Here is an 88662-nt window from a genome sequence, read left to right as displayed (position 1 = left end):
CGGCGCGCCCGGCCGCCCGGCACCGCGGGCCCGTTGTGCGCTGAGGACCCGGAGGCCCCCCTCGGAGCCCTGGAACCGGCCGGGCGGGGGGCTCGGGGGCGGCAGGACCGCCGACGCCGGCGCCCCACCGCCGCGAGGCGGCGAGCAGGAGACCGAGGACCGCTGACGTGAGGAGCGTCGAGGTGACGGGCTGGAGCTGGACGTACGAAGGATACGTGCCCGCCGACGAACGGCTGCGCGAGTCGCTGTGCGCGCTGGGCAACGGCTATTTCGCCACCAGGGGAGCGCTGCCGGAGTGCGCCGCGGACGACGTCCACTACCCGGGTACCTACGTCGCCGGCTGCTACAACCGGCTGACCTCGCCGGTGGCCGGCCGGCAGGTCGAGAACGAGGACATGGTCAACGTCCCCAACTGGCTGCCACTGCGCTTCCGGCCGGCCGGGGGCGCCTGGCTGAGCCCCGACACCACCCCCGTGCTCGACCACCACGTCCGGCTCGTCCTGTGCTCCGGGCTGCTGGACCGACGCACCCGGTTCGACCTCGGCCAGGGCCGCACCCTGATCGTGCACCAGCAGCGCGTGGCACACATGGCCGACCCCCATCTCGCCGTCATGCGAACCGAGTTCACCCCCGAGGGCTGGTCCGGCACCCTGGAGGTGGAGGCGGCCCTGGAGGGCGGCGTCAGCAACGCGGGCGTGTCCCGCTACCGCGACCTGGACGGCCGCCATCTCACCCACGGGCACACCGGCGACGCCGCGCCCGACGTCGTCTGGCTGCGCTGCCGCACCCGCACCTCCGACATCCGCATCGGCATGGCCTCCCGACTCACCGCCGACGTGCCGATCGAGGTCCGGCACGAGGACCCGCGCGCGGTCCAGCTCGTCCGGCTGGAGCTGACGCCGGGCCGAACCGCCGTCGTCGACAAGACGGTCGCCCTGCACACCTCGCGCGATCCGGCGATCAGCGACCCCCTGTACGCGGCCGTGGCCCGCGTCCGGCGCGCCCCCGGCTACGACGACCTGCTGGAGGCGCACCTGACGGCCTGGGACCAGTTGTGGCGGCGCGCCGACCTCGACGTGCCCGGAGAGTCCGGCCGCATCCTGCGGCTGCACCTCTTCCACGTGCTGCAGACCCTCTCCCCGCACACCGCCGACCTCGACGTCGGCGTGCCCGCCCGTGGCCTGCACGGCGAGGCCTACCGCGGACATGTCTTCTGGGACGAGCTGTTCGTGCTGCCCTACCTCAACCTGCACTTCCCCGAGGTCTCCCGTGCCCTGCTGTACTACCGTCACCGGCGCCTGGAGCAGGCCTGCACCACCGCCCGCGACGCCGGCCGCCGGGGCGCCCTGTACCCCTGGCAGAGCGGCAGCGACGGCCGCGAGGAGACCCAGCAGCTGCACCTGAACCCGCGCTCGGGACGCTGGCTGGCCGACCACTCCCGGCTCCAGCACCACGTCGGCTCCGCCATCGCGTACAACGTGTGGCAGTACTGCCAGGCCTCCGACGACGCGGAGTTCCTGCACACCAAGGGCGCCGAGATGCTGCTCCAGATCGCCCGCTTCTGGGCCGACTCGGCCGTCTGGGACGAACAGCTCGGCCGGCACCGCATCAAGGGCGTCGTCGGCCCCGACGAGTACCACGAGGCCTATCCCGGCGCCACCGCACCCGGCCTCGACGACAACGCCTACACCAACGTCACCGCCGCCTGGGTGCTCACCCGCGCCCTGGAACTGCTGGACATCCTGCCCGAACCCCGCCGCCGCGAACTCGTCGAGCGCATCGGGCTGGACGGCGGCGAGCGCGAGCAGTGGGAGGACGTCTCCCGCACCCTGCACGTGCCCTTCCACGAGGGCGTCATCAGCCAGTTCGCCGGGTACGGCGACCTCGCCGAGCTGGACTGGGACGGCTACCGCGAGCGGTACGGAGACATCCGCCGTCTGGACCGGATCCTGGAGGCCGAGGGCGACACGGTCAACCGGTACCAGGCGTCCAAACAGGCCGACGTGCTCATGCTGGGCTACCTCTTCTCCCCGGCGGAGCTCCAAGGCGTCTTCCGCCGACTGGGGCTGCGCCTGGACGACGCCACCTGGCAGCGCACCGTCGACTACTACCTCCACCGCACCAGCCACGGCTCCACCCTCAGCGGTCTCGTCCACGGCTGGGTGCTCGCCCGGGCCCGGCGGGCCGAGGCGTGGAAGTTCTGCCAGGAGGCGCTCCAGGGCGACATCGCCGACATCCAGGGCGGCACCACCGCCGAGGGCATCCACCTCGGTGCCATGGCCGGCACGCTCGACCTCGTGCAGCGCGGCCTGCCCGGCCTGGAGACCCGCGAGGGCGCCCTCTGGCTGGACCCCGTGCCGCTGCCCGAACTGTCGTCGTACGGCTTCTCCCTGCGCTACCAGGGGCACTGGGGCGTCCGCTTGCGTCTGGAGCGGGGTCTGCTGGAGATCGCCGTGCCGTCCTCCGACGCGTCCCCGATCGACGTGCGCCTGCCCGACCGCGCGGTGTCCCTGGAACCGGGCGAGACCGGCAGGCTGCTCCTCCCCGACTGACGGGCCGACCCACCCCCCGCCACCACCCGGGTTGGGGCCGGACGGACCCCGCCGCCAGGACCCGCCGGCCCTACCCGGCGTCGTGCTGCGGGGGCAGGCTGAGCGGTACGGGCAGCCGGAGTCCTCGGACGCGTACCGCGCGCACGCAGGCGGTACGCGGGTCGGGAACACCGGCGCCGTCCGCCGTGCGCGGACGGTCGCTCCGTCCCGCACCGACCGCCACGTACCGCCCCCACCCCGAGGAGGTGCCGTCATGCCGGCCCCAGCACTCGACCGCGAGGCGGTGACGTCGCTGGTGCGCGCCGCCACGGCCGCGCCGTCCCTGCACAATGCCCAGCCCTGGCGGTTCCGCTGGCACTCCGGCACCGGCGCCCTGGACCTGAGGGCCGACCCCGAGCGGACCATGCCGCGCCTGGACCCCGGTCACCGAGCCCTGCACCTCGGCTGCGGAGCGGCTCTGTTCAACCTGCGCGTCGCCGCCGCGGACGCGGGCCGGCCCACGGACGTCCGCCTGCTGCCCGACCCGGCCGACCCCTGGCTGCTCGCCACCGTCGGCCTCTCCGGAACCGGCCGGCCGGACGACGAACTGGCCCGGCTGTACCCGGCGATCTCCCGCCGCCACACCAGCCGCCACCCCTTCGAGGAGAGGCCCGTCCCGCCCGACGTCCAGGAGGCGCTGGGCGAGGCCGCCCGTCAGGAGGGCGCCCAACTCGTCTTCCCCGGGCCGTGGCACACCGAGGCGCTGCTCGACCACGTCCGGGACGCCGAGGACCGCGACAGCCTGGAACCCGAGCGTCTTGCGGACGTCCGCCGGTGGGTCCGCGTGGGCGAACGGGACGGCGGCGCCGCCCTCGACGGGATCCCGGAGTACGCCTTCGGACCGCGCAAGCGCGGCGGTCGCGCCCCGGTGCGCGACTTCGCCGGCCGCGAGACGGTCCCGGGCCGCGCGGCGGCGGTCTTCGAGACCGTGCCGAACCTGGTCCTGCTGGGCACGGAGAACGACCGGTCGGCCGACTGGCTGCGCGCCGGGCAGGCCCTGGAGCGCGTGCTGCTCCGGGCGACCCTCGCCGGGCTGGCCACCGCCCTGACCTCGCACTCCCTGGAGCGCCCCGACCTGCGGGAGCTGGCCCGGGACCCGGAGTCCTCCCTCGGCTTCGTCCAGATGGTCCTCCGCCTCGGCTACGGCGCACCGGGGGCGGTCACTCCACGGCGACCGGTCGAGGACGTCCTGGACATGGGCTGAGGGGGGCGGCCGGGCCGACGGTCACCCCTGGGCAGGACAGGGCCGTACGGGTTGCGCCGGGGCCGTACGGCCCCGTGCTGCCGCGGTGCGTCGCACGGGACCCTGGGCACGCACGGGGCCGCCGTTCACCGACCGCCCCGTGGCCGTCCGCGCCGGTGGCCGTGCGCGGTCGGCCGCTGCGGCCGGCGGTGTCCGGTCAAGGGTCCGAGGAGGGGAGGCACGCCATGCTGGGTCCGGTCGTGGTGGGAGTGGACGGATCACCGTCGAGCCTGGCCGCGGTGGAGGTAGCGGCCCGGGAGGCGGAGCGGCGGGGGGTGGGCCTGCGACTCACCCACGCCATCGGCCGCGGTGCGGGCGGCACACCTCCCGGCGCCGCGCCCTGGGACCCGGACGGGGCCGCGGGACGCGCCCGCATGAACAGCGTGCTGCGCGCCGCCGAGGGCCGGGCCCGCCGCGAGGTGCCCGGGCTGACGATCAGCCGGGACGTGCTGGTGGGAGAACCCGCGGCCGTACTGGAATGCGCCGGACGGGACGCCGCGCTCACCGTGGTCGGCAGCGGCCCGTCCCGGCACCGGGGACTGCCGCGGCCTTCCGTGGGCCGCCTGCTCGGCGCCCGCGGTCGCGGCCCGGTGCTGGTGGTGCGCGGGCGCCCCGCCCGCGGCGGCCCGGTCGTCCTGGTAGACGGCGGTGCGCCGGCGGACCGCGCGGCGGCCGAGTTCGCCTTCGCCGAGGCCGCCGGGCGCGGCACCGAACTCGTCGTGCTGACCCCGCGCGGAGGCCACCCCCACAGCGGCCGGGCGATGGCACCTGACCTGCGCACCGCCTACCCGGACGTCGCGGTCCGCCCGCGACGGGTGCGCGGCGGCACGGGGAGGACCCTGGCCGAGGTGAGCGCCGGCGCCCAGCTCGTCGTCGTCCCGGCCCGGCCCCGGACCAGTGTGCTCGGCGCCGTCCCGCACGCCACAGCCGGCTGGTCGGCCCTGCGTCACGCCCACTGCCCCGTCGCTCTCGTCCCGACGACGGCCCGCTGAAGCACCCACGCCTCCGCTCGCGGGCCGCTGACCCGCGAGCGGTGCGGCGAGCGAGTCGTCGCAGGAGCCCACGCGACGGCGCGTCCGGTCGTCCGGTACCGGGACGGCCCCGCGACGCAGAAGGAGACCATCGTGAGAGAGTCCCGCGCCGGCGTCGGCCCGACGCTTCCTCCTGCTGCACGACCGCACGGGCCGTACCCCTCATCGACCCGTCCACCTGCGCCCCGGTACGGGCCTCCTGCGCCGGGACCGGACCACCTCGTGGGCCGGCCCGACCGCGGCCACACGGGGCCCGGGTGGCCGGGTGGCCGGGTGCGCTCGCAGGTGCGCGGGGGACGGCCTCGCCAACGGCATGCCGGCGGCCTCCTTCCCGCATGCCGGTCGGCCGGCACGAGGAAGGAGGCCGCCTGTGGGCCGTACGGGCACCGGAGCGGCGGGCCGTGCGACCACGGGCACCCTGTGGGTCAGCGCATGCCCCCGCTGCCGTAGGGCGCGTAGAGGTCCAGCAGGCGGGTGCGGGCCGCGCGCAGTCGCTCGGCCAGGACATCGCCCACCCACTGGGTGACGTTCAGACCGAACTCGGGATCTTCCTTGCACAGGGCTCGCACCTCGGCGGCGTCGAACTCGTAGGCCCTCAGAGGGGTCGCCGCCTCCGCACCCAGGTGCCAGATGTGCGGGGCGAACAACCAGGACCAGCCCACGAGTTCGTTGTGGCCGAGGGAGTCGATCACGGCGGGCCGGCGACCGGGCACCCGCATGTCCAGGTCGACCGTGCCGGTACGGATGACCCAGAACCGCTCAGCCTTGGCGCCCTCGTCGAACAGGCGCGTGCCCTGGGGGAAGGACACCTCGTGGGCCAGCGCCATCAGCCGCTGCCGGTGTTCGGCGGGCAGCGCCCGCGGCATGCTCGTGGTGACGGGTGCGTTCATGACGCGCCTCCAACAGCAGGTGCGGACCGATCACCTCCAGGGTGGGCGGGCGCCCGCCCACGGGCCAGGGGCCACTAGGCCCCCTCGAACAGGCCGACCGGCGCTGCCGCGGCGGCCCATGGGCACCCTGTGCGTGCCGCACCGCGGTTGTTCGATGGGAGTGCGGGGGCGCAGACGCCCGCCCCGGACCCCATGCGTGAAGGACCCGGCCATGCGCATCGTCATCGCTCTAGGAAACAATGCCCTCCTGCGTCGCGGGCAGCGGCCCGACGCCGGGCTCCAGCGTGCGAACGTCGTCAGAGTGGCCACGGCGATCGCCCCGCTCGCCCACGAGCACGACCTGGTCATCACCCACGGTGGCGAGCCCCGTCCCGGTGGGCCGGCCGGGCACGGGCTGTCCGCCGGTGCCCGCGTCGACCCGTTCGTCGCGCAGGCGCAGGGCCGGATCGGCTCCCTGCTCGTCTGCGCGTTCCACGACGTGCTGCCGGGCCGCCGCGTGGCGGCGGTGCTCACCCACACCCTGGTCCGTGCCGACGATCCCGCCTTCACGCGGCCCGCCGCGCCCGGCGGCCGGCACGCGGTGCCCGCGCCCGGCCCGGAACGCATCCTGGAGACGGACACCGTCCGCGCCCTGCTGGACTCGGGCACCGTGACCGTCTGCGCGGGCGACGGGGGCGTGCCCGTCCTGACGGACCGGACCGGCGCCCTGCGGAGCGTACCGGCGGTCGTCGACAAGGACCTCGCCGCCGCCCTGCTCGCCGAGGACCTCAAGGCCGACTTCCTGCTGCTGCTCACCGACGTGCCCAATCTCTACGCCGACCGCGGCACCGGCCGGCAGCGGGCCGTGCTGGACGCGACCCCGGCCGAGCTGCGGCGCGGGCAGTACCCGCCCGACACCATGGGCCCCAAGGTCGAGGCCGCCGCCCGGTTCGTCGAACGCACCGGCGGCCTCGCCGCCATCGGCCACCTCGACGCCGCCCACGAGATCGTCCACGGCCTCTCGGGCACGCTCGTCCGGCCCGCACTGCCCGGTGCCTGACGGACCCGGGACCCGATCGGAGCCCCGGCCCGCGGCGCAGGTTTCCCGGGCCGGGGGTGGAACAGCGCCCGGACGCCCCCGTCCGGGCCCGTGGACAGCGCCCGGCCGGCACCTCGTCCCGTCCGGCCCCTGCTCTGCCGTGCCCCTTTTCGCCGCCCTCGCCCCAAACCGCCTCTGCGGCCCCGCCGCCCGTCCTCCCGGCCGGCGCCCGCCGCCCGTCTCCGAGCGCCGCCCCTCTCCGCCGCCCGGCGGAGAGGGGCGGCGCTCCCTGCCCGGGCCCGCCTGCCGCTGGGGCCGGTCGGCCCCCGCCGGGGACCTGCGGCCCCTGCACCGGCCGCCGCCGGATCACGAGGCTGTAAGCAGATCCCCCGACCAGGAGGCACACACCATGGACCGCACCGTTGTCGCAGCTCTGGACGGCTCGCCGGAGAGCCGGGCCGCGGCGGAGTGGGCGGCCCGCGAGGCGAAGCTACGCGGCCTGCCCCTGAAGATCGTGCACGTGTGGGAGCCGGTTCCCGAACCGATGGCCCAGGCACCGATGCTCGGCGCGGAGACGCAGGCCCACTGGACCGAGCGGATCCCGCGCGAGACGGCCGAGGGCCTGCGGCTGCGCCACCCCGGCGTCGAGGTGACCGCCGAGCAGCTGAACGGCCGGCCCGCCGAGGTCCTGCCGAAGGCGGCCGAGGACGCCGAGCTGCTCGTGCTCGGCTCGCGCGGCATGAGCGGTATCGGCGGCTTCCTGGTCGGCTCCGTGGGCCAGTCCGTGATCGCGCACACGGAGGTCCCCGTCGTCCTCGTCAGGGCGGGCGAGCAGGCCGCCGACGAGCACGAGACCGATCCCGCCGGGATCCCCTCCGCCGGCACGGCGTTCCGCCCCGTGGTCCTCGGGTTCGACACCGACAGCCCGGACGACGCCGTCACCGCCTTCGCCTTCGAGGAGGCGGCCCGCCGGAACACCGCCCTGAGGGTCGTGCACGCCTGGAACCTGCCGCCGTACTACGTGTACGGCCTGTCCGCCGACGCCGGCTTCCACGACGAGGTCATCCGGGAGAAGACCGACCAGCTCACCGAGGCGCTGCGGCGCTGGCGCAAGGAGTACCCGTCCGTGGAGGTCGTCGAGGTGTCCCGGCCCGGCAGCGCCGCCCAGCAGCTGGTCGACGCGTCCCGCGGGGCGTCCCTGGTCGTCGTCGGCCGGAAGATCCGGCGGGGCTGGCTCGGCACCCACATCGGCTCCGTCGCGCACGCCGTCCTGCACCACGCCACCGCCCCCGTCGCCGTCGTCGCACACGGCTGACCCGTCCCGGTCCGCGAGGATCCGCGAGGAGTTGCACCATGAAGGCAGCGGTCGTACGAGCCTTCGGCGAACCCCTGGTCGTCGAGGAGCGGCCCGACCCCGAGCCCGGTCCCGGCCAGGTCCGCATCCGGGTCGAGGCCTGCGGACTGTGCCACACCGACATCCACGCCGCACACGGCGACTGGCCCGTCAAACCCACCCCGCCGTTCGTCCCCGGGCACGAGGGCGTCGGTGTCGTGGAGGAACTCGGCGACGGCGTCGATGGGCTGACGGTCGGTCAGCGGGTCGCGGTGCCGTGGCTCGGCCGGGCCTGCGGGCGCTGCGAGCACTGCCTGTCGGGCTGGGAGACGCTGTGCGAGCAGCAGATCAACACGGGGTACGGCTGCGACGGCGGCTACGCCGAGAAGATGCTCGCCTGGGGCGACTTCGCCCAGCCGGTGCCCGACGGCGTCTCCCCGTTCGAGGCCGCCCCCCTCACCTGCGCCGGCGTCACCACGTACAAGGCGCTCAAGGTGGCCGGCGTCGGGCCGGCGCAGCTGGTCGCGGTGTCCGGCATCGGCGGGCTCGGGCACCTCGCCGTCCAGTACGCCAAGATCGCAGGGGCCACCGTCGCCGCGATCGACGTGACCGACGACAAGCTCGGCCTCGCCGCCGAACTCGGCGCCGACCTCGTCATCGACGCCCGCCGCGAGGACGTCGGCGCGGTGCTGCGGCGACACGGAGGAGCGCACGCCGCGCTCGCCCTCGCGGTGAACGAGGCCGCGTTCACCGCCGTCAACTCCGGCCTGCGGCGCGGCGGGAAGCTCGTGATGGTGGCCCTGCCCGCCCACGGCACCGTACAACTGCCGATCTTCGACACGGTGCTGAACGGCACCTCCGTCATCGGCTCCATCGTCGGCACGCGGCAGGATCTCGCCGAGGTCTTCCAGCTGCACGCCGCGGGCCGTACCCGGGTCATCCACGAGACCCGCCCGCTGGCCGCGGTCAACGAGTGCATCGACGCCGTGCTGCGCGGCCAGGTCAAGGCCCGCATCGTCTTCGATCTCGGAGCGGAAGGGTGATGACCATGGAACTCCCCGTCGTGGTCGGCGCGGACGGCTCCGAGCCGAGCCTGCGCGCCGTGGACTGGGCGGCCGACGAGGCCGTGCTGCGCGGCCTGCCGCTGCGCGTGGTGTACGCCTCCCTGTGGGAGCGCTACGAGGGCACCTCCCTCGCCCGTGACCTGCACAAGCCCTCCGAGGAGGTGCGGGCCGCCGACATCGTCGACGGGGCCGTGCGCCGGGCCGAACGGCGGCAGCCGGACGTCAAGGTCTCCGGCGACGTACTGGCCGAGGAGGCGGAGTACGCACTCGTGCGGGAGGGCCGCAACGCCACCGCGCTGGTGCTCGGAACCCGGGGGCGCAGCGGGGTTGCGGAGGCGCTGCTGGGGTCGGTGAGCCTGACCGTGGCCGGTCACGCCGACTGCCCCGTGGTCGTGGTGCGCGGGAACCACGACAACCAGGCCGCCACGGCGGTCCACGGCCGGGTCGTCGTCGGCGTCGGGGAGGACCAGGGCGAGGGTGCCGTCGTCCGGTTCGCCGTGGAGGAGGCACGCCGCCGCGGGGTGCCCCTGGAGGCCGTACGGGCCTGGCGCTGCCCCGCGCACGAGAACGCCGACCACCCCCTCCTCGCGGGCGGCCCCGCCCGGGTGCACGAGGAACGGGCCGCCGAGGTGCTGGAGGCCGCCCTGGCGGACGTGCCCGAGGACGTGCGGGTGCGCCGGGTCACCGTCGAGGGAAACGCCCGCCGGGCCCTGGTGGACCTCTCCCACGACGCCGATCTGCTGGTCGTCGGCGCCCGGCGCCGCCACGGCAGCCACGGGCTCCAGCTCGGCCGGGTCGCCCACGCGGTGCTGCACCACTCGGCCTGCCCCGTGGCCGTGGTCCCGCACGCCTGAGGCCGGCCCCTCACAGGCCCGCCGCGTGATCGGGGACGTAGGTCTGCAGGTCGCGCGGCGGGCGCTGGTAGCCCGTCGACGGCGGGCGCTCGGGCAGTTCCAGCACCGGCGGGGGCACGTCGTGGTAGGGCACGGAGGTCAGCAGGTGGGCGATCATGTTCAGCCGCGCCCGCCGCTTGTCGTCGCTCTCCACGACGTACCACGGCGCCTCGCGGATGTCGGTGTGCACCATCATCTCGTCCTTGGCGCGTGAGTACGCCTCCCACCTGTTGATCGACTCCAGGTCCATCGCCGACAGCTTCCAGCGCCGCAACGGGTCCTCCAGGCGGCGCCGGAAGCGCTCCTGCTGCTCGGCGTCGCTGACGGAGAACCAGTACTTGCGCAGCAGGATGCCGTCCTCGATCAGCATCCGTTCGAAGATCGGGCACTGGCGCAGGAAGAGCTGGTACTCCTCCCGGGTGCAGAAGCCCATCACGCGCTCCACCCCGGCCCGGTTGTACCAGGACCGGTCGAACAGCACGATCTCCCCGGCGGCCGGAAGATGCTCGACATACCGCTGGAAGTACCACTGCGTGCGTTGCCGCTCCGTGGGCGTCGGCAGCGCGGCGATCCGGGCCACGCGCGGGTTGAGGTGCTCGGCGACCCGTTTGATCGTGCCCCCCTTCCCGGCGGCGTCCCGTCCCTCGAAGACCACGACCAGCCGGGCCCGCTCCGCCCGCACCCACTCCTGGAGTTTCACCAACTCCGCCTGGAGACGTAGCAGTTCGCTCTCGTACACCTTCCGCGGCAGCTTCGCCGCCTGCTTCTCGGCCATGCCGCCTCTTTCCCCTCGCCATGGTGCCGGACACACCCGAGCAGAACCGTAGTGACCAGCCGTGCCGCACGCACCTCGAATCGCTGCGGATCCCGGGCCCGGCGCACCCGGCCCGGGGTGTGGCCACCGGCCCCCGAGCGGCCCGCAAAAGGCGACAAACGGTGATCCATGAGAGAGGCTGCCGCTGGAGCCGCCCACCGGGCGGACGATCCCGAGCCCACGGTCCGTCAAGGAGCCCGCCATGGCCGTCCCGTCCTCCGCGCCGACCGGTGGCGCGTACCGCTTCGACGATCTCACCGCCCTGTTCGTCAACTGCACCCTCAAGCCGTCGCCGCAGCTCAGCCACACCCAAGGGCTGATCGACAAGAGCCGGGCGATCATGGACGCGTTCGGGGTGACCACGGGTGTCGTCCGCGCCGTGGACCACGACATCGCGACCGGGGTCTACCCGGACATGACCGAGCACGGCTTCGCCACCGACACCTGGCCGGCCCTGTACGAGCAGGTCATGGCCGCAGACATCCTGGTCCTCGCCGGCCCCGTCTGGCTGGGCGACAACAGCTCGGTCACGAAGAAGGTCATCGAGCGGCTCTACGGCTGCTCGGGCGAGCTGAACGAGCAGGGCCAGTACGCCTACTACGGCCGGGTGGGGGGCTGCCTGATCACCGGCAACGAGGACGGGGTCAAGCACTGCGCGATGAACATCCTCTACAGCCTCCAGCACCTCGGCTACACCATCCCGCCCCAGGCTGACGCGGGGTGGATCGGCGAGGCGGGACCGGGTCCGTCGTACCTGGACCCCGGCTCCGGCGGTCCGGAGAACGACTTCACCAACCGCAACACGGCGTTCATGACCTGGAACCTGATGCACGTGGCCGCGCTGCTGAAGCGCAACGGAGGCATCCCCGCCCACGGCAACCAGCGCTCCGAATGGGACGCCGGCTGCCGCTTCGACGCACCGAATCCCGACTACCGCTGACCCGGGCCACGGCGACCACCGTCGACCGGGCGCCGCGGCACGGCCCGCGCCCTCGGGTCAGCGGCCCGCGAACTCCAGGCGGACGTCCACGACGCCTTCCACGGCGCGGGCCGCCCGGGCGATGACCGGGACCAGGAGCCGGTCGGAGAGGCTGCCGCCGAGCGTGACCACACCCTCGTCGACCGCCACGGTCACCGCGGCGGCGGCCTCGACCGGCTCCAGGACCTCCCGGCGCACGTCCTCGGCGATCTCGGTGTCGGGCCGCAGGAACACCTTCAGCAGGTCGGCGCGGCTGACCACGCCCTGGAGCACGCCCACACCGTCCACCACGGGAAGCCGCTTGACGTGCCGGCGCGCCATGATGCGGGCCGCCTCGGCGAGCGGCGCGTCCGCGTGCACGGTCACGGCGGGGCTGCTCATCAGCTCGCCCGCGGTGATCGCGCCCGCCTTTACCCGGTGGCCGGGTTCGCCCTCGTCGACGTCGCGGAACTCCTCCTTCGCCAGCAGATCCGCCTCCGAGACCACGCCGATCACCCGTCCCTCGCCCGCCAGGACCGGCAGGGCGCTGACCTTCCACTGATCGAGCAGCTCGACGACCTCCTTGAACGGCGCCTCGCTGCCGACGGCGACGACGGTCTGCGTCATCACGTCGCTCACAGTGCGCGGAGATTCAGACATCTCGGCCTCCCAGGACGGGGACGGCCATCCCGGTGGTCGCGTCCCCTGATCCGACCCTGCCCCGCCCGCCCGGCGCCCGGCAGGGGCCGAACGGCCCGCCCCGCCGGCCGACCCGCCCCGCCTGCGGCCCGGCCCCGCCCGGCCCTACCCTGGTGGCCGTGCGCATCTCCTCCGACGGGTCCCCCACCGCGTCCCTTGACGGCGGCGGCGACGGCCCGGCCGAAGTGGCGGCCCGGTTCACCGGATCGGCGGCGACCGGCGTACGCCGCAGATCAGCGGCGCTCACCGAAGTCACCCTGGACGGCGGCCGTGCGGTGATGGTCAAACACGGCGACGCCGGCGCGGTACGGGCCGAGGCGGCCGGGTTGGGCTGGCTGGCCGAAGCGGGCGCGGTTCCCGTTCCCGCGGTCCACGGGCACGACGAACAGTGGCTGGTCACCGACCGCGTCCCACCGGGCCGGCCCGGCCCGGACGCCGCGGTCCGCTTCGGGCGCGCTCTGGCCGCCCTGCACGCCGCCGGCGCCCCCGCCTTCGGCGCCCCGCCCCCCGGAGGGCCCGAGGACGCGTGGATCGGGCTCGCCCCGCTGCGCAACACCGCCGTCGACGACGACTGGCCCCACTGGTATGCCGAGCACCGTGTGCTGCCCTATCTGCGCCGCGCGGTCGACGACGGCACCCTGCGGACCGCCGAGGCCTCCCTCGTCGAGCGGGTCTGCGCGCGCCTGCCGGACCTGGCGGGGCCGGTCGAGCCGCCGGCCCGGCTGCACGGCGACCTGTGGAACGGCAACGTGCTGTGGGGCGCCGACGGGCGGGTCTGGCTCATCGACCCCGCCGCGCACGGCGGCCACCGGGAGACCGACCTGGCGATGCTGCACCTGTTCGGCTGCCCGTACCTGGACCGGGTCCTCGACGGCTACGGCGAGACGAACCCGCCCGCGGCCGGCTGGCGTGACCGCATCGGACTGCACCAGCTCTTCCCGCTGCTCGTGCACGCCGCGCTGTTCGGCCGCGGCTATGCCGAGCAGGCCGTGTCGGCGGCCCGCGGCGCCCTGGCGCTGTGACCCTCCGTCATCGTCCGCGGGCCGGGACCAGGCACGACCGCGACCGGGCAGCGTGCTTCGCGCAGGACGAGGCGGGTGGTGAGTCCCGGCAGGTCCGCAGCGCCTCTCCGCCCCAGGACGAGCAGCCCGCTGCCGTCGGCGGCGTGCACCAGGGCGTCCGCGGGCGGTAGCAGCACGACGTCCGCCAGCACCTCCACGTCCGGGTACGCCCTCCGCCACGGCCGCAGCGCGTCTGACAGCACCTGCACCTGCTCGTCCTCCCAGGTGGCGCGGTCCACCTCGGGTACCGGCAGCGGGGACGCGGCGGCCTCGGCCGGCAGGGCCCAGGCGGAGAGCGCGTGCAGCCGTACGCCGTGCAGTCGTGCCTCCTCGAAGGCGAAACCGATCGCCGCGCCGGGCGGATCCCCGGCCGTCACGCCTACGGTCACCGCGTCCGACCCGTCCGACCTGAACGCCCGCTCGGGGACCAGTACCACCGGTCCCGCTGATGCGCCGGCCACGGCCGACGCGGTGCGGCCGGTGCCGAGCACCGTCAGTCCTGCCCGCGCGCCGAGGGCCCGCAGCGCCGGGACCACGGCGCCGGGGGGAGTGTCACGGCGCACCGTCAGGGCCGGATACCGGTTCGCCAGTTCGGAGGCGCTCAGCTCCGCCTCGACCTCAGCCGACGCCCCGCCCTCCGGAGCGACCCGGACCACGTGCAGCGGGACGCCGCGCCGCAGCGCCTCCCCGGCCGCCCAGTCGGCGGCGGCCCGGCCGCGTGCCGAGGCGCCGGCCCCGACGGCGATGACCTGTTCCTCCACGGCCGCTCCTCCGTCGACTCCGAAAGCCCCAGTCTCGCCGCCGCGGTCACCACGTGCACGGGTCCGGACGGGCCGGAGGGGGTCGTGAGGGCAGGACCCGGCCGTGGGGAGGGGCACACGGGACCGCTCCGCCGCCGCGGCGGTGCCGCCCGTTCTCCGCCTCCGTCGCCCCGCTGGCCCGGGCCGCCTTTCGGGGGACCGGGCCGGTGCTCAGTGGGCCCCCAGCCCCCCGCCGCCGAACGATCCGCTGCTGCCCTTGCTCCACCGCGGACGTTCCTTGGACTCGCTCGGCCGGGTGCCGAGGTTGCCGAACTCGTGCGGCAGCCTGCGGCGGCCGTCCTGCGGCACCTCTTCCGGTTCCCGGTTCTCCCTGGCCTCGTGCACCGCGCCCTCCGGCGGAAGGTGCGGCTGCTCCTCCGGACGTGGAGGGGCCGGCTCACGGCTCTTGAGGATGTCGCCCCGCCAGAACGCGCCGATCAGCAGGGCCACGAGCGCGACCCCGATGATGATCGGACCGATGACGAGGGCGCCGCTCCGCTCCGCCAGCTGCATCGCTACGGTACTCATATCCCATGAATACCCACCAAACGGGTGCTTTACCACCGTCGTGACGGGTGCGACCGACGCGTCCGGGAGCGATCGGCCCTGCGGGCCGTGAGACCGCCGGGCGGACCGGGCCGTGCGCTACCCGGCCGACGGCGGGGCCGACGTCCCGGGACCCAGGCGGAACACATGGCCAGGGGTGGCGACCGTGGTGACGGCCGTGCCGAACAGCGTGCTGGGATCCGTTCCCTTGTACGGCGTGTCGCTGTTGAGCAGCACGACCATGGTGGCCTTCTGCGACGGCAGGTACAGCGTCAGGCTCTGGTAGCCGGGGATCGAACCGTTGTGGCCCACCCAGCCGTCGGCGGTGAACAGGCCGAGCCCGTATCCCGCCCCGGGGAAGTCCGGACTGGTGGCCGTCTGCAGGCGCTGCCGCTGGGTCGCGGGAGCGATCAGTGGCGTGCCGGTGGCCACGACGGGTGCCCAGACGTGCAGATCGCCGAGCGTGGAGATCATCGCGCCGGCGGCGTTCGCGTCGGACGGACTCCAGTGCGTGGCGTCCGTCTCGGTCCCGTCCTTGGTCTGCGTGGTGTAGCCGTGCGCGTACGGTGCCGGGATCCGCGCGTTCACCGGGTACAGGGTCTGGTCCATGCCGAGGGGATCGAGCACGTGCTCGCGGAGGTAGTCGGCGATGTTCTGGCCGCTGACCTTCTCCAGCACCTGTCCCAGCAGCACCGTGTTGGTGTCGCAGTACACCAGTTGTGTTCCGGGAGTGAAGTCCAGCGGGTGCCTGAAGGAGTAGTCGAGGAGTTCCTGCGCGGTGAAGACCCGCTCGGGGTTCGCTTCCACGGCTGCGTCGAAGTCCGGGTCCTTGGTGTAGTCGAAGAGCCCGCTCTGCATCCGGGCCAGGTCCCGCAGCGTGATCTTGTCGCCCTCCGGCACGCCCGCCACGTAGCGTGAGACGGGGTCGTCGAGGCCGACCTCCCCCTGGTCGACGAGCTGGAGGATGCCGGTGACGGTGAACGTCTTCGTCTCGCTCCCGATACGCATGTGCATGTCCGTCGTCATGGGCGCGCCGGTCCCCTTGTCGGCCACCCCGAACGCGCGGGCATAGCCGGGCTGTCCCGGCATCCACAACCCCACGATCACACCGGGAACACCGGTCGTGCGCATCACCTGCCGGACCGCGGCGTCGAGCCGCGCGGCCGTGCCCGACCCGGTCGGGGACGACGTCGCTCGCTCGGAGGACAGCCGCGTTCCCGCGCTCTCGGTCACCGTGCCGCCCGAGCAGGACGTTCCCGCGAGCAGTACGACCGCGGTCGCCAGTGAGGCCACGACGTTGCGCCGCGGTCGCAGGGGGACGGTGCGGCGTGCGGTGGTGATCGGCATGCGGGCTCCAGGCGGCTCGGGCGATATCGGGCGGCGGGACACTGCGGCCCACTGGTCCCGCGCCACCGGCTGCTTCCCCGGCGAAGCGCAGCGCAGGCCGTCCTGCGCCGGACACCACCACTTCGGGCCACAGAGGTCCGCCACGCGGCGCACGCGCGCGGGCACCCGCACGCCCTCGGCCAGCGCCGGCCGCCACGCCCACCACCGGTGCAAGCAGCCGCGCCCCCGGTGCGGCGATGCTAGACAGACATGCGCTGCCGGCCTGCTGCGGAAGGCGGCCGACCAGGCATGCCGGCACGAGCGCAGGGACTTTTCGGTGAAGCTCTTCGACGACGCCCTGTTCCAGATGTTCCTTGAGCGCGCACTGACGACGATGACCGGCGGTGGCGCGGAGTACGGTGAGTGCGCGGTGACGGCCGCGCGGATCGCCGACGGCGACAACGACAGCTGGTACCGGGAGTGGACCGCCACCGCGGCCATGGTGCGGGGGTGGGCGGAGGAGAGCGACCGGGCCGGCCACCGGGTGAGCGCCCGGGAGGCCTATCTGCGGGCCGCCACCTATCTGCGCGTGTCGTACTATCCGCTCTTCGGCTTGCCGGTGGACCCCCGGCTCACCCAGGCTGCACGGAACGAGCGGGACTGCTTCGCCCGCTTCGCCGAACTGTGCGAGCCACCGCTGCGGCCGGTCCGCGTGCCGTTCGAGGGCGGCTTCCTCGACGGCTACCTCTGTCCGGCACGGGACTCCGCCCAGGGGAGCGGTCCCCGGCCCACCGTCATCGCGGTCAACGGCTACGACTCCGACGTGCACGAGATGTACTGGGGCCACGCCCAGCCGGCCGTACGGCGCGGCTACCACTGCCTGCTGGTCGACGGGCCGGGGCAGGGTCTGGCCCTGGTCCACCAGGGGCTGACCATGCGTCCGGACTGGGAGACGGTGCTCCGGGCCGTCGTCGACCACGCCCTGACGCTTCCGGGCGTGGACGGTACCCGGCTGGCGGTGACCGGGTGGAGCTTCGGTGGGTATCTCGCCCCGCGGGGTGTCAGCGGCGAACCACGGGTGGCCGCACTGGTGGCGGACCCCGGCCAGTGGGACCTGCTGGACAGTGTCAAGGACGTGCTGCCGCTTCCCCGGGATCTGCGGGACCGGCTGCCGGACGTGGACCCCGCTGAGCTGGACGCTCACCTCGCACCCGTGGTCGAGCACCCGGTCACGCGCTGGAAGCTGGTCCAGCGTGCCCTGTGGGTGCACGGCCTGGGAAGCCTGGGCGAGTACGTGGTCGAATCCGGCCGCTATCGGCTCTCCGATGTCGCCGACCGCATCGCCTGTCCCACGCTGGTGGCCATGGCCGAGGGCGATCAACTCGCCGACCAGGCGGAACAGCTGTACGAAGCGCTGCGGTGCCCCAGGACGCTGATGCGTTTCTCCGCCGCCGAGGGGGCGGCCGGCCACTGCGAGGGCTGGAACCGCTCACGTTTCAACCAGCGCGTCTTCGACTGGCTCGACGAGGTGCTCGCCCACCCCCACGCGCCCTGACCGGCAGGCTCCGGGCTGCCGGACGCGCTCCCGCCGACGCGCGCCGGGCACCACCGTGGACCGGCGGGGGCGAGGCCGCCGCGGCCGACGGACGCACGGGTGTTTGACGGCCCGGCCGGGGGGCTACCCGCGCAGGGTGACTTCCACATCGCAGCAGGATCTCGTCCGGTTCCTGGAGGACCGCTTCGCCTGCGCCCAGGCCTGCACGGAGTGTGCCCGCACCTGCGCCCTGCGCGCGAGCCTGGTGGACCCCGGTGGGACGGACGACCAGGAACTCCTGCGCCGCAAGGGCATCATGTGCGCCGAGGTCTGCGACGCGACCTGCCGGGTGCTGGCGGAGCAGAACACGCTGGACGAGGACGGTGTCCGCATCCAGCTGGACTGGTGCCGCACGGTCTGCCTGGACACCGCCCACGTCTTCGACGGGCAGCCGGGCGCACAGGAGGCGGCGGACCACTGCCGGGCGTGCGCCCGCGCGTGCACCGCCTTCCTGCACACGCTCGGCTGACGGCGTTTCCGGACGCCGCCCCCGGTACCCCGCCGCCTGCGCCCCGTGCCCGCCGCCGGACGCCGCCAGGGGTCAGCGCAGGCGGCGACGCGGCCGCCGGCCCTCGGCCAGCGACCGCATCCCCTCCCGGTACGCGGCGGCGCTGATGCGCCCGCGCAGCCGGCGGCCCACCAGCCTCCGTTCGGCGCTCTCCAGGGCGTCTGGACGCCTGCGTCCGGCCGGCCGCAGCAGGCGCGTCGAGTCGTACAGGGCGCCTGCCAGGATCAGCACGTCGAGGAGAGCGGCGGCGACGAGCACGGCGGTGCCGGTGTCAGTCGTGCGGTACGACCGCGACGGGGGCCTTGGCGTGGTGCAGCACCGCGTGGGCGACCGGACCGATGCGCGGACCGAGCGGGGTCCGCCGGATGCGCCGGCCGACGACGACGAGCGAGGCGTCCGCCGCCGCGTCCACCAGGTGGCCGGCCGCGCTGCCGACCGCGGTCTGCTCGACGACCTGGATGCCCGGGAACTTCTCGCGCCACGGAGCCAGCGCCTTGTCGACGGCGTTCGCCTCCTGCTGGGCGAGGTCGGCGTTGAGCTGCGGGTCCATGCCGAGCCCGTACGCGTAGTAGGGCGGCAGACCCCAGCCGTGCACCACCCGCAGCCGGGCCCCGCGCCGGGCGGCGGCGTCGAACGCGAAGGCGAGCACGGCGTCGTCGGGGTGTTCGTGGTCCAGACCCAGGACCACGTCGCGGTACGGTGTCGTCGCCGACGGGAGGCCGTCCGCGTCCGGCTGGTGTTCGTCCTCGATCGTGGCCCCGGCACGCACCAGCACGATGGGCCGTTCGGCCTGCGCGACGACGGAGAAGCCGACGGAGCCGATCAGGAAACCGGTGACGCCACCGAGCCCCCGGGAGCCGATGGCGAGCGGCTCGGCGTCGGTGGCAGCGGCGAGCAGCGCGGTGGCCGGAGGCTGCGTGACCTGCTCGGACGTGATGGTCAGGGCCGGGTGGCGGTACCGCAGGCGCTCGGTGGTCTCGCGCAGCACCCGCTCGGCCCAGTGGCGCGGCCCGTCCCCCTCCGGTACCGGCCATGCCTGCGGCTGCCACCCCCAGGCGTGGACCAGGTGCAGCGGCAGGTCCCGCAGATCCGCCTCGCGGGCTGCCCACTCGGCGGCTGCGAGGCTCTCGGGGGAGCCGTCCACTCCGACGGTGACGGTACGGGGCATGGCGATGGCCTCCTTGAGGTGTACGGGCCCGGTGCGGCCTGTTCCCACGCTGTCAGCGCGGGCCATCGCGGCAGCAGGGCCGTTCGGCCCCATGTCGCGGCGGCGGACGGCCTCAACGGGGGGGCGGTCCGGACCGGTGTGCGCGCCCGCCGAACCGGCCCCGCATCCGCCCCGGCCGGAGCGCTCCGGTGTTCCGCCCGGGGTACTCGACTCCGCCGCCGGCGGCGGGACGCCCCCGCGCGCCAGTGCCGCCTCCGGCACGCCGGGCCCGGCGCCGGTGGTCGGGTCCCCGCCGCCGTCGCCCAAGATGGATACCCGGAGGGCCCGCATCGCACATGCGCGCTGAGGGGCCTCCCACCGATTCCGAGGCACGACGGACAGGGTGGTGTGCGTGGACGTCAACGAGGTGCTCCTGCCGGGCGTGGGGCTGCGCTACGAGTTCGTCAACCGGGACGGCGACCGGATCGGCGTGGTGGTCCGCCGCTCGGGCGACTTCGAGCTCGTGGTCTACGAGGGTGCGGATCCGGACGAGGCGCGGGCCGTGCTGAGGCTGACCGAGGAGGAGGCCGACACCCTCGCCGAGATCCTGGGCGCCCCCCGCATCGCCGAGCGGTTCGCCGACCTCACCAAGGAGGTTCCGGGACTGAGCGCCGGCCAGATCGAGGTGCGCGCCGACACGCCGTTCGCCGGCCGCCCGCTCGGGGACACCCGAGCCAGAACACGCACCGGCGCGTCGATCGTGGCCGTCGTCCGCGGCGAGGAGGTGATCCCCTCGCCCGGGCCGGACCGGGTGCTGCTCCCCGGGGACGTGCTGGTGGTGATCGGAACCCACGACGGGATCGCCGCGGTGGAACAGATCGTCCGGGGCTGAGCCGGTGGAGATCTCGGTCGCCCTGCTGCTGGAGCTGGGCATCATCCTCACCGCGCTGAGCATGCTCGGGGCGATGGCGCGGCGCTACGCGCTCTCGCCCGTCCCGCTGTACCTCCTGGCGGGGCTGGTGCTCGGCGAAGGGGGGATCGCCCCGGTTCCGGCGGCCGGCGCGTTCGTGGAGACCGGGGCGGGCATCGGAGTGGTCCTGCTGCTCCTGGTGCTCGGGCTGGAGTTCACGGTGCCGGAGTTCACCGTCAGCATGCGCCGCCACCTGCCCTCCGCCGTGGTCGACCTGGTGCTGAACGCGACTCCGGGAGCGGTGGCGGGCTGGCTGTTCGGGCTGGACGGCGCCGGGATCCTGGCACTGGCGGGCGTCACGTACATCTCCTCCTCCGGCATCGTCGCCCGGCTGCTGAGCGATCTGCGCCGGATGGGCAACCGGGAGACTCCGGCGGTGCTGTCCGTGCTGGTGCTGGAGGACTTCGCGATGGCCGCGTACCTCCCGCTGCTCGCCGTCATCGCCGCCGGCGGCACCTGGCGGCAGGCGCTGCTCGGCGTGCTGCTGGCACTGGGCGCGGTCCTGGCCGCGTTCACCGTGTCGTACTGGTGGGGCCAGCACCTGGGACGGCTGCTGTCGCACCCGGAGGCGGAGCAGCTCCTGCTGCGCGTCCTCGGCGTGACGTTGATCGTCGCGGCCCTCGCCGAGGCCGTCCACGTGTCCGCGGCGGTCGGGGCGTTCCTCGTCGGGCTGTCGCTCACCGGCGAGACGGCACAGCGTGCCCGCAAGGTGCTGAGTCCGCTGCGGGATCTGTTCGCCGCGGTCTTCTTCCTCGCCATCGGCCTGGCCGTGAGCCCGGCCGCCCTGATTCCGGCCCTGCCGGTCGCGCTGCTGCTGGCCCTGGTCACCGCCCTGACCAAGGTGGCGTCCGGCTGGTACGCCGCGCGGAGGGACGGCGCGGGACGCCGGGGCCGTCTGCGGGCCGGTACCGCGCTCATCGCCCGGGGAGAGTTCTCCATCGTCATCATCGGCCTGGTGGGGGTGCGCCACGACCGGCTCGGCGCCCTGGTGGCCGCCTACGTGCTGTTGCTCGCCGTGACCGGGCCGGTGATCACCCGCTTCGCAGGCACCAGACCGCCCGGCGCGGCCCGCCGACGGCGCCGGCGCCGGGCCCGCACCGTGCCACGCGCTCCCCGGACAGCGGCCGGCCGGCCGTCCCCGGGCGGCACATCGGTGAGCGGTGCCCCGTGACCCGTCCTGAACGGGCACCGGCGGGCCGGGGCCGCCCGTGCCGCACAGGGTGCCTTCGACCGCCACCCGTCCTCGCGGTCACCGGGACGCAGCCGCCTTGACGGGAGCGGGTGCCGCGTGGATGCATGGCGGGGCAACCGCGCCCTCCGACCGCGCGGAGCTGTCCGCCTGCGTCGAGACCGTGCGGCCCGAACTCGCCGCCGGTGCCGACGCGCACGCCGTGGACGACTTCCTCCTCCGCCCTCCGACGCACCCGCTGCCGGTCCCGGCGCGCGAGGTGCTGTGGCGGCGCGTGGCCCGCCTGGCGTACGCCTCCCTTCCGCCGTACGCCCACGAGCTCCACGGCAGACCGGCGCGCAGCCCGCGGCCGTCACCCGCGGGCTGCGCGCCGCCGGGACCCTGCTGCGCCGCATCCCCGCACGTCTGCGCTGGCAACTGCCGCCCCGGCACGTCCTGGGCGCCATGGCCCGTCCGGGTCCGGACGCGCGCCCGGCCCCGTACAAAGCCGGTCGATTGCCCGCCATACTGGACGAGCCAGGGGAGGGCGGGACGAACGGTGACGGGGGCGAGCGCGGGAGATGGGGGACAGCAGACTGATCCAGGGCCGGTACCGGCTGCTCGACCTGATCGGGCGCGGCGGCATGGGCGAGGTGTGGCGGGCCCGCGACGAGTCCCTCGCCCGGCATGTCGCCGTCAAGTGCCTCAAGCCGCTGGGACCGCAGGAGGACCAGAGCGTCGCCCGCGTCGTCCGGGAACGCTTCCGGCGCGAGGCCCGGGTGGCCGCCGCCCTCCAGCACCGCGGCGTCACCGTCGTCCACGACTTCGGGGAGAGCGACGGCGTCCTGTTCCTGGTCATGGAACTGCTCCAGGGCCGCAACCTCAGCCAGCTGCTGGAGGACAACCAGCAGCATCCGCTCACCGTGCCCGACGTCCTTGACGTCGCCGAACAGGTCGCCGCCGCGCTGGCCTACACCCACCGGCAGGGGATCGTGCACCGGGACCTGAAGCCCGCGAACATCGTGCGGCTCACCGACGGCAGCGTGAAGATCTGCGACTTCGGCATAGCCCGCCTGGGACACGACATCGGCCTCACCTCCCGCCTGACCGGCACCGGCATCGCCATGGGCACCCCGCACTACATGTCCCCGGAGCAGATCGGCGGCGACGAGGTCGACCAGCGCAGTGACCTGTACTCGCTGGGCTGCGTGCTCTACGAGATCGCCACCGGCGTCCCGCCGTTCGACCTCGACGACCCCTGGGCGATCCTCATCGGCCACCGCGACACCCCGCCCCGCCCGCCGCGCAGCCGCCGGGCCGACCTGCCCGAGTACCTCGACCGGATCATCCTGGACCTCCTGGCCAAGCGGCCCGAGGAACGCCCGTACGACGCCCGCGAACTCGGCCGGCGCATCGACCTCGGCCGCACCACCCCCGCGTACGTGCCGACCGTGGTCACCCCCCGGCCCGAGACGGTCCCGCCGACCACCACCGCCCCGAGCGAGCGGCGGCTGCCGTCCTGGACCCGGGGCATGACCACCGGTCACAAGGCGACCGGGGCCGCCCTGCGCAGCACGCCCCCCGACCCCTCGGCGGGCCTGAGCGGTGAGTGGATCCCGCGCGAGCGGACCGGCCGTCCCGGCCCACCGCACCCCTCTCCCTCCCGCACCACGGACCCCGCACTGCTCACCGCGCTGGCCGGCCGGCACGACGCCGGCCTCAGCCTCGGCCGGCTGGGCCGCTGGGAGGAGGCCGGCGAGGTGCACCGCGCGGTCGCCGCCGAACGCGAGCACCTGCTGGGCCCGGACCACCCCGACACCCTCGCCAGCCGGTACGAGGTCGCCTTCAGCCTCAGCCGCACCGGCCGCGCCGCCGACGCGCTGCGCGCCTACAAGCACGTCGCCGCGGCCCGGACCCGGCTCCTGGGCGCCGACCACCCCGACACCCTCGCCACCCGTCAGGAGATGGCGTACGTACTCGGCCGGCTGGGCCGCCACCTCGACGCCCACCAGGTGTACCTGTCGGTGCTGGCCGACCGCGAGCGCACGACGGGCGCCGACCATCCCGACACCCTGCGCTGCCGTCACAACCTCGCCTTCAACCTCGGCCGGCTCGGCCGGCCGGAGGACTCCTACGACATGGCCCGCAAGGTGGCCGCCGCCCGGGCGCGGGTGCTCGGGCCGGGTCATCCCGACACGCTGGTCACCCGCTACGAAGTCGCCTACGCGCTCGGCCAGCTGGGCCGCTGGGCGGAAGCCCTGCAGACCTACCGCGAGGTCGCGGAGGCACGCGCCCGCGCTCTCGGCGCCGAGCATCCCGACACCCTCGCCGCCCGCTACGAGACCGGCATCAGCCTCGGCCGCCTGGGCCGCAGCGCGGAGGCGTACCAGCTGTACCGCGAACTCGTCGAGGACCGGACCCGGATCAGCGGACCCGCGCATCCGGAGACCCTTCGCGCCCGCCACGGCCTCGGGGTCAACCTCGGCCGCCTGGGCCGCTGGGAGGAGGCCCTCGCCGAGTCCCGCGACGTGTGTGCCATCCGCGAGCGCGTCCTCGGCCCCGACCATCCCGACACCCTGGTCAGCCGCCGGGAGGTCGCGGTGGGCCTCGGCTGGCTCGGCCGCTGGGCGGACGCCCTCACCGAGTACCGGCGGGTGGCGGCGGCCAGGGAGCACGTCCTGGGCGCCGGCCACCCCGACAGCCTCGCCAGCCGCAACGACGAGGCGCACTGCCTGGAACAGCTCGGCCGGGCCGCGGAGGCCGCCGCCCTGTACCGCAGGTCGGCGGTCCTGCGGCAGCAACGGGCCGCGGGAGGCCGCTGACCGGAACGCGCCGTCCCGCACTCCTGAGCCGGAAGCCGGAAGACGAGCCGTCAGGTCCCCCGGAGTCCCTCTGGTCGCCCCGGGGCATCCGTGTTACCAAGAACCATGTCCGCATCCCGCACGCACCGCAGCTACGGCGCCGTCATCGTCGGCGGAGGACACAACGGTCTCGTCGCCGCCGCCTATCTGGCCCGTGCCGGGAGGTCGGTGCTGCTGCTGGAGCGGCTGGCGGGCACCGGCGGCGCCGCGGTGTCCACGCGGCCGTTCGCCGGCGTCGACGCGCGGCTGTCCCGGTACTCCTACCTGGTGAGCCTGCTTCCGGCGAAGATCGTGCGGGACCTCGGCCTGGACTTCCGGGCGCGGAAGCGGACGGTGTCCTCGTACACGCCCGTCGAGCGGGCCGGACGGCCGACGGGGCTGCTGGTCGGCGGTGGTGAGAAGCGCACCCGGGACGCGTTCGCGCGACTGACCGGCAGCGAACGCGAGTACGAGTCCTGGCGCCGGTTCTACGGCATGACCCGCGGCGTCGCCGAGCGCGTCTTCCCCACGCTCACGCAGCCGCTGCCCACCCGGTCGGAACTGCGCCGCCGCGTCGGCGACGAGCGAGCCTGGCGGATGCTGTTCGAGGAGCCGATCGGCGTGGCGATCGAGGAGGGCTTCCATGACGACCTGGTGCGTGGCGTCGTCCTCACCGACGCCCTCATCGGCACCTTCGCCGACGCCCACGACCCCTCGCTGAAGCAGAACCGCTGCTTCCTCTACCACGTCATCGGCGGCGGCACGGGTGACTGGGACGTCCCGGTCGGCGGCATGGGCGCCCTCACCGACGCCCTCGCCGACGCGGCCCGCGGCGCGGGCGCGGTCCTCGCCACGGGACACGAGGCGCTACGGATCGACACCGACGGCCACCACGCCCAGGTGACGTACCGGACCGCCGACAGCGAGGTCACCGTCGCCGCACGGCACGTCCTGGTCGGCGCGTCGCCGCAGCAACTGGCCGAGCTGACCGGCGACACCCCACCCGAACCCGCCGAGGGCGCCCAGCTGAAGGTGAACATGCTGCTCGAACGGCTGCCGCGGCTGCGGGACACGTCCGTCGACCCGCGCGAGGCCTTCTCGGGGACCTTCCACATCGCCGAGGGCTACGAGCAACTGGCCGCCGCCCATGCCCGGGCCGCGGCCGGAGAGCTGCCGGCGGCGCCGCCCTCGGAGATCTACTGCCACTCGCTGACCGACCCCTCCATCCTCGCCCCCGACCTGGCCGAACGGGGGTTCCAGACGCTCACCCTCTTCGGTCTGCACACCCCCGCACGGCTCTTCGCCCGTGACAACGACGCCGTGCGCGGGGAACTGCTCAAAGCGACCCTCGCCCAGCTCGACGCCCACCTCGCCGAGCCGATCACCGACTGTCTGGCCACCGACGCCGACGGCCGCCCCTGCCTGGAGGCCAAGTCCCCGCTGGACCTGGAGCGCGATCTCGGGCTGCCCGGCGGCAACATCTTCCACCGGGACCTGGCCTGGCCCCACGCCCAGGACGGCACCGGACGGTGGGGCGTGGAGACCCGGCACGCCAACGTCCTCCTGTGCGGGGCGGGTGCCGTGCGCGGCGGAGGGGTCAGCGGGGTTCCGGGGCACAACGCGGCCATGGCGGTCCTGGAGGCCGGGGCAGCCTGAGCGGGGAGCCGCGCGCACCGGCGGGGTGGCCGGCATCGGACCCGTGCTGACCGGGCGCCTTCCGCCGCGCCGCGGTCCGCCGGGCTCGCCCCGTCGGACGGGAGGCGGCCCGGCTCCCGGCCCTTCTCGTCCACCGGGCAGCTGCACCGGGAGTGTGCTTTCCGGGACAACCAGGTCGAGCCGACCGCACAATGGCGTTCGGATGACGGCGAGGGGGAGGGGGCGGCGTGGCCGGGGACGCGTCAGGGGCGGCACGCCCGGTGAACCCGAACGCCCGCGGCCGTTCTCGATCGCGGTGTACGTGCCTTCCTGCCACCGGTGTGCGGCGTACCGCGTTCGGCGTCCGCCCGCGGTCTCCGGCAAGGGGCTGAACGACGCGCCCAGCGGGTACGGACGTCTGCGGAAGCCGACTCCGGCCCACGAAAGGCGCAGGACCCAGGCGCCGCTCGGCGACCTGGCGCAGGGAAACGGGGGAAGCGACGTGGCGCAGACCTGGTTACCGCTCCTGGTGGCGGTCGTCGGCGTGGTGGGCACCCTGAGCGCGGCGCTCGTGACCCAGGTCAGGGCTGACCGCGTCAAGCTGATGGAGATCGACTCGCTGCGCGGGCAGCGCGCGGAGGACCGGGCACACGACGAGCGGATGCGTGCGCTGGAGCTGGCGGACGCCCGCGAGCAGCGGGCCGCGTCGCACCGGGCTGAGGCCCGCGCCCGGTTGCGTGCCTGCTACGTCGCCTTCAACACCGCGGCCCGGCACTACCAGACCGCACAGATCAGCGTGCTGCACGGGCTGCGCGCCGGCGCTGGCATCGACGAGCACGCCGAGGCTCTGGAAGAGGCTCGCACGGCCTTCCGTGCGAGCTACGCCGAAGCGCAGATGCTACTGCCGGGTCCCGTCCTCGACGCGGCGTCGGCGGTGAGCCGCAGGCTGAACGACGACTACGGCGCGCTGAAACGGTCACTGGTCGACGCACCCTGCACCCCGGCCCCGTCCGAGTGCGAGGAGCGGGTCCAGGCCGCCTGGGCGGTGCTGGCCGAACTGCGCCGGACGATGCGCCGCGACCTCAGCATCGACGACGCGGCGCCCTGACTCCGCCCGGCACGGCTACTGCCCGTGGTGCGCGAAAGCGGACCACACCTCCAGCTCATCCAGACCGCGCCGGTCCGCTTCCCTGAACACATCGGCATACGCTTCGAGTTCGCCCGGCACGGTCCGATGTGGGTCCAGCATCCACAACTGGGCGGCCCGCAACGCCTCTCCGGCCGGGTCTCCGGCCCGCAGCCGGTGATGGAGGACGAGCATCAGCGCGGTGGTGCGCGGATCGTCGGCCACGTCCCAGCGTGACCCGACCACCGCGGTGGCGCCGGCGCCGAGGAAGGCCGTGGCCAGTGTGAGCGCCTCGTCGTGGTCGCTCACGGTCAGATCGCTGGTGCAGTTGGCGAGGACGACGATCCCCCCGGGCGTCCCGGGGTCGCGGTCGGCGGCCCCCGCGAGCACGTCCGCGACCGTGATGCGGTGCCCGGTTCCGAGCCGGAGTACCGAGTCCGCGGGCGAACGCCCGGTGTCCGCGTGACAGTTGACGTGAAGCAGGGCGGCTGGAACCCGGCTGCGGCCGGGCAGGAGCGCGCGCAGGGACTCGGGCACGGGAGGCAGCGGCGGAGGCGCGTCGGCGGGGGCGTGCCCGCCGAGGCCGCCGACGACCCGTGTTCCCTCGTACATCGAGCCGACCAGCGCCGCCTCCCGGTGCATCCGCCAGGAGCCCTGCGGGTCGGCGACCACGGCCACCGGCCCCGCGCCGAGCCGGGTGCGGGGCCGGTCGGCCACCTCCATGAGCTGGCGGGCGGTGGCACAGTACTGCAGCAGTGCCCGCTGGCAGGCGTATGCCGCACCGGTCGGGCCGTCCGAGCAGCGGGCCGCGTGCCACGGCACCGCACCGAGCGCCCCCACCGGCGCCAGCACCAGCCGGGGCGTGCGGCCGAGCCGACTGCGGGAGGCGGACAGCACGGGGCCCATCGCCACCTCGCCCGCCCAGGAGCACAGCGCGTCGAGCGCGTCCCGCCACTTCCGCTCCAGGCGCGCGAGCCGGCGTTCGTGATGGGCGTGCATGACCTCCGGATCGCCCGGAGCGGGCCGGTCGTCGGCGCGGGCTGTGCTGCGGAAGGCGTCGGCGGCACGGTCGTAGGCGCCGAGCGGACCGTCCGTGGAGACGACGAGGCCCGGCAGTGCGAGCGCTTCCACCACGCCGGTGGCACCGACGACCACCGCGTGCCCGGTGGCCGTCGTGCCGCCGGTGCCTCCGCCCGCTTCCGCGTACTCGCCGGGCACGAGGTAGACCAGTGCGTCGCGCGCGAGACGGCGCAGCGCCTGGCCGACCTGGCCCGGGTTCGGCGCGGACACCAGCCGCCTCTCGGCCGCGCTCCCGGCGAACGCCTCCAGGACCTGGCGGCGCAGCCCGTCGGGCACGACGTGCCGCCCGCCGCCGCCCGCCGCGTCCTCCCAGTGCCGGGCCAGGTCGCTGTGGCCGCCGTCGCGCAGCAGCTCGGGCACCGTGACGCTGACGGTGGCGGCGTTGAGGACCAGCCCGCGTCCGAGTTCCAGTGCCTCGTACGCCGTCCGGGGCTCCCCGTCCTCCAGACTCCAGCGCACCAGGCGGAGCATGTCGGACGCGACCGCGCGGGCGACCTCAAGAGCGTGTCCCGTGCCGGACTGGAGCAGGACCGCGCGGCCGTGCGCGTTCAGCAGCGACCGCGCCGTGTCCCGGGAATCCCGGCGGTGCCCGGCGTCAGCGGGGCCGTGGGCGCGGTGCGCCTCGGCGAGCGCCCGGAGGACCGCACGGGCGAGCGGGTCGCCCGGGGCGGTGTGCAGCACCGCCCACCGGTCGCGCAGCACCCGCAGCGCGCGGCGGAGGTCCGCGGCGTCACCGCCGCGCCCGTAGCGGGTCAGCAGCAGGACACCCAGGCCGTACGCGCAGCGGCTGCGGGAGCCGTGGTATCCGTGCGAGCCTTGCTCGGTTTCGGCGCCGAGCACGGTGACGGTGCGGTCCAGCAGAGCGTCGACGGCGTGGTCGTGTTCGTGGCGCGGATGGCCGGTGTCCGCCCCGTGGGCACCCTCCGCCCGGTACAGGTCGCAGAGCGTCGCCGCGGCCCTGAGGAGCAGGCTGGGCCGCTGCATGCCCTCCTCGGGGCAGGACGTGGCAACGTCGAGGAGTTCCCCGGCGGCGGCTCGCGCGGCCGCCAGGTCGCCCATGGCGACGGCCTGCTCCAGCTCGCGCCGGATCAGCTCACCACGCAGGGCCGGGCGCCGGGGGTGCCCCTCCGGAAGCAGGTGGAGCGCGTTCGCGGCGTCCTCGGCTGCGGACGCGGAGCCGCTCAGGGCGGCGTGCGCCGCCGGTCCCGCCCAGACGACGGCGAGCAGTTCGGCACGGAAGGGTGCCGTCCACTGCGAGGGCACCGGCCGGAAGAGGCGCGCGGGCACCCTGGGGTCGCCCGAGGCGGCGAGAAGCGCGCACAGCGGGGGCAGTACCACGTCCTCGGAAGTGCGTTCGAGCAGCGCTCCGTAGACGCGGGCGGCTGCGTCGAGGTCGGTGCGGTCACCGAGAATCAGGTGCCGGTCGAGGAGCAGCCGGGCCAGGAACTCGGAGCAGCGGTCCGCCAGGGCGCTCTTGGCGGAGACCGGGGTGTGGGCCCGGCCGACAGCGGCCACCGCGCTGCGCGCCAGGGCGACAGCCGTCTCCAGGTCCTGGCCGTCGCGGTCCCGCAACCAGCGGTGGTGGTGCAGCACGGCCAGGGTCGCGGTGGCGGGCGCGCTCATCGGCTCGTCGGTCCCGACCAGTTCGGCCACCCGGGTGGCCGGTACCGCGAAGGGGTCGGGCGTGCCGTCGCCGAGCAGAACGGCGGCGTCGAGGTCGAGCACCGGGGCTGTGCGAGGGGCCGCCGGACCGCTGGGCGGGCCCGGGCTGCCGTCGACGTGCGCCGGGGTTCTGCTCTGCGGCCCGGGCAGGACGGCCGCCACGGGCGAATCTCCGGTTGGGGGCCTGCCGTCCGGCGCCGGAGGCGCACCGCGGGCTCCCCGTGCGTCCTCTGCCGGTTCCCGTCCCGCCCCGTCCGGTTCCGCCCTCGTCGAAACACCCAGGAAGAGCCCGAGCAACCGCCTGACGTCGCCGGTGCCGAGCCGGTCCAGAGCAGCCACCACCGGTGGACGCAGTGGCGATTCTTGGGGGAGAAGGGAGAGCGCCTCCCTGAGCGCTGTCCGTGCGGCCTGCCGCTCGACGCCGGTGGCCTTGCCCTCCTCCTCGAGGCGGAGCCCGAGGACGCCTGCGACACCCAGCATGATCACCCGCAGTCCGGTCGCCTCGGCCCCCAGCCGGGGGACGGCCCGCCGAAGCCGTTCCGACCACGCCCGGGAATCCGCCACGGAGGGCGGAACGCCTGGGGAACGCAGCAGCCGCACCATGACGAAGAGGAAGGCGAGCAGGGGCTCCTCCTCCTCGTCGGACGCGCCCAGTACCGCATCGAGCAACTGCACGTCGTCCTCGACGGTCGGGAACCCGGACACGTCGGGCACCCCAGGGCCGTTCCGGTCGGTCCACGCGCGCAGGAAGGGCTCCGTGTACCAGACCCGGTACATCAGGGCGATGAGGAACGCACCCCTGAAGTCGGCGTCCCCCAGTCCGTCGCGCTCGGGCAGACGTTCCATCGCCACCCGCATGCAGCGCAGCCCCTCGCGCAGTACGGCGGGTTCGGCCACGGGCAGTCGGCACGCGAAGTCCAGCAACAGCGCGACGCCGAGGAACCCCTGTGCGTACAGGTGGAGTTCGTCGTCATGCGGATAGAGCCCCGTTCCGGTGCGCAGCAGGTCGACGGCTTCGCGGACATCCGCCACCACGTGCGGCGCGGTGTGTTCGAGGGCCATGGAGGGGTTCTGCCGCCCGTTCAGGACGGCCTGGTCGGCGAGACCGTGGGCCAGCGGCAGCCCGCGTCGTACGGCGCGCTGACCGAGCACGATCGCGGCCTTGAGCACGGCCGCTGCCCGGTCGTCGTCCTCGGGCCCGATCAGCGGTACGAGCTGCCGCACGCACACCGCGAGCCGGTCGTGCCCCCGGTCCCCCAGCACGCCTTCCGACAGGTCCAGCCAGAGCAGTTGGACGAGGCTGTCGAAGTACGCCACGAACTCGTCGTCCACCGGGGCTCCATGAGTCGTGGGGTCCTCGGCCGTACCGGCGGCGCGCTCCCCGGGACCGGACCGGTCCGCCGGCGGCATGGCGGGATGGGCCGCCAGCACCTCCTCCAGCAGCTCGACGGCGGCCGCGCGATCCTGCGCCGGGACGGGGTCGCCGGGCCGCTGCGCGTGCCGGTTCTCCTCGGAGCGCAGGCACAGGGCGTGAACCAGCCCCCGCTTCAGTTCGATCCTCGTCCCGTCCGGCAGGCCGGGACGAGCGAGCACCGCCCGGAACCAGTCGACGGCCCGCCCCTGATGCCGTTGCGCGGTGGAGAGTTCGAGCAGCAGGTCGCACAGGAGCACGCCCAGTTCCGCCGGATCCGCCGAGGTGCCGCCGTCGAGCAGCGCCAGCGTCAGGTCGAGGAGGACGATCGCTTCCTCGGCCCCGGCCGCCGCCGCGGAAGGGGACGGGCCGGTGCCGACGCGGTCATCGAGCTCCAGAGCGGAGAGCTGCACGAAGTCGAAGGTCACGTCGGGCCACAGCAGGGGATCGAGATCGTCGGCAGTCCTCGCGGCGTCGAGCAGGGCGAGGGCGTTCCGGCGGTCGGCGAGCCGTTCCGGGCTGCGGTGTTCCGCGCGCCGTGACCGGTCCGACAGGACGAGGCCGAGGACGGCCCGGCACCGCGTCGGTTCGGCGACGAGGTGCCCGTCCGGTCCGTCCAGAAGACCACCCAGCAGAGAGACGGTCAGGTCAGCGTCCGCCTCACGTGCCGCACCGGGCAGGGTACGGCTCCAGCGCTCGGCCACACGGAAGGCCCACTCGCAGGTCAGGTCGACCTTCGCGAGGAGCTCGGGTTCCGGTCCGTCGTCGCCGCACTGGTCAGCGGCGAGCGTGCACAGGGTGGCGAACCGCTCCCGAAGGCGGCCGAGCCGGTAACCGGCCGGTCCCAGCGTGCAGCGTATCGCCGCGGCCGCCAGGGACATCCCGTACAACGCGTCGCGCTGCCCGGCGTCCGTGACCGTGCCGCACAGCGCGGCAAGCAGTTCCTCGGCTTCCTCCAGTGCCACGGGGATCGGCCCCGCCGCCCCCCGGCCGTCGGCCGGCACCCACTCGCCCCCCTCCGCCGGAGGCTGCTCGGCGGTCTCCAGCAGGCGGGCCACCTGCTCCAGTGGATTCTCCCGGCTGATGCCGCCCATTCCGGTCTCGGTCATTCCCCACCCCGATTCGGCACTGCACATTACGCACCCGGCCGCTGCGCATGGACCGCGGCGTGTCCCACCGGATTCGAGTCGCGGTTCGGGGGCGTGCTTCCATAATTCCGCCCGCCGGGCCCGTCGAATGCTGTACACCCGCTCGATTCCCGCGACCGGCCAATTGCCAAAAATACGGTACCTCACTACCGTACGGATCCATCCTGATTCCAGAAGGGGGGCGCATGGACGAGTACGAGGCGCGACTCATCGAGGCGCTGACGCGGGACCGGCAGGCGATACGGGCTCAACTCACCCCGGAGGACCGGAACCAGCTCGACGCGCTGCTCGACCTGGCCGCCGAAGGAGGTGACGAGCGGCGTCGGAGGGCGGTCACCCGTGCAGTCGCGGCGCACCTGCGTGCCTCCCTGCCGGAACAAGAGGTCCGAGCCGTCGAGAGGCGGTTCGCCGGCGCGGCGTCGCCCCTGCCCCACGAACTGCTGGCCTCGTTCGCCTCGTCCGGCGGCCGGCCCGAGGGGATCCGGGGAACCGGCCGGGCCCCGGAGAGCGGTGAGGAGGCCCAACCCTCGCCGTACGAACGGCTGCTGGCCGTTCCAGCTCTCTCACCGGACGACCTGAGGGAGAACTTCGGTGTGGAGGTGACTGCTCCCGAGCTGATCCGTCTGCGCCGCGGCGACGGCTCGGAGGGGCTGCCGGCCTTCCAGTTCGACCGCGAGGGCCGGCCCCGGGACGTGGTCGTCGCCGTCAACCGCATGCTGGGCGCCGCGGAGGACCCCTGGGGGGTGGCCGACTGGTGGCTCGGCCCCAATCCTTGGCTGGCCACGGCCCCGGCGTTGCTGCTCGGCGCAGGTCTGGACGGACAACTGCTCGCTGCGGCAAGCGTGGTGGGGGAGGAGGACTGACATGGCACGAGGCGCACGACTGCCCGATGCCGGCATGGCCGAGCCGAGGCGGGTCGACTGGGAGGCCGGCCGGGTCCTGCACAGGGTGCACTCGCGCAAGCGCGAGGCGTTCGAGTTCAACCCGACGCCCCAGGACCACCACTTCGGCGGCGGCCGGTTCGACAGCACCCCCAATGACCTCTACTCCTACCTGTACGCGGCGCCCGCACCGACGACGGCGCTGGCCGAGAGGCTGCTGCGGGACATCGGCTTCGACGGCGACCATCCCACCCGCGTCCTGCCGCGCAGGGAGTTGGAGGGCAAGCGGCTCTCACAGGTTCGGCTGGCACGTGACGTGGCACTGCTGTCGCTGCGCACCCTGTTCGACCTCAACGCCGTCCAGCAGGAGGACGACTGGCTGGTGCGGTCCAAGCCCACGGACTACGCCTTCACCCGTCGCTGGGCGCACTGGCTGCGCGCCGAGGCCCCCTGGGCACAGGGCTTCCTCTACGAGTCGCGGCTCGCCTTCCCGGAGGTGTCGCTGGTGCTGTTCGACCGCTGCGCGCACAGCGATCTGCTGGAGGCCACCGAGGAACCCGCACGCGACCTCGACGAGCCGGAGAACGTGCGATGGGTCGGCGAACGGCTGAAGCGGTTCAGGGTCAGGGTGGGCCCCCCGGACGCCGGGGACGGCGCCCCGGCCTGACGCCGGCAGCCCCGGAGACCGGACCGCACTCGCGGCCTCCGGCAGGCGCACCCCGGAGCCCGGTGTGCGGAACCCGGGCGAAAGCGGGGCGCCTTCCGGGTTCTTTCCGGGTGTTTGGACGAAACCGCGGACCGGCTGTCTGCACACGTGCATACTTTTCTCTCAGTAGTCACCGGGCGGCCAGAGTCCTCCCTCCGGCGTTTTCCGTACGGACGCGCCGACATTCATTCGATTTCCATGCCGGCAACGCGTCCATGCGGGCAGCCGGACAATGAACAGAGGCCTGGGGAATCGCACCGCTTCCCGTTCGGCAATGCGTCGCCTCTTTCCCCGTCGATCACCGAACCCACGTCTGGACAGGCATGTCTGAATTCTCGAACGTCGAGCGCCCCCCAGTTTTTCCCGTCTGCCTCTGCATCGATGTCTCGTACTCGATGGCGGGCTCGCCGATGAAAGCCGTCAACGACGCCCTCCCCGAGATCAAGTCGGCGATCAAGGGTGACCCGGCCACCGGCGAGATCGCGCGGCTCGCCGTCGTGACCTTCTCCGACCGGGCCGAGACCCGTCTGCCACTGACCGACATCGCCTACGCCGACATGCCCTCGCTGACGCCGCAGGGCGGCACCAACTTCGACGTGGGGCTGCGTGCCTCCGGTGACGCGCTGCGCGACGGCATCAGAGCCCTCGGCAAGGGCAGCGCCTACCACCAACCGGTGATCTTCTTCATCAGCGACGGCGAACACAACGCGGCCGTCGACTGGACCCACGCCTGGGCACAGGTCACCTCCAAGGACGACAGGTACGGGGCGCAGATCGTGAGCTTCGGCTTCGGCCAGGCGAACCGGGACGCCATCCGGCAGGTATCGACGGGTTTCGCCTTCTTCACCGACGAGAGCGACCCCGGAGCGGCCGTGCGCGAGATCCTGCGCACGGTGGTCCGGAGCATCCGGACCACCTCCAGCAGCTTCTCCTCCGCCTCCGGTGGCGTGCTCTCGGTGCCGCTCGACGGTACGAAGCTCACGCAGCTCCCGCTCGACCAGCGCACGGTGAGCTGAGCGTGAGCATGTTCCGCCGGCGCCGGGGCAGGCACACGGATCCGGAGGCGGATCCCGGAGCCGTACCGGACACCGCCCCCGCTTCGGCGGGTGCCCGCCCGGCTTCGTCCGACGCGACGGAGCCGGGGGCGGGGACCGCCCCCGCAACTCCGGGCGCCGGGGGCGCTCGTCCCACCGTTTCCCGGCACGGCGACCTCGGCGAACCGACGACGGGGAACCGGGACTCCAGGGCCACAGCCGGGACTACGATGCTCACCGGCCCGTCCGGGGCCAGCCCATCGGCGGCGAGCCCACTCACGGCGGATGCCGGGCGGGCGGCGCCGACCGACGACCCGGGGCGAGCCGGGCAGGGGGCCGGGGCCGCCGTGGACGGCGTTCCCGCCTCCGACGGCGCTCCCACCCACAGTTCTCCCGGTGCCGCGACCGGCACCGACGACCAGCCTCGCAGAGGCGCCGACGGGTGCGCGGCGCCCACCGCCCTGCCGGCCGTCGATCCGCCCCGCACCCTGCCCACGACCGCACCGCACGTGGGAGACCGACTGCAGCCGCTTCCGCTCCCTCGCCTCGCCCTGCCGGCGACCTCGCTCCCGGGGCTGCGAGCTGACGGGGGATTACTGGGCGACCGGTGGCTGGGCGCCGCGAGCCTTGCCGGGCAGTCCCACCTCAACAGCGGTACCACGGCGCAGGACGCCTACCAGTTCACCCTCTCCGACGACCGGTCCCTGCTGGTCGCGGCGGTCTGCGACGGCCTCGGCTCACGTCCGCTGACCTCGCAGCTCGGCGCGTCCCTCTTCGCCGCGTTGTTGTGCGAGGAGGCCCGCACGGTCACCGCCGGAAGACTCACGGGCGACCCCCGCGCCGTACTGGGTGGCGTCCTCGACGCGGCATGCGCTCGCACGGCGCGGTTGCGTACGGCGGGAATGCCCGCCCTGACGGACCGGGACCTCTCCTGTACGGCCGCGTTGGTGCTGCTCCCGGTCGTGGGCACCGGCTGGGCCACCCGGGTCGGGGACTGCGCGGTGATGCGGCTGGCCGGGGAGGCGTGGGAGACCGTGTTCCACCGCGACGGCGGACCGGTCAACCGGGTCTCCGCCGCCCTGCCCCACCCCGCCCCCGCGGAGATCGCCGAGTACGCCCCGCTGACCGAGGAGAGCCCCGGCGGCTGTCTGATCCTGGCATCGGACGGGCTGGCGGAGGACGCCTTCGGCTCGCCCGCGGTGCGCGCCTGGCTCGCCGAGCGCTGGTCCCGGCCCTGCGACGCCGCCGCGATGGCGGACTCGCTGCGCTACCGGCGCCGCGGCTCGCACGACGACCGGACGGCCCTCGTGGTGTGGTCCCGGCAGACGCGGGGCGGATGATCGATGCGCACCCTCACCAGCAGGCTCGGCCGCAGGTACCAGGTCGACCGGCACCCCTTCAACGACAAAGGCAGTCAGGGGCTGCTCTATCACTGCCTGGACCGGGACCGAGTGCCACGTGTCTACAAGGAGTACAGGACCCCCGAGTCCACGTCGTCCGAGGTCGACCGGTTGCACAGGCTGGCCCGTTTCGGCCGGGACATCGTGGGCCGAGCCGAGAACGGTCAGGGACCCACGGGGCGCGGCGGGCTCGCCACGACCGCCGAGTCGTCCATCAACTGGCCCATCGACGTGATCCACGGCAGGAACGGCGGCGTGACGGGTGTCGTACTGCCGCTCATCCCGCGGTCGTTCATGTTCACCGACCCGGACGGCCGTCCGGCGGCCCGCACACTGGCCTTCCTCTACCTGGCCCGCTCCGAGCCGCCGCCGCCGACGGCGCGCGTCCGTGTGGGCGTACTGCTGCGTGTGTGCGACATCTTCAGGGAGCTGGAGGACCGAAGACTCACCCACGGGGACCTGTCCGCGAACAACCTGGTGTGGCGGGAGCGGGACGCACACGCGTATCTCATCGACTGCGACGGGCTGACCTCCTGGAACGACCCGCCTGTGCAGGGGGTGAACACGCCGGAGTGGACGGACCCGCGCCGTATCGCCGGGGCGATCACGGCGCACGACCGGTTCAGCGACCGGTTCGCCCTCGCTCTGGCACTCTACCGCGGGCTGTTCCTCAATCCGGGCGGCCCGCGTTGGCAGGGTGGACACCAGAACGGCCGGTGGATCACGCCCTCGGATTTCCCCGACCGACTGGACCCGGCGCTGCGAAGGATGTTCAGCCGCGCGCTCGACGACCCGCTGGCGACGGGCGCACGACCCGGCGCAGCCGAGTGGCACCACGCTCTGTACCAGGCCTTCCTCACCGGTGGCAGCCAGCCCTCCTACCGCGACGACGCACTGCGCGTCCTGGACGACTACGCCGCCCAGCGCCGGCGGGAGGTCCAGCGCCACCGCGCTGCCCAGCGACCGGGGCAGCCCCCCGCGACCGGTCTCCCGGTGCAGACGCCCCGGCCGCACCCGCAGCCGCAGCCCCATGGACGCGTGCGGACCACGCGGCCCCCTCAGCCTCGGCCGCAGGTGAGCCCCCGACCGCGTCCACAACCACGGCCCCGGCCGACGCCGGCGCCCTCCCGCCGTCGCCGACGAACGGCGTGGATCGTCGTCGCGGTGGCGGCCGTGGCCGTGGTACTCGCGGGGATCGCCGTCCGCATGTTCGCGCACGATGCCACCGGTCCGTCCACCGCGCTGCCTCCCCGGGCAGGGACGCTCTGCCCCACCTCGGTGGCCGCCCGCATTCCCGGCGGTACCGGAGCGACACTTCTGCACGCCTACACGACCGAGGTGCACCGCATCCTGCTGTGCCGCACCATGAGCGGGAAGATCTACTACGACGGCTCGTGGCTTCACCCGAGTGCCACGCACAAGAAGTCCGAGGAGATCACGATCCCCGCCGAGCGCACAACGGACGGCTACCGGGCGCGCAACAAGGGGTACCAGTACACCATCGGGAACGGGTACGTCACCGTCGACCTGCCCCAGGGCGAGACGAGGAAGTTCCGCCTCACCGAGGACGGTTGAGCCGGCCGCCCGGTCGTTGCGGCCCGTTGCCGCCCGGGCTCACCGGCGTCTCGCGGCGAGCGCGTCCAGTACGGCACCCGCGCTACCGGGATTGCGGGTCACCAGGTGTACCGACCAGTCGGGGTCGGCGGCGAGGGCGACCTCCAGCGCCCCGAGGATGGCCTCTGCGCTCCTCCTCGCGGAGAGGCCGCCGCGCCCCGCGCCGAACAGGGGCAGGGCCACGGACCGCAGCGGAACCTCGCCGGAATCCCGTTCCTCGCCCGCCAGATCGAAGATGCGCCGGACCGCCTCGGCGACCGCCTCCGGCGCCGTCTCGTAGCCGTTCCCGGTCGCGCACGGAGTGGTGACCGCGGCGTGGAAGATTCTGCGCACCCCGTGCGCCGCCAGTGCGCCTGCCGAGGTCACCGCCACCGTGCCGGGGGCCACGGGAAGCCCGGGAGGCGCCGAAAGTTCGCTCCACGCCCTCAGCTGCTGCGCGATCACGTCGTCCACGATCCGCCCGCCTGCGTCCTTCTTCGCCCCCGCCCGGCGCAGGCTCCCGGAGACCGTGCGACGGAACGTCTTGGACATCTCGAAGTAGACGTTCTCCGACGACACCAGCACGTCGACGCCCTCGATCAGCTCGATGGGCGCGACGTGCAGGGTGATCGTCACCTCGCCATGCGGAAAGGGCGTGTCCACCCGATGCCGCCCCGCCGGCACGGACACCGGCGAGCGTGACAGCCCGGGCGTCGTGGGCCCCTTCCCGGTTTCGGGTGACGGCCACGATGCCGGGGCGAGCGCCACGCTCCCCGGCCCGGTCGCGCTGCCGCGCGTCCCCGGCGCACCAGATGCGGCTGCCGCCAGGATCGCCGCCGCGACCTGACGGATGAGCAGCTTCTCCTGGTGCTTGCGGAAACGGTCGACGCTGATCCCGGCCAGGCCGGCAGCCCTGTTTCGGCGTTCCTTGGCCGGCAACGCGCGCGTGCCCGGCAGCAGGCCGAAGGTGATCCGGCCCACTTCGCGCTGTCCGGGGTCGAGCCCGTCGACCGCCCGGCGCAGTGCTTCCTCCACCGCGTGCGTGTCCACCTCGCCCGGTCCCGGGCGGCCGTCCACACCGGTGGACCGCGCGAGCACCCCGGGCAGCTCGACAAGGGCCGCCTCGTGCAGCCGCAGCAGTCCGAGCGCCCTGATTCCGTGCAGTTCCCGACTCAACATGTCCAGCATCGCCGGGTATTGCCCCGGCCCGTCCCCCAGATCCATGTCCGAAAGCATGGTGGTACACCTCGTGCCCGGCAACGGAATCCGCCGAACCCGCGCTCTCGGCCCCGAGAGCGGGTCGGCCACGCCGATGGGCCGGGTGAGGGACGAGGGGCCGGTGCCCACGACAGGACGGAACTCAAGCCCGCCGGGGAGGGCCGCGTTGATCGTCCCTGCCGCACTGCGCCACGACCAGCGCTCCGAGAGGCGGTCGCACCAGCCCCTTGACCGGCGACTTCACAGGGGCGGAGGCGTACCGCCCGCCCTCCCGCCCCGACCGCGCCACCCCGGGACGGGATGTCCCCCGGACCGCGCACACGACTTGACCACCGGGCGGCCGCAGGCCGAGGATCACACAGCATGATGCCCGGACACGGCAGCACCGTCGACGGGGTGCTGCGCCGCAGCGCCCGCCGGACCCCCGCGCGCGTCGCCGTCGAGTACGGCGACCGCACCTGGACCTACCAGGAACTCGACGACGCGGTCTCCCGCGCCGCGGCCGTCCTGCTCGGCGAGGGCCTCGCCCGGGGGGACCGGGTCGGGACCTACGGCCACAACTCCGACGCCTACCTCGTCGCCTTCCTCGCCTGCGCCCGCGCCGGCCTGGTGCACGTCCCCGTCAACCAGAACCTGACCGGCGACGACCTCGCGTACATCATCGGCCAGTCGGGCAGCTCGCTGGTGCTGGCGGACCCGGACCTCGCGGACCGCCTGCCGGACGGCGTACGCATCCTGCCGTTGCGCGACGCCGAGGGCTCACTGCTGGACGCACTGGCATCGGCGGCGCCGTACGACGGGCCCGAACCGCGCGGCGAGGACCTCGTGCAACTGCTGTACACCTCGGGCACGACCGCGCTGCCCAAGGGCGCGATGATGACCCACCGCGCCCTCGTCCACGCCTACCTCAGCGCCATCACCGCCCTGGACCTGAGCGCCGGGGACCGTCCGGTGCACGCGCTGCCGCTGTACCACTCGGCCCAGATGCACGTCTTCCTGCTGCCCGGCCTGGCGGTCGGCGCCACCCACATCATCCTGGACGCACCCGACGGCGACCGTCTGTTCGACCTGATCGAATCCGGCCGTGCGGACAGCCTGTTCGCCCCGCCCACGGTGTGGGTCGGCCTGGCCGGCCGTTCCGACTTCACCACCCGCGACCTGAGCGGACTGCGCAAGGCGTACTACGGCGCCTCCGTCATGCCGGTGCCGGTCCTTCAGCGGCTGCGTGCCCGACTGCCGCGGCTCGCCTTCTACAACTGCTTCGGCCAGAGCGAGATCGGCCCGCTCGCCACCGTCCTCGGCCCCGACGAGCACGAGGGCCGGTTGGGCTCCTGCGGGCGCCCGGTGCTGTTCGTGGACGCCCGGCTCGTCGACGAGGACGGCCGGGACGTGCCCGACGGCACCCCGGGTGAAGTCGTCTACCGCTCACCGCAGTTGTGCGAGGGCTACTGGGACAAGCCGCAGGAGACGGCCGAGGCGTTCCGCGGCGGCTGGTTCCACTCGGGCGATCTCGCGGTGCGTGACGCCGACGGCTGCTTCACGATCGTCGACCGGCTGAAGGACGTCATCAACTCCGGTGGTGTGCTGGTGGCCTCACGCCAGGTCGAGGACGCCCTGTACACACACCAGGGGGTCGCTGAGGCCGCGGTGATCGGGCTGCCCGACGAGAAGTGGATCGAGGCGGTGACCGCCGTCGTCGTTCCACGCGGCCAGGTCACCGAGGCGGAGCTCATGGCCCACGCCCGGGACAGGCTCGCCCCCTTCAAGACACCGAAACGGGTCGTGTTCGTCGACGCGCTGCCGCGCAACGCCAGCGGCAAGATCCTCAAGCGCGAGCTCCGGGAACGGCTCGGATCGGTGCCGCCGGCACCAGCGGCCTGAACCCCGGCCCCGCCCCCGCGGTCAGTCCCGGGGGCGCAGGTCGACGATGCGCCGGATCTTGCCCACCGAGCGCTCCAGCGACTCCGGTTCGACGATCTCCACGGCCACCGAGACGCCGACGCCGTCCTTCACGGCGGCCGCGATGGACCGGGCGGCCTCGTCGCGCACCCCGGGTGCGGCGTCGGGACGTGCCTCGGCGCGCACGGTGAGGGCGTCGAGGCGGCCCTCCCGGGTCAGGCGCAGCTGGAAATGCGGAGCCACACCCGCCGTGCGCAGGACGATCTCCTCGACCTGTGTCGGGAAGAGGTTCACCCCGCGCAGGATCACCATGTCGTCGCTGCGGCCGGTGATCTTCTGAATCCGCCGGAAGGAGCGGGCCGTGCCCGGCAGCAGCCTGGTCAAGTCCCGCGTCCGGTAGCGGATCACGGGCATGGCCTCCTTGGTCAGCGAGGTGAACACCAGCTCGCCCTCCTCGCCCTCGGGCAGCACCTCACCGGTGATCGGGTCGACGATCTCCGGGAAGAAGTGGTCCTCCCAGACATGGAGGCCGTCCTTGGTCTCGGCGCATTCCTGGGCGACCCCCGGCCCGATCACCTCCGACAGGCCGTAGATGTCCACCGCGTCGATGCCGAACCGCTCCTCGATCTCGCGGCGCATCTCCTCCGTCCAGGGCTCCGCGCCGAAGATCCCCACCTCCAGGGACGTGCCGCGCGGATCGACGCCCTGGCGTTCGAACTCGTCCAGGAGGGTCAGCATGTACGACGGCGTCACCATGATGATCCGCGGCCCGAGGTCCTGGATCAGCTGCACCTGCCGGGCGGTCATGCCGCCGGAGGCGGGGACGACCGTGCAGCCCAGGCGCTCGGCGCCGTAGTGCGCTCCGAGCCCCCCGGTGAACAGGCCGTATCCGTAGGCCACGTGCACCGTGTCACCGGGGCGGCCCCCCGCCGCCCGGATCGAGCGCGCCACCATGTCGGCCCACATCGACAGGTCGGCGTCGGTGTACCCCACGACGGTCGGGCGTCCCGTGGTGCCGCTGGAGGCGTGGATGCGCCGGATGCGCTCCCGCGGCACGGCGAACATGCCGTACGGGTAGTTCTCGCGCAGGTCCGCCTTCGTGGTGAACGGGAACCGGGCCAGGTCGTCCAGGGAACGGCAGTCCTCGGGGCGCACGCCGGCCTTGTCGAAGGACTCCCGGTAGAACGGGACATGCGTGTAGGCGTGCCGCAGCGACGCGCGCAGCCGCTCCAGCTGCAGCTCCCGCAGCGCCTTGACGCCCAGCCGTTCCCCCTCGTCCAGCACGTCCGTCGTCGCTTCCGTCATGGGGACGTCTCCCTCACCAACCACGCCAATCCGGGCGACCGATCATTCGGTCGAGTTCTCGGGATCAGTAATCCAGTCCGCCGGGACGATCGCAAGGGGTCCGCCTGCACTTTCTCGCCGTGTCCCACCACCGGCCGCGGGAAATCCGTTGTGACCTGCCGCCGGTTGCCATGATGATCGGCTCATGCCGCTCCTGACCGCACCCGACGGAACCGAGCTCGCCCACCACGTCCGCGGCGACGGCGCGCCCCTCGTCGTCCAGCCCGGCGCCGGGCACTGTCCGTGGCTCGACGACGCCGAGGGGTTCGTGCGGCGCGTGCTGGCCTTCCTCGGTGAGGGGAGCGGCGGCGGTCAGGGGCGCCGGGCGCCGGGGTCCGGCCACGGAGCGTCCACCTCATGTGGCCTGTCGGCGGTGGGACGCGATCGCTAGTCTGGCCGCGGACGACGGATTCGGGAGGAGCACGGACGTGGCCGAGAGCACCACCCAGCAGCAGTTGGTCATGGGCTGGGACAAGCCGGAACTGGATCTGAGCAACGCCGAATGGCAGTCCAGCAGCCGAGGGCTGGGGGATGTCCAGATCGCCTTTGTCGAGGGTTTCATCGCGATGCGCAACAGCGGCCGCCCGGAGGGCCCTTCCCTGATCTTCACGCCGGCCGAGTGGGGTGCGTTCGTGTCGGGTGCCCGTGAGGGCGAGTTCGACCTGACGTGACCCGCCGGGCCGGCCGGGCGCGCGGGGAGCCGTCACCGCAGGCGTGGGTCACCGGGACCGTCGGGGCGGCGCCCGCGCGGGTGCCGCCCCGGAGGAGCCGGGTTGCCGCCCCGCCGGGCCCCCGCTGCGTCCGCCGCTGCCTCAGGGAGCACCCGCGGCAGGAGCGGTGCGGCCCCTCCTGCGGCGATCGCGCCCGGGATGCCCGGTGTCACGCCCCGCACCACAACACGGCCCGAGCCTGCGCCGACGGACGCGAGGGGCGGTGATCACGGCCTCGCCCGCGCGGCACGGACGGGACCGGGACACGTACCATGGCGGCATGTCGTTCCTCCGCCGCCGCAGCGCCACTCCCGCAGGGCCCGACTTCGACGTACTGGCCATGGACCCGGGCGACTGGCCCGGCAATCTCGGCGCCGGACTGCTGCCCGCGCCCGACGGCAGCTGCCAGGGCGTCTTCCTGCGCTACGACCTCTTCGGCGGCCGCGGCCCCGCGATGATCATCGGCAACCTCCCCGAGGGCTCCCCCGCCCGCGAGATCGCCGACGGGGAGATCCCCTTCGAGGTGGCCCAGCTCCTGCTGGCGCTGGAGAACGACGAGGAGGTGACCGTGGTCGGCGCCGAGGACGTGCCGGTCATGCAGGGCGACAACCTCCTCATCGTGCGCCGGCTGAAGCTGTCGGAGTCCCGTATCTCCTGCGTCCAGTTCGACCGCAGCGACAACGTCCAGGTCACCATCGCCGCCTGGGACCGGCCCATCACCGACGACCTGTACGCCCTGCTGAAGCCGCTGCCCGCGGAACTGTTCCAGCAGGGCTGAGGCCCGCGCCCCGCCCTCGTCACCCGGCCGACGGCATCACCTGCACGTCGGCCGCGCGCACGAACGCGACGCGGCGTCCGAACTGGATCTCGTAGTAGAGGTCCTCGCCCACCACCACCCGGTGCGAGCCGGTGGTGAAGGTGACCGCGTAGTAGTACTCGCCGGGTACCTCGTCACCGACCGCGTACCTCTGCCCCGCGAGCAGCCTGTACGGCAGTGGGGACAGCGGCTGCGCGGGCACCCCCGCCGGGTATGCCGAGGCCTCCGGATAGGCCCGGCCGTACACCGGGACGCTCGCGGTGCCTGCCTTCGGCGTCACGATCCGGCCCGTCGAGGGCACCGCCGTCGGCTGCTCCGCGGGGTTGCGGAACCAGGCCTCCTGCCCCAGGTACCAGATCGCCGTCCAGTCGCCCCAGCGGTCCGCCACCGCGAATCGCTGGCCCGTCGAGACCCGCGAGGACAGGTCGTTCACGCCCGTCGTCGGCGTGGTGCCGAGACCGATGTCCTCGATCAGGGCGGAGTGTTCGTCGTGGTCCGAGTACAGGCGCACCTCGCTCGAACCGTGCGCGGGGCAGGTCCCCCCGCCCGCGGTGCAGCCCGTGTACACCGGCCGGTTCGCCGCGTACTCGGGGAGGATCGTCACCAGGCCGGCGCCGTCGCGTGCCCCCGTGCGCTGCAGCGGGTGACCCAGCAGCTCGAAGTAGTGCCGCCAGTCCCAGTACGGGCCCGGATCGGTGTGCATGCCCGGGACCGTGCCGGCGGTCGGGCCGGGCACGGTGTCGTGGCCCAGGATGTGCTGCCGGTCGAGCGGGATGCCGTACCGCGCCGCGAGGTACGTCACCAGCCGCGCCGACGAGCGGTACATCGCCTCCGTGTACCAGGAGTCCGGATCCGCGAGGAATCCCTCGTGCTCCAGGCCGATCGACTTGGCGTTGACGTACCAGTTGCCCGCGTGCCAGGCCACGTCCTTCGCCCTCACGTGCTGGGCCACGTGCCCGTCGGTGGAGCGCAGCGTGTAGTTCCAGGAGACGTACGTCGGGTCCTGCACCAGACCGAGGACGCCGTCCCAGCGACCCTCCGTGTCGTGGACGACGATGTACCTGATGCTCTGCGAGGCCGGACGGTCGCCGAGGTCGTGGTTGCCGTAGTCGTCGCCCCCGAACTCCTCGTACGGAGCCGGAACCCACTCGCACGCCACCGACGCCGGGCACTCGGTGCCCGCCGACGAGGAGGCCCCCAGGCCCGTGCGTCCCAGCTGGGCCGTGTCGGGCACCAGGTCCGGCCTGGCGGCCAGGACCACCCGCTGCCCCTCGTCCGTGACACGCGCCTCACCGGTGCGCACCACCTCGAACACGTCGTTCGCGTACACGGCGGCCGTGGCACTGTCGTCGGCGCCGGAGAAACGTGCCACCGCCCCGTACCACTGCGCCGGGTCGTCGCTCAGCGGTTCGCCCAGTGCGCGCTGCGCCGCGGCCAGCAGGGCCGCCCCGCCCGCGATGTTCGCGGCCTCGTCCGTGCGGAGCTCGGCGGCCGCGATCCCGGTCAGCCTGGCGGCTCTCGGCAGGGTCCGCAGCCGGGCCGGGAGGCCGGCCGGCCCGGGGACCCGGGCCGCCGGGGCCGGTGCGGGGCGTGCCGCGTCGCCCCGCGCGTCCTCGGTGCCCTCGCCGTGGTGCGACGCCGAGCGGAGCGCGGTGCGGGCGTCCGTCAGGTGCATCGGGCCGTACCCGCCGGTGACGCTCGGCGCGCCCCCGTGCCCGTCCCACCGGGACTGGAGGTAGGCGACGCCGAGCAGGACGCTCTGCGGCACGTGGTACTCGGTGGCGGCGGCGGCGAACGCACGCTGGAGACGGCCCGCGGCGGATGTGGCGGGGGCCGGTGCGGCGCCCAGCAGGGGCAGCAGCAGAGCTGTCGACGCGAGCGTGCCGACGGCTCTGCGCGTGCGTCTGCGACGGGGCGCGGACAGGGGGGCGGTGGCGGATCCTCGCAATGCTGCCTCCTGGGACGGTGGGGCGTGACGGGGGCCGCGGGGCCGAACCCGGTCAGCGGTACCGGCTCTCCGACGTTCCGTCAATCACGCCCACGACAGGCCGATTTCCCATGGCAGCAGGGGATGGGGCGAGTTTCGCGACGCCACCCCGTTGCCCGGTGGCGCATCACCGGACTACACCAAAGACGCTCCCCGCAGGACGCGGCCGGCCCGACCCGTGGCGACAGTGCCCGGCCCCGTGCCCCGTGCCCCGTGATCCGTGGCGCGGACACGCGAAGGCCCGCGGTGCCGCTCCACAGCGGCACCGCGGGCCTCCTTCTCCCTCAGCTCTCCCTCAGCTCTCCCTCAGCGGGTTCCGACCGCCGCCCGCACGGCCCGGCGGGCCAGCTGGCAGTCGTCGTGCAGCCGCCGCAGCAGCAGCCGCTGCTCCTCGCCGGACGGCGCGGCACCCTGGGGGCCCGCTCCGGGGGCCGCCGGAGGCGTGTCGTTCATCGAACGCTGCACGGCCGTCTCGTACGTGCGGATCTCACGCGTGAGGACGAGCATCAGGTTCACCAGGAAGGCGTCCCGCGCCGCCGGGCCGGCCCCCTGCGCGAGCTGGCTGATCTGCCGGCGGGCGACGGGTGCGTCGCCGAGCACCGACCACAGCGTCGCGAGGTCGTAGCCCGGCAGGTACCAGCCCGCGTGCTCCCAGTCCACCAGCACGGGACCGGCCGGTGACAGGAGCATGTTCGACAACAGGGCGTCACCGTGGCAGAACTGGCCCGTGCCGCCGCGGCCCGCCGCGTGCGCGATGCCGTGCAGCAGCTTCTGAAGGTCGCCCAGGTCCCGGTCGGTGAGCAGCCCCAGTTCGTGGTAGCGGGAGATGCGCGCCGCGTAGTCCAGCGGGGCGTCGAACGTGCCCACCGGGGGCCGCCAGGCGTTGAGACGGCAGACGGCGGACAGCGCCGCACGGATGTCCGCCCGCGGCGGTGCGTCCACCGGGTGCCGTTGCAGAGCTGCCACCCGTCCCGGCATCCGCTCCACCACGAGGACGCAGTTGTCCGGGTCCGCCGCGACCAGCCGCGGTGCCCGCACCGGGGGTCGGTGCCGCACGAACGTGCGATAAGCCGCTATCTCGTGCCGGTAGCGCTCCGCCCACACGGGGGAGTGGTCCAGTAAGCACTTCGCCACAGCCGTGCTGCGACCGGTCGTTCCGACCAGGAGTACGGACCGTCCACTGCGGCGCAGTACCTGCACCGGGGTGAACTCGGGGCAGATGCGGTGCACGGAGGCGATCGCCGCGCGCAGCTGGGACCCCTGAGGGCCGGACAGGTCGAGCCTCCCGCTGAGCGGTTGGGCACCGAGCCCGGCGGGACGCCGGCCGAGAGCGGCACCGAGGACCGGGGCCGCGGGACGCCCGGGTTCGAGGTAGGGGCCGGTGGCCGCGGGACGCGGTCGCAGCGGACGAGGCGGGGCGGACACGGAGGACGATGCTGCGTACATGGGCGAGACAGATCCCTTCGTGTGCCGGACGTCGAAACGCTGCCCCGGCCCGGCCGCCGGGTGCACCCTGGGGAGTGCGCCCGTCGGATCGGGCGGCGGCCGGGTCGGGGTGGCGCACTCCTACCTGACACCCGGTGCCCGGTGGCACACCATCTGGCGCACCCTGGCGAACCCTGGCGAATAGTCGCCCGGCAACTTACCCCGGGCTAGTGTCAACTCAGCCGAGAACCTGGGGGCTTGACGTGAGCGGACAACCCAACACCCGCCTTGCGGACCTGTTCGGCCTGGCCGGCTGGTCCAAGGGAGAACTCGCGAGACTGGTCAACAAGCAGGCGGCGGCCATGGGCCACCCCCAGCTGTCGACCGACACCTCACGGGTGCGGCGGTGGATCGACATGGGAGAGATCCCGCGCGATCCGGTGCCGCGGGTGCTGGCGGCCCTGTTCACCGAGCGTCTCGGCCGTGTCGTGACCATCGAGGACCTCGGTCTGGTGCGGCGCGGGCGTGCGGGGAAACGGCAGGGCGGCGGGAGCATGGAGCATCCCGACGGCATGCCGTGGGCGCCCGAGCGGACTGCCGCGGTCCTCACCGAATTCACGGGAATGGACCTCATGCTCAACCGACGCGGCTTGGTGGGCGCGGGTGCCGCGCTCGCCGCGGGCTCCGCACTCAGCAGCGCCATGTACGACTGGCTCCACACCGATCCTGCCCTGACCGCCGACGCCCCCGTCACCGACCGTCCCCTCCATGCCGACCCCGCCGGGTTCGACCGCTACGAGGCCGCCCCCATCGGGTACGAGGAGATCGAGGAACTGGAGCGCTCCGTCGAGGTGTTCCGCGCCTGGGACGCGGCCCGCGGCGGCGGGCTGCAGCGCAAGGCGGTGGTGGGACAGCTCAACGAGGTGGGCGGCATGCTCGCCTACCGGCACCCTCCCCATCTCCAGCGGCGCCTGTGGGGCGTCGCCGCCAACCTCGCCGTCCTCGCGGGCTGGATGTCCCACGACGTCGGTCTCGAACCCACGGCCCAGAAGTACTTCGTCATCGCCGCCCACGCCGCGCGGGAGGGCGGTGACCGGCCCCGCGCCGGCGAGGCCCTCTCCCGCGCAGCCCGCCAGATGGTGCATCTGGGCCGGCCCGACGAGGCGTTGGACCTGATGAAGCTCGCCCACTCCGGCTCGGGCGAGCAGGTGCTGCCGCGCACCCGGGCGATGTTCCACACCATCGAGGCCTGGGCGCAGGCGTCGATGGGCAAGGGCCAGGCGATGCGCCGCACCCTGGGACAGGCGGAGGACCTCTTCGTCTCCGACCGCAACGACCTCGAACCGCCGGACTGGATGCAGACCTTCAAGGACGAGGATCTGTACGGCATGCAGGCCCTGGCCTACCGCACCCTGGCGGAGTTCGAACCGGGCGCCGCCGCACACGCGCAGTACTACGCGGAGAAGGCGCTGGCGCTGCGCATCGACGGGCGGGAGCGGTCGAAGATCTTCGACCATCTCTCCATGGCCTCCGCCTGTTTCATCGCCGACGACCCCGAACAGGCGGACCGGTACGCTCGGTTGGCGCTGATGTCGATGGGGGCGAACTCCTCCCGCCGCACCTGGGACCGGCTCCGCCAGATGTACCGCCTCACCGTCGAGTACGCCGGCTACCCGAGGATCCAGCAGTTGCGTGAGGAGATCATGCAGGCGCTGCCCAAGGGGAGGGGAGGCCGCGGCGGCACCGCGAGCACGCAGGCATAGGAACGCACCGGCGGACGCACAGACGGAGAAGAGCACCGCTACCGCATCGGCGGCGGAGGCACGGCACCGCGAGTACACAGCCGAGGTACGCACGGCACAGCGAGCGCACGGGCGACGAGGCCCGCGCACTCGGCAGATCACCGCGCGCACTCAGTAGATCACGGTGTCACCCTCGCCGCCAGCACGCAGGCGTCGTCCTCCCGTTCACCCGTGCCGAACTCCTCGACCACCACGCGGACGCAGTCCTGCGCGGTGCGTGCCCCGGCCAGCCGGGGCGCCAGGTCCAGGAGACGGGGCCCCGCGGTCGCAGGGCCGTGGCGCGGCACCAGCCCGTCGGTGTGCAGGAGAAGCAGATCGCCGGGCCGAAGCAGCACCTCGGCCTGGCCGTAGGAGGCGCCGGGCGTCGCGCCGAGCAGGACGCCGTCCGGCGCCTCCAGCCGGCGCCCCGTCCCGCCGCGGAAGAGCAGCGGACCGGGGTGTCCGGCCTGCGCCCACACCAGCGTGCGGGTGGCCGGCCGGTAGCGACAGCACAGCGCGCTGCCCAGGGTCGGCTGCGCGGTGGCGTCCAGTAACTGGTTGAGCAGGGCCATCAGCGGGCCCGGCTGGGTGCCGGTCATCGCCATACCGCGGACCGCACCCAGCAGCGACGCCGTGTTCGAGGTCGCGGCAGGGCCGTGACCGGCCAGGTCACCGACGCTGAGCAGGGTCTCGCCGCCGGTCACCTCCAGCGCGTCGTACCAGTCCCCGCCGGTCGGCGTGTCCGTGGAGGCGGGCAGGTAGTGGGCGGCGAGATCGAGGGCGCCCGGGCCCGGGCGCGGGATCCGCAGGGAGCCGTGCCGGGGGGGCGGTACCGCCTCCTGGAACTCGGCCGCCACGCCCTGCTCCGTCCGCGTGCGGTGCCGGTGGCCCCGGAGCGAGTCGCACATCTCGGTCACCGCCCGCCGGCTGCGCCGCAGTTCGCTGACGTCGCGCAGCACGGCCCACATGGAGGTGGTGCCGCCGTCGGCGTCCAGCACGGGCTCGCCCATCATGTGCACGGTGCGAGTCCCACCGTCCGGACGGACGATACGGAACTCCCCGTCGATCGGCTTGGCGTCGATCAGGCAGTCGGTGACCATCGCGGCCAGCTTCGGCCGGTCCTCGTCGAGCACCAGCGACGGCAGCTCGTCCAGGGTGAGCGGGGGTGTCGCCGGTGAGCGGCCGAGGATGCGGTACAACTCGCCGGACCAGGTGGCCTCGTCGGTGAGCAGGTTCCACTCGGCACTGCCGACCCGGCTCAGCAGTCCCTCGGGCGGCGGTGCCGCGGGGCCCGGATCGAGGCCGGGGGCGGCATCGGGCGGTGGCCCCTCCTGCAGTTGCGCCAAGTGCGTGTCGAGATCCTGCAGTTGGTGCAGGGCCAGGTCGTAGAGTGCGCGCTGCCACCGTTCGCGCGGGTCCGAGCCGTCACTGCGCGCGTCCCGCCGTACGGCGTCGACGTCGCCTTTGAGCCGTCGTGTCTGCGATATCAGCGCGTCCACCGAGCCGCGACCGGGCGGCTGGGCGGCTGGGCGGTCCGCAGAGAGATGGGACGGCATGACGCACTCCGATGCGGGGACGGTACGGCCAGGGCCGACGAGTGGACCGTTACGACTGTTGCACAGCCCGCGATGCCGTGTAAGGGATTTGGCGACACACGATCCGGTGATGCGTCTGGCATATGTCAGAGTCTTCGTGGACCGGGTGCGCCGGGCTTCCGGCTGGGGCTGTCGTGGGCCTCAAGTCATATCCTACGTAAGGAATATGACGGGTCGTCGGATGCCTCGCGAACACACTCGATCGAGCGTTCGTCGGTCGCGTGTTCAGGTGGCATGGAGCTGTGGGCGCGGGGCCAGGACGACCGGTGTCCGCCCGCCGCCCTCCAGTGACCGCACCCCGGCCTCGGCGACCGCCGCGGCGGCGTAGCCGTCCCAGGCCGAGGGCCCGGTGACGCCGCCGGACCGGGTGGCGTCGACCCAGGCCCGGACCTGGCGGTCGTAGGCGTCGGCGAAGCGGACGAGGTAGTCCTGCGGGACCTCCAGGCGGGTGTCGCCGCCACCGGTCACCTGCATGCCCCGGTCCTCGCCGATGCGTGCGGAGCCGGACTCGCCCACCGCCTCGCAGCGCACCTGGTAGCCGAAGCCGCAGTTGACGAACACCTCGACGTCGACCAGGGCGCCCTGCTCGGACTCGAGCAGCACGAACTGCGGGTCGACCAGTCCCTGCGGGGCGGTTGCCGAGGGGCGCGGGCGCAGCACCGTCACCGCGGTCAGCTCCTGGTCGAGCAGCCAGCGGGCCGCGTCGATCTCGTGCGAGAGGGAGCTGTCGACCAGCATCGAGCTGGTGAACCCGGGTGGCGAGGAGACGTTGCGGTGCGTGCAGTGCAGCATCAGCGGGCGTCCCAGCCGACCGCTGTCCAGCAGGGCCTTCAGCCGCAGGTACTCGGCGTCGTACCGGCGCATGAAACCGACCTGTGCCAGCCGCCGCCCGAGCCGTGCCTCCGCCTCCACCACCCGCCAGGCGCCCGCGGAGTCCGGCACCATCGGCTTCTCGCAGAGCACCGGCAGCCCGCGCGCGAAGGACGCGAGCAGCGCCTCCTCGTGCTCCGGGCCGGGCGAGGCGACGAGGACGGCGTCCACGCCCGGGGCGTCGAGCGCGGCCTCCGCCTCTTCGTGTACCCGGACCCCCTCGATCCCGGCCACCGCCTCCTCGGCGCGGCGGGTGTCGGGGTCGGCGACCGCGGCGACCCGCGCCCCGCTCACACCGCGGTCCAGACGGCGTATGTGATCGGCGCCCATGTGGCCGGCGCCCAGCACGGCCACCCCCAGCAGTTCGGACACGCTCCGTCGGCCCCTTCCCCGGTCTCGCGCGCACCCCCGGCCGCGCCCCGCCCGGCTGCTGCCGGGTCGGGACGGGGAGGTGCGGCTCGCACGACTGTACGACCACCGGGTTCCGGGGGCGCCGGGAGGGGAGCGTCGCACCCCCTCGTTCAGTAGCGCAGGACGCCCGCGATGCCCGTCGCGTCGCCCAGGGTGCCGTCCGGTACGAACCGGACCTGCGCACCCGTCTCCAGGCACTGCTCGACGATCTCGTCGACGATGTCCTCGCGCGCGTCCGGGTCCCCGCTCGTCGCCGGTTCGAGGTGGTCCCCGACACCGCGGACGATCATGCTGAAGTTCTCCTCCACCGCGAGCAGCCGGATGCGGCCCTCTCTGGCGTTCTGCCACACCTCGTCGACGCCGGCCGCGAACGTGCGGTGCCCGCGGGCGGAGGTGAGCTCGCCTGCCACCTCGGCGGCCTGTCTGCGCTGCTCGGCCTCGTGCACGGGGTGCACCGCCTGCCACACCGCCTCCGGCGTGCCGTGGGCGAGGCCGCCGTGCGGGAGCTGCACCGCGTACCCGGCCACGCTGCCCACCTCGTCGAGCAGGGACAGCGCCGCCTGCTCGCCGGTGACGTACACCGGGCGGGGGTCGTCGCGCAGGATGCCGTTCATCGCCGCGTCGGCCTCCCGCAGGAACTGCCGGGTGTTCTCGTCGCGGAAGATGCTCGGCTGGTCGCCGATCCGCTCCTGGCGCTCGGCGTCGAAGTTCTGCCGGCTGCGGGTCAGCGGGAAGCCGCCGACGTGCTCCTCCGTGACCCGGTCGACGCCGCCGCTCCACAGCGTGACGCGGTCGGGGGAGACCGACAGGGCCCAGAAGGGCCGCTCGGAGACCTGTGCGGAGACCAGGTTGCGGGTGAGGAAGGTGTCCGAGAGCACCACACGCTCCGGCACGCTCCGGGTGAGCGACCAGACCTGGTGCTCGCCCGGGGCGGCGAAGATCACCAGACCGTCCTCGGCATGGGCCAGATCGACCTCGGCCAGAGCACGGTCCAGTTCCTGGACGACGTCCGCCCGGCGTTCCCGGGTGACCGCGGGATCGGACTCCAGCTGCCGCTTGGCCTGGGCCACGGCATTGCGCAGCCGGACGCGGTCCTGGCTGTTCAAGGGGGCCCGGCGGTGTGTCGGCGTCAGCACGGAGACCGCCGGATAGGGCCGCGGACGGCGCAGCTCGGCGAGGGTCGCGGGACTGAGTGCGTGCTCCATAACAGCACCATAGGACCGATCGGACCGTTCCGCCGTTCGGGGGTTCGGGGCAGTCGCGCACAGCCGCCGCGCCCGCCCGCCGCCGGCCCGCGACCCGTCTTCCGGCAGCCCCGGCCGGCCGTGAGCGGTGGGCGTGCAGCCGGTCAACTCGCTTGGACACACAGGGTTTACCTGCCCTCGACGCGTCGTACCCAGGGACTTGCTAGGGTTCTACTCGTTGGTAGCAAGCCGAGCGGGGCGGGGAACAGGCATGCGTGCCACCACAGTTCCCCGGGCGGTTCGCCGAGACGGGCGGTCCGGCAAGGGGGCCGGGCGCGGAGGGGGTGCACGCTCCCACGCGACATGAATGTCGAACTCCAGTTCCCTCGCTGACTCATTCAGACAGGTGAGACTCGTCCTATGGCTCGATCCCTGATCGATCTGCTGACCGCACATGCCTCGGAGCATCCCGATCGCATCGCCTACCGCTACCTCGTCACGGGCGACAGCGACGGAGAGATCCAGCACATGTCCTACGCGCGACTGGCGCTGCGGTCCCGCGCCGTCGCCGCCTGGCTCCAGGACCGACTGCCGGCCGGGGCACGGGCCCTGCTGCTCCACCCGCCGGGCCTGGAGTTCGTCTGCGGCTATCTCGGCTGCCTCGCGGCCGGCGTCGTCGCCGTACCGGGTGTGCCCCCGCAGGGCCGCGCACACAACCACCGTGCACTGACCAGGATGCGGCGCCTGATCGCCGACTCCGACGCGAAGGTGATCCTCGGCGGGCGGGAGGTGATCGCCTCCCTCGCCGCCATGGCGGAGCAACTGCCCGAGACCGCCGGCCTCACCTGGATCGCCACCGAGGACATACCCGACGACGCGGCCGGCGCCTGGCGTGAGCCCGACCTCACCGCCGACACGGTCGCCTTCCTCCAGTACACCTCCGGCTCCACCTCGGCTCCCAAGGGCGTCGCCGTCACCCACGGCAACCTCCTGGACAACCAGCACGTCATCACCGACCGCATGGGCCACACGCCGGAGGCGATCGCCGAGCACGACGGTGAGATGTTCGTCAGCTGGCTGCCGATGTACCACGACATGGGCCTCATCGGCCCGGTCCTGAACACGGTCCACCTCGGCGTCACCGCCACCCTCTTCTCCCCACTCCACTTCCTCCAGCAGCCGCAGCGCTGGCTCACGGCCGTCCACCGCTACCGCCCACACACCAGCGGCGGTCCCAACTTCGCCTACGAACTCGCCCTCAGGCACGCCACCCCCGAATTCGTCGACAGCCTCGACCTCGGCTCTTGGCGGGTCGCCTTCAACGGCGCCGAACCCGTCCGGGCCGCCACCCTGCGCCGCTTCACCGAGACCTTCGCCCCGGCCGGCCTGCGCCGCGAAGCCCTCTACCCCTGCTACGGCCTGGCCGAGGCCACCCTCATGGTCACCGGCGGCACCAAGACCGCCCCCGCGACCCGGTTCGCCACCGACCCCTTCGGTGAGCAGGACGCCGCGACCATCGGCTGCGGCCGGCCCGGCCCCGGCGTCGCCGTCGCCGTCGCCGACCCCGATCACGGCACCGAGCTGCCCGACGGGGAGACAGGCGAGATCTGGGTCGGCGGCGCGAGTGTCGCCAAGGGCTACTGGCGCAACGCCCTCGCCACCCGCGAGACCTTCCGCGCCACCCTCCCCGGCCGCACGGGCCGCTTCCTGCGCACCGGCGACCTCGGCTTCCTGCACGACGGCGAACTCTTCGTCACCGGCCGGCTGAAGGACCTGATGGTCATCGACGGGCGCAACCACTACCCCCAGGACCTGGAGCTGGCGGCCGAGCTCGCCCACCCGGCGCTGCGCCCCGGTTGCACCGCCGCGTTCTCCGCAGACACCGCTGCCGGCGGCGAACAGCCGGTGCTCGTGGCCGAGGCGGACCCGGACGCGGCCGGTGAGATCGAGAAGATCACCGACCTGGTGCGTGCCGCGATCGGCGACGCCCACGGCCTGCACGTGCACGATGTCGTCCTGGTCCGTGCCGGCACCATTCCCAAGACCTCCAGCGGCAAGATCCAGCGCCGGGCCACCCGCGCGGCCTACCTCGACGGCACGCTCGCCCGGATCGACGCACCGGCCACAGGCTGACGCCGTGGGCCGCCCGCCGTACACACCACGGGCGGTCTGCCGAACACCCTGCGGGCCGCCCGCCGAGCATGCCGGGGCCGCCCGCTGCCACCGCCACGGGCCGCCCGCCGTACACGCCACCCCCCATTCCTGAGGACACCCCTGCCCCGATGTCTGCGCACGAGTCCCCGAAACCGTCCTCCGGACGGCCGACCGAACCGTCCTCCGAACAGCTCCGCGACGAGTCCCGAGCACAGTCCCCGGAGCCGTCCGCAGCGGCCCCCGAGGACATCCGGGCCTGGCTCGCGTCAGCCGTCGCCGAAGCGGCCGGAACCGACCCGGCGACCCTCGACCCGCACCGTCCCCTCGCCGAGTACGGCCTGGGATCACGGCAGTTGGTCGCCCTGGGGACAGAGCTGTCCCGGCACACCGGCCGCACCATCGAACCGACGCTCCTGTTCGACCACCCCACCCTCGCCGCCGTGGCCGACGCCGTACTGAGCCCCCCGCGCGTGCCGTCCGCCCCACCACCCGCCGACGCGCCGCCGCGCACCACCGGCGACGACATCGCGATCATCTCGCTGGCCTGCCACCTCCCCGGCGGCGCGGACGACCCCGACGCCCTGTGGCGGCTTCTCACCTCGGGCGAGGACGCCATCGGCGAGGTCCCCGCGGGCCGTTGGGACACCCACGGCCTGTACGACCCCGATCCCGAGGCCACCGGTACCGCCTACACCCTGCGCGGGGGCTACCTCGACGGCATCGACCGCTTCGACGCGGCCTTCTTCGGGATCTCCCCCCGCGAGGCCGCCACCATGGACCCCCAGCAGCGTCTGCTCCTCCAGACCGCCTGGGAGACCTTCGAACGCGCCGGCATCGTGCCGGGCACGCTCGACGGCACCTCCACCGGCGTCTACGTCGGCCTGTACGACAGCGGCTACCTCGCCTCCGCCCCCCTCGACCGGCTCGACGGCCACGTCGGCACCGGCTCCGCCCCGAGTGTCGCCTCCGGCCGCATCGCCTACGCCCTCGGCCTGGGCGGCCCGGCCGTCACCGTGGACACCGCCTGCTCCTCCTCCCTCGTCGCCCTGCACCTGGCGGCGCGTGCCCTGGCCGCCGGTGAGTGCGACCTCGCCCTCGCCGGCGGCGCGACGCTGCTGGTGACACCCCGCGGTCACGTCGAGTTCAGCAGGCTGCGGGCGCTGTCCCCCACCGGTACGTGCCGCCCGTTCTCCACCGACGCCGACGGTGTGGTGTGGGCCGAGGGCTGCGGGCTGGTGCTCCTGAAGCGGCTCGCGGACGCCCGCCGGGACGGCGACACCGTCCTCGCGGTCGTCAAAGGCTCCGCGATCAACCAGGACGGCCGCAGCCAGGGACTGAGCGCCCCCAACGGACCGGCCCAGCAACGGGTCCTGCGCGCCGCCCTGGAGGACGCCGGGCTCACCCCGGCCGACCTGGAGTACGTCGAGGCACACGGCACCGGGACCCGGCTCGGCGACCCCGTCGAGGGCAACGCGCTGGCCGCCGTCTTCGGCCCCGGACGTCCCGCCGACCGGCCCCTGGGCGTCGGCAGCCTGAAGTCCGTCGTCGGCCACACCCAGGCAGCCGCGGGCATCGGCGGCGTCATCAAGACCGTACTGGCCCTGCGCCACGAACTGATCCCCGCCTCCCTGCACGCCGGCACCCCCACCGAGCACGTCGACTGGCGAACCGGCGGACTGCGCCTGCTGGACGGCCCGCAGCCATGGCCGCGCCGCACCGACCGGATCCGCCGGGCCGGGGTGAGCGCCTTCGGGATCAGCGGCACCAACGCCCACGTCGTCCTGGAGGAGGCTCCCGGCACCGTCCCGCCGGCCCCCGGGCGCACCGGCGAGCCGATCGACCCCGCCGCGGGGGATCGGCCCACCGACGAGCCCGCGGCGGACCGCGGTGCCGCGCTGTTCCCGCTGTCCGCCCGCGGCCTGACCGCCCTTCGGGGGCAGGCCGCCCGGCTGCACGCCGCGCTGACGGCCGCCCCTGAGCTGCCGCTGCCCGCCGTCGCCGCCGCCCTCGCACACCACCGCACCCACTTCGAGCAGCGTGCCGTCCTCCACGCCGACGGCCGCGATGACCTGCTGGCCGCCCTGCACGCCCTCGCCGAGGGCCGGCCCGACCCCGACCGCACCACCGGCCCCCAGCCCGTGCGGCCCGCGGGCAAGGTGGCGTTCGTCTTCCCCGGCCAGGGCGCCCAGTGGACCGGCATGGCCCGCGACCTCCTGGAACGCGACGCGGTGTTCGCCGACGAACTCGACCGCTGCGACGCCGCCCTGCGCCCGTTCACCGGCTGGTCGGTGGCCTCCGTGCTGCGCGGCGACCCGAACGCCCCCACCACGGACCGCGTCGACGTCGTCCAGCCCGTCCTGTTCGCCGTGATGGTGTCCCTCGCCGCCGTGTGGCGCGCCCGCGGGATCCGTCCGGACGGCGTCCTCGGGCACAGCCAGGGCGAGGTCGCCGCGGCCTGCGTCGCCGGGGCCCTCAGCCTCAACGACGCCGCCGCCGTGGTCGCCCTGCGCAGCCAGGCCCTGACGGAGCTCTCGGGCACCGGGACCATGGCCGTCGTCGCCCTCCCGCAGACCGCGCTGGAACCCCGGCTCGCCGCGTACGACGGGCAGATGTCCGTCGCCGCGGTCAACAGCGACCGCGCCACCGTCGTCGCCGGGGACACCGCAGCCGTCGACGCCCTCGTCGCCGACCTCGACCGCGAGCAGGTCTTCGCCCGCCGGCTCGACGTCGACTACGCGTCGCACACCGCACACGTCGAACCGATCCGCACCCGGATCGGCGAGGAACTCGACGGCGTCGTCGCCGCCCCCGCCTCCGTGGCCTGGTACTCGACGGTGACCGGCGAGCCGGTGACCGGCGAACTGGACGCGGGCTACTGGTACACCAACCTCCGCGAGCCGGTCCGCTTCGCCTCCGCGGCGGCACGCATGATGGCCGACGGCTACCGCTGGTTCGTCGAGCTCAGCCCCCACCCCTCCCTGCTCACCGCGGTGCGCACGATCGCCGAGGACACCGGCTGCGACCCGGTCGCCGTCGGCTCGCTGCGCCGCGCCGAGGACGGGCCGGCCTGCCTGGACCGGGCCGCCGCCGAACTCCACACCCACGGCCGGGACATCGACTGGCGCCGGCTGGTGGCCGACCACGGCCCGGCCGACCTGCCGACCTACGCCTGGGACGCGCAGCGCCACTGGACCGAACCGGAGGCCACCTCCGCGGCCCCGGGCCTCCTCGACCGAGCCGCGCACCCGCTGCTCGGCATCCTGCTGCGGTCGGCGGACGCCACGCGCTGGACCTTCCGCTCCGAATGGTCCGCGGCCACCGCCGATTGGCTCCCCGACCACACCGTGTTCGGCCGGACCGTCGTCTCCGGCACGACCCTGCTCGAACTGTGCCGCGCCGCCCTCGCCGAGGCCCGCCCGCAGGCCCCCGCCGACCTCACCGGCCTGCTGGTGCTCACCCCCCTGATCCTGCCCTCCCCGGCGCCACAGGCGGCACCGGGCCGGGCCGGGGCCCCCGCCGCCACGGTCGAGGTGTCCGTCGAGGTCATCGGCGACGGCCCCGCCCCCGAGGTCACCGTGCACAGCCGCCCACGCGGTGCCGAGCCCGGTGACTGGACCCTGCACGCCACCGCGACCGCGGCCGACGCCGCGCCGCAGCCCACCGCGGAGCAGCCGCCTGCCTGGCCGCACGACGCCGAACCCGCCTGGCGCCCCGACACCTACGGCCGGCTGGCGGAACGCGGGCTCACCTACGGCCCCGCCTTCCGCGGTGTACGGGAGGCGGTGCGCATCGGCGACGACGCGCTGCTGGCCCGCCTCACCCTGCCGGCCGCCGCCCGCGACACGGCCGACGCCCACCCCGTCCACCCGGCGCTCCTCGACGCAGCCCTGCACGTCGCCGCCGGCCTCCACCCCACCGGCGACCGGGTGCTGCTGCCGGTCGCGATCGGCAGCAGCGTCCTGCCCCCCGGCGGCGGCACCGAGCTCACCGCACTCGTGCGGCGCACCGCGGACACCACCACCGACCTCACCCTGGACGTCACGCTGTGGGACGGCGACGGCTTCTTCGCCGGCCGCCTCCGGGACGTGCGGCTGCGGACCGTCGACCCGGGCGACCTGGGCAGCGGTTCGCCGAACGCGCGCCACCTGTACGAGGTGGCCTGGACCGCCGTCGGGGAAGCGGCGGGCGGGCCGGCCGAGGGCACCTGGGCCGTCCTCGGCGACCCCACCGATCCACAGGTCGCCGAGGCCCTGCGCGCCGGGGAGCCGGCCGGCGGCGCCGGCTCCCCGGCGCGCACGGTCGTCCGCGTCTGGCCCCTCCCGGACGGGGAACCGGGCGCCGCGGCGCAGGAGTTGGCGGCCACCGCGCTCGCCGAGCTGCAGGGTCTCCTCGACCGGCCGGCGGACGAGGCGCCGGAGCGGACGCTGTGGGTGACCCGCGGAGCGGTCGCCGCCGCCGACGGCGACACGGTGCCGCAGCTGGCCCAGTCCGTGCTGTGGGGACTGGCCCGCACCGCCCGTGCCGAGCACCCGGAGCTGGGCCTGACCCTCCTCGACCTCGACGCCCCGGCCTCCGCGGACGTGCTGCGCGTCGCCGCCGCACAGCACGACGAACCCGAACTCGCCTTGCGTGAAGGCGTGTTGCTCGCGCCCCGCCTGGTGCGCGCCCGGCCGGGCGGGACCGCCCCGCTCGCCGCCGACGGCACCGTCCTGATCACCGGCGGCCTGGGTGCCGTGGGCCGGACGATCGCCCGGCTGCTCGCCGAACAGGGCGTGCCCCGGCTGCTGCTGACCTCCCGCCGGGGGGCCGGCGATCCCCGCGCAGCCGACCTCACCGCGGACCTCACCGCACTGGGCACCCAGGTCGAGGTCGCCGCCTGCGACGTCGCCGACGGTGCCGCGCTCGCCGCGCTGCTGGACCCCGTCGACGACCTGCGCGGTGTCGTCCACTGCGCCGGCGTCCTGGACGACGGCGTGCTCGGCGACCTCACCCCCGAGCGTCTCGCCCGGGTGCTGCGGCCCAAGACCGACGGCGCCGCCCATCTGCACCGGATCACCGCCGACCGGGAACTGGACCTCTTCCTGCTGGTCTCCTCGGCCGCCGGCGTCGTCGGCAGCGCCGGCCAGGCCAACTACGCGGCCGCCAACGTCTTCCTCGACCAGCTCGCCCACCACCGCCGGGCGCTCGGCCTGCCCGCCGTGTCCATCGCCTTCGGAGCCTGGGCCGGGGAGGGCCTCGCCGCCGGCCACGCCGACCTCGCGCGCATGGCCCGCCACGGACACCGGGCCCTCACCCCCGAGCAGGGCCGCGACCTGGTCGAGCTGTCCCTGCGGCGCAACGCCCCGCACACGGTGGCCTGGGCGCTGGACACGGCCCGGCTGCGGGAGACCGTCACGGGCGCCCTCTGGCGCTCCCTGCTGCCCGCGCCCCCCGGCGCGGCCGGCCGGTCCGGTGCCCTGGCGGACCGGCTCGCCGCGCTGCCCGAGACCGAACGCGCCGACCGGGTCCTGGCCCTGGTCCGTGAGGAGACCGCCCGCGTCCTCGGCCTGCGCGCGGCGGAGTCGGTCCGCCCCGAGCAGCCGCTGCGGGAGATCGGCATGGACTCGGTCACGGCCGTGGAGCTGCGCAACCGTCTCGCCGCCCGCCTCGGGGTCCGGCTGCCCGCCACCCTCCTGTTCGACCACCCGACCCCGGCCCGGCTCACCGGCCATCTGCTGACCGGTGTCCTCGCGGCACGGGACCCCGCGCCCGCCGCACGGCCGGGGCCGTCGGCGAGCACGGCGGGCGCCGCCGTTGCCGGTGCCCCGTCCGCTCCCGCGCCCGACGCGCCGATCGCCGTCGTCGCCATGGCGTGCCGCCTGCCCGGAGGCGTCGACGGCCCCGAGGACCTGTGGCGCCTGGTCGCCGAGGGCCGCGACGCGGTGGGCCCCTTCCCGGCCGACCGCTGGGGCGACGTCGACGCCCTCTACGACCCCGACCCGGACCGGCCCGGAACCTCCTACGCGCGTGAGGGCGGCTTCCTCGACGGCATCGACTCCTTCGACGCCGGCTTCTTCGGCATCACCCCGAAGGAGGCCGCCGCCATGGACCCTCAGCAGCGCCTGCTGCTGGAGACCGCGTGGGAGGCCCTGGAACGGGCCGGGACCGTCCCCGCCGACCTGGCGGGCAGTACCACCGGCGTCTACGTCGGCATGTTCGGCAGCGACTACCTCGCCGGAACCCGCCTGGACCAGCTGGACGGGTACGTCGGCACCGGCTCCGCGCCGAGCGTCGCCTCCGGACGCCTCGCCTACACGCTCGGCCTGCACGGCCCGGCGATGACCGTGGACACCGCCTGCTCGTCCTCGCTCGTCGCCACCCACCTGGCCGCCCAGGCGCTGCGCTCGGGGGAGTGCGACCTCGCCCTCGCCGGAGGCGTGACACTGATGGTGACCCCGCAGACCTTCGTGGAGTTCAGCCGGCTGCGCGGGCTCTCCCCGACGGGCCGCTGCCGCTCCTTCTCCGACGACGCGGACGGGGCGATCTGGGCGGAGGGCGCCGGGATGCTCGTCCTGAAGCGGCTCGCCGACGCCCGCCGTGACGGCGACGAGGTGCTGGCCGTGCTGCGCGGCACCGCAGTCAACCAGGACGGCCGCAGCCAGGGCCTGTCCGCACCCAACGGCCCCGCCCAGGAGCAGGTCCTCCGCCGCGCCCTGGAACGGTCCGGCCTGGGCCCCGACGCCATCGACTACGTCGAGGCGCACGGCACCGGCACCACCCTGGGCGACCCGATCGAGGCGGGCGCCCTCACCGCCGTGTTCGGCGCCGAACGCCCCCGGGACCGGCCCCTGTACCTGGGCTCGCTGAAGTCCAACATCGGCCACACACAGGCGGCGTCGGGCGTGGCCGGACTCATCAAGGTCGTCCAGGCGCTGCGCCACGGCACCCTGCCGGCCACCCTGCACGCCGCCGCCCCCAGTCGCCACGTCGACTGGGAGACCAGCGGGCTGGAACTGCTGCACGAGCCCGCCGGCTGGCCCGCCTCGCCCGGCCACGTCCGGCGCGCCGGCGTGAGCGCCTTCGGCATCAGCGGCACCAATGCCCACGTCGTCGTGGAGGAGGCCCCGCCCTCCGGGCTTCCGACGGAACGTCACCTCACTCCGAAACAGCAGCTGTTCGTGGTGTCCGGACGCAGCGGGGCAGCCGTGCGCGGCCAGGCGGCACGCCTGGCACGGCACCTGGCCACGGACACCGACCCGGCCGGCACGGAGCCGGCCGTCACGCCCCGGACGGAGTCCGGACCGACGGACGCCGCCGAGGCCGGCACCGCGACGGACGCCGCCGTGCCCGGCGCCGGCCCGGCCGACCCCGTGGCGAAGGCGCCCGGACCGGGAACCGCCGCGCCGGCCGCCGCCGCAACGGGCGACCGCGCTCTGGTGGACATCGCCCACACCCTGGCCCGGCACCGCAGCCACTTCGAGCGGCGGGCGGCGATCGTGGCGGGCGACCGGGACGAACTGCGCGCCGCCCTGGAGGCGCTGGCCTCCGGCCGGGCACCCCTGGCGCCGGCCCGTGAGGAACACGCCGGCAAGGTCGCCTTCGTGTTCCCCGGCCACGGCGGCCAGTGGCCGGGCATGGGCCTGGACCTGCTCGCCGACACGGAGGCGTTCCGCAGCGAGCTGTCCCGCATCGACGAGGCCCTCCGGCGGCACGTCGACTGGTCCGTCCTGACGGCCCTGCGCGCCCCGGAGGAGTTCTCCCCGCTGGACCGCACCGAGTACCTGCAACCGGCGCTGTTCGCGGTCAACACGGCACTCGCCGCCGCCTGGCGATCCCTCGGCGTCGTCCCGGACGCCGTCGTCGGCCACAGCCTCGGCGAGATCGCCGCCGCCCACAGCGCCGGCGCCCTGACCCTGGACGAGGCCGCGACCGTGGTGGCCGGCCGGGCCGCCTCGGTCGCACCCCTGGTCGGTCAGGGCGGCATGCTCGCCGTGGAGCTGCCCCACGCAGAGGTCGAGGAACTCCTCACTCCCTATGCCGGACGGCTGTTCGTCGGGGCCGTGAACAGCGCGGCGGCCACCGCGGTCTCCGGCGAGGCAGGGGCCTTGGCCGAGCTGCGCCGTGATCTGGCGGACCGAGGGGTGCCCACCCGCCCGCTGTCGACGCCGTTCGCGTCCCACAGCCCCCTGATGGAACCGCTGCGCGCCGCGTTCACCGGCCGCCTCGCCGGCGTGCACGGCAGGACCACCGAGACACCCCTGTACTCGACGGTTCTCGCCGAGCCGGTGCCCGGTGACCGGCTGGACGCCGCGCACTGGTTCGCCAACCTCCGCCGGCCCGTCCGCTTCGCGGACACCGTGCGGCGGATGCTGGACGACGGCTTCCGCTACTTCGTCGAACTCAGCCCGCACCCCTCGCTCACCGCCGCCGTCGAGGCGGTGGCCGCGGAGGCGGGCGTCGACGCGGTCACGGTCCCCTCCCTGCGCCGGCGGCGCGACGGCCGCGGCCAACTGCTGCGCGGCGTGGGGGAGCTGTACGCCGCGGGGCACACCCCCGACTGGACCGCCCTGCACCCGCAGGGCCGCCGCGTCGACCTGCCCACCTACGCCTTCGCCCGCGAACGCCACTGGCTCGCCCCGGCCCCCCCGACCGCCCCCGGCGCCTCCCCCCTCCTCGCCACCCATGTCGAGGCCAGCGACGAACCGGACCGGCACCTGTTCCAGACCGAGATCGACCTGCGCGACAGCCGGTTCGCCTACCTGGCCGACCACCAGGTCACCGGCGAGACCTGGCTGCCCGGCGCCGCCTTCCTCGACATGGCGCTGGAGGCCGCGTCCGCCGCCGGGCACGGCCCCGAACTGCACCTGGGCGGCATCCGTTTCGTCCGGCCGCTGCGCCTCGCCCCCGACCGGCCCGCCCGGCTGCAGCTGGTGCTGCGGCCCGCCGCCGACGGCCGCCGCGACTTCACCATCGCCTCCACCACCGCGAGCGGCACCCGCTGGGAGCAGCACGTCACCGGACACGTCCTCACCGACGAGGCCCCGGCGGCGGAGGCGGAGCACCCGGGCGAGTCGTGCGGAGACCCGGTCGACCTACCGGCCGCGTACGCCGCCCTCGCCGGTCTCGGCATCGACTACGGTCCCGCCTTCCGCGCCCTGGAGACCGGCCGGCGCACGGCCACCGCCGCGGAGGGCCGGCTCGCCGAACGGCCCGCCGCCGGCCACCTGCTCCATCCCGCCGTCCTCGACGCCGCCTTCCACACCGCCGCCCTGCCGGGCGAGGCGCCCCGGGGACGGGCGTTCGTCCCGGCAGGCGCCGCCCGGCTGCGCTTCACCGGGCGGCGCACCACGCCCGTCGGTGTGACCTGCCACCTGAGGTCGGCCGCCGGCGACGTGGCCGTGTTCGACCTGCGGCTGTGGGACGCGGACGACCGGCTGCTCCTCATCGTCGAGGGCTTCGAGCTGGCCGCGCTCTCCCCGCTGGACGGCGCCCTGTACGAGACCCGCTGGCAGCCCCGCCCGCCCGCGTCCGGGACACCGGCCGCAGGAGGCTGGCTCGTCCTCGCCGACGGCACCGGCGTCGGCGCCGAACTCGCCGCGAGGCTGCCCGAGTCCGTGCCGTGCGTCCTCGCCCGGTCCGGGCGGGCGTACGCCACCGAGGGCCCCGGCCGGTACGTCCTCGACCCCGCCGACCCGCAGCAGCTGGCCCGTCTGCTCGACGACGCCTTCCCCGACGCCCCGCCCGCCCGAGTGGTGCAGCTGTCGGCACTGGACGCCCCGGAGATCACCGACGAGCGGACGGCGCGCGAGGCGGCGCGGGTGTGCTGCCTGAGCACCCTGCACCTGGTCCGCGCGTTCACCGCGCGGCAGCAGCCCGCGCCCCGCCTCTTCGTCGTCGTCCGCGGCACGCAGGCGGCCGGCGACAGCACCCGGGTGACGCACCCCCAGCAGGCGCTCGCCTGGGGCTTCACGCTCTCCCTGGCGCAGGAGCATCCGGAACTGGCGGCCACCCTGGTGGACCTGCCCCCGCAGGGCGGGCTCGACGCGCTGTGGACCCAGCTGTGGCACGCCGACGACGAACGGCTCGTCGCGCTGAGCGACTCCGGCCGCACGGTGCCCCGGCTGGCCCGCACGCGGCCGGACGGCGACGGTGCGGGGGACAGCGCCCCCGACGGCGTCCACCTGATCACCGGGGGGCTCGGCGGCCTCGGCCGCGTCGTCGCCGAGCGTCTGGTGCGGCGCGGTGTCCGCCGGCTGGCGCTGCTCGGCCGCGGAAGCCCGGACGCGGAGACCGCGCGCTGGATCGACGGCCTGGAACAGCGTGGGGTGGACGTCCACCTCCCCCGTGCCGACGTCGCCGACCGCGCCGCACTGGCCGCAGCCCTGGACGGTGTGCGCCGGGCGGCCGGCCCGATCGTCCGCATCGTGCACGCCGCCGGTGTCCTCGACGACGCCACGGCGGCGAACCTGACCCCCGAACGCGTCCTGCGCGTCCTGGACCCCAAGGTGCTCGGGACCGCCCACCTCACCGAACTCGTCCCGGAGGCCCGGCACATGGTGCTGTTCGCCTCCGCTGCCGGTCTGCTCGGCTCCGCCGGGCAGAGCGCCTACGCGGCGGCCAACGCCTTCCTCGACGCCTGGGCCCACCACCTGTCCCGCACCGGACGCCCCGCGCTCAGCCTCGACTGGGGAGCCTGGGCGGGCATCGGCATGGTCGCCGCCTCCGGCCCCCGGGCCGCCGAGACGGGCCGGTCGGGCCTGATCGCCTTCACCCCCGAGGAAGGCGGCGAACTCTTCGACCGCGTCCTGTCCACCGGTCGCCGCCAGCTCGCGCCCCTTGCCCTGGACCGCGAGCTGCTCGCCCTCGCCCCCGACGCGGCGCGCACCCGCCCGATCCTCGCCGGGCTCGTACCCGTCCCGGCCGGGGGGCAGACCGCCGACGGACTGGTGCAGAAGGTGTTCGCGGCGCCGGCCGGCGAGGAACGCACCACCTGGCTGGAGGCCTACGTCCGCGCCCGCGTCGGCGAGGTGTCCGGCGGCACCGTGGACGCCTCCGCCACCACCGCCCTGAACGAACTGGGCCTGGACTCCCTCATGCTGGTGCGCCTGCGCAACACATTCGCCCGCGAACTCGGCGCCGAGCTTCCCGCCGCGGACGTCTTCGCCGCCACCGACATCCGCGGCCTGTCCCGCACCCTGGCGGACGCCCTTCCGGAACGGCCCCTCCCGGCGGCGGCACCGTCACCGGCCGACCCCGGTGACACGGTCCCCGAGACCGCCGTGTTCCCCGCCACCCGCGACGTCGTACGGCTGCTGCGCAGCGCCCGGCCAGGGATGCCGGACGCCGCCCACGGCGTCGGTCTGGCCGTCCGGCTCACCACCCCGACCACCTGCGAGGAGCTCACCGCCGTCCTCGACCGCCTCACCGCACGGCACGCCGCCCTGCGCACCGCGGTCGTCACCGGCAGCGAAGACGGGCAGCGGTTCCTGCGCGTGGACCGCTCACCGCAGCGGCCGCTGCTGCGGTGGACGGAGCTGCCCGGCGACGTTCCCCCGGACGCCGCAGAACGGCTGCGCGTGCTGCTGGAGGAGCCCTTCGACCTGACCCGGACGTCCCTGTGGCGGTTCGAACTCCTCGACTCCGGCCCGCACGGCCAGCTTCTCGTGTACGGCGCCCACCACGCCGTCTCCGACCTGCAGTCCCTGCTGCTGGTGGCGGGTGAGATCGACGCCGAGCTGTCCGGCGCGGAACTCGACGGCACCGCCACCAACCGCGACGTCGCCGCGCTCGTCGAGGCACAACGGGACGGCGGGGGCGGCCCGGACGACGAGTGGCGCGCCGCCTTCCACGGCAGCGAGCGCCTCGACCTGGAGCTGTCCCGGCCCCGCCCGGCGGCACGGACCTACCGCGCAGGCAGCGTCACCGCGGTGATCCCCGACGGTCTCATGGACCGCGTGACCGCCGCCGCGAGCCGGCTCGCCGTCACCCCGGCCGCGTTCTGCCTCGGCACCCTGACCGTGCTCCTCGCCCGGAAGCGGCACCGGGAACGGTTCGCGCTCGCCGTGCCCGTGGACACCCGCATCCACGCCGACGCCCCCGACGCGGTCGGCTTCTACGGCGTCCCGGTGCCGTTCCCGGCCGAGGCCCGGCGCGGCGAACAGGTGGCGGCGGTGCTGCGCCGCACCGGTGACCGCCTCCAACGGCTCCTGGAACGGGGTGCCGCGTTCACCGACGTCCTCGCCACACTGACCCGGCAGGGCCTGCACCGGCAGGACGCACCGCTCGTCGAGGTGTACTTCAACTACGTACGCTCCGCCCACCGCACGACCCGCCTGGAGGTGCTGCCCGCCGGAACGGGCCACTCCGACCTCGACCTGATGGTCACCATGACCCCCGACGCCGGCCGGATCCGCCTGGACCACAACCTCGACATCCTCGACGCGGACGCCGCGGCCGGTCTGGCCGAGGAGTTCCTGCACCTGCTCGGGGAGACGGCCCGGGACCCGGCCGTCCCCGTCCGCCCGGCCGGCGGTCACCTCGCCGTCGCGGCCACCTTCGCCCTCGGCAACCTGCCCCTGATGTGCCGGACCGCGGTGGACGAGGGTTCCGGCGACGCGCCGCTCACCGTCACCGAGGCGCCGTACCACCAGGTCCTCGCGACTCTCCAGGACCCCACATCGGTGTTCTGCGACCCCGCGACCGCCGTGGGCGTCGTCCTGCTGCGCGCGGCGGACCTGGAGCGCTTCGGCCCGGTCGACGACGCCCTCCTCGCCGAGCTGCGCGCCGCCTACCCCGCCGCACTGCGCTCCCTGGCCGAGCGGACCCGCAAGCCGCTGCTGGTCGGGTTCCTGCCCTGCGCCCGCCCCGACGAGCGCCTCACACGGTGGGAGGAGGCGGTCGCCGCGGACCTCGACGGCACACCCGGCATCGCGGTCCTCGGCCCCGGCGAGTGGACCCGCCATCACCCGGTCGACGAGCCCTTCGACGAACGGACCGAGCGCCTGGCCCACCTGCCCTTCACACCGCCCTTCCAGGCGGCCGTGGCGCTGAGGCTGGCCGAGGCCGTCCACGCCGTGCGCCGGCCCGTGCCGAAGGTCATCGCGGTGGACGGCGACGAGACCCTGTGGGGCGGGGTGGCCGGGGAGACCGGCCCCGGGTCCGTCGACCTCACCGGGCCCCGCGAGCTGCTCGCCCGCCGCCTGCTCCAGTGGCGGGCGGCCGGCGCCCTGCTCGTCCTCGTCAGCAACAACGACGACGCCACCGTCCGGGCCGTCCTCGACCGCCCGGACAGCCCGCTCAGGGCGGAGCACTTCAGCGTCGTCTCCGCCGCCTGGGAGCCGAAGCCCGACCGCCTCGCGCAGGCGGCCCGCACCCTCAACCTGGGCCTGGACAGCTTCCTCTTCCTCGACGACAACCCCGCGGAGATCGCCCGGATGCGCGCCGCGCTGCCCCAGGTGCTCTCCGTCACCTGCCCGCCCGCGGACCGGATGGAGGAGTTCCTGGGGCGCCTGTGGCCGCTCGTCCCGGCTGCCGCGACCGCCGAGGACGCACTGCGCGCCCGCTTCTACGACCAGGAGCGGGAGCGGGACGCGGTACGGGAGGCGAGCGGGTTCGAGGAGTTCCTCCAGCGGCTGGAGCTGGAGGTGGAGGTCCGGGCCCTGACCGAGGACGATGTGCAGAGGGCCGAGCAACTCGTCCGTCGCACCAACCAGTTCACCCTGAGGGCCCGCTCGGCCGACGGCGGGGACCTCGCCCGCTGGCGCGAGCGGGGCGAGGTGTGGACGGCAGCCGCGCGGGACCGGTTCGGCGACTACGGCCAGATCGGGCTGCTCGCGGTAGGGGCCGAGGACGACCGGCTCGACGTCCTCGCCTGGCTGATGAGCTGCCGGGCGCTGGGCCGCGGGGTGGAGGAGCGCCTGCTGTCCCGGCTGGCCGACCGCGCCGACGAACTCGGCTGCACCAAGGTCCGGTTGACGGCGGAGCGCACCCAGCGCAACGCACCCGCCCGGCGCCTGCTCGCCGCGCTCGGTGGTGCCGACCCCGACGACGAGCGCCTGGAGATCGTCACGACGCCCGAACACCTCAGGGCGTTCCGCTCCTGGCAGCAGCAGTGAGCCGACCCGACAGCAGCGACTCCACCGACAGCACCGAGAGGTACACATCGTGCACACCACGAAGGGCGCCCATGCCTGACATGAACGAGGCCGCCGGTCAGCGGTCCCTCGCCGAGCAGATCGAGCACGGCGGCACCGGCCTGGACCTGAACGGCCTGCTGGCGAAGGTCGGAGCCACAGGCACACCGGCCGGGCAGGAACCCGCCGCCGCGCCCGCCGCGCCCGCCGCGCCCGCGGATCCCGGGGAGGCGCCCGCCGTGCGGGACGAGACGGCGCTGACGGCGGCGATCGCCGCCGTCGCCGGCCGCCATCTGCCGTCGGGGCACCTCGCGCCGGACGCGGACTTCTTCGACGCGGGCGGTACGTCCGTGGCCGCGGTGGAACTGGTGGCCGAACTGGAGGGGCTACTGGGCCAGGAGATCGACCTGGACGAGGTCTTCGCCGACGCCCGCCCGACGAGCCTGGCCCGCCGGTGGCTGGCCTCCGGACACGTCCCACCGGCCGGTGGGACGGTCGCGGGCGGGTCGGCGCCCGGCACGGCGGACTCGGCTCCCGCCCTTCCACCCGGAGCCCCGTCTCCGGTCGCGGCTCCGGTCGCGGCCGTGACCCATGGCCCGCCGTCCGGCGACACGTCGCTCCCGCCCGCACTCCCGTCCGGCGCCATCCACCCCGCCACGCTCCTCCCGCCCGGTGACGACGCCACGCCCCGGGCCCGGCGCGAGGACCTGGACCAGATCCTGGCCGACCTCGCGCTCGCCGACCGGCTGCCCTTCACGGACCTGCCCGAGCCGGTGCCGCCCCGGCGCATCCTGCTCACCGGCGCCACCGGCTTCCTCGGTAGCCATCTGCTGCTCGACCTGCTGCGGCACAGTGACGCCCATGTGTACTGCCTGGTCCGCGCCGCCGACGAGGAGGCTGCCGTCGCCCGTCTCGCCGAAGCGCTCCGGTCGTACCGGCTGCCCTGGTCGTCCGAGGTGCGCCGGCGCATCACCGTCCTGCCGGGCGACATCCGCCACCCCCGGCTCGGCCTGTCCGAGGAGACGTGGCTCACCCTCGCCCGCGAACTCGACAGCGTCGTCGGCGTCGCCGCCGCCGTGGACTTCCTGCGCGGATACCAGTCACTGCGCGCCAGCAACGTGCTCGGCCCGCTCACCCTGGCCGAACTCGCCGCCACCGGCCGGCCCAAGCCCCTGCACCACATCTCCTCCGTCGCCGTCTTCAACGAGGTCGGCATCGCCTCCATGGGCGAGGACGACCCGCTCGCCCACGTGGACCGGCTCGTCTCGGGCTACGACCAGTCCAAGTGGGCCGCCGAGACCGCCCTGCGCCGCGCCCGCGACCACGGCCTCGTCGTGAGCGCCCTGCGGCCCGGCGGCATCGGCGGCCACACCAGGACCGGCGCCTACAATCCGCTGGACCTCAGCAGCGGGCTGATCTCGGCCTTCGGCCGCCACCGCACCGTCCCGGCGTTCCGGTACCTCAACGTCGCGCCCGTGGACCGGGTCAGCCGCGTCGCCGCCGCCGTCGTCTGCCAACCGGACACCTGGGGTTTCGACTACCACCTCACGGGTGTGCCCAGCACGCTCGACGACGTCGTCCGCGACATGGCGCTCGGCGGCATGCATGTGCGGGTGCAGGACTGGGACGAGTGGCGCGCCGACACCCTCGCCCGCCTGGAGGCCGAGCCGGTTCCCGAACTCGCCTTCCTCGGCCGGGTGCTGCGCAGCCCCACCGCGCTGAAGCTGTGCGAGGCGACCCTGACCGGCCCGGCCGCCGAGGACACCCGCACCGCCGCCCTCGTCGACGCCCTGGGCCTGCCCCCGGCCACCCGCTACGACTCCCGCGCCCAGCTGAGGACGTACCAGAAGCTGGCCGCCGACGGACTGGCCCGGCTGCCGCACCGCGACGACCGGCCCTACCTGTGGTTCACCGAGACCACCGAGGGCAGTGTCGGACCCGTCGGCGCCCCCGCGTCCGGACCCTGCTCCATGGCGCTCACGCTCTCCCTCGCGAGCATGTACCAACTGGTGGAGGAGCGCCGGATCGACGTCACCGGCGAGGTGACCTGCCCGGCCGTGCACCCCGGTCCGTTGACCGTCGCGCACGGCGACGTCTGGGTCCGACCCGATGAGGGGATCCCGCACCGGCACGGCCTGCGGCACCGGTTGCTGCGCTACCGGCTGGAACTGAGGGACGCCGACGGCGGCACCTGGTGGCTGGAGGGCCACAAGTACGCCCGGGCCCGCCGCGACGTGTGGCGGCAGACCCGGACCCTCACCGTCGAGATCGGCCGCCCCGGCGAGCCGGCCGCCTTCGCCGGCGAGGTCGTCGTCCCCGCCGACACCTACGTCCGCGACCAGATCGACGGCATCCGGGTCGACCCGCGTCTGACCGGCCGCGAGAAACGGGCCGCCAAGCTGACCTGGCTCGCCTGGTTCGGCCTGGAGATGGGCCGCGGGCTCGCGGGCCCCTTCGCCCGTGCCGCCGCCGACCTGCTCGACCTGCGCCGCACCCCCGCCCCCACGGAGCGCCACCGATGATCTTCCGAACGACCCGCCCACGGCCCGCCCTGCGACGGGTGCGCACCACTCCGGCGCCGCGCCCGCTCCAGCACCGTCTCGACGCGTCCCGGGTGGAGGAGATCCCCCTGCGCGCCGCCGACGGCGTCCGCCTCGGCCTCACCCGCGTCGACCCCGGCGACCGGGGGCGGCCCGCGGTCCTGTTGCTGCACGGGCACACCGCGTCCGCGGACATGTTCCTGCTGCCGGAGACCCGCAACCTCGTCGACGTCCTCCTCGACGAGGGCTACGAGCCCTGGCTGCTGGACTGGCGCGGCAGCTGCCGGCTGCCCTACAACGAGACCGGCCGGCGCTACACCTACGACGACGTCGCCCTGTACGACATCCCGGCGGCCGTCTCCCACATCCGCGAACGCATCGGCGACCGGCCGCTGTTCGCCGTCGCCCACTGCATCGGCTCCCTCACCCTCTCCCTGAGCATGACGGCCGGCCTGGTGCCCGGGCTGGCCGGCGTGGTCTCCCAGGGCGTCTTCCTGACCCCCAAGCTGGCCGGCCGCACCTCGCTGCGGATGACGGTCGCCGGCGAACTGCTCAGGACGCGCATCGACCACATCCCCGTCGACTTCCGCACCGTGGGCCTGTGGTCGAAGTACACGCCGCTGTTCGCCCTGGCCTCCCGCGGAGCGGACTGCCCCGACCCCACCTGCCAGATCCTGCACAACTCGGCGTGGGGGACCGGGGCCTCCCTCTTCGTCCACGAGAACCTGGCCGAGGCCACCCACGACCGGCTCGCCCGGCTGCTGGGTCCCGCCCCGCTGTGGATCCTGCCGCACCTGCGCCGCATCGAGCTGGCCCGAACCGTCGTCCGCTGGCACGACGGCGACCACCGCTACCGGGCCCTGCCGGCCAACGCCCTCGACGCCGCCGGGCGCATCGACACCCCGGTGCTGCTGCTCGCCGGGAGCGAGAACGGGCTGTGGCTGGACTCGCAGAAGCTCTGCCGCGACGTCCTCGCCCACCGCAGGCCGGAACTGGACGTGACCTACACGGAGATCCCCGGCTACGGACACCTCGACACGTTCCTGGGCCGCGGCGCCGCGCTGGACGTGTACGGTCACATCCTCGACTTCCTCGGCGCGCACCGGTGACGGCCGGGCGCCCCGCCGACTAGGCTACCGGCGAGTAACCGGTTCGCATTCCAGGAGGGCGCCCCATGCCGCAGTTCGAGGTCGACGGCGCGACGTTGACGTACGACGACGAGGGCCCCCGCGACGGTGGGGGCGTGCCCCTGGTGTTCGTGCACGGCTGGACCGCGAACCGGCACCGCTGGGACCACCAGACGGCACACTTCTCCGTCCACCACCGTGTCGTCCGCCTCGACCTGCGGGGCCACGGCGACAGCACCGGGGCGGGAGTGCGCACGATCGAGGAGGTGGCCCGGGACGTCCTCGCCCTCCTGGACCACCTCAAGATCGAGCGGTGTGTGCTGATCGGGCACTCCATGGGCGGCATGACCGCCCAGACCATCGCGCTCTCGCACCCCGAGCGGGTCGAGCGGCTGGTCCTGGTGAACTCCATCAGCCGCATGGCCTACAGCCCCGGCCGGGCCCTGCTGATGGCGGCGTCGACGCTGGTGCCGTTCAAGCTGTTCATCGCCGCCAACATCCAGCGCGCCTTCGCCCCCGGTTACCCGCGCGAGGAGGTCAGGGCGTACGTCCAGGCGTCCGGGGGCATCTCGCGCGAGGTCGTCATGACGCTGTACGGCGCCATGCGGAACTTCGACGTCCTCGACCGGGTCGGCGAGATCCGCGTGCCCACCCTCCTGGTGCACGGCAGCCACGACGTGCAACTGCCGGTGAAGCAGATGCTGCGCATGGCGACCGCCTACCCGGACGCCGTGGTGCGCATGGTCGACGCCGGCCACGAGCTGCCGGTGGAGAAGCCGGCCGAACTCACCGCCGCGATCGAGCGGTTCCTGTCGGACGGCGTCTGAGGCCCGGCCCTGCGGCGCTCGCGGCTGCCGGGCGGCTCACTCGTCCTTCTCGGCCCCGCAGGAGCTGCCGCTGGGCGGCAGGGTGCCGTACAGCAGGAACGCATCGACCTTGCCGTGCACACACGTGGAGGAGCCGTAGCCGGTGTGGCCCTCGCCGTGGTTGTCGAGGACGACCGCGGACGGGCCGAGCCGCTCGGCGGTCTCCACCGTCCAGCGGTACGGCGTCGCCGGGTCGCCCCGGGTGCCGACGAGCAGCATCTTCGGCGTGGCGAGGTCCTTGACCCGCTCGCGTATGAAGTCGGTGCCCTTCGGGCGGCCGTAGCACATCAGCACCTGCGTCAGCCGGTACTCCCCGAAGACGGGGGAGGCGTGGTCGTAGGCGGACCGCAGCCGGCCGAGCTCGCGGGTGAGCCGGGCGGCGTCCGGGCGGTCCGGGTCGTCGGCGCAGTTGATCGCCATCAGCGCCGCCGGCAGGTTGTCCAGCGGCACGTCGTCGGGGTCCACGAGCCCGCTGTGCGGTACCCGCTGCTGCCGCAGCGGCAGGGCGTAACCGCCGGCCGTGAACCCCACGACCCCGCTGGGATCGCCGTCCTCGACCAGCTCGGCCAGGGCGCGCTCCAGCGACGGCCACAGCTCCCTGCTGTAGAGGGCCTGCCCGAAGGCGTCCACCAGGTCCTGGCCGGTGAACGGCTCACCGAATCCGGTCGGCACGGGATCCCGGTCGAGGGACCGCACCAGCCGGACGGCGGCCTCCCGCCCGGAGCGGGCGTCCTGCCCGAGGGGGCAGGCGATGTCCTTCACGCACCAGGCGACGAAGTCCTCCAGCGCCACCTGCTGCCCCCGGGCGCCTGCGAGGCCCTGTTCGGTCAGCGGCTCGGTGAGCGTGTCCACGCCGTCCAGGGCGATGCGCCCCACCCTGCCGGGGAACTCGGCCGCGTAGACCGCGCCGAGCCGGGTGCCGTAGGAGAAGCCGAGGTAGTTGAGCTTCCGGTCGCCGAGAGCCTGCCGTATGACGTCGAGGTCCCGCGCCGCGTCGACCGTGCCGATGTGCTTCAGGACCGGCCCCGAGTGCTTCTCGCACGCGGTGGCCGCCGTCCGCAGCTGCCGCAGCAGGGTCTCGGGGCGCTCGACGCCGTTGCTGCCGTCGATGGCGGCCAGGGCGCTGTCCTGGCCGTCGCCGCAGCTGACCGGCGAGGAGCGGCCGACGCCCCGGGGGTCGAAGGAGACCACGTCGTAGTTGTCGGTCAGACCCATGAAGTCCTTGCCGCCGGCCGCGAGCTGTTCCGTCCCCGCGCCGCCGGGACCGCCGAAGTTCAGCACCACCGAGCCGCGGCGGTGCCCCGTGGCGCGGTAGCGGGCGAGCGCCAGGTCGAGGGTGCCCGCGCCCGGATCGGCATAGTCGAGGGGGACGGTCACGTCGGCACACTGGAGATCCTCCGGCATCCCCCCGCCCGGGCACGCCGACCATGTCACCTTCTGCTGGTAGAACCGGCTCAGGTCGGGGCGCGCGCCGCCGTCCGTGCCGTTCCCGCCGTGCACCGGCAGCGCCGGGGCGAGCAGGGCGAGCCCGGCGGCGACCACGAGGGCACAGCGCGCCGGCGCGGCGCACCGCTTCGACAGCTTGGCCAGCATCGGCGCCTCCACAGGCGCCCCGTCGCGGACCGGATCCGGCGCCCTCGCTCACCATAGGCGGCCCCCCAGGGCTCCGCCTCCCGGCGGACAGGGCCGGCGGAGAGGGCCGGCGCGCCGGGCCCCGCCCCGCGCCCACCCGGCCCCGGGCCGGCTCCCATAGCGGCGTATCGCCGGTTCTGCCCACAGTTCGGCTCATGTGCGCCCGATGGGGGTGAACGGAAGAGAAGCCATAACCCGGACGGTTCGGATGCGTTCTATCCGGTGCGGGCACATGCCCGCGGTCCGGTGCGGGCGAGTGCCCGCGACCAAGTCTGGAAGGCAGGGAACCGATGAAGCGGGTTACCCGAAACGGTGTGATCGCCGTGGCCGCAGCCTCCGGCGCGCTGGTGGCGGCGCCGGCCCACGCCGACTCCGCGGCCGACGGCTCCGCCGCGCGGTCGCCGGGTGTGATCTCCGGCAACGTCGCCCAGTTGCCCGTGCACCTCCCGGTGAACGCCTGCGGCAACACGGTGAGCGTCGTAGGGCTGCTCAACCCGGCCGCGGGCAACACCTGCACCGCCGCCGGTGCCTCGGCCGGCGCACGGGGCGGCTCCGACGATGCCGTGCCCGACGGCGCCGCGGGCGGGGCGCCGGGCACGTCGGAGGCCCGGAGCGAGACGAAGGGGTCCCCGGGCGTGCTCTCCGGCAACGGCCTCCAACTGCCGGTCGACCTCCCGGTCCAGGCCAGCGGCAACACCGTGAACGTGGTCGGCGTCCTCAACCCGGCCATCGGCAACACCGCCACGACCGGGACCGGTGACCGTCCCGAACTCCCCGGGAGCCCCGACCGCCCCGAGACTCCGGAGCCCCGGCCCACCTCACCGCCCCGGCAGCACCCCGTCACCGAGCCGGCTGCCGCGGCGCCGGTGGCGTCGCGGCAGCCGGTGATGACCCTCGCCCACACCGGCGCCGACCTCACCGCGCCCGGCGTGCTGGGCAGCGCCGCCCTGATCCTCGGCGGAGCCGCCCTGTACCGGCGCTTCCGGCCGGGCGCGCAGCGCTGACGGCGCTCGTGTCGGAAGCCCGCCCGTCCGCGCGGGGCACGATCCCGGGGCGTCGCTCCAGCGCCGGAGCGGGCCCGGGACGCGCACCCCGGCCCGTCGGGCGGCTACTGATCGGGGGACGGGCGGGCAGGCACCGACGGTGCACGAGGCGGACCGGCGACAGCCGGCCCGTCCTGCGGCGCCCCGGACTCGCCCCGCTCACCACCACGACGCCCCGCATGCACGGGCCGTGGCCCGTGTCGCCCAGGGCGCCGTGGCTCCGGGAGCCGGGCTCCGCCGTCCGTCAGCGTCGCGCCCGGCTGCGGTCCAGCGCGGCGACGCCGAGCGAGGCGAGACCGATCTGGATGAGCCACTCGATCCAGTCGACGCCCTTGGTGTCGGCCACGCCGAACCCGGCGGCGATCGCCGAACCGAGCAGCGCCGCAACGATGCCGACGGCGATCGTCAACAGGACGTCGATGTGCTGGCGGCCGGGAACGACCAGGCGTCCCAGGACGCCGATGACGGCGCCGATGACGATGGCGCTGATGATGCCCGAGATCTCCATCTTCGCCCTCTCCTCGGGGAAAGTCCGGTTGCCTGTCTCTCTGCCCACGCGGAGCCGGGACACTCCGTTCCGCCGGGGGTTCGCTGCGGGAGTTCGCGCGGCGGTGTGTCCGGGCTCCGGCCCTTCGCCCGTGCCGTCCGTCGCTCCCCGGCCCTTCGCACTGTTCAGGCGTGTGCAACCGCACGCCGGTCGCCCGCGCGGCGCTCGAAGGGGCCGGGCGGGAGGCAGGCGGCGGACGGGCGCGGTGAGGTGCCGAGACGCCGCCGGACCCGTGAAAGGGCCGGAGCCGCGGGATGCGGCCCGGCCCGGTTTCCCTTCCTGGCGGTGCCTGTCCTACGACCGCGGCGTGCTCCTGGCCGCCGTGCCGGCGCACAGCAGCCCGAGGACCACGGCCAGACCGCCGATGACGGCGTTGTTCCAGATGACGCCCGCGTCCGGGCTGTCGCCGACGATCCACGGGGCGACGATCATCCACACGCCCAGGGCGCACATCGCCCAGCTCAGGCCGTACATGCGGGCCGGCGCCGCGGTGAAGCCCAGGGCCAGCACGGTGATCGCCAGGCCGATGATCAGGTTGTGCACCACGAGTGTGGGCTGGCTGGTGGTGTAGTGGACGATCCACGGGGACGCTGCGCAGTACACGCCGAGCAGGAACACCGGTCCGTCCACGAGAGCCACGTCGCGTCCACCGAGCATGCGGGCGTAGCGTGCCCGCATTTCCGAGACATCCGGGTGGGCGGTGATGTCACCCGTGCCGTGCGAGACGTTGGCCATGATCTCGTCTCCTTCGTGCAGGCCCGACCGCGTCTGATGCGGTACGCGGTAAGCGCCGCGTTAACTCCATTTTGCGCTTATTTCGGCCTTATGTGTAGTGGTCGGCAGGGAGACGCGGACACTTTCCCGGGGGCGCATCGGCTCATCCCGGGCAGCCACGTACGACGCTCCTCCCGCCCGGCACCCCTCCCGGGGCGCGCGGGCGGCTCCGGCGCGGGGGTCCGGTCGGCGGCGGCCCGCGCCGGACCGGGGACACCGGCGACCGCGGTTCGCATCGTTCGTGCATCGGTAGAGTCGGCACCATGGATCGGACCGACGACGACTCCGGGGCCGACCACCGCCCTCCGGCCGGTGGTCCCCGCGGCGCCTCCGGTCTCACCACCGGCGCGGTGGCACGCCGCCTCGGCGTGTCGCCCACCACCCTGCGGTCCTGGGACCGCCGCTACGGCATCGGCCCCGCGGTCCGCGGCGAGGGCCGGCACCGCCGCTGGTCGCCGCGCGACGTGGCGATGCTGGAGACGCTGTGCCGCCTGACCGCCGAGGGCGTGCCCCCCGCCGAGGCCGCTCGCGCGGCCAAGGAGTCGGCGGCCGCGCCCGGACCGCCGTCGTCACGGCGGCGGACACCGGCCGCCGGCACCGGCCCGTCGGGCCCCCTGGCGCTCGGCGACGTCCGGCAGGAGTGCCGCGGTCTGGCCCGCGCGGCCGTACGGCTCGACGCCCCTGTCGTCGAGGAACTGCTGACCGCGGCGGTCGAGGAGCACGGCCTCACCGTCGCCTGGCAGGAGGTGATGGTGCCCACCCTGCACGCCGTCGGCCGCACCTGGGAGTCCTCCGGGGACCGGTACGTCGAGGTCGAACACCTGCTGTCCTGGCACGTCTCCACGGCCCTGCGCCGCTGCACCCGCCCTCCAGCGCCGTACGGCGGCCCCGGCCCCGGGCCCGTGATGCTGGCGTGCGTACCCGGAGAGCAGCACACCCTCCCGCTGGAGGCACTGAACGCCGGGCTGAGCGGCCTCGGTATCCCGACGCGCATGCTCGGCGCCGCCGTGCCGGCCGAGGCCCTCACGGCCGCGGTCCGGCGGCTGGGCCCGTCGGCCGTGGTGTTGTGGGCGCAGGCCCGCTCCAGCGCGAGCCTTCCGCTCGCCCGGCACGTCGCCGGCACCCAGTGGGGTGTGCGGGGTGCGCGCCGAAGGCCGCAGGTCGTGCTGGGCGGTCCCGGCTGGGCCGGGCAGCCGGGCCACGGCGTGCTCCGGCCGCCGACCCTCCAGGAGGCGCTGCGGGTCCTGCGGCACGGGCACACCACCGGGGCCACCGGCTGAACGGCCCTGCCGTGCACCTCAGTCCAGTCCGCGGGCCTGCTTGAAGCGAGCCAGCCCCTCCGGCAGGTCGACGACCGGGTCCGGGTAGGAGAGCGCGGCGCGCCGCGCACCGGACAGCTTCCACGGTTCGTGCACCTCGGCGCCCCGCACACCGGACAGCTCGGGCACCCAGCGGCGCACGTACGCGCCGTCCGGGTCGTACCGCTTGGCCTGCGCCAGCGGGTTGAGGACCCGGTTGGGGCGGGTGTCGGTGCCCGTGCCCGCCATCCACTGCCAGTTCAGCTGGTTGTTGGCGATGTCGCCGTCCACCAGCCAGTCCAGGAAGTGGCGGGCGCCCACGCGCCAGTCGATGTACAGCGTCTTGGTGAGGAAGCTGGCGGTCAGCAGCCGCCCCCGGTTGTGCATCCAGCCCTCGTGCAGCAGCTGCCGCATCGCGGCGTCCACGATCGGGTAGCCGGTCCGGCCCTCCTTCCAGGCCTCGGCGTCCGCCTCCGCCGACGGCCCGGACCGCCAGCGGTCGTGCCGGGTGCGGTAGTCGGAGCGCGCCACGTCCTGCCGCGCCGCGAGGACCTGGCGGTGGAAGTCGCGCCAGGCGAGCTGGCGCACGAACGCCTCGGCGCCGGGACCGCCCCCCCGGCGCGCCCGGTGGACGAGTTCGACGGGCGACACCGTGCCGAAGTGCAGGTGCGGCGACAGCCGGGAGGTCGCGTCGCCCGCCAGGTCGTCGTGGCGGTCCTCGTACGACTCCGCGCCCGAGCGCAGCCACTCGGCCATCCGCCGCCTGCCCTCGGTCTCGCCGCCGGGCGCGAGCCCCGCGGACAGCCTCGCCGTACCGTTGCGGGAGGGCAGCTGCGCCGAACCGATCCCGTCGGGCACGCGCACCACCCGCGGGGCGGCCAGGGCGTCCCGCAGCGGCTGCTGCGACCAGTGCCGGAAGTACGGTGTGAAGACGGCGAAGTGGTCGGAGGAGGCAGGGGTGACCGCCCCGGGCGGCACGGCCGTCGTCACCGTGTCGTGGACGTGCAGCCGCCGCCCCTCCGTCTCCAGCGCGCGGCGCAGCCGCCGCTCGCGCCGGTGGGCGAAGGCGCCCGCCTCGGCCGCCAGGTGCACCTCGTCGGCGTCCGCCTCGGCGGCCACCTTGCACACCTCCTCGACCGTGTCGCCGTGGCGCACGATCAGACGTCCGCCGCGCTCGCGCAGCCCCGCGTCCAGGTCGCGCAGGCAGTCGGCGAGGAAGGCGAGCCGGTTGGGCGCGGCGAATCCGGCGCGGTCGACGGCGGGGTCCCGCACGAACACCGGCACCACCGGCCGCGAGCCGTCGAGGGCGGCCCGCAGCGGTGGATGGTCGTGCAGCCGCAGATCGGAGGTGAACACGACGACCGAGACGTTCATGGAGCGGCTCCTGAGCAGAACGGGGAGAGGGCGGTGGGACGGTGGACGGGGTCAGCGTGCGGGCGCGCCCGCACGTTCCTCGGCTGCCGGTGCCCGGGCGGCGGCCCGCGCGATGTTGCGGGCCATGCCGCCGAACACCACGGCGTGGAACGGCGACACGCTCCACCAGTAGGCGTGCCCGAGCAGTCCGTGCGGGTGGAACAGCGCGCGCTGCCGGTAGCGCGTCCGTCCCCCGGCGTCGGTGCCGGCGGCCATCTCCAGCCAGCCCAGACCCGGCAGCCGCATCTCGGCGCGCAGCCGCAGCAGGCGCCCCGGCCGGATCTCCTCCACCCGCCAGAAGTCCAGTGAGTCACCGACCCGCAGCCGGTGCGCGTCGCGTCGCCCGCGGCGCAGCCCGACCCCGCCGACCAGGCGGTCCAGCCATCCCCGGACCGCCCACGCGAGCGGGAACGAGTACCAGCCGTGGTCGCCGCCGATGCCCTCGATCACCCGCCACAGCGACTCGGGCGTGGCCTCGACGGAGAGTTCGCGCACATCGGTGTAGAGGCTGCCGCCGGCCCAGTCGGGGTCGGTGGGCAGCGGGTCGCTGGGGGTGCCGGGCACCGAGGCCGAGGACCACCTGGTGGCCACCTGGGCCTCGCGCACGCGCTGCAGGGCCAGCCGTACGGCCTCGTCGAAGCCGATGGGATGCCCGGGCGGTTCGGGCAGGTAGTCCGCGATGTCGTGCTCGCGGCAGACCACTTCGTGGCGCAGGGACTCCGTGAGCGGGCGGGCGATCGACGCCGGCACCGGCGTGACCACCCCGACCCAGTGGCTGGACAGACGCGGCGTCAGGACCGGGACCGACAGGATCAGCCGGGGCGGAAGCCCCGCGAGCGCCGCGTAGCGGACCATCATCTCCCGGTACGTCAGGATGTCCGGGCCGCCGATGTCGAAGGTGCGGTTGACCTCCTCCGGCAGGCGGGCACAGCCCACGAGGACGCGCAGGACGTCCCGTACCGCGACCGGCTGGATCCGGGTGTGCACCCAGCTCGGGGTGACCATCACCGGCAGCCGCTCGGTGAGGTAGCGCAGCATCTCGAACGAGGCCGAGCCCGAGCCGATGACCACGGCTGCCCGCAACACGGCGGTCGGCACCCCCGAGTCCAGCAGGACGCGCCCCACCTCCGCGCGCGAGCGCAGGTGCGGCGACAACTGCTCCTCCGGCACCCCCGCGGGGGTCAGGCCGCCCAGGTAGACGATGCGCCGCACCCCCGCGGCGCGCGCCTGCTCGCCGAAGACGCGGGCCGCCCGGCGGTCCGTCTCCTCGAAGTCCTTCCCGGTGCCCAGGGCGTGCACCAGGTAGTAGGCGACGTCGACGCCCCGCAGGGCGTCGGCGACCGACGCCGCGTCCGTCACGTCGCCGCCCACCACCGCGGCCCGAGCGGCCCACGGGTGGTCCCGCAGCCGCCCGGGGGAGCGGGCCAGGCAGCGCACCTCATGCCCCGCGTCGAGCAGCTCCGGCACGAGCCGGCCCCCGATGTAGCCGGTCGCCCCGGTTACCAGGCAGGTCAGCCCCGTGTCCGGCACCTCGTCGCGCATCCGTTCCGCACCCTTCTCGTCGACGGCCCCGTGACGACTTCCGCACCACGGGCCGGGACGGATGCGGAAGATGCTTCCGTCGGCGTTCTATACGCTGCTCACGTGGCCACACGGGACGACACGCAGCAGCAGGCAGCCGGAGGGGACCGGCAGGAGGCGCCGGTCGGCCTGCACATCCTCGCCGTGCACCTGCGGCGGATGAACGGAGAGATCAACCGCCTGGTGCACGCCTTCGCCGCGGAGCAGGGCCTGCACGCGACGGACGTCCAGGCGCTCGCCGCGATCCTGGACGCCGACGGCCCGATGACACCCGGCCGGCTGCGCGAGCACCTCGGCCTCACCTCGGGAGCCGTCACCGCGTGCGTGGACCGGCTGGAACGGGCGGGGCACATCCGGCGGGTACGGGAGAGCACCGACCGCCGGGTCGTACACCTGTACTACGCCGCCGACGCGCGGGAGGCCGCCCGGACCCACTTCCGTCCGCTGGCCCAGGCGGCCGAGGCCGCCCGGTCCCGGTTCTCCGACGAGGAACTGGGTGTCGTCCTGCGCTTCCTCGACGCGATGAACGAGGAGCTCTCCGAGGTGCGGTAGCGCTCGGCAGGCCGCGGAGCAAGGGGCGCGGCCGGGCAGAGGTCCGCGGGACCCGGGGTGAGGCTCCCCGCGCCGGAAGAGGACGTTCCGTGGTGCGCATCCGCGGAGGCCCCGCCGCGGGAACACCAGACGTCGGCTACGCTCACGACGGCGATGTAACTCAATCATTGAGATTGTTTCTCATCGAGCTGGATCTGGATCGAGCCCGCAGACCCCCGGAGAACTGGAGGAACATGTCCTCGACCGCCCGCAGGGCCCGTTGGCTCATCCCTCTCTGCCTGCTCCTCGCCTGGTTCGGCATCGGAGGGACGCTGGGCCCGTACGCCGGACGCCTCGGCGAGGTCGCCACCAACGACCAGGCCGCCTTCCTGCCGCGCAGCGCCGAGTCGACCGAGGTCATCGCCGCCCAGCGGGCGTTCCGGGAGGAGGAGGCGCTGCCGGCCATCGTCGTGTGGACCGGCGGCACGAACCTCACCGACCGGCGTGCGGCGGCGACCGGAGCCCTGGCCTCCCTCGCCGGCACCCCGGGGATCTCGGGGACGCCGTCGCCTGCGCTGCTGTCCGGGGACGGCCGGGCACTCGAAGGCGTGGTGCCGCTCCGTCCCGGCCTCGGCGACGACCTCGCCGGCACACTGGACCGCATCCGCGCGGCGGCCGGGCAGGTTCCCGGTACCACCGTCCAGCTCGCCGGGCCCGCCGCCACCCAGGCGGATCTCGCGGACGCCTTCTCCGGTATCGACGGCCTGCTCCTCGGCGTCGCCCTCGCCGCGGTCCTGATCATCCTGCTGCTCGTCTACCGCAGCGTCCTGCTCCCCCTGGTGATCATCCTCGGTGCCGTCTTCGCCCTGGGGCTCGCGTGCGCCGTCGTGTACGTGCTCGCCGACCACCAGGTCGTGCCTGTCGACGGGCAGGTGCAGGGCATCCTGTCCATCCTCGTGATCGGCGCCGCCACCGACTACGCCCTGCTGCTGACCGCCCGCTGCCGTGAGGAACTCGCCCGGCACCACGACCGGTTCGCGGCCGTGCGGGCCGCCGTGCGCCGGTCCTGGGGCGCGATCACTGCCAGCGCCGCGACCGTCGCCCTCGGCCTGCTGGCCCTCTTGCTCAGCGACCTCACCAACAACCGCGCGCTGGGACCGGTCGGCGCGATCGGCATCGTCTGCGCGGTCCTGAGCTCGCTGACCTTCCTGCCGGCCGTCCTGGCCGTCCTCGGCCGCTCCGCGTACTGGCCCGCCCAGCCCCGCGCCGGTGAGGAACAGGGCACCGGCGCCGGCGTGTGGCGCCGCGTGGCCGCCCTCGTCGACCGCGCGCCGCGCAAGGTGTGGGCCGTCACCCTGGCCGGACTGCTGGCCTGCGCCGCCCTCGCCCCGACCCTCACCTCCCGGGGCGTGCCCCTGGACGAGATCTTCGTCGACCGCGCCCCCTCCGTCGCGGCGCAGGAGACGCTGGCGCGCCACTTCCCGGGCGGTTCCGGCAACCCGGCCGTCGTCATCGCCGACGCCGCGAGCCTGGAAACCGTCCTGGAGACCGCCCGCGGCACCGACGGCGTCGCCTCGGCGGGCGCGGTGGCCGCGTCCGGCCGCCCCGGCGGTGAGCCGCTGGTGGCGGACGGGCGGGTACGGGTCGACGTCACCCTCTCCGACACGGCCGACAGCGATGCCGCCAAGGACACCGTGGCCCGGCTGCGCACCTCCCTGCACGCCGTCCCCGGCGCGGACGCCCTCGTCGGCGGCTACACGGCCCAGCAGTACGACACCGTCCGCACCGCCGAACGCGACCTCTCCCTCATCGTGCCCGTGGTGCTCGCCGTCATCTTCGTGATCCTGACGGTGCTGCTGCGCTCGGTGCTGATGCCCGCGCTCCTGGTCGCCACGGTCGCCCTCAGCTTCCTCGCGACCCTCGGCATCTCGTCACCGGTCTTCCGGCACGTGTTCGGCTTCCACGGCACCGACGCGTCCGTTCCCCTGTACGGCTTCGTCTTCCTCGTGGCTCTCGGCGTCGACTACAACATCTTCCTGATGTCCCGTGTCCGGGAGGAGTCGCTGCGCCACGGTGTGCGCCGCGGCATCCTCATCGGCCTGGTCAGCACGGGCGGGGTGATCACCTCCGCCGGTGTCGTCCTCGCCGCCACCTTCGCCGCCCTCGGGGTGATCCCGCTCGCCTTCCTGGCGCAGATCGCCTTCATCGTCGCCTTCGGCGTCCTGCTCGACACGCTCGTCGTGCGGTCCCTGCTCGTGCCGGCCCTGGTCCGCGACATCGGCCCGGCCGCCTGGTGGCCGGGACGGCTGAGTCGAACGGAGGTCCGGGTCCCGGCCGAGGTCTGACCGGCGGCCCGCGCCCGGGCGGACGGGCGCTCCGGGCCGCGCGCGGGGAATTTCCGCGATTCCGCCGGGCGGGGTGTCGATCCGGGGCGGCGCCGTTCGTGTAGGAGGTGGGAGAACAACCGCGACACCCGGGAGGCCGTCATGACGTACTACCTGCTCAGTGTGGTCCAGCCCACCGGCGGCGAACCGCCCGCCCCCGACGAACTGGCCGAGATCACGCGGCGCGTGGAGGCCTACAACCAGGAGCTGCGCGACGCCGGGGCCTGGGTCTTCGCGGGCGGCCTGCACGGCCCCGAGACCGCGACCATGCTGCGCCCCGACGACGGCGACGTGCTCGTCACCGACGGGCCCTACGCCGAGGGCAAGGAGTACCTGGCCGGTCTCTGCCTGATCCGGGCCGCCGATCTCGACGAGGCGATGGAATGGGCCCGGAGGGCGGCCCTGGCCACCACCCTCCCCGTCGAGGTGCGGCCCTTCGCGGACCCGCGCTGACACCACCGCCGCACCGATGACCGACACCGCCGCCGTCGAGGCCGTCTTCCGCGCGGAGTACGGCCGGGCCGTCGCCGTCCTCGTCCGCTTCCTCGGCGACATCGATCTCGCCGAGGAAGCGGTGCAGGACGCCTTCGCCACGGCCGTGCGGACCTGGCCGCGCAGTGGCGTGCCGCCCAGCCCCGCCGGGTGGATCATCACCACCGCCCGCCACCGCGCCGTCGACCGGCTGCGCCGAGAGTCGACACGGGACGCCCGCCACGCCGAGGCTGCCCTGCTGCTCGCCCCCGGCCCGCCCGGTGAGGAGGGACCCGTGCGCGACGACCGGCTCCGCCTGATCTTCACCTGCTGCCATCCCGCGCTTGCCCCGCAGGTCAGGGTCGCCCTGACCCTGCGCCTGCTCGGCGGCCTCACCACGGCCCAGATCGCCCGCGCCTTCCTGGTGCCCGAGCCCACGATGGCCCAGCGGCTGGTCCGGGCCAAGGCGAAGATCCGCAAGGCGCGCATCCCCTACCGGGTGCCGCACGACGCCGATCTGCCCGAACGCCTCAAGGGCGTGCTGGCGGTCGTGTACCTGATCTTCAACGAGGGCTGCACCGGTGATCCGGAGCTGTGCGACGAAGCCGTACGCCTCGGCCGGCTCCTGGCGGAACTCATGCCGGACGAGCCGGAGGCCGTCGGCCTGCTGGCGCTGATGCTGCTGAACCGGTCGCGCCGCCCCGCCCGCACGGACGCGTACGGCGCACTGGTGCCCCTGCCCGAGCAGGACCGCACCCTCTGGGACCCGGCCCTGATGGCCGAGGGACGCGAACTCGTCCGCCGGTGCCTGCGCCGCGGCCGGCCGGGACCGTACCAGGTGCAGGCCGCGATCCAGGCCGTGCACAGCGACGCACCCACCCCCGAGGCCACCGACTGGGGGCAGATCCTGCACCTGTACGACGTGCTGATGGCCCTCGCGCCCGGCCCCGTCGTCGCCCTGAACCGGGCCGTCGCGGTCGCCGAGACCGAGGGGCCGGCCGTTGCCCTGGACCTGGTCGACGCCCTGGACCTCGACCGGTACCACGTCTTCCATGCCGTCCGGGCCGACCTGCTGCGCCGCCTCGGGCGGGACGCGGAGGCGATCCGAGCCTATGCCTCGGCCATCGCGCTCAGTGACAGCGCCGCGGAGCGGGCCGTCCTGGAACGCCGCGCGCGCGGGCTCGCCGGGGGGCAGTAGGCGCTGCCGGGCTACAGGGCGAAGACGCGGCGGGCGTTGCCGGACAGGAACAGCTCGCGTGCTTCCCCGTCGAGTTCCAGCCGGTCCAGGTGTTCCAGGGCTTGGGCGGGGGTGATCATCGGGTAGTTCGTGCCGAAGAGGACCTTGCGGCGGCCCCGGCCACGCAGGTAGTCCACGAGTTCGGGCGGGTAGCGGCGCGCGGTGTAGGCGCTGGTGTCGATGTAGACGTTCTCGTGCTTGTCCGCGACCGCGATCATCTCCGTCGTCCACGGGTAGCCGATGTGCCCGCAGACGATGGTCAGCTCCGGGAAGTCCAGCGCCACCCGGTCGATGTAGGGGATCGGCCGCCCGGTCTCCGACGGCTTGAGCGGGCCGGTGTGCCCGACCTGGGTACAGAAGGGGATACCGAGTTCCACGCAAGCCGCGTACAGCGGGTAGTACAGCCGGTCGGTGGGCGGCAGCTCCCACAGCCACGGCACCACCCGCAGGGCAACGAACCCCAGCTCCTGAACCGCCCGTCGCAGCTCCCGCACCGCCTCCACGGGCCGGGCCAGGTCGGCGCCCGCCACCCCGCGCAGCCGGCCGCCCGCCTCGGCGACGAACCCGGCCACCTCGTCGTTGCTGATCAGCGCCCCCTGCGGCCCGTACCAGGCAGCCGACAGACCGGTCTCCACGTCCGCCGCCTCCAGTGCTGCCACCGTCAGTTCCACCGGCAGCGCCTGTTCCAGGAGTCCGAGCCCGGTCCACCTCCGCAAGGACTCGAACATCTCGTGATTGGAGTGGCGCAACGTCGGATGCTGCATCCAGGCATCGATGACCGGCACGGTTCTGGCCCCTTCTCCCGGCCGCTGCGGTGAACAGACCCCACCAGCGGCTAAGCGATCGCTTAACCGGACTCTAGCGAGAACTCGGCTCGTGGGCTACCAATCAGTAGGGATGTGCCGGTACCGGCCGGCCGGGCTCTGCAAGAGTCTGGCACCGGGCCCTCCCGCGACCGGCAACGTCGACCCGCGAAGGCTGCGCCCTGATCGGCCAAGGCCGAAGCGCCGGACAGGGGCCTTGAGGGCTTGGTGCACGATCTGGCAAGGATGTTCAAACTGCCTCTGTGAGGACTCCGTTGGGAAATCCGCAGAATGGCGGTGACTGGCCGTCCGGACTGCCATGATCGGCCTGTTCGTCGAGCGAGGGTGGGCTGGATGTCATTGGAGCCGCGGGCTGATCGCGGGGTGCCGGAGCTGACCGCGCGGGTGGTGCGGGCGTCGTTCCCGAAGGGCACGCCGGCGGTCCGTATCCGTGAGGCACTCGGTCCACTGTTCAAGGACGAGTCCTTCGCTGAGGCGTTTCCGGGGCGGGGTCGGCCGGCGGTCTCGCCGGGGGCGCTGGCGTTGGTCTCGGTGCTGCAATACGCCGAAGGACTCACCGACCGGCAGGCCGCTGACCAGGTCCGGGCCCGGATGGACTGGAAATTCCTCCTCGGCCTGGAGCTGGACGACCCGGGATTCGACTTCTCCGTCCTAGGGCGTGTTTCGAAAGTCCCGCCTGCCTGGCGGCGTCTGGCACGCACGCTCGCCGCGTTGTCGG

General features: G+C 74.3%; 60 protein-coding genes and 1 pseudogene. 39 read left to right on the top strand and 22 right to left on the bottom strand.

The features are described 5' to 3' along the window. Positions 1 to 182 precede the first annotated feature (182 nt). From I3F54_RS21880 to I3F54_RS21870, 3 genes are all read left to right on the top strand, one after another. Entirely contained in the window at positions 183 to 2552 is a 2370-nt protein-coding gene (locus I3F54_RS21880; protein WP_240120543.1) for a glycoside hydrolase family 65 protein, read from the top strand. A gap of 253 nt (positions 2553 to 2805) precedes the next feature. Further along, positions 2806 to 3795: a nitroreductase family protein gene (locus I3F54_RS21875; protein ID WP_240120539.1), complete on the top strand. Its 990-nt coding sequence runs from the start codon at positions 2806 to 2808 to the stop codon at positions 3793 to 3795. 224 nt (positions 3796 to 4019) lie between these two features. Then, complete coding sequence (locus I3F54_RS21870) at positions 4020 to 4826, top strand: universal stress protein (protein WP_240120538.1); 807 nt, start codon at positions 4020 to 4022, stop codon at positions 4824 to 4826. 464 nt (positions 4827 to 5290) lie between these two features. Here I3F54_RS21870 and I3F54_RS21865 read toward each other — a convergent pair whose 3' ends face one another. Next, positions 5291 to 5755 (bottom strand): Crp/Fnr family transcriptional regulator, encoded by a 465-nt coding sequence (locus I3F54_RS21865; RefSeq protein WP_240120537.1) that lies wholly within the window; start codon positions 5753 to 5755, stop codon positions 5291 to 5293. 211 nt (positions 5756 to 5966) lie between these two features. Here I3F54_RS21865 and I3F54_RS21860 point away from each other — a divergent pair, with 211 nt between their 5' ends. The 4 genes from I3F54_RS21860 to I3F54_RS21845 all read left to right on the top strand — a co-directional run bounded on the left by I3F54_RS21860 (position 5967) and on the right by I3F54_RS21845 (position 10024). Beyond that, the gene (locus I3F54_RS21860) at positions 5967 to 6794 is read left to right on the top strand and encodes a carbamate kinase (protein WP_240120536.1); all 828 of its coding nucleotides are present in this window, start codon (positions 5967 to 5969) and stop codon (positions 6792 to 6794) included. A gap of 388 nt (positions 6795 to 7182) precedes the next feature. Beyond that, the gene (locus tag I3F54_RS21855) at positions 7183 to 8088 is read left to right on the top strand and encodes a universal stress protein (RefSeq protein ID WP_240120535.1); all 906 of its coding nucleotides are present in this window, start codon (positions 7183 to 7185) and stop codon (positions 8086 to 8088) included. Positions 8089 to 8126: 38 nt separating this feature from the next. Further along, positions 8127 to 9149 carry a zinc-dependent alcohol dehydrogenase gene (locus I3F54_RS21850; protein WP_240120534.1) on the top strand — a complete coding sequence of 341 codons (1023 nt, stop codon included), beginning with the start codon at positions 8127 to 8129 and terminating at the stop codon, positions 9147 to 9149. A gap of 5 nt (positions 9150 to 9154) precedes the next feature. Then, a complete protein-coding gene (locus tag I3F54_RS21845) occupies positions 9155 to 10024 on the top strand; it encodes a universal stress protein (RefSeq protein WP_374205947.1) in 870 nt (289 codons plus the stop codon). A gap of 10 nt (positions 10025 to 10034) precedes the next feature. Here I3F54_RS21845 and ppk2 read toward each other — a convergent pair whose 3' ends face one another. After that, positions 10035 to 10838: a polyphosphate kinase 2 gene (gene ppk2 / locus I3F54_RS21840; protein WP_240120532.1), complete on the bottom strand. Its 804-nt coding sequence runs from the start codon at positions 10836 to 10838 to the stop codon at positions 10035 to 10037. A 241-nt stretch (positions 10839 to 11079) separates the two neighbouring features. Here ppk2 and I3F54_RS21835 point away from each other — a divergent pair, with 241 nt between their 5' ends. Further along, the gene (locus I3F54_RS21835) at positions 11080 to 11817 is read left to right on the top strand and encodes a flavodoxin family protein (RefSeq protein ID WP_240120531.1); all 738 of its coding nucleotides are present in this window, start codon (positions 11080 to 11082) and stop codon (positions 11815 to 11817) included. 57 nt (positions 11818 to 11874) lie between these two features. On the opposite strand, the gene I3F54_RS21830 is transcribed toward I3F54_RS21835, so the two are convergent. Further along, the gene (locus I3F54_RS21830; protein ID WP_240120530.1) at positions 11875 to 12495 is read right to left on the bottom strand and encodes a CBS domain-containing protein; all 621 of its coding nucleotides are present in this window, start codon (positions 12493 to 12495) and stop codon (positions 11875 to 11877) included. Between the two features lie 164 nt (positions 12496 to 12659). On the opposite strand from I3F54_RS21830, the gene I3F54_RS21825 reads away from it, so the two are divergent. Continuing rightward, entirely contained in the window at positions 12660 to 13556 is an 897-nt protein-coding gene (locus I3F54_RS21825; RefSeq protein ID WP_374205948.1) for a fructosamine kinase family protein, read from the top strand. Here I3F54_RS21825 and I3F54_RS32400 read toward each other — a convergent pair. From I3F54_RS32400 to I3F54_RS21810, 3 genes are all read right to left on the bottom strand, one after another. Continuing rightward, positions 13508 to 14356, bottom strand: a complete 849-nt coding sequence (locus I3F54_RS32400) for a universal stress protein (RefSeq protein WP_240120529.1) — start codon at positions 14354 to 14356, stop codon at positions 13508 to 13510. The genes I3F54_RS21825 and I3F54_RS32400 overlap by 49 nt on opposite strands. Before the next feature lie 210 nt (positions 14357 to 14566). Continuing rightward, positions 14567 to 14923: a DUF6479 family protein gene (locus I3F54_RS21815; protein ID WP_240120528.1), complete on the bottom strand. Its 357-nt coding sequence runs from the start codon at positions 14921 to 14923 to the stop codon at positions 14567 to 14569. 117 nt (positions 14924 to 15040) lie between these two features. Beyond that, positions 15041 to 16288 carry a serine hydrolase gene (locus tag I3F54_RS21810; protein WP_240120527.1) on the bottom strand — a complete coding sequence of 416 codons (1248 nt, stop codon included), beginning with the start codon at positions 16286 to 16288 and terminating at the stop codon, positions 15041 to 15043. Between the two features lie 316 nt (positions 16289 to 16604). On the opposite strand from I3F54_RS21810, the gene I3F54_RS21805 reads away from it, so the two are divergent. Together I3F54_RS21805 and I3F54_RS21800 are read left to right on the top strand one after the other, a co-directional pair. After that, a complete protein-coding gene (locus I3F54_RS21805; RefSeq protein WP_240120526.1) occupies positions 16605 to 17822 on the top strand; it encodes an alpha/beta hydrolase in 1218 nt (405 codons plus the stop codon). A gap of 136 nt (positions 17823 to 17958) precedes the next feature. Beyond that, a complete protein-coding gene (locus I3F54_RS21800) occupies positions 17959 to 18330 on the top strand; it encodes a ferredoxin (protein WP_240120525.1) in 372 nt (123 codons plus the stop codon). Positions 18331 to 18402: 72 nt separating this feature from the next. Here the strand turns inward: I3F54_RS21800 and I3F54_RS21795 are convergent, their stop codons facing one another. Beyond that, positions 18403 to 18627, bottom strand: a complete 225-nt coding sequence (locus I3F54_RS21795) for a hypothetical protein (RefSeq protein WP_240120524.1) — start codon at positions 18625 to 18627, stop codon at positions 18403 to 18405. Between the two features lie 13 nt (positions 18628 to 18640). Then, on the bottom strand, positions 18641 to 19537 hold the full coding sequence (locus I3F54_RS21790; protein ID WP_240120523.1) for a universal stress protein: 897 nt from the start codon (positions 19535 to 19537) through the stop codon (positions 18641 to 18643). A 391-nt stretch (positions 19538 to 19928) separates the two neighbouring features. Between I3F54_RS21790 and I3F54_RS21785 the strand changes: the two genes are divergently transcribed. The 6 genes and pseudogenes from I3F54_RS21785 (at position 19929) to I3F54_RS21760 (ending at position 27237) form a co-directional block, all read left to right on the top strand. Then, positions 19929 to 20408, top strand: a complete 480-nt coding sequence (locus tag I3F54_RS21785; protein WP_240120522.1) for a cation:proton antiporter regulatory subunit — start codon at positions 19929 to 19931, stop codon at positions 20406 to 20408. 4 nt (positions 20409 to 20412) lie between these two features. Further along, positions 20413 to 21657 (top strand): cation:proton antiporter, encoded by a 1245-nt coding sequence (locus I3F54_RS21780; protein ID WP_240120521.1) that lies wholly within the window; start codon positions 20413 to 20415, stop codon positions 21655 to 21657. Positions 21658 to 21736: 79 nt separating this feature from the next. Further along, a pseudogene (locus I3F54_RS21775) lies at positions 21737 to 22254 on the top strand (oxygenase MpaB family protein); the annotation flags it as partial. Next, complete coding sequence (locus I3F54_RS21770) at positions 22236 to 24476, top strand: tetratricopeptide repeat protein (RefSeq protein ID WP_240120520.1); 2241 nt, start codon at positions 22236 to 22238, stop codon at positions 24474 to 24476. The pseudogene I3F54_RS21775 and the gene I3F54_RS21770, both read left to right, overlap by 19 nt. A 105-nt stretch (positions 24477 to 24581) precedes the next feature. Further along, positions 24582 to 26150 (top strand): NAD(P)/FAD-dependent oxidoreductase, encoded by a 1569-nt coding sequence (locus tag I3F54_RS21765; protein ID WP_240120519.1) that lies wholly within the window; start codon positions 24582 to 24584, stop codon positions 26148 to 26150. Positions 26151 to 26631: 481 nt separating this feature from the next. Continuing rightward, positions 26632 to 27237: a hypothetical protein gene (locus I3F54_RS21760; protein ID WP_240120518.1), complete on the top strand. Its 606-nt coding sequence runs from the start codon at positions 26632 to 26634 to the stop codon at positions 27235 to 27237. A 15-nt stretch (positions 27238 to 27252) separates the two neighbouring features. On the opposite strand, the gene I3F54_RS21755 is transcribed toward I3F54_RS21760, so the two are convergent. Beyond that, a complete protein-coding gene (locus I3F54_RS21755) occupies positions 27253 to 32517 on the bottom strand; it encodes a CHAT domain-containing protein (protein ID WP_240120517.1) in 5265 nt (1754 codons plus the stop codon). A 224-nt stretch (positions 32518 to 32741) separates the two neighbouring features. On the opposite strand from I3F54_RS21755, the gene I3F54_RS21750 reads away from it, so the two are divergent. From I3F54_RS21750 to I3F54_RS21730, 5 genes are all read left to right on the top strand, one after another. After that, the gene (locus tag I3F54_RS21750) at positions 32742 to 33419 is read left to right on the top strand and encodes a DUF3168 domain-containing protein (RefSeq protein WP_240120516.1); all 678 of its coding nucleotides are present in this window, start codon (positions 32742 to 32744) and stop codon (positions 33417 to 33419) included. 1 nt (position 33420) lies between these two features. Beyond that, positions 33421 to 34104 (top strand): RES family NAD+ phosphorylase, encoded by a 684-nt coding sequence (locus I3F54_RS21745; RefSeq protein ID WP_240120515.1) that lies wholly within the window; start codon positions 33421 to 33423, stop codon positions 34102 to 34104. A gap of 362 nt (positions 34105 to 34466) precedes the next feature. Continuing rightward, complete coding sequence (locus tag I3F54_RS21740) at positions 34467 to 35159, top strand: VWA domain-containing protein (protein WP_240120514.1); 693 nt, start codon at positions 34467 to 34469, stop codon at positions 35157 to 35159. A gap of 365 nt (positions 35160 to 35524) precedes the next feature. Next, the gene (locus I3F54_RS21735) at positions 35525 to 36517 is read left to right on the top strand and encodes a protein phosphatase 2C domain-containing protein (protein ID WP_240120513.1); all 993 of its coding nucleotides are present in this window, start codon (positions 35525 to 35527) and stop codon (positions 36515 to 36517) included. A gap of 3 nt (positions 36518 to 36520) precedes the next feature. Beyond that, positions 36521 to 38152, top strand: coding sequence for a hypothetical protein (locus I3F54_RS21730; protein ID WP_240120512.1), 1632 nt, complete (start codon positions 36521 to 36523; stop codon positions 38150 to 38152). A gap of 39 nt (positions 38153 to 38191) precedes the next feature. On the opposite strand, the gene I3F54_RS21725 is transcribed toward I3F54_RS21730, so the two are convergent. Then, positions 38192 to 39394 (bottom strand): macro domain-containing protein, encoded by a 1203-nt coding sequence (locus tag I3F54_RS21725; RefSeq protein WP_240120511.1) that lies wholly within the window; start codon positions 39392 to 39394, stop codon positions 38192 to 38194. Positions 39395 to 39751: 357 nt separating this feature from the next. Here I3F54_RS21725 and I3F54_RS21720 point away from each other — a divergent pair, with 357 nt between their 5' ends. Next, a complete protein-coding gene (locus I3F54_RS21720) occupies positions 39752 to 41269 on the top strand; it encodes an acyl-CoA synthetase (protein WP_240120510.1) in 1518 nt (505 codons plus the stop codon). A 21-nt stretch (positions 41270 to 41290) separates the two neighbouring features. On the opposite strand, the gene paaK is transcribed toward I3F54_RS21720, so the two are convergent. Then, the gene (gene paaK / locus I3F54_RS21715) at positions 41291 to 42592 is read right to left on the bottom strand and encodes a phenylacetate--CoA ligase PaaK (protein WP_240120509.1); all 1302 of its coding nucleotides are present in this window, start codon (positions 42590 to 42592) and stop codon (positions 41291 to 41293) included. Positions 42593 to 42776: 184 nt separating this feature from the next. Here paaK and I3F54_RS21710 point away from each other — a divergent pair, with 184 nt between their 5' ends. The 3 genes from I3F54_RS21710 to I3F54_RS21700 all read left to right on the top strand — a co-directional run bounded on the left by I3F54_RS21710 (position 42777) and on the right by I3F54_RS21700 (position 44119). After that, positions 42777 to 43022 carry a hypothetical protein gene (locus I3F54_RS21710; RefSeq protein WP_240120508.1) on the top strand — a complete coding sequence of 82 codons (246 nt, stop codon included), beginning with the start codon at positions 42777 to 42779 and terminating at the stop codon, positions 43020 to 43022. A 37-nt stretch (positions 43023 to 43059) separates the two neighbouring features. Then, the gene (locus I3F54_RS21705; RefSeq protein WP_240120507.1) at positions 43060 to 43302 is read left to right on the top strand and encodes a DUF397 domain-containing protein; all 243 of its coding nucleotides are present in this window, start codon (positions 43060 to 43062) and stop codon (positions 43300 to 43302) included. A gap of 319 nt (positions 43303 to 43621) precedes the next feature. After that, entirely contained in the window at positions 43622 to 44119 is a 498-nt protein-coding gene (locus I3F54_RS21700) for a hypothetical protein (protein WP_240120506.1), read from the top strand. A 19-nt stretch (positions 44120 to 44138) separates the two neighbouring features. On the opposite strand, the gene I3F54_RS21695 is transcribed toward I3F54_RS21700, so the two are convergent. Continuing rightward, the gene (locus tag I3F54_RS21695; protein WP_240120505.1) at positions 44139 to 46106 is read right to left on the bottom strand and encodes an N-acetylmuramoyl-L-alanine amidase; all 1968 of its coding nucleotides are present in this window, start codon (positions 46104 to 46106) and stop codon (positions 44139 to 44141) included. Positions 46107 to 46451: 345 nt separating this feature from the next. After that, on the bottom strand, positions 46452 to 47591 hold the full coding sequence (locus tag I3F54_RS21690; protein WP_240120504.1) for an aminoglycoside phosphotransferase family protein: 1140 nt from the start codon (positions 47589 to 47591) through the stop codon (positions 46452 to 46454). A 242-nt stretch (positions 47592 to 47833) separates the two neighbouring features. Between I3F54_RS21690 and I3F54_RS21685 the strand changes: the two genes are divergently transcribed. Beyond that, complete coding sequence (locus tag I3F54_RS21685; protein ID WP_240120503.1) at positions 47834 to 49333, top strand: hypothetical protein; 1500 nt, start codon at positions 47834 to 47836, stop codon at positions 49331 to 49333. A gap of 158 nt (positions 49334 to 49491) precedes the next feature. Here the strand turns inward: I3F54_RS21685 and I3F54_RS21680 are convergent, their stop codons facing one another. From I3F54_RS21680 to I3F54_RS21670, 3 genes are all read right to left on the bottom strand, one after another. Then, entirely contained in the window at positions 49492 to 50907 is a 1416-nt protein-coding gene (locus tag I3F54_RS21680; RefSeq protein ID WP_240120502.1) for a PP2C family protein-serine/threonine phosphatase, read from the bottom strand. 264 nt (positions 50908 to 51171) lie between these two features. Then, a complete protein-coding gene (locus tag I3F54_RS21675) occupies positions 51172 to 52188 on the bottom strand; it encodes a Gfo/Idh/MocA family protein (RefSeq protein WP_240120501.1) in 1017 nt (338 codons plus the stop codon). A 149-nt stretch (positions 52189 to 52337) separates the two neighbouring features. Then, on the bottom strand, positions 52338 to 53432 hold the full coding sequence (locus I3F54_RS21670) for a chemotaxis protein (protein WP_240120500.1): 1095 nt from the start codon (positions 53430 to 53432) through the stop codon (positions 52338 to 52340). Positions 53433 to 53831: 399 nt separating this feature from the next. Between I3F54_RS21670 and I3F54_RS21665 the strand changes: the two genes are divergently transcribed. From I3F54_RS21665 to I3F54_RS21645, 5 genes are all read left to right on the top strand, one after another. After that, a complete protein-coding gene (locus tag I3F54_RS21665) occupies positions 53832 to 55544 on the top strand; it encodes a fatty acyl-AMP ligase (protein ID WP_240120499.1) in 1713 nt (570 codons plus the stop codon). A 149-nt stretch (positions 55545 to 55693) separates the two neighbouring features. Beyond that, complete coding sequence (locus I3F54_RS21660) at positions 55694 to 69658, top strand: type I polyketide synthase (protein WP_240120498.1); 13965 nt, start codon at positions 55694 to 55696, stop codon at positions 69656 to 69658. Positions 69659 to 69729: 71 nt separating this feature from the next. Then, positions 69730 to 72198, top strand: a complete 2469-nt coding sequence (locus I3F54_RS21655; RefSeq protein WP_240120497.1) for a thioester reductase domain-containing protein — start codon at positions 69730 to 69732, stop codon at positions 72196 to 72198. After that, complete coding sequence (locus tag I3F54_RS21650; RefSeq protein WP_240120496.1) at positions 72195 to 73325, top strand: alpha/beta hydrolase; 1131 nt, start codon at positions 72195 to 72197, stop codon at positions 73323 to 73325. Before I3F54_RS21655 ends, I3F54_RS21650 begins: the two co-directional genes overlap by 4 nt. 65 nt (positions 73326 to 73390) lie before the next feature. Then, a complete protein-coding gene (locus tag I3F54_RS21645; RefSeq protein WP_240120495.1) occupies positions 73391 to 74170 on the top strand; it encodes an alpha/beta fold hydrolase in 780 nt (259 codons plus the stop codon). 36 nt (positions 74171 to 74206) lie between these two features. Here I3F54_RS21645 and I3F54_RS21640 read toward each other — a convergent pair whose 3' ends face one another. Further along, entirely contained in the window at positions 74207 to 75802 is a 1596-nt protein-coding gene (locus I3F54_RS21640) for an alpha/beta hydrolase (protein ID WP_240120494.1), read from the bottom strand. A 362-nt stretch (positions 75803 to 76164) separates the two neighbouring features. Between I3F54_RS21640 and I3F54_RS21635 the strand changes: the two genes are divergently transcribed. Then, positions 76165 to 76845, top strand: coding sequence for a chaplin family protein (locus I3F54_RS21635; RefSeq protein ID WP_308373762.1), 681 nt, complete (start codon positions 76165 to 76167; stop codon positions 76843 to 76845). Between the two features lie 283 nt (positions 76846 to 77128). Here I3F54_RS21635 and I3F54_RS21630 read toward each other — a convergent pair whose 3' ends face one another. Together I3F54_RS21630 and I3F54_RS21625 are read right to left on the bottom strand one after the other, a co-directional pair. Next, positions 77129 to 77392, bottom strand: coding sequence for a GlsB/YeaQ/YmgE family stress response membrane protein (locus tag I3F54_RS21630; protein WP_240120493.1), 264 nt, complete (start codon positions 77390 to 77392; stop codon positions 77129 to 77131). 333 nt (positions 77393 to 77725) lie between these two features. Continuing rightward, a complete protein-coding gene (locus I3F54_RS21625) occupies positions 77726 to 78166 on the bottom strand; it encodes an SPW repeat protein (RefSeq protein ID WP_240120492.1) in 441 nt (146 codons plus the stop codon). Between the two features lie 302 nt (positions 78167 to 78468). Between I3F54_RS21625 and I3F54_RS21620 the strand changes: the two genes are divergently transcribed. Next, positions 78469 to 79485, top strand: coding sequence for a MerR family transcriptional regulator (locus I3F54_RS21620; protein ID WP_240120491.1), 1017 nt, complete (start codon positions 78469 to 78471; stop codon positions 79483 to 79485). 18 nt (positions 79486 to 79503) lie between these two features. Here the strand turns inward: I3F54_RS21620 and I3F54_RS21615 are convergent, their stop codons facing one another. Continuing rightward, positions 79504 to 80877 carry a deoxyribodipyrimidine photo-lyase gene (locus tag I3F54_RS21615; RefSeq protein ID WP_240120490.1) on the bottom strand — a complete coding sequence of 458 codons (1374 nt, stop codon included), beginning with the start codon at positions 80875 to 80877 and terminating at the stop codon, positions 79504 to 79506. Positions 80878 to 80928: 51 nt separating this feature from the next. After that, positions 80929 to 82458, bottom strand: coding sequence for an SDR family oxidoreductase (locus I3F54_RS21610; protein WP_240120489.1), 1530 nt, complete (start codon positions 82456 to 82458; stop codon positions 80929 to 80931). 102 nt (positions 82459 to 82560) lie between these two features. Between I3F54_RS21610 and I3F54_RS21605 the strand changes: the two genes are divergently transcribed. The 4 genes from I3F54_RS21605 to I3F54_RS21590 all read left to right on the top strand — a co-directional run bounded on the left by I3F54_RS21605 (position 82561) and on the right by I3F54_RS21590 (position 87081). Then, positions 82561 to 83049 (top strand): MarR family winged helix-turn-helix transcriptional regulator, encoded by a 489-nt coding sequence (locus tag I3F54_RS21605; RefSeq protein WP_374205946.1) that lies wholly within the window; start codon positions 82561 to 82563, stop codon positions 83047 to 83049. 233 nt (positions 83050 to 83282) lie between these two features. Continuing rightward, positions 83283 to 85373 (top strand): MMPL family transporter, encoded by a 2091-nt coding sequence (locus I3F54_RS21600; RefSeq protein ID WP_240120488.1) that lies wholly within the window; start codon positions 83283 to 83285, stop codon positions 85371 to 85373. Positions 85374 to 85514: 141 nt separating this feature from the next. Next, complete coding sequence (locus tag I3F54_RS21595) at positions 85515 to 85865, top strand: YciI family protein (protein WP_240120487.1); 351 nt, start codon at positions 85515 to 85517, stop codon at positions 85863 to 85865. 16 nt (positions 85866 to 85881) lie between these two features. Beyond that, positions 85882 to 87081, top strand: a complete 1200-nt coding sequence (locus I3F54_RS21590) for a sigma-70 family RNA polymerase sigma factor (protein ID WP_240120486.1) — start codon at positions 85882 to 85884, stop codon at positions 87079 to 87081. 11 nt (positions 87082 to 87092) lie between these two features. Here the strand turns inward: I3F54_RS21590 and I3F54_RS21585 are convergent, their stop codons facing one another. Continuing rightward, entirely contained in the window at positions 87093 to 87905 is an 813-nt protein-coding gene (locus I3F54_RS21585; protein ID WP_240120485.1) for an amidohydrolase family protein, read from the bottom strand. 372 nt (positions 87906 to 88277) lie between these two features. Here I3F54_RS21585 and I3F54_RS21580 point away from each other — a divergent pair. Further along, positions 88278 to 88662 (top strand): transposase (locus tag I3F54_RS21580; protein ID WP_240120484.1); only part of this gene is annotated, 385 nt, incomplete at its 3' end.

It is taken from the genome of Streptomyces sp. MUM 2J (genome assembly GCF_022414535.1).
Lineage (GTDB): Bacteria > Actinomycetota > Actinomycetes > Streptomycetales > Streptomycetaceae > Streptomyces.
Note: the sequence above shows the minus strand (reverse complement) of the source record. Positions and strands in the feature narration are given on the sequence as shown.

What these genes read in the sequence shown, in the direction of transcription:
- I3F54_RS21725 (WP_240120511.1), bottom strand. Translation starts at nt 39,394, where the DNA reads ATGGATCTGGGGGACGGGCCGGGGCAATACCCGGCGATGCTGGACATG.
- paaK (WP_240120509.1), bottom strand. Translation starts at nt 42,592, where the DNA reads ATGACGGAAGCGACGACGGACGTGCTGGACGAGGGGGAACGGCTGGGC.
- I3F54_RS21665 (WP_240120499.1), top strand. Translation starts at nt 53,832, where the DNA reads ATGGCTCGATCCCTGATCGATCTGCTGACCGCACATGCCTCGGAGCAT.
- I3F54_RS21660 (WP_240120498.1), top strand. Translation starts at nt 55,694, where the DNA reads ATGTCTGCGCACGAGTCCCCGAAACCGTCCTCCGGACGGCCGACCGAA.
- I3F54_RS21835 (WP_240120531.1), top strand. Translation starts at nt 11,080, where the DNA reads ATGGCCGTCCCGTCCTCCGCGCCGACCGGTGGCGCGTACCGCTTCGAC.
- I3F54_RS21600 (WP_240120488.1), top strand. Translation starts at nt 83,283, where the DNA reads ATGTCCTCGACCGCCCGCAGGGCCCGTTGGCTCATCCCTCTCTGCCTG.
- I3F54_RS21595 (WP_240120487.1), top strand. Translation starts at nt 85,515, where the DNA reads ATGACGTACTACCTGCTCAGTGTGGTCCAGCCCACCGGCGGCGAACCG.
- I3F54_RS21625 (WP_240120492.1), bottom strand. Translation starts at nt 78,166, where the DNA reads ATGGCCAACGTCTCGCACGGCACGGGTGACATCACCGCCCACCCGGAT.
- I3F54_RS21870 (WP_240120538.1), top strand. Translation starts at nt 4,020, where the DNA reads ATGCTGGGTCCGGTCGTGGTGGGAGTGGACGGATCACCGTCGAGCCTG.
- I3F54_RS21860 (WP_240120536.1), top strand. Translation starts at nt 5,967, where the DNA reads ATGCGCATCGTCATCGCTCTAGGAAACAATGCCCTCCTGCGTCGCGGG.
- I3F54_RS21850 (WP_240120534.1), top strand. Translation starts at nt 8,127, where the DNA reads ATGAAGGCAGCGGTCGTACGAGCCTTCGGCGAACCCCTGGTCGTCGAG.
- I3F54_RS21640 (WP_240120494.1), bottom strand. Translation starts at nt 75,802, where the DNA reads ATGCTGGCCAAGCTGTCGAAGCGGTGCGCCGCGCCGGCGCGCTGTGCC.
- I3F54_RS21750 (WP_240120516.1), top strand. Translation starts at nt 32,742, where the DNA reads ATGGACGAGTACGAGGCGCGACTCATCGAGGCGCTGACGCGGGACCGG.
- I3F54_RS21730 (WP_240120512.1), top strand. Translation starts at nt 36,521, where the DNA reads ATGCGCACCCTCACCAGCAGGCTCGGCCGCAGGTACCAGGTCGACCGG.
- I3F54_RS21830 (WP_240120530.1), bottom strand. Translation starts at nt 12,495, where the DNA reads ATGTCTGAATCTCCGCGCACTGTGAGCGACGTGATGACGCAGACCGTC.
- I3F54_RS21645 (WP_240120495.1), top strand. Translation starts at nt 73,391, where the DNA reads ATGCCGCAGTTCGAGGTCGACGGCGCGACGTTGACGTACGACGACGAG.
- I3F54_RS21745 (WP_240120515.1), top strand. Translation starts at nt 33,421, where the DNA reads ATGGCACGAGGCGCACGACTGCCCGATGCCGGCATGGCCGAGCCGAGG.
- I3F54_RS21755 (WP_240120517.1), bottom strand. Translation starts at nt 32,517, where the DNA reads ATGACCGAGACCGGAATGGGCGGCATCAGCCGGGAGAATCCACTGGAG.
- ppk2 (WP_240120532.1), bottom strand. Translation starts at nt 10,838, where the DNA reads ATGGCCGAGAAGCAGGCGGCGAAGCTGCCGCGGAAGGTGTACGAGAGC.
- I3F54_RS21770 (WP_240120520.1), top strand. Translation starts at nt 22,236, where the DNA reads ATGGGGGACAGCAGACTGATCCAGGGCCGGTACCGGCTGCTCGACCTG.
- I3F54_RS21765 (WP_240120519.1), top strand. Translation starts at nt 24,582, where the DNA reads ATGTCCGCATCCCGCACGCACCGCAGCTACGGCGCCGTCATCGTCGGC.
- I3F54_RS21610 (WP_240120489.1), bottom strand. Translation starts at nt 82,458, where the DNA reads ATGCGCGACGAGGTGCCGGACACGGGGCTGACCTGCCTGGTAACCGGG.
- I3F54_RS21615 (WP_240120490.1), bottom strand. Translation starts at nt 80,877, where the DNA reads ATGAACGTCTCGGTCGTCGTGTTCACCTCCGATCTGCGGCTGCACGAC.
- I3F54_RS21740 (WP_240120514.1), top strand. Translation starts at nt 34,467, where the DNA reads ATGTCTGAATTCTCGAACGTCGAGCGCCCCCCAGTTTTTCCCGTCTGC.
- I3F54_RS21815 (WP_240120528.1), bottom strand. Translation starts at nt 14,923, where the DNA reads ATGAGTACCGTAGCGATGCAGCTGGCGGAGCGGAGCGGCGCCCTCGTC.
- I3F54_RS21875 (WP_240120539.1), top strand. Translation starts at nt 2,806, where the DNA reads ATGCCGGCCCCAGCACTCGACCGCGAGGCGGTGACGTCGCTGGTGCGC.
- I3F54_RS21620 (WP_240120491.1), top strand. Translation starts at nt 78,469, where the DNA reads ATGGATCGGACCGACGACGACTCCGGGGCCGACCACCGCCCTCCGGCC.
- I3F54_RS21845 (WP_374205947.1), top strand. Translation starts at nt 9,155, where the DNA reads ATGGAACTCCCCGTCGTGGTCGGCGCGGACGGCTCCGAGCCGAGCCTG.
- I3F54_RS21855 (WP_240120535.1), top strand. Translation starts at nt 7,183, where the DNA reads ATGGACCGCACCGTTGTCGCAGCTCTGGACGGCTCGCCGGAGAGCCGG.
- I3F54_RS21670 (WP_240120500.1), bottom strand. Translation starts at nt 53,432, where the DNA reads ATGGAGCACGCACTCAGTCCCGCGACCCTCGCCGAGCTGCGCCGTCCG.
- I3F54_RS21710 (WP_240120508.1), top strand. Translation starts at nt 42,777, where the DNA reads ATGCCGCTCCTGACCGCACCCGACGGAACCGAGCTCGCCCACCACGTC.
- I3F54_RS21690 (WP_240120504.1), bottom strand. Translation starts at nt 47,591, where the DNA reads ATGTACGCAGCATCGTCCTCCGTGTCCGCCCCGCCTCGTCCGCTGCGA.
- I3F54_RS21810 (WP_240120527.1), bottom strand. Translation starts at nt 16,288, where the DNA reads ATGCCGATCACCACCGCACGCCGCACCGTCCCCCTGCGACCGCGGCGC.
- I3F54_RS21720 (WP_240120510.1), top strand. Translation starts at nt 39,752, where the DNA reads ATGATGCCCGGACACGGCAGCACCGTCGACGGGGTGCTGCGCCGCAGC.
- I3F54_RS21655 (WP_240120497.1), top strand. Translation starts at nt 69,730, where the DNA reads ATGCCTGACATGAACGAGGCCGCCGGTCAGCGGTCCCTCGCCGAGCAG.
- I3F54_RS21650 (WP_240120496.1), top strand. Translation starts at nt 72,195, where the DNA reads ATGATCTTCCGAACGACCCGCCCACGGCCCGCCCTGCGACGGGTGCGC.
- I3F54_RS21865 (WP_240120537.1), bottom strand. Translation starts at nt 5,755, where the DNA reads ATGAACGCACCCGTCACCACGAGCATGCCGCGGGCGCTGCCCGCCGAA.
- I3F54_RS21700 (WP_240120506.1), top strand. Translation starts at nt 43,622, where the DNA reads ATGTCGTTCCTCCGCCGCCGCAGCGCCACTCCCGCAGGGCCCGACTTC.
- I3F54_RS21790 (WP_240120523.1), bottom strand. Translation starts at nt 19,537, where the DNA reads ATGCCCCGTACCGTCACCGTCGGAGTGGACGGCTCCCCCGAGAGCCTC.
- I3F54_RS21630 (WP_240120493.1), bottom strand. Translation starts at nt 77,392, where the DNA reads ATGGAGATCTCGGGCATCATCAGCGCCATCGTCATCGGCGCCGTCATC.
- I3F54_RS21590 (WP_240120486.1), top strand. Translation starts at nt 85,882, where the DNA reads ATGACCGACACCGCCGCCGTCGAGGCCGTCTTCCGCGCGGAGTACGGC.
- I3F54_RS21680 (WP_240120502.1), bottom strand. Translation starts at nt 50,907, where the DNA reads ATGCCGTCCCATCTCTCTGCGGACCGCCCAGCCGCCCAGCCGCCCGGT.